The 113,924-nt window shown below is 66.2% G+C and carries 101 protein-coding genes and 3 tRNA genes (1 of these 104 running past the window's edge); 42 read left to right on the top strand and 62 right to left on the bottom strand.

What is annotated here, in order from left to right:
* The 3 genes from lepA to BM353_RS05945 form a co-directional block, all read right to left on the bottom strand.
* Positions 1–1,035, bottom strand: the 5' portion of a protein-coding gene (gene lepA / locus BM353_RS05960) for a translation elongation factor 4 (protein ID WP_092077841.1). Its footprint begins 765 nt before the window's first position; the window shows 1,035 of its 1,800 coding nt (coding positions 1–1,035); the start codon lies at positions 1,033–1,035; its stop codon lies off the left edge, out of view.
* A 524-nt stretch (positions 1,036–1,559) separates the two neighbouring features.
* A complete protein-coding gene (locus BM353_RS05950; RefSeq protein ID WP_092077835.1) occupies positions 1,560–2,537 on the bottom strand; it encodes a DUF808 domain-containing protein in 978 nt (325 codons plus the stop codon).
* Positions 2,538–2,651: 114 nt separating this feature from the next.
* On the bottom strand, positions 2,652–3,626 hold the full coding sequence (locus BM353_RS05945; protein ID WP_092077832.1) for a formate/nitrite transporter family protein: 975 nt from the start codon (positions 3,624–3,626) through the stop codon (positions 2,652–2,654).
* Between the two features lie 123 nt (positions 3,627–3,749).
* Here BM353_RS05945 and BM353_RS16865 point away from each other — a divergent pair, with 123 nt between their 5' ends.
* The 3 genes from BM353_RS16865 (at position 3,750) to BM353_RS05935 (ending at position 6,219) form a co-directional block, all read left to right on the top strand.
* The gene (locus BM353_RS16865; protein WP_177220461.1) at positions 3,750–3,893 is read left to right on the top strand and encodes a hypothetical protein; all 144 of its coding nucleotides are present in this window, start codon (positions 3,750–3,752) and stop codon (positions 3,891–3,893) included.
* 104 nt (positions 3,894–3,997) lie between these two features.
* Positions 3,998–4,999 (top strand): type I glyceraldehyde-3-phosphate dehydrogenase, encoded by a 1,002-nt coding sequence (gene gap, locus BM353_RS05940; RefSeq protein WP_092077829.1) that lies wholly within the window; start codon positions 3,998–4,000, stop codon positions 4,997–4,999.
* Positions 5,000–5,640: 641 nt separating this feature from the next.
* Positions 5,641–6,219: a VPLPA-CTERM sorting domain-containing protein gene (locus BM353_RS05935; protein ID WP_177220460.1), complete on the top strand. Its 579-nt coding sequence runs from the start codon at positions 5,641–5,643 to the stop codon at positions 6,217–6,219.
* Between the two features lie 2 nt (positions 6,220–6,221).
* Here BM353_RS05935 and BM353_RS05930 read toward each other — a convergent pair whose 3' ends face one another.
* Both BM353_RS05930 and BM353_RS05925 read right to left on the bottom strand, forming a co-directional pair.
* Positions 6,222–6,779, bottom strand: coding sequence for an RSP_2648 family PIN domain-containing protein (locus BM353_RS05930; RefSeq protein WP_092077823.1), 558 nt, complete (start codon positions 6,777–6,779; stop codon positions 6,222–6,224).
* Complete coding sequence (locus tag BM353_RS05925) at positions 6,776–7,972, bottom strand: RSP_2647 family RNA methyltransferase (protein ID WP_092077820.1); 1,197 nt, start codon at positions 7,970–7,972, stop codon at positions 6,776–6,778. The genes BM353_RS05930 and BM353_RS05925 overlap by 4 nt, the downstream gene beginning before the upstream one ends.
* 145 nt (positions 7,973–8,117) lie before the next feature.
* On the opposite strand from BM353_RS05925, the gene edd reads away from it, so the two are divergent.
* Positions 8,118–9,923 (top strand): phosphogluconate dehydratase, encoded by a 1,806-nt coding sequence (gene edd / locus BM353_RS05920; RefSeq protein WP_092077817.1) that lies wholly within the window; start codon positions 8,118–8,120, stop codon positions 9,921–9,923.
* Between the two features lie 37 nt (positions 9,924–9,960).
* Positions 9,961–10,602 carry a bifunctional 4-hydroxy-2-oxoglutarate aldolase/2-dehydro-3-deoxy-phosphogluconate aldolase gene (gene eda, locus BM353_RS05915; protein WP_092077814.1) on the top strand — a complete coding sequence of 214 codons (642 nt, stop codon included), beginning with the start codon at positions 9,961–9,963 and terminating at the stop codon, positions 10,600–10,602.
* A 19-nt stretch (positions 10,603–10,621) separates the two neighbouring features.
* Here the strand turns inward: eda and BM353_RS05910 are convergent, their stop codons facing one another.
* Complete coding sequence (locus tag BM353_RS05910; protein WP_092077811.1) at positions 10,622–10,912, bottom strand: hypothetical protein; 291 nt, start codon at positions 10,910–10,912, stop codon at positions 10,622–10,624.
* A complete protein-coding gene (locus tag BM353_RS05905; protein ID WP_092077808.1) occupies positions 10,909–13,761 on the bottom strand; it encodes a bifunctional [glutamine synthetase] adenylyltransferase/[glutamine synthetase]-adenylyl-L-tyrosine phosphorylase in 2,853 nt (950 codons plus the stop codon). Before BM353_RS05905 ends, BM353_RS05910 begins: the two co-directional genes overlap by 4 nt.
* 348 nt (positions 13,762–14,109) lie before the next feature.
* Between BM353_RS05905 and BM353_RS05900 the strand changes: the two genes are divergently transcribed.
* The 3 genes from BM353_RS05900 (at position 14,110) to BM353_RS05890 (ending at position 16,082) form a co-directional block, all read left to right on the top strand.
* Positions 14,110–14,550 (top strand): DUF2852 domain-containing protein, encoded by a 441-nt coding sequence (locus BM353_RS05900; protein ID WP_092077805.1) that lies wholly within the window; start codon positions 14,110–14,112, stop codon positions 14,548–14,550.
* Between the two features lie 94 nt (positions 14,551–14,644).
* Entirely contained in the window at positions 14,645–15,094 is a 450-nt protein-coding gene (locus BM353_RS05895; RefSeq protein WP_092077802.1) for an RDD family protein, read from the top strand.
* Positions 15,095–15,266: 172 nt separating this feature from the next.
* Positions 15,267–16,082 (top strand): arginyltransferase, encoded by an 816-nt coding sequence (locus tag BM353_RS05890; RefSeq protein ID WP_092077800.1) that lies wholly within the window; start codon positions 15,267–15,269, stop codon positions 16,080–16,082.
* Positions 16,083–16,166: 84 nt separating this feature from the next.
* Here BM353_RS05890 and BM353_RS05885 read toward each other — a convergent pair whose 3' ends face one another.
* From BM353_RS05885 to sciP, 8 genes are all read right to left on the bottom strand, one after another.
* Complete coding sequence (locus BM353_RS05885) at positions 16,167–18,521, bottom strand: TRAP transporter large permease (RefSeq protein ID WP_092077797.1); 2,355 nt, start codon at positions 18,519–18,521, stop codon at positions 16,167–16,169.
* A gap of 18 nt (positions 18,522–18,539) precedes the next feature.
* Positions 18,540–19,391 carry a TRAP transporter small permease subunit gene (locus tag BM353_RS05880; protein WP_425439397.1) on the bottom strand — a complete coding sequence of 284 codons (852 nt, stop codon included), beginning with the start codon at positions 19,389–19,391 and terminating at the stop codon, positions 18,540–18,542.
* A 158-nt stretch (positions 19,392–19,549) separates the two neighbouring features.
* Entirely contained in the window at positions 19,550–20,635 is a 1,086-nt protein-coding gene (locus BM353_RS05875) for a TRAP transporter substrate-binding protein (protein WP_092077791.1), read from the bottom strand.
* 450 nt (positions 20,636–21,085) lie between these two features.
* On the bottom strand, positions 21,086–21,208 hold the full coding sequence (locus tag BM353_RS17155) for a hypothetical protein (RefSeq protein ID WP_281248109.1): 123 nt from the start codon (positions 21,206–21,208) through the stop codon (positions 21,086–21,088).
* A gap of 106 nt (positions 21,209–21,314) precedes the next feature.
* Positions 21,315–23,405 carry an ATP-dependent DNA helicase RecG gene (gene recG, locus BM353_RS05865; protein WP_092077785.1) on the bottom strand — a complete coding sequence of 697 codons (2,091 nt, stop codon included), beginning with the start codon at positions 23,403–23,405 and terminating at the stop codon, positions 21,315–21,317.
* Complete coding sequence (ligA, locus tag BM353_RS05860) at positions 23,402–25,525, bottom strand: NAD-dependent DNA ligase LigA (RefSeq protein WP_092077782.1); 2,124 nt, start codon at positions 25,523–25,525, stop codon at positions 23,402–23,404. Before ligA ends, recG begins: the two co-directional genes overlap by 4 nt.
* Before the next feature lie 145 nt (positions 25,526–25,670).
* Complete coding sequence (gene ctrA / locus BM353_RS05855) at positions 25,671–26,384, bottom strand: response regulator transcription factor CtrA (protein ID WP_092077779.1); 714 nt, start codon at positions 26,382–26,384, stop codon at positions 25,671–25,673.
* Positions 26,385–26,477: 93 nt separating this feature from the next.
* Complete coding sequence (sciP, locus tag BM353_RS05850) at positions 26,478–26,756, bottom strand: CtrA inhibitor SciP (RefSeq protein ID WP_092077776.1); 279 nt, start codon at positions 26,754–26,756, stop codon at positions 26,478–26,480.
* A 126-nt stretch (positions 26,757–26,882) separates the two neighbouring features.
* On the opposite strand from sciP, the gene mnmA reads away from it, so the two are divergent.
* On the top strand, positions 26,883–28,025 hold the full coding sequence (gene mnmA / locus BM353_RS05845; RefSeq protein WP_092077772.1) for a tRNA 2-thiouridine(34) synthase MnmA: 1,143 nt from the start codon (positions 26,883–26,885) through the stop codon (positions 28,023–28,025).
* Between the two features lie 81 nt (positions 28,026–28,106).
* Here the strand turns inward: mnmA and lpxB are convergent, their stop codons facing one another.
* The 11 genes from lpxB to pyrH all read right to left on the bottom strand — a co-directional run bounded on the left by lpxB (position 28,107) and on the right by pyrH (position 38,916).
* Positions 28,107–29,270, bottom strand: a complete 1,164-nt coding sequence (gene lpxB / locus BM353_RS05840) for a lipid-A-disaccharide synthase (RefSeq protein ID WP_245759581.1) — start codon at positions 29,268–29,270, stop codon at positions 28,107–28,109.
* Positions 29,267–30,043, bottom strand: coding sequence for an LpxI family protein (locus BM353_RS05835; protein WP_092077766.1), 777 nt, complete (start codon positions 30,041–30,043; stop codon positions 29,267–29,269). The genes lpxB and BM353_RS05835 overlap by 4 nt, the downstream gene beginning before the upstream one ends.
* Complete coding sequence (lpxA, locus tag BM353_RS05830; protein WP_092077763.1) at positions 30,040–30,828, bottom strand: acyl-ACP--UDP-N-acetylglucosamine O-acyltransferase; 789 nt, start codon at positions 30,826–30,828, stop codon at positions 30,040–30,042. The genes BM353_RS05835 and lpxA overlap by 4 nt, the downstream gene beginning before the upstream one ends.
* Positions 30,821–31,291 carry a 3-hydroxyacyl-ACP dehydratase FabZ gene (gene fabZ, locus BM353_RS05825; protein WP_092078474.1) on the bottom strand — a complete coding sequence of 157 codons (471 nt, stop codon included), beginning with the start codon at positions 31,289–31,291 and terminating at the stop codon, positions 30,821–30,823. Before fabZ ends, lpxA begins: the two co-directional genes overlap by 8 nt.
* An 88-nt stretch (positions 31,292–31,379) precedes the next feature.
* Positions 31,380–32,009 (bottom strand): OmpH/Skp family outer membrane protein, encoded by a 630-nt coding sequence (locus BM353_RS05820; RefSeq protein ID WP_092077761.1) that lies wholly within the window; start codon positions 32,007–32,009, stop codon positions 31,380–31,382.
* Between the two features lie 2 nt (positions 32,010–32,011).
* The gene (gene bamA / locus BM353_RS05815) at positions 32,012–34,321 is read right to left on the bottom strand and encodes an outer membrane protein assembly factor BamA (RefSeq protein WP_092078471.1); all 2,310 of its coding nucleotides are present in this window, start codon (positions 34,319–34,321) and stop codon (positions 32,012–32,014) included.
* Positions 34,322–34,497: 176 nt separating this feature from the next.
* Complete coding sequence (gene rseP, locus BM353_RS05810) at positions 34,498–35,835, bottom strand: RIP metalloprotease RseP (protein ID WP_092077758.1); 1,338 nt, start codon at positions 35,833–35,835, stop codon at positions 34,498–34,500.
* 134 nt (positions 35,836–35,969) lie between these two features.
* Positions 35,970–36,761, bottom strand: a complete 792-nt coding sequence (locus BM353_RS05805; protein ID WP_177220459.1) for a phosphatidate cytidylyltransferase — start codon at positions 36,759–36,761, stop codon at positions 35,970–35,972.
* A gap of 2 nt (positions 36,762–36,763) precedes the next feature.
* Positions 36,764–37,489 (bottom strand): polyprenyl diphosphate synthase, encoded by a 726-nt coding sequence (gene uppS, locus BM353_RS05800; protein WP_092077751.1) that lies wholly within the window; start codon positions 37,487–37,489, stop codon positions 36,764–36,766.
* Between the two features lie 48 nt (positions 37,490–37,537).
* Entirely contained in the window at positions 37,538–38,104 is a 567-nt protein-coding gene (frr, locus tag BM353_RS05795) for a ribosome recycling factor (RefSeq protein WP_092077748.1), read from the bottom strand.
* Between the two features lie 77 nt (positions 38,105–38,181).
* Positions 38,182–38,916: a UMP kinase gene (pyrH, locus tag BM353_RS05790; RefSeq protein ID WP_092078468.1), complete on the bottom strand. Its 735-nt coding sequence runs from the start codon at positions 38,914–38,916 to the stop codon at positions 38,182–38,184.
* Positions 38,917–39,021: 105 nt separating this feature from the next.
* Here pyrH and miaA point away from each other — a divergent pair, with 105 nt between their 5' ends.
* Positions 39,022–39,891, top strand: a complete 870-nt coding sequence (gene miaA, locus BM353_RS05785; RefSeq protein ID WP_092078464.1) for a tRNA (adenosine(37)-N6)-dimethylallyltransferase MiaA — start codon at positions 39,022–39,024, stop codon at positions 39,889–39,891.
* Here miaA and speB read toward each other — a convergent pair.
* Positions 39,888–40,856, bottom strand: a complete 969-nt coding sequence (gene speB, locus BM353_RS05780) for an agmatinase (RefSeq protein WP_092077745.1) — start codon at positions 40,854–40,856, stop codon at positions 39,888–39,890. The genes miaA and speB overlap by 4 nt on opposite strands.
* A gap of 125 nt (positions 40,857–40,981) precedes the next feature.
* On the opposite strand from speB, the gene mazG reads away from it, so the two are divergent.
* Positions 40,982–41,842, top strand: coding sequence for a nucleoside triphosphate pyrophosphohydrolase (gene mazG / locus BM353_RS05775; protein ID WP_092077742.1), 861 nt, complete (start codon positions 40,982–40,984; stop codon positions 41,840–41,842).
* A 113-nt stretch (positions 41,843–41,955) separates the two neighbouring features.
* On the top strand, positions 41,956–42,957 hold the full coding sequence (locus BM353_RS05770; RefSeq protein ID WP_092077739.1) for a Fe(3+) ABC transporter substrate-binding protein: 1,002 nt from the start codon (positions 41,956–41,958) through the stop codon (positions 42,955–42,957).
* Between the two features lie 110 nt (positions 42,958–43,067).
* Here BM353_RS05770 and BM353_RS05765 read toward each other — a convergent pair whose 3' ends face one another.
* The gene (locus BM353_RS05765) at positions 43,068–43,739 is read right to left on the bottom strand and encodes a hypothetical protein (RefSeq protein ID WP_143104106.1); all 672 of its coding nucleotides are present in this window, start codon (positions 43,737–43,739) and stop codon (positions 43,068–43,070) included.
* 303 nt (positions 43,740–44,042) lie between these two features.
* On the opposite strand from BM353_RS05765, the gene BM353_RS05760 reads away from it, so the two are divergent.
* The 9 genes from BM353_RS05760 to BM353_RS05720 all read left to right on the top strand — a co-directional run bounded on the left by BM353_RS05760 (position 44,043) and on the right by BM353_RS05720 (position 52,284).
* Positions 44,043–44,984 carry a nucleoside hydrolase gene (locus tag BM353_RS05760; protein WP_092077733.1) on the top strand — a complete coding sequence of 314 codons (942 nt, stop codon included), beginning with the start codon at positions 44,043–44,045 and terminating at the stop codon, positions 44,982–44,984.
* Between the two features lie 50 nt (positions 44,985–45,034).
* Positions 45,035–45,430 carry a GNAT family N-acetyltransferase gene (locus tag BM353_RS05755; RefSeq protein WP_177220458.1) on the top strand — a complete coding sequence of 132 codons (396 nt, stop codon included), beginning with the start codon at positions 45,035–45,037 and terminating at the stop codon, positions 45,428–45,430.
* A 45-nt stretch (positions 45,431–45,475) separates the two neighbouring features.
* Complete coding sequence (locus BM353_RS05750; RefSeq protein WP_092077727.1) at positions 45,476–46,900, top strand: protein adenylyltransferase SelO; 1,425 nt, start codon at positions 45,476–45,478, stop codon at positions 46,898–46,900.
* 184 nt (positions 46,901–47,084) lie between these two features.
* Positions 47,085–47,381 carry a virulence factor gene (locus tag BM353_RS05745; RefSeq protein WP_092077724.1) on the top strand — a complete coding sequence of 99 codons (297 nt, stop codon included), beginning with the start codon at positions 47,085–47,087 and terminating at the stop codon, positions 47,379–47,381.
* Positions 47,382–47,386: 5 nt separating this feature from the next.
* Entirely contained in the window at positions 47,387–48,319 is a 933-nt protein-coding gene (locus BM353_RS05740; protein ID WP_092078462.1) for a methylenetetrahydrofolate reductase, read from the top strand.
* Positions 48,312–48,980 (top strand): HAD family hydrolase, encoded by a 669-nt coding sequence (locus BM353_RS05735; RefSeq protein WP_092077721.1) that lies wholly within the window; start codon positions 48,312–48,314, stop codon positions 48,978–48,980. Before BM353_RS05740 ends, BM353_RS05735 begins: the two co-directional genes overlap by 8 nt.
* Entirely contained in the window at positions 48,977–50,029 is a 1,053-nt protein-coding gene (locus BM353_RS05730) for a methyltetrahydrofolate cobalamin methyltransferase (protein ID WP_092077718.1), read from the top strand. Before BM353_RS05735 ends, BM353_RS05730 begins: the two co-directional genes overlap by 4 nt.
* 228 nt (positions 50,030–50,257) lie before the next feature.
* Entirely contained in the window at positions 50,258–51,550 is a 1,293-nt protein-coding gene (gene serS / locus BM353_RS05725) for a serine--tRNA ligase (protein ID WP_092077715.1), read from the top strand.
* On the top strand, positions 51,547–52,284 hold the full coding sequence (locus tag BM353_RS05720) for a hypothetical protein (protein ID WP_092077712.1): 738 nt from the start codon (positions 51,547–51,549) through the stop codon (positions 52,282–52,284). The genes serS and BM353_RS05720 overlap by 4 nt, the downstream gene beginning before the upstream one ends.
* Positions 52,285–52,315: 31 nt before the next feature.
* Here BM353_RS05720 and BM353_RS05715 read toward each other — a convergent pair whose 3' ends face one another.
* Positions 52,316–52,726, bottom strand: a complete 411-nt coding sequence (locus BM353_RS05715) for a hypothetical protein (protein ID WP_092078459.1) — start codon at positions 52,724–52,726, stop codon at positions 52,316–52,318.
* 186 nt (positions 52,727–52,912) lie between these two features.
* Here BM353_RS05715 and moaA point away from each other — a divergent pair, with 186 nt between their 5' ends.
* The gene (gene moaA, locus BM353_RS05710) at positions 52,913–53,920 is read left to right on the top strand and encodes a GTP 3',8-cyclase MoaA (RefSeq protein ID WP_092077709.1); all 1,008 of its coding nucleotides are present in this window, start codon (positions 52,913–52,915) and stop codon (positions 53,918–53,920) included.
* A gap of 147 nt (positions 53,921–54,067) precedes the next feature.
* On the top strand, positions 54,068–54,619 hold the full coding sequence (locus BM353_RS05705) for a chemotaxis protein CheD (protein ID WP_092077706.1): 552 nt from the start codon (positions 54,068–54,070) through the stop codon (positions 54,617–54,619).
* 22 nt (positions 54,620–54,641) lie between these two features.
* On the opposite strand, the gene BM353_RS05700 is transcribed toward BM353_RS05705, so the two are convergent.
* The 12 genes from BM353_RS05700 to acuI all read right to left on the bottom strand — a co-directional run bounded on the left by BM353_RS05700 (position 54,642) and on the right by acuI (position 73,809).
* Positions 54,642–55,064: a universal stress protein gene (locus BM353_RS05700; protein WP_092077703.1), complete on the bottom strand. Its 423-nt coding sequence runs from the start codon at positions 55,062–55,064 to the stop codon at positions 54,642–54,644.
* A 13-nt stretch (positions 55,065–55,077) separates the two neighbouring features.
* Entirely contained in the window at positions 55,078–57,807 is a 2,730-nt protein-coding gene (locus tag BM353_RS05695; RefSeq protein ID WP_092077700.1) for a TRAP transporter permease, read from the bottom strand.
* Between the two features lie 223 nt (positions 57,808–58,030).
* A complete protein-coding gene (locus BM353_RS05690; RefSeq protein ID WP_092077697.1) occupies positions 58,031–58,990 on the bottom strand; it encodes a TAXI family TRAP transporter solute-binding subunit in 960 nt (319 codons plus the stop codon).
* Positions 58,991–59,249: 259 nt separating this feature from the next.
* A complete protein-coding gene (locus BM353_RS05685) occupies positions 59,250–60,587 on the bottom strand; it encodes an aspartate aminotransferase family protein (RefSeq protein WP_092077694.1) in 1,338 nt (445 codons plus the stop codon).
* 70 nt (positions 60,588–60,657) lie between these two features.
* The gene (locus tag BM353_RS05680; RefSeq protein ID WP_092077691.1) at positions 60,658–62,292 is read right to left on the bottom strand and encodes an alpha-D-glucose phosphate-specific phosphoglucomutase; all 1,635 of its coding nucleotides are present in this window, start codon (positions 62,290–62,292) and stop codon (positions 60,658–60,660) included.
* Positions 62,293–62,307: 15 nt separating this feature from the next.
* Positions 62,308–64,410, bottom strand: coding sequence for a glycogen debranching protein GlgX (gene glgX / locus BM353_RS05675; protein WP_092077689.1), 2,103 nt, complete (start codon positions 64,408–64,410; stop codon positions 62,308–62,310).
* Complete coding sequence (gene glgA / locus BM353_RS05670; RefSeq protein ID WP_092077685.1) at positions 64,410–65,819, bottom strand: glycogen synthase GlgA; 1,410 nt, start codon at positions 65,817–65,819, stop codon at positions 64,410–64,412. Before glgA ends, glgX begins: the two co-directional genes overlap by 1 nt.
* A complete protein-coding gene (gene glgC, locus BM353_RS05665; RefSeq protein ID WP_092077683.1) occupies positions 65,816–67,081 on the bottom strand; it encodes a glucose-1-phosphate adenylyltransferase in 1,266 nt (421 codons plus the stop codon). Before glgC ends, glgA begins: the two co-directional genes overlap by 4 nt.
* A 141-nt stretch (positions 67,082–67,222) precedes the next feature.
* Complete coding sequence (gene glgB / locus BM353_RS05660) at positions 67,223–69,424, bottom strand: 1,4-alpha-glucan branching protein GlgB (protein ID WP_092077680.1); 2,202 nt, start codon at positions 69,422–69,424, stop codon at positions 67,223–67,225.
* Positions 69,425–69,489: 65 nt separating this feature from the next.
* On the bottom strand, positions 69,490–71,904 hold the full coding sequence (locus tag BM353_RS05655; RefSeq protein WP_092078457.1) for a glycogen/starch/alpha-glucan phosphorylase: 2,415 nt from the start codon (positions 71,902–71,904) through the stop codon (positions 69,490–69,492).
* Positions 71,905–72,046: 142 nt separating this feature from the next.
* Positions 72,047–72,763, bottom strand: coding sequence for an RlmE family RNA methyltransferase (locus tag BM353_RS05650; RefSeq protein WP_092077677.1), 717 nt, complete (start codon positions 72,761–72,763; stop codon positions 72,047–72,049).
* Positions 72,764–72,825: 62 nt separating this feature from the next.
* Positions 72,826–73,809, bottom strand: a complete 984-nt coding sequence (gene acuI / locus BM353_RS05645) for an acryloyl-CoA reductase (RefSeq protein WP_092077674.1) — start codon at positions 73,807–73,809, stop codon at positions 72,826–72,828.
* Between the two features lie 351 nt (positions 73,810–74,160).
* Here acuI and BM353_RS05640 point away from each other — a divergent pair, with 351 nt between their 5' ends.
* The 4 genes from BM353_RS05640 to BM353_RS05625 all read left to right on the top strand — a co-directional run bounded on the left by BM353_RS05640 (position 74,161) and on the right by BM353_RS05625 (position 78,194).
* Positions 74,161–75,642: an alkaline phosphatase gene (locus BM353_RS05640; RefSeq protein ID WP_092077671.1), complete on the top strand. Its 1,482-nt coding sequence runs from the start codon at positions 74,161–74,163 to the stop codon at positions 75,640–75,642.
* 95 nt (positions 75,643–75,737) lie between these two features.
* Positions 75,738–76,187: a hypothetical protein gene (locus tag BM353_RS05635; RefSeq protein WP_092077668.1), complete on the top strand. Its 450-nt coding sequence runs from the start codon at positions 75,738–75,740 to the stop codon at positions 76,185–76,187.
* Between the two features lie 11 nt (positions 76,188–76,198).
* On the top strand, positions 76,199–76,891 hold the full coding sequence (locus tag BM353_RS05630) for an ABC transporter ATP-binding protein (protein WP_092077665.1): 693 nt from the start codon (positions 76,199–76,201) through the stop codon (positions 76,889–76,891).
* On the top strand, positions 76,884–78,194 hold the full coding sequence (locus BM353_RS05625; protein WP_143104105.1) for an FtsX-like permease family protein: 1,311 nt from the start codon (positions 76,884–76,886) through the stop codon (positions 78,192–78,194). Before BM353_RS05630 ends, BM353_RS05625 begins: the two co-directional genes overlap by 8 nt.
* A gap of 10 nt (positions 78,195–78,204) precedes the next feature.
* Here BM353_RS05625 and cueR read toward each other — a convergent pair whose 3' ends face one another.
* The 4 genes from cueR to BM353_RS05605 all read right to left on the bottom strand — a co-directional run bounded on the left by cueR (position 78,205) and on the right by BM353_RS05605 (position 82,421).
* Entirely contained in the window at positions 78,205–78,588 is a 384-nt protein-coding gene (cueR, locus tag BM353_RS05620; RefSeq protein WP_092077662.1) for a Cu(I)-responsive transcriptional regulator, read from the bottom strand.
* Positions 78,585–81,062: a heavy metal translocating P-type ATPase gene (locus BM353_RS05615; protein WP_092077659.1), complete on the bottom strand. Its 2,478-nt coding sequence runs from the start codon at positions 81,060–81,062 to the stop codon at positions 78,585–78,587. Before BM353_RS05615 ends, cueR begins: the two co-directional genes overlap by 4 nt.
* 81 nt (positions 81,063–81,143) lie before the next feature.
* Positions 81,144–82,091 (bottom strand): hypothetical protein, encoded by a 948-nt coding sequence (locus tag BM353_RS05610; protein ID WP_092077656.1) that lies wholly within the window; start codon positions 82,089–82,091, stop codon positions 81,144–81,146.
* Between the two features lie 243 nt (positions 82,092–82,334).
* A tRNA-Leu gene (locus BM353_RS05605) sits at positions 82,335–82,421 on the bottom strand.
* Between the two features lie 163 nt (positions 82,422–82,584).
* Here BM353_RS05605 and lipB point away from each other — a divergent pair.
* The 3 genes from lipB (at position 82,585) to BM353_RS05590 (ending at position 86,208) form a co-directional block, all read left to right on the top strand.
* Positions 82,585–83,280 (top strand): lipoyl(octanoyl) transferase LipB, encoded by a 696-nt coding sequence (gene lipB, locus BM353_RS05600; protein WP_281248111.1) that lies wholly within the window; start codon positions 82,585–82,587, stop codon positions 83,278–83,280.
* A gap of 417 nt (positions 83,281–83,697) precedes the next feature.
* Positions 83,698–85,371, top strand: a complete 1,674-nt coding sequence (gene ctaD, locus BM353_RS05595; RefSeq protein WP_092077652.1) for a cytochrome c oxidase subunit I — start codon at positions 83,698–83,700, stop codon at positions 85,369–85,371.
* Between the two features lie 330 nt (positions 85,372–85,701).
* Positions 85,702–86,208, top strand: coding sequence for a DUF2244 domain-containing protein (locus tag BM353_RS05590; RefSeq protein ID WP_092077649.1), 507 nt, complete (start codon positions 85,702–85,704; stop codon positions 86,206–86,208).
* Here the strand turns inward: BM353_RS05590 and BM353_RS05585 are convergent.
* Both BM353_RS05585 and BM353_RS05580 read right to left on the bottom strand, forming a co-directional pair.
* Complete coding sequence (locus tag BM353_RS05585) at positions 86,205–87,530, bottom strand: DEAD/DEAH box helicase (protein WP_092077646.1); 1,326 nt, start codon at positions 87,528–87,530, stop codon at positions 86,205–86,207. The two genes, BM353_RS05590 and BM353_RS05585, sit on opposite strands and share 4 nt — an antisense overlap.
* Before the next feature lie 326 nt (positions 87,531–87,856).
* Entirely contained in the window at positions 87,857–88,315 is a 459-nt protein-coding gene (locus tag BM353_RS05580; RefSeq protein WP_092077643.1) for a GatB/YqeY domain-containing protein, read from the bottom strand.
* A gap of 180 nt (positions 88,316–88,495) precedes the next feature.
* Here BM353_RS05580 and carA point away from each other — a divergent pair, with 180 nt between their 5' ends.
* On the top strand, positions 88,496–89,653 hold the full coding sequence (gene carA / locus BM353_RS05575; protein ID WP_092077640.1) for a glutamine-hydrolyzing carbamoyl-phosphate synthase small subunit: 1,158 nt from the start codon (positions 88,496–88,498) through the stop codon (positions 89,651–89,653).
* A 95-nt stretch (positions 89,654–89,748) separates the two neighbouring features.
* Positions 89,749–91,617 carry a glycosyltransferase family 2 protein gene (locus BM353_RS05570; protein ID WP_092077637.1) on the top strand — a complete coding sequence of 623 codons (1,869 nt, stop codon included), beginning with the start codon at positions 89,749–89,751 and terminating at the stop codon, positions 91,615–91,617.
* A gap of 11 nt (positions 91,618–91,628) precedes the next feature.
* On the opposite strand, the gene BM353_RS05565 is transcribed toward BM353_RS05570, so the two are convergent.
* The gene (locus BM353_RS05565; protein WP_092077634.1) at positions 91,629–92,273 is read right to left on the bottom strand and encodes a GntR family transcriptional regulator; all 645 of its coding nucleotides are present in this window, start codon (positions 92,271–92,273) and stop codon (positions 91,629–91,631) included.
* A 101-nt stretch (positions 92,274–92,374) separates the two neighbouring features.
* On the opposite strand from BM353_RS05565, the gene BM353_RS05560 reads away from it, so the two are divergent.
* Together BM353_RS05560 and BM353_RS05555 are read left to right on the top strand one after the other, a co-directional pair.
* Positions 92,375–93,019: a pyrimidine 5'-nucleotidase gene (locus BM353_RS05560; RefSeq protein ID WP_092077631.1), complete on the top strand. Its 645-nt coding sequence runs from the start codon at positions 92,375–92,377 to the stop codon at positions 93,017–93,019.
* A gap of 42 nt (positions 93,020–93,061) precedes the next feature.
* Positions 93,062–94,270 carry a UbiH/UbiF family hydroxylase gene (locus tag BM353_RS05555; RefSeq protein WP_425439391.1) on the top strand — a complete coding sequence of 403 codons (1,209 nt, stop codon included), beginning with the start codon at positions 93,062–93,064 and terminating at the stop codon, positions 94,268–94,270.
* 18 nt (positions 94,271–94,288) lie between these two features.
* Here BM353_RS05555 and BM353_RS05550 read toward each other — a convergent pair whose 3' ends face one another.
* From BM353_RS05550 to purC, 5 genes are read right to left on the bottom strand one after another with little or no spacing between them, the layout of a single operon-like run.
* Positions 94,289–95,623: a sigma-54-dependent transcriptional regulator gene (locus BM353_RS05550; protein WP_092077628.1), complete on the bottom strand. Its 1,335-nt coding sequence runs from the start codon at positions 95,621–95,623 to the stop codon at positions 94,289–94,291.
* Between the two features lie 45 nt (positions 95,624–95,668).
* The gene (locus BM353_RS05545) at positions 95,669–97,435 is read right to left on the bottom strand and encodes a sensor histidine kinase (protein ID WP_092077625.1); all 1,767 of its coding nucleotides are present in this window, start codon (positions 97,433–97,435) and stop codon (positions 95,669–95,671) included.
* A gap of 47 nt (positions 97,436–97,482) precedes the next feature.
* Positions 97,483–98,151, bottom strand: a complete 669-nt coding sequence (gene purQ, locus BM353_RS05540) for a phosphoribosylformylglycinamidine synthase subunit PurQ (RefSeq protein ID WP_092077623.1) — start codon at positions 98,149–98,151, stop codon at positions 97,483–97,485.
* Positions 98,151–98,381: a phosphoribosylformylglycinamidine synthase subunit PurS gene (purS, locus tag BM353_RS05535; protein ID WP_092077620.1), complete on the bottom strand. Its 231-nt coding sequence runs from the start codon at positions 98,379–98,381 to the stop codon at positions 98,151–98,153. Before purS ends, purQ begins: the two co-directional genes overlap by 1 nt.
* Positions 98,382–98,422: 41 nt before the next feature.
* Entirely contained in the window at positions 98,423–99,184 is a 762-nt protein-coding gene (gene purC, locus BM353_RS05530) for a phosphoribosylaminoimidazolesuccinocarboxamide synthase (RefSeq protein ID WP_092077617.1), read from the bottom strand.
* A 262-nt stretch (positions 99,185–99,446) separates the two neighbouring features.
* Between purC and BM353_RS05525 the strand changes: the two genes are divergently transcribed.
* Entirely contained in the window at positions 99,447–99,764 is a 318-nt protein-coding gene (locus tag BM353_RS05525) for a DUF1476 domain-containing protein (protein WP_092078449.1), read from the top strand.
* A 27-nt stretch (positions 99,765–99,791) separates the two neighbouring features.
* Here the strand turns inward: BM353_RS05525 and BM353_RS05520 are convergent, their stop codons facing one another.
* Entirely contained in the window at positions 99,792–101,765 is a 1,974-nt protein-coding gene (locus tag BM353_RS05520; RefSeq protein ID WP_143104104.1) for a PAS domain-containing sensor histidine kinase, read from the bottom strand.
* 385 nt (positions 101,766–102,150) lie between these two features.
* Between BM353_RS05520 and bmt the strand changes: the two genes are divergently transcribed.
* A complete protein-coding gene (gene bmt, locus BM353_RS05515; protein ID WP_092077611.1) occupies positions 102,151–103,173 on the top strand; it encodes a betaine--homocysteine S-methyltransferase in 1,023 nt (340 codons plus the stop codon).
* A gap of 205 nt (positions 103,174–103,378) precedes the next feature.
* On the opposite strand, the gene BM353_RS05510 is transcribed toward bmt, so the two are convergent.
* Positions 103,379–104,545, bottom strand: coding sequence for a PA0069 family radical SAM protein (locus BM353_RS05510; protein ID WP_092077609.1), 1,167 nt, complete (start codon positions 104,543–104,545; stop codon positions 103,379–103,381).
* 225 nt (positions 104,546–104,770) lie between these two features.
* Between BM353_RS05510 and BM353_RS05505 the strand changes: the two genes are divergently transcribed.
* A complete protein-coding gene (locus BM353_RS05505) occupies positions 104,771–105,472 on the top strand; it encodes a corrinoid protein (protein WP_092078446.1) in 702 nt (233 codons plus the stop codon).
* Positions 105,473–105,691: 219 nt separating this feature from the next.
* Positions 105,692–106,384 (top strand): DUF1638 domain-containing protein, encoded by a 693-nt coding sequence (locus BM353_RS05500; RefSeq protein ID WP_092078444.1) that lies wholly within the window; start codon positions 105,692–105,694, stop codon positions 106,382–106,384.
* Positions 106,385–106,394: 10 nt separating this feature from the next.
* Here the strand turns inward: BM353_RS05500 and BM353_RS05495 are convergent, their stop codons facing one another.
* Complete coding sequence (locus BM353_RS05495; protein ID WP_092077607.1) at positions 106,395–106,805, bottom strand: SufE family protein; 411 nt, start codon at positions 106,803–106,805, stop codon at positions 106,395–106,397.
* Between the two features lie 133 nt (positions 106,806–106,938).
* Between BM353_RS05495 and BM353_RS05490 the strand changes: the two genes are divergently transcribed.
* Positions 106,939–107,421, top strand: coding sequence for a hypothetical protein (locus tag BM353_RS05490; protein ID WP_092077604.1), 483 nt, complete (start codon positions 106,939–106,941; stop codon positions 107,419–107,421).
* 16 nt (positions 107,422–107,437) lie between these two features.
* Here BM353_RS05490 and rnd read toward each other — a convergent pair whose 3' ends face one another.
* Genes rnd through purM form a run of 3 tightly spaced genes read right to left on the bottom strand, consistent with a single transcriptional unit; the run spans position 107,438 to position 110,275 of the window.
* On the bottom strand, positions 107,438–108,595 hold the full coding sequence (rnd, locus tag BM353_RS05485) for a ribonuclease D (RefSeq protein WP_092077601.1): 1,158 nt from the start codon (positions 108,593–108,595) through the stop codon (positions 107,438–107,440).
* Between the two features lie 49 nt (positions 108,596–108,644).
* Positions 108,645–109,187 carry a phosphoribosylglycinamide formyltransferase gene (gene purN, locus BM353_RS05480; protein WP_245759593.1) on the bottom strand — a complete coding sequence of 181 codons (543 nt, stop codon included), beginning with the start codon at positions 109,185–109,187 and terminating at the stop codon, positions 108,645–108,647.
* Positions 109,188–109,228: 41 nt separating this feature from the next.
* Positions 109,229–110,275: a phosphoribosylformylglycinamidine cyclo-ligase gene (gene purM / locus BM353_RS05475; protein ID WP_092077595.1), complete on the bottom strand. Its 1,047-nt coding sequence runs from the start codon at positions 110,273–110,275 to the stop codon at positions 109,229–109,231.
* 135 nt (positions 110,276–110,410) lie between these two features.
* On the opposite strand from purM, the gene BM353_RS05470 reads away from it, so the two are divergent.
* A tRNA-Ile gene (locus tag BM353_RS05470) sits at positions 110,411–110,487 on the top strand.
* Positions 110,488–110,542: 55 nt separating this feature from the next.
* Here BM353_RS05470 and BM353_RS05465 read toward each other — a convergent pair.
* The 3 genes from BM353_RS05465 to BM353_RS05455 all read right to left on the bottom strand — a co-directional run bounded on the left by BM353_RS05465 (position 110,543) and on the right by BM353_RS05455 (position 112,986).
* Complete coding sequence (locus BM353_RS05465) at positions 110,543–110,791, bottom strand: hypothetical protein (protein WP_092077592.1); 249 nt, start codon at positions 110,789–110,791, stop codon at positions 110,543–110,545.
* An 86-nt stretch (positions 110,792–110,877) separates the two neighbouring features.
* Positions 110,878–112,275 carry a TolC family outer membrane protein gene (locus BM353_RS05460; protein ID WP_342742208.1) on the bottom strand — a complete coding sequence of 466 codons (1,398 nt, stop codon included), beginning with the start codon at positions 112,273–112,275 and terminating at the stop codon, positions 110,878–110,880.
* A gap of 63 nt (positions 112,276–112,338) precedes the next feature.
* The gene (locus BM353_RS05455) at positions 112,339–112,986 is read right to left on the bottom strand and encodes a protein-L-isoaspartate O-methyltransferase family protein (protein ID WP_092078441.1); all 648 of its coding nucleotides are present in this window, start codon (positions 112,984–112,986) and stop codon (positions 112,339–112,341) included.
* 151 nt (positions 112,987–113,137) lie between these two features.
* On the opposite strand from BM353_RS05455, the gene BM353_RS05450 reads away from it, so the two are divergent.
* A tRNA-Cys gene (locus tag BM353_RS05450) sits at positions 113,138–113,211 on the top strand.
* A gap of 450 nt (positions 113,212–113,661) precedes the next feature.
* Positions 113,662–113,924: transposase (locus tag BM353_RS05440; protein WP_177220440.1), on the top strand; the 263-nt coding region annotated here is incomplete at its 3' end.

Here is a 113,924-nt window from a genome sequence, read left to right as displayed (position 1 = left end):
GAAGCCGCAGCGGAAGCCGAAGCCGAGGGCGGCGGAGGTTTCCATCTCATACGAGAAGCTGGCGTCGTTGAGGGCGAGTTTCTCGATCGCGTCGCGCAGGTCCTCGAACTCGGCCGAATCCACCGGGAAGAGCCCGCAGAAGACCACCGGCACAGAGGGTTTGAAGCCCGGAAGTGGCGTCTCGGCGCCTTTCTTTTCGTGGGTGATCGTGTCGCCGACCTTGGTGTCGCGCACCTGTTTGATCGAGGCGGTGAGGAAGCCGATCTCGCCGGGGCCGAGCTCGTCCACCGCCTGCATCGCCGGGCGGAAGACGCCGATCCGGTCCACGTGGTGCACCGAGCCGGTCTGCATCATCTTGATGCGCTCGCCCTTTTTCAGCACGCCGTCCATGATCCGCACGAGCACGATCACGCCGAGGTAGGCATCGTACCAACTGTCGACGAGCATCGCCTTTAGCGGCGCGTCGCGGGTGCCCTTGGGGGCGGGCAGGTGTTTGACGATGGCCTCAAGCGTCTCGCGGATCCCCTCGCCCGTCTTGGCGGACACCCGGATCGCGCCGGAGGCATCGATGCCGATCACGTCCTCGATCTGCTCGGCGACCCGTTCGCAATCGGAGGCCGGCAGGTCGATCTTGTTGAGCACCGGGACGATGTCGTGATCCGCGTCGATGGCCTGATAGACGTTGGCGAGCGTCTGCGCCTCGACCCCTTGGGTGCTGTCCACCACCAGAAGCGAGCCCTCGACCGCGCGCATCGAACGGGAGACCTCATAGGCGAAGTCCACGTGGCCGGGCGTGTCGATGAGGTTGAGCACGTATTGCTCGCCGTTCTCGGCGGTATAGTCGATGCGGACGGTGTTGGCCTTGATGGTGATGCCCCGCTCGCGCTCGATGTCCATCGCATCGAGGAGCTGTTCCTTCATGTCCCGCGCGGCGACGGTATCGGTCGTCTGGATGAGCCGGTCGGCGAGCGTGGATTTCCCGTGGTCGATGTGCGCCACGATGGAGAAATTGCGGATATGCGCGAGGTCTGTCATGCATCGGGATATGCTGCGGTTTGCGGGGGGCGTCAATGGTCGTTGAACTAAGGAAGCAAGAGCAGGTCGGACAGTGGCTCAACGGCATGCCGCGAGAGGTCTCTCAAGCTCGGATCGTGAGATCGACCCATCTCACGAAGCCCGCGATCGGCGCAGCGCGGATGGTCGGCTCCTCCGACGTTATCAGACTCATTGCCACGAGCGTCATACCGGGAGGAATGATCGATGGGGTCTGAGCCCAGCTTCTGGAAAAACTGGAAGGAAGGCGTGGTCCCGGAGGACTGCAAAAATCCTCGCAGCGCCCTCATCTCTGCTCTTGGAGCAGGTACGGTGACTATGCGTTTAATATGGAGTCCTAAAGACGGGCGGTGAAGGATTGGCATTCATCGAGACGTAGGTAGGGCGCCTGTCACTCACCGCGCCGTCGAACCGGTCGTTCGCGACGTGACGATCGGCGGCCCGGCGGTGCGCGGCGGGCTTCGGCTTTGCGTCCGCGCGGGGTGCTTTGATCTGAGCCGGGCTGTTCAGTGCGCCGCCGTCTTGCCGAAGACCGATCCCCAGAGCGGGCCTACGAGTTTGGTTCCGACAGGGATGAGGATCACGCCGAGGATGAGGCCGAGGAGGCCGTCGAGGGTGGCTTTGGTGAGCCATTCGACCGTGCTCGTGATATTATTGGCGGGAACGGCGTGGCCCACGACTTCGGCGACGTGGTGGATGACCTCTTCGGGCGCGTGCCAGCCCATCTGCGCCAGCCCGTGCACGATGATCGAGCCGCCGACCCAGAGCATCGCTGCGGTGCCGATCGTGGTGAGGAGTTTCATGACGACCGGCATGGCTTTGACGATGCCGCGCCCGATCGTCTGAGTGATGCCGAGGCGGCCGTTGTCGGCCATGAAGAGGCCGACGTCATCGGCTTTCACGATGAGCGCCACAGAACCGTAGACCGCGAGCGTGATGAGCACGGCGACGGCGGCGAGCGTGGCGGCTTCCATCCAGAAGTTCGACGGCGGGATCGCGGCGAGCGCGATGGTCATGATTTCGGCCGAGAGGATGAAATCGGTCTTGATGGCCCCGGCGACCTTTTCCTCTTCGAGGTGGGCAGGATCGCCGGTGTCGTGGCTGCTGTCCGGCCCGCCGTGGTGGGCGCCGAAGCCGAGCGCGTGGGCGATCTTTTCGGCCCCTTCGAAACACAGGTATGCCCCGCCGAGCATCAGCAGCGGCGGGATCAGCCAGGGCGCGAAGGCTGAGAGCGCGAGGCCGATGGGCAGGAGGAAGACAAGCTTGTTGATGAGCGAGCCGCGCGCGATTTTCCAGATGATGGGCAGCTCGCGCTTGGCGGCGAAACCGTGGACGTATTTGGGCGTGACGGCCGCGTCGTCGATCACCGCGCCGGCGGCCTTGGACCCCGCCTTGAGCGCCTGGGCGGCAACGTCATCGACCGAGGCCGCCGCGATTTTCGCGATCCCGGCCACATCATCCAGCAAAGCCAGCAATCCACTCATCGGCGCAGTCTCCTCAGCACACACGTCGGCCCGACCCTAACGGTGCGCGCCCTGAACTCAAGCCTGAACCGGGCTCTCGGCCGGGCGCAGCCATCCCGGCTCAACCCGCGCGGCTCAGTCCCGGTTCCGCCCGCGGACCGGTTTTTCCCAGATCTCATCGCGAAGCTGGCCGTAGACGAGGGCGACGAATATCCCCGTCCCGCCGATCACGTTGCCCAGAAGCGCCGGCAGGATGCCCCCGAACACCGCAGCGCTGACGCTCAACTCACCCGACAGCACCAGCACGAAGAGCTCCGTCGCACCGGCGACCACGTGGGACATGTCGGCAAGGCCGATGACGTAGGTGACGATGATGATCATCAGGATCTCGCCCGCGTCCTCCATCCGGGGCATGATCCAGACCAGCGCCGCGATCATGAAGCCCGCCGGTATGCCGCGCATGACATGCTCCCAGCCGCTCGCCTCGGCATAGTGACGCGAGATCGCAAGGACGCCTTCAAGCCGCGCCTCGGGCAGGATCCCGGCGATGGCCATGACCCAGGCCGCGACGAAACAGCCCGTCATGTTGGCCAGAAAGACGATCGCCCAGAGCCGCGCGATCTGGCCGAGCTTGCGCCATGTGGGCGCGATGAACAGCGGCAGGATCGGGGTGATGGTGTTTTCGGTGAAGAGCTGCATCCGGGCGAGGATCACGATGAGAAAGCCGACGGCGTAGCCAAGGTTGGAGACCGCCGGCGCCCAGTCCGCATCGGGCAGGACCGAGACCAGCGCGCCCTTGCTCAGCACTGAGCTGCTGATCGCGATGCCCGCAGCGATGCCCGACCACCACAGCGCGCTGAACGGGCGCGAAAGCTCGTGGTTGCCCTCGCGCCGGATCGCCTCGAAGATCACCGTCGTGGGGACGTTCTCGACCCGGTGGACCTTCTCCTCCTCCTCGTCGGGAAGGACGGGCTCGGCGTCTGCCTCTTCGGCCCGCGCCTCCGCCTCTTTTGCCTCCGCCTCTTTTGCCTCCGCCTCTTTCGCCTTCGCCTCGGCCTCGGCCGCCTCCCGCGCGGCGTCTTGTCCGCCGCTCCTCGCCTTGTCGGCCATCTGTGCTTCCTTTTCGGCTTTTGTTGCCCGCCACCCTAGCCGCGAGGATGGGGCGCTGACAATCGCGCGCCGATCTGGCATCAGGCGGGGGCACCCCGCCCTGCCCCGCGCGAAAGCCCGCCCATGACCAACACCGTCGCCCTCTGGCTCGCCGCCCTGCTGATCCTCTCGGTCGCGGGGGATCTGGTGCTGCAGGATGGCGCGTGGCTGGTGTTTCTGGGCAAAAAATTCCTCGCGCTGACCGACTGGGTCGCCTTTTGGCGCTGATTGCGCGAACAGCCCTCCCCCCCTGTTGACCTTCGCGCGGATTTGGGGAGGTTAGCGGGGAACCTTCCGCAACGGGCGGAAGACGCGAACGAAGGGAGAAGGGCATGGCGCTCAAGGTTGCAATCAACGGCTTCGGCCGGATCGGTCGGAACGTGCTGCGGGCGATGATCGAATCGGGCCGCACCGATATCGAGGTCATCGCGATCAACGATCTCGGCCCGGTGGAGACCAACGCCCACCTGCTGCGCTATGACAGCGTGCACGGCCGGTTCCCCGTCGAGGTCAAGACCGGCACCGACACGATCGACGTGGGCACCGGGCCGATCAAGGTCACGGCCGAGCGCAATCCCGCGGACCTGCCGTGGAAGGACGTGGATGTGGTGATGGAATGCACCGGCATCTTCACCTCCAAGGAGAAATGCCAGGCGCATCTGGAAAACGGCTCCTCGCGCGTGCTGATTTCCGCGCCGGGCACGGATGCGGACAAGACCATCGTTTATGGCGTCAACCACGACACGCTCACCAGCGAGGATGTGATCGTCTCGAACGCGTCCTGCACGACCAACTGCCTCTCGCCGGTGGCCAAGGTGCTCAATGACGAGATCGGCATCGTCAAGGGCTTCATGACCACGATCCACAGCTACACCGGCGACCAGCCGACGCTGGACACGATGCACAAGGATCTCTACCGCGCCCGCGCCGCGGCGCTCTCGATGATCCCGACCTCGACCGGGGCCGCCAAGGCCGTGGGCCTCGTGCTGCCCGAGCTCAAGGGCAAGCTCGACGGCGTCGCGATCCGCGTGCCCACGCCCAACGTCTCGGTTGTCGATCTGACCTTCGAGGCCGCACGCGAGACCTCGATCGAAGAGATCAACGCCAAGATCAAGGCCGCCGCCGACGGCTCGCTCAAGGGCGTGCTTGGCTACACCGAGGAAAGCCTCGTTTCGATCGACTTCAACCACAACCCCCATTCCTCGGTCTTCCACATGGATCAGACCAAGGTCATGGAGGGCACGATGGTGCGCATCCTGACGTGGTACGACAACGAATGGGGCTTCTCCAACCGCATGTCGGACACCGCCGTGGCGATGGGCAAGTTCCTCTGATCAGACGAAAAATTCCAAGCGCAAGGCCCGGGCAACCCCCGGGCCTTTTTTATTGCCGGTGCAGGGGCATGGGCCGAACAGCGGCTCCCGAAGACACCTTTGAAGGTTGTCAGCCATGCGGACACATGCGCCAAGCCGGGCAAGCGCCTGCCCGTGGGATGGCGCCCCGACGCTTGAACGGGTCCACTTTATGGCGCCAGGTACTTCACCCCAGCGAGGTCGCCCCGACCCCAACCAGAGCGCCAGCCCGCCGGGACGGGCAGGCGCTTGCCCGGCGGCCCTCAAGGGCCTTGTTCCGGGCTTGGGCAAAGTCCAACCATTGTGAGGCAAGCACCAGCCCGCCGCATTGGTCAACGGGAGGCTGCCGAGGAGCTAATCCAGAAAAATGACACTGAGTGAGGTCTCTCGAACCACATGACGGACACCTTCGCGGCGACGGGTAAGCCACTATGATCAATACGATACTTCGCAGATCACGGCCCGGGGGAAACTCCGGGCCTGTTCGGTTGCATGTCCCTGATCAAACGGCCCCGAAAACAAGGGCGCCGCGCGCAAATAATTCGATGGTTCGGACCGCGCGCCCTTGCTAGGAGAGCGGCATGATTCACGGTATCGCGGTATATGTTGAAAAGGGTGCGAGCATGGGTTTGAAGGTCGGTTTAAAAGCGGCAGGTCTGGCGCTTGCGCTCTGGGTCGCCGGTGCCTCGGTCAGCGCGGCCTCCACGGTGCGTCCCGTGGCCGTCACGGTGGGCGGAAAGGCCTATTCCATCGGGGTCTATTCCGGCAGCTTCGACGACAACGCCCGCGTGCTCTCGTCCCAGGCCTGGTGGCGCAACCCCAGCCTCGCGCAGTCGCTCGCACTCTCCGTGGGCAACCAGCTCGGCAGCCAGAGCATCGGCGCGGCCAGCGGCCCGCTCGGCGCCCTCTTCGCCACCTCCGAGACCACCTTGGGCGGGGAGATCAACACCTGGGCCTACTCCGCCGGGGGCACCATCGTGTCGCTGCGGCTCGACGATCTGCTCGGTGCCAACTACGCGATCGCCGCGGCGCTCTGGCCCGATCCGGATCCCAGCCCCCTGCCCGGCACCACGCCGGTCCCGCTGCCCGCGGGCGCGCTGCTCCTGCTCACCGGGCTTGGCGCGCTCGCGCTGCGCCGCCGTTACGCTTTTGCCGCCAAACTCCTGCTGCTGGGCTCACACCCGCTGAGCCCACACCGCTGAATTCAGCCGCCCGACAGGCCGGCCTCGACGGACTTGCCCAGTCGCGGCAGGCGCGCCTTTTTCATCAGCTTGCGCAGGGGCCATGTCTCGCCCGAGAGCCGCTCGGCCTCTGACCGCACCCGCTCGACCACCCCGGCCACTGGCCCGGGGTGCTGCGCATGAAGCCCGCGCAGGAGCTGGTCGGCATCCTGCCGCTCCAGCCCTTCTTCGGCGAGGATATTGCGCGGAAAATCCTTGGCGTTCATCGTGATGATGAGATCGGCACTGCCCGCGATCGCCGCGGCGAGCACATGGGTGTCGGAGGCATCGGGCAGCCAGAGCCGCGCTTCGAGCGAGGGCGGATAGGTGACGGCGGCCCTCGGCCATTGAACCCCGAGCGCCGCGATCTCGCCGCGCGCGAAAGCCTCGTCCCCCGGCCCCAGACGTGCCGCCGCCCGCGCCCATTCCTCCAGGATCCGCGCCGACCAGAGCGGCGTGAAAAGCCCCTCGGCGGCAACCCCGAGAAGCACTTCGCGCATCACGGTCGGATAGAGGACATTGGCGTCGAGCAGCGCCTTCATAGCCGGTAGAACAACGCCTTGAGATAGCCCGTCTCGGCCAGTTGCGGCAGGAGCGGATGGTCCGGCCCGGCAAATCCGGTGTGGATCAACTGGCCCGCACGGCCCGCCTTGCCGATGCCGCGGGTGGAGGCCGCGCGGAAGGCATCGAGCCCGGCCGCGTGGGAACAGGAGCAGAGCCCCAGATAGCCGCCCTCGGCAACCAGCGGCGCAGCCAGCCGCGCGATCCGCTCATAGGCGCGCAGGCCCGGATCGAGGGTTTTCCGGGACGGCGCGAAGGCGGGCGGGTCGCAAATCACCACGTCGAAGACCTCGCCCTCCTCGGCCAGCGCCGCGAGCGTGTCGAAGGCATCGCCCTTGCGGGTTGCAAACCGCTCGGCCACGCCGGACGCATCGGCGCCCTGCACCGCGAGCTCCAGCGCCGGCGCCGAGCCATCGACCGCCAGCGCAGAGGCCGCCCCGCCCGCGAGCATCGCGAGGGAAAAGCCGCCCACGTGGGAGAAGACATCGAGCACGCGCGCGCCCTGCGCCAGACGCGCGGCCAAGGCATGGTTGGGCCGTTGGTCGAAATAGAGCCCGGTTTTCTGCCCGCCCATCAGGTCGGCCATATATGTCGCGCCGTTCATCGGCACCGGGATCGGCCCCTCGGGCGCCGCGCCGCGCAGCACCTCAAGCACCTCCGGCAGCCCTTCGAGCCCGCGGGCGCGGGACGTGCCGTTGAGGATCACCGTGCTGACCCCGGTCACCCGTTGCAGCGCATCCGCGATCATCTCCTTGCGCGCATCGGCCCAGGCCGCGTTGGGCTGGAGCACCGCCACATCGCCGAACCGGTCGATCACCACGCCGGGCAGCCGGTCGCCCTCGGCATGGACCAGCCGGTAGAAGGGCGCGCTGTAGAGCCGCGTTCGATGGTCCAGCGCCGCCGAAAGCCGGGCCTCGATCCAGCTCTGGTCGATCTCGGCCTCCGGGTCGCGGTCGAGCATCCGCCCGACGATGCGGCTCCCGGGGTTCACCGCAACAAGCCCCATGGCCGTGCGCCCCTCGTCTTCCAGCACCGCCAGCGTCCCCGCTTGCAAGCTCTTTGTGCGCCGGTCCAGAACCAGCTCATTATCATAGACCCAAGGGCTGCCGTGGCGTATGGCGCGGGCATTGGCCTTGGGTTTGAGGCGGATCGCAGGGTATTTCGCTTGTGTCATGGCGCGGTTCTATCCCAAGTTGGGGGCGGGTTGAAAGCGCCCCCGTGACCGGGGAAGATGTTTTGACGCAGAGTGATCCCTATCCGGTTGTTAGCGCTAACGCCCCCTGCTAGACTTGCAGTCAAGCCAAAGGAGAGTCGCAGCCATGCCCCTCAACAGCACCGTCTCCGCCGTCACCGAGCGCATCATCGAGCGCTCCCGTCCGACCCGCGAAGCCTATCTCGATAAAATGTCGCAAGCCGCCGAGGATGGCCCCCGCCGGGCGCATCTGACCTGCGGCAACCAGGCCCATGCCTATGCGGCGATGGGCGCCGACAAGGGCGCGCTTGCCACCGAACGCGCGCCCAACCTCGGCATTATCACCGCCTATAACGACATGCTCTCGGCCCACCAGCCCTTCGAGCGCTACCCCGGGCTGATCCGCGATGCGGCGCGCGCCGCTGGTGCGACGGCGCAGGTCGCGGGCGGGGTCCCGGCCATGTGCGACGGGGTCACCCAAGGCCAGGTCGGCATGGAGCTGTCGCTGTTTTCGCGCGACGTGATCGCGCTCGCGGCGGGCGTGGGCCTGAGCCACAACACCTTCGACGCCGCTCTCTACCTCGGGGTCTGCGACAAGATCGTCCCCGGCCTGATCATCGCCGCGGGGACCTTCGGCTACATCCCCTCGATCTTCCTGCCCGCCGGCCCGATGACGAGCGGTTTGCCCAATGACGAGAAAGCCAAGGTGCGCCAGCAATTCGCCGCCGGCGAGTTGGGCCGCGACAAGCTGATGGAAGCGGAGATGCAGAGCTATCACGGCCCCGGCACCTGTACCTTCTACGGCACCGCCAACACCAACCAGATGCTGATGGAATTCATGGGCCTCCACCTGCCCGGCGCGAGTTTCGTCAACCCCGGCACGCCGCTGCGCGATGCGCTCACCGTCGCCGGGACAGAACGCGCGACCCAGATCACCGCTCTTGGCAACGACTACCGCCCGGTTTGCGACATCCTCGACGAAAAAGCCTTCGTCAACGGGCTCATCGGCCTGATGGCGACGGGCGGCTCGACCAACCTCGTGCTGCACCTGCCCGCCATGGCGCGGGCCTGCGGCGTCATCCTCGAACTGGAGGATTTCGACGCGATCTCCAACGTCACGCCGCTGATGGCCAAGGTCTATCCCAACGGGCTGGCCGACGTGAACCACTTCCACGCCGCGGGCGGCCTCGGCTACATGATCGGCCAGCTGCTCGACGCGGGGCTCTTGCACCCCGACACCAAGACCGTGGCGGGCGACGGGCTGGAGCACTACACCCAGGAGCCGCAGATCAAGGACGGCGCGGTCACTTGGGTGCCCGGCACGCGCGAGACGCTCAACGACAAGATCCTGCGCCCCGCCACCGATCCCTTCCAGCCGAGCGGCGGGCTCAAGCAGCTCGCGGGCAACCTGGGCCACGGGATGATGAAAGTTTCCGCCGTCGCGCCCGAGCGCCACGTGATCGAGGCCAAGGCGCGGGTGTTTCATGACCAGCATGACGTCAAGGCCGCGTTCCAGGCGGGCGAGTTCACCGAGGACACCGTCGTCGTCGTGCGCTTCCAGGGGCCGCAGGCCAACGGGATGCCCGAGCTGCATTCGCTGACCCCGATCCTCGCGGTGCTGCAGGATCGCGGGCTGAAGGTCGCGCTGGTGACGGACGGGCGCATGTCCGGCGCCTCCGGCAAGGTGCCCTCGGCCATTCACATCAGCCCCGAAGCCGCCGCCGGCGGGCCGCTGGCACGGTTGCGCGATGGCGATCTGATCCGCGTCGATGCGGTCTCGGGCGTCATCGAGACGCTGGCCGAAGGGTTCGATGCGCGTGAGCCGGTGACCCCCGATCTTTCGGGCAATGGCCATGGCGTCGGGCGCGAGCTCTTCGCCGCCTTCCGCGCCAACGTGGGGCTTGCCTCCAACGGCGCCGCCGTGGTCGTCTGACCCAGCCCTACTCCGCAGTTTTCCCAAGAGGACCGACATGACCCCAGAAGCCGCCAGCCGCGAAAACGAAGCGCTCTGCCGCGCCGCCCCTGTCATCCCCGTGCTCGTCATCAAGGACGCCGCGACCGCGCGGCCCCTTGCCGAGGCGCTGGTCAAGGGCGGGCTGCCCGCGCTTGAGGTGACGCTCCGCACCCCCGCCGCGCTCGACGTGATCCGCGAGATGGCGCAGGTCGAGGGCGGGATCGTGGGCGCGGGCACGCTGCTGACCGCCGAGGACGTTGAGAAGGCCAAGGCCGCGGGCGCGCGGTTTGGCGTCTCGCCCGGCGCGACAGACCGCATCCTCGATGCCTGCGAAGCCAATGATCTGCCGCTCCTGCCCGGCGTTGCGACGCCGTCGGAGGCGATGCGCCTGCTGGAGCGTGGCTACACGGTCCAGAAGTTCTTCCCCGCCGAGGCCAATGGCGGCGCGCCGGTGCTCAAGGCCTGGTCCTCGCCGCTGCCGCAGATTCGCTTCTGCCCCACCGGCGGCGTCTCCACCAAGAACGCCCCTGACTATCTCTCCCTGCCCAATGTGCTCTGCGTCGGCGGCAGCTGGGTCGCGCCGGGCGATGCCGTGGCCAAAGGCGACTGGGGCGCGATCGAAGCCCTCGCCAGAGACGCGGCCGCCCTGTCGCGCTAAACTCCAGCGCCGCTCCGGCTCACCCCTGAGAGCGGCGCCCGCGCCAGCCGCCGCGACGGCTCGGCGTCGGGCTCGACAGGCGCGCCTCCGACAGGACCGCCGTCATCGGATGATCCGGCGCCTCGGCCGCCTTCCGGGCATGAAGCCGCGCAATCGCGGCGGCCTGGTCGCCGCTCTCCCGGTGCGACAGCGCCCAGTCGAGGAAGATCGTCCGGCAATCGCTCGCCGAAATCCCCTCGATCCGATAGGCCTCGCGGATGAGCCCCTTGGGATCGTCGGGGTCGATGTCTTTGCGCGCGTCTTGTGTCATGTCTCAAAATCCGGGGTGGTGCTGGCGCTTTTTGCCGCGCGGGCCAGGGCCTGTTCGAGGATCTCCGCCGCCCGCTCGGTACGCTTTGCAAACCGCGCCTGCAAGCCCGCGAGATCCGCATCGCCCGTCTGCGACAGCAGGAACCGCCGCGCGCCAAGGCCGAGCTCCTCCGGCGACACGGCCGTGTTCGCCAGCAGGCGCAGCGAAATCTGCAACGCCACGCAAAGCGCGTATGTCTCTTGCAGCTCTTCGGCCTCCGGCAGATCGATCAGCGACAGCCGCGCCGCCGCGATCAGCCCCGCCGGCGTCCTGCGGCTGGGCTTGCCCGCCAGCAGCGTCGCCGCCTGGGCAAAGAGTTCAATGTCCTGCGCCCGCCCGGGGCCCGGCTTCGGATCGAGCGGCCCGGCGGGCGATTTGGCGGCGGCAAGCCGCACGCGCATCTCTTCCAGATCGTGCAGCACCTTGGCTTGCGCGCGCGGCGCCGACAGGACCTCTTCGCGCAAACTCTCGATATCCGCCCCAAGCGCCTCGGACCCGGCGACCCCCCGCGCCCGTGTCAGCGCCAGATGCTCCCAGGTCCAGGCTTCATCACGCTGGTAATTGCGAAAACTCGCCCAGCTCGCGGCCACCGGCCCCTGGCTTCCCGAGGGCCGAAGGCGCATGTCCACCTCATAGAGCTTCCCCTGCGCCATGCGGGCGGTGAGCGCGGTGACGAAGGCCTGAGTCAGCCGGGCGTAGTAGACGCGGGCCGAAAGCGGTTTCGGCCCGGTGCTCTCGCCCTCGTCCTCAGGATCGTAGATCACGATGAGATCAAGGTCCGACTTCGCCGAAATCCGCCCCGCCCCGAGCGAGCCCATCGCCAGCACCGCCGCGCCGCGCCCCGGCGGCGGGCCATGACGCCGGGCGAACTGCGCGATGACTTCGGGCCAGAGCGCGGCGATCACCGCCTCGGCAAGCTCGGCGTAGTGCCGGCCAGCGGTCTCGGCATCGATCATCCCGCGCAGATGATGCACCCCGATCCGGAAATGCCATTCCTTGGCCCATCGCCGGGCCAGATCGAGCCGCGCTTCATAGCCATCCTCGCGCGCCATCCGCGCCGCAAGCCCCTCACGCAGCGCCGCCGTCCCGGGCCAATCGGCGAAGAAATCCCCCGCGATGACCGCATCAAGCACCGACGAATTGCGCGACAGAAACGCGCCCAGCTCGGGCGAGACGGCGCAGATCTCGACCAGAAGGTCCAGCAGCTGGGGCCGTGCCTCGAAGAGGGAGAATACCTGAACACCGGCGGGCAAGCCCTTGAGAAACCCGTCGAAAGCCTGAAGAGCCTCCTCTGGGCGGGCCGAATCCGCAAGCTGTTCCACCAGCCTGTCGCGCAGGCGGCCAAAGATAGTGCAGGCGCGCTGGCTGCGCAGGGCGGGATAATTCATCCAGCGCCCGACGACCTCGTTTGGCAGGATGTCGTGCAGCTTGGGCACCTCGCCCGCAGACCCCGTCTCCGCCCCCTCCGGGCCCGGCTGATCGGGCACGAAAAACCCCTCGATGAGATCATGCACCTCGGTCAGCGCCGCCCCAAGCTCGGCGCGCATCGCGCGCTCCTCCACCCCCATGAAGGCCGCCAGCCGGGCAAAGCCGCTGTCGTTTTGCGGCAAGTCATGGGTCTGGGCGTCGTTGATCATCTGGAGCCGGTGCTCGACTTCGCGGTGTTGGCGGTAGCGCAGGATGAGCCGCTCGGACACCGCCTCGGGCACCCAGCCGGCAGCGGTCAGCGCGCGCAGGCTGTCAACCGTGCCGCGCAGGCGCAGGGACGGGTCGCGCCCCCCGGCAATGATCTGCTGGGTCTGGGTGAAAAACTCGATCTCGCGGATCCCCCCGCGCCCGAGTTTCATGTTGTGGCCCCTCAGGGAGATCGGCCCCACGCCCCGGCCGTGGCCGCCCTTGTGATCGCGAATGCGCAAGCGCATGTCGTGGGCGTCCTGAATTGCGGCGAAATCGAGGTGGCGGCGCCAGACGAAGGGCGTGAGGTCCCGCAGGAACCGCTCCCCCGCCGCGATATCACCCGCGCAGGGTCGCGCCTTGACATAGGCCGCGCGCTCCCAGGTGCGGCCAAGGCTCTCGTAGTAGCGCTCGGCGGCTTCCATCGCCAGAACGACCGGTGTCACCGCCGGATCCGGGCGCAGGCGCAGGTCGGTGCGGAAGACATATCCCTCGGCGGTGGTGTCGGAGAGCAGCGCGCAGGCCTTGCGGGTGGCCCGCACGAGGCTCTGGCGCGCCTCGCCATAGTGATCGCGCTCGAACCGGGTCTCGTCAAAGAGGCAAATCAGGTCGATATCAGACGAATAGTTGAGCTCGAACGCGCCCATCTTGCCCATGGCCAGCGCCGTGAGCCCGCCCGCGGTCTGCGCGTCCTGCTCGGTCGCGCCGGGAAGTTTGCCGCGCCGGATCTCGGCTCCGACGGTGGCGCGAAAGGCGGCATGGGTGGCGGCATCGGCGAAGCGTGTGAGCGCTGCGGTCACCTCTTCGAGCGACCAGACGCCCCCCAGATCGGCAAGCCCCGTCAGCAGCGCCACGCGCCGTTTTGCCTGCCGAAGCCCGGCGCCGAGCGCATCGGGCGCCATCTCATCCACCTCGGCCAGAACCGCCGCCATCGCCGCTTCCGGTGCCTCGAGCGCGCCGGGCCACCAGGCGATTTCCTTTTCGAGCAAGGACTTGAGGTAAGGGCTGCAACCCGCCGTTCCCAGGATGAGCGCGGCGATCTCCGGCGCGAGCCCGGCCGTCATGCCGCGCAGCTCCTCCGCGCGCTCTGAATCATAGGGGGTCGGGCTGCGGGTCAGTCGGGTTTGAAAACTCATGGCCTTGTTTGGAACGCGGCGCGGATCGGGTCAATGCCGAGCCCGTTTCATGCGCTACTCTCCCGGGTACGGAACCGGACGATTCGCCGGAAATCCGCGTCCCGGAGCGCCGATTGGGGTGGGACCATGTGCGCACGGATCACGCGAAAACGCTCTCGCCAAGACGGGCCCCTCACAAACACATTCACCAAGTGGTTGAAAACAAAAGATAAAAACAAATAAAGTAAATATCTTTCACATAAAGCCTTGCAATGTAGCCGTGAAATCACGATCTGGTGTAATGTGAACAGCATTCACATCCAAGCAAGACCCACAGAAACAGCTTCATTCAACGTCGGAGATACTGCCATGACACCTGCCCTTCAAACGCCCGTCTCGGATCGGCCCACCGGCTGGTTTTCCAAGGCCGAGGCATGGCTGGACAGCAAAGGCAAAGGCGCCTGGATCGCAGCCATGGTTCTCGGCTTCGTGTTCTTTTGGCCCGTTGGCCTCGCCCTTCTGTTCTACATGATCTGGAGCAAAGACATGTTCAAGAAATCCCGCCGCTCGACCTCCTCCCGCCTGCATGGTGCCGGCGTCGTCTTCAAACCCTCTGGCAACAGCGCGTTTGACAGCTACAAGGCCGATACGCTGCAACGTCTGCAAGACGAGCAACGCCAGTTCGAGGAGTTCCTGGAACGCCTGCGCGATGCCAAGGACAAGGCCGAGTTCGATCAGTTCATGGACGACCGCCGCGCCAGCGCCACCCGCCCCGTGCAGGACGATGACGCGCCGCAGCGCGACGCCTGATACCACCACTCGCGAGCCGGACCCGGAACTCCGGGCCCGGCTGGTGGTTGATACCTGGAACGAAAAACCTGCGCCGAGGACCACGAGAGACACCATGACCCAGACCTACACCGCCCTGCCCGACCCGGAGATGCAATCGGAATTCTACGCCGATGTGCCGAGCAAACGGCTGATCGCCTGGGGGATCGACCTGATCGTGGTACTGCTGCTGTCGATCCTGGTCCTTCCGTTTACCGCCTTTACCGGCTTGATCTTCTTTTCCTTCCTGCTGCTCTGTGTAGGCTTTATCTATCGCGTCTGGACGATCTCCAGCCGGTCGGCCACCTGGGGCATGCGGCTGATGGCCATCGAGTTTCGGGACCGGGACGGACAGCGTTTCGAGTTCGGAACCGCCTTTTTGCACACGCTGGGCTACACGATCTCGATCGGGATGCCCTTGGTGCAACTGCTGTCGATCGTCCTGATGCTCGCCACCGCGCGCCGTCAGGGATTGACGGACCACATCCTCGGCACCGTCGCGATCAACCGGCGCGCGGCGGACTGAGCGAGTACGCGCAGTCGCGTTAACCAAAATCTCTGCAAAGTTTGCGTTTGTGGCAAGAATGTGGCGGTAATGCGGGCTATTGATCCTCGCTTCGGCCTCCCCATTTTTGCGGACTTGGCGAGACAATCCCAGATTGTTATCGTGACCGTGCACAACAGAGTTAATCAGCAACATGCGCCACTCCCTGCCGCTGGCCCCACAGTTTTACGTGACCGCGCCGCAAGCGTGCCCCTATCTGCCGGGCCGGATGGAGCGCAAGCTCTTCACCGCGCTACAGGGCGATGGCTCTGAGGAGCTCAACAACGCCTTGTCGCAACAGGGGTTTCGCCGCTCGCAGAATGTGCTCTACCGGCCGTCCTGCGCCGATTGCGCGGCCTGCCTGTCCGCGCGCATTCGGGTGGAGGACTTTGTCCCGACCCGGAGCCAGAAACGCGCGATCAAGCGCAACCGGTATCTGGAGCGGCAGGCGACATCGCCCTGGGCCACCGAAGAGCAATACGCGCTCTTCCGGACCTATCTCGATCATCGGCATACCGATGGCGGCATGGCGGAGATGGATATCTTCGAGTTCGCCGCGATGATCGAGGAGACGCCGATTCGCACCCGGGTCATCGAGTATCATGACCCCGAGAGCCGCAAACTCGTGGCGGTGTGTCTCACGGATGTGCTCGAGGACGGGACCTCGATGGTCTATTCCTTTTTCGATCCGGCGCTGGAGCGCCAGAGCCTCGGAACCTACATCATCCTCGATCACATCGCGCTCGCGCGCGAGGCGGCGCTGCCATACGTCTACCTCGGCTACTGGGTGCCGGGCAGCCCGAAGATGGATTACAAGGCGCGGTTTTCCGGCCTTGAGGTTTACGCCGGCGGTCGCTGGAATCCGATGCGCGATCCGGAGGAGTTCGCCTCCCAGACCCATCCGCTCTCGGTCGATCCGATCGCCGAGCAGGTGGCCAATATCGCGCTGCCCGACCTGACCCGGCGCTGAGCGCGGGCCAGCCGCCTTCATTCACCGACTTTGCAACCTGCCGGTCACGGCGCGGGACCAGCGCCCCGCACCGCGCGCCCGGCGTTATTTCGGCATGAGATCCGGGACGATGGTCACGATCTGCGGGAAGAACCACATGATCGCGAGGCCAAGGACCTGAATCAGTACGAAAGGCGCCACGCCGCGATAGATATGGCCTGTCGTCACCTCGGGCGGCGCCACGCCGCGCAGGTAGAAGAGGGCAAAGCCGAAGGGCGGCGTGAGGAACGAGGTCTGGAGATTAACCGCGATCATGATCGTCACCCATTTGGGATCGAACTCGCCGCCATAGATCACCGGCCCGACGATGGGGATCACGATGTAGATGATTTCGAGGAAATCCAGCACGAAACCGAGGATGAAGAGCACCAGCATCACGATCAGGAAGACGGTGAACTCGCTGTCGAAGCTGCGCAGGAACTGCTGGATGTAATGTTCGCCGCCGAAGGAGATCACCACGAGATTGAGCAGCTGCGAGCCGATCAGGATGGTAAAGACCATCGACGTGACCTTGGCCGTCTCGCGGACGACCGGGCTCAGCACGCGGCCGCGGAACAGCACCCAGCAGGCATAGATCAAGCCGAAACCCGCGACGAGATAGGCGACCTGAGCGGCAAAGAAGGCGATCCAGGTCTCGGCGCTTACGTCCTCGCGGTTGATGCGCAGATCGAAGTTGACGCCGATGAGGATCATCAGCACGAGCGCGAAGCTGGCCAGGATGATCACCCGGCCCGAGCCGCCCTCTTCTTTGAGCCGCCGGTAGGCCGCGAGCATGATCGCGCCTGCGGCGCCGAGGGCCGCCGCCGGGGTCGGGTTGGTGATGCCGCCGAGGATCGAGCCGAGCACGGCGACGATCAGGATCAGCGGCGGGAAGACCACGCGCAAGAGCTCCGATTCCGCGAGCCGGGAGACCGCGTGGCGACAGGCCCAGAGCACGATGGCAAAGGGAATCGCGAGCAGCAGCCAGCTTTTCAGCGGCGAGGTGAGCGGACCGATGAAGAGGATGTCGACCGCCAGAACGAGGAGCAGGCCGAAACCGCCGGCGAAAAGGGGCAGCGGGTCGCGCTCGGGCGCGATGCCCTGCGCCGTGGTGAAGACCAGCCCGAGGCCGAGCACGATGACGGCGAGCCCGGTGCCGATGGGCGGCGCCGCGGCGATGGCGGCCTCGCGCGCGAGCGCGATCTGTTCCTCGGTCAGCGCTTCGGCCGTGGCGGCCCCGCCGGAGGCCTCGATCGCCGCGGCCTGCGCGAGGGCGGCGTCCCAGGTCTCCTGCCCGTGCAGCGCGATCATCGACGCCTGACAGGCCTCGCTCACATTGGTGCGCAGCGCGGGCTGCTCCACAGCGGCGGCGAATCCGTCCACCGAGATCACCTGGCTGCCCGAGATGCCAACGCTCGACAGCCCCACGAAGATCGCGATGGCGAGGGCCGGAATGGCGAGGAACCACAGCAGTTGCGCGCGCCCGTCAGAGCTGGCGCCGCCGCTGGAGGCGAGCGCCACCGAGGGCGCCTTGGACGGGTTGAAGAGCGCGTAGCCAAAGGCGTAGGCGGCATAGAGCACCGCAAGGAAAATGCCGGGCAGGAGCGCCGCCTGAAACAACGTGCCGACCGAAACGACGGCAGGCTGGCCGAGATAGGTCAGCGCGTCGGAGCAGCCGGCCTCGACCGCGCGTGTGTCCTGCGCCGCGGCGTAAAGATCGCCTGCGAGCGTGCCAAGCAGGACGATCACGATGGAGGGCGGGATGATCTGGCCCAGCGTCCCCGAGGCGGCGATCACCCCGGTGGAAAGCTCAGGCGAGTAGCCGTTGCGGAGCATGGTGGGCAGGGACAAAAGCCCCATGGTCACGACCGTCGCCCCGACGATCCCGGTAGAGGCCGCAAGGAACGCGCCGACCACGACGACCGAAACCGCAAGTCCGCCGGGCAGCGGCCCGAAGACCCGCGCCATGGTGGTCAGCAGATCCTCGGCGATGCGCGAGCGTTCCAGCGTGATGCCCATCATCACGAACATCAGAACCGCCAGCAGGGTCTCGATCGACTGGCCGGCGAACACGCGTTCGTTGATGCGGTTGACGATGAAGGAGAGGTTGCGGTCAAGCGCCGTCTCCCAGCCCTGCGGGAAGACCGGCGTCTCGTAACGCGGCAATTCGGGGTATCGGAAGATCGAGATCGCGTCGCTGCGCACCCCCTCGGCGATGAGCGCGCGATAGGCGTCGCTCCCGGTGTCGATCGCCTGATGGATCAGCAGGCCGGCCCCGTCGAGCATGGCGATGATGCCAAAGGCGATGGCCCCCGCGCCGCCGATGGCAAAGGCCACCGGAAAGCCCGAGAGGATCCCGCCAAACAGGCAGAGAAATACGATGATCAGGCCGATCTCGACGCCGTCTAGTCCAAACAGCATGGCTGTCCCCTGCCCTTATTAATGCGTGCCTTCATAGGCTTCTTGTCCCTCGCCCAGCGTGTCGCGGTCGAGATATTTGCCGGCGGCCTCTTCACCCTCGCGCAGCTCAAGCCAGCTCCGCCACAGGAACGCCCAGGCCTGGATGAAGACCAGCCCGGCGAAGAGCACCATGAGGATCTTGAAGAGGAAATAGGCGTCGAACCCGTTCGGCGAGAACCCGATGGTCTCGACATTCCAGCGGAAGGCGCGCGCCTTCATCAACAGCCGTTCCAGCGGCTCGGAGGCCGAGGGTTTCGGCACGATGAGGTGGCGCCAGAGAAAATACCAGCCGTACATCCAGATGATGACGGCCATGGGCATCATGAAGATGACCGAGCCGACCATGTCCATGATGCGTTTGGTGCGATGGCCGACCGCCGCATAGATGAGATCCACCCGAACGTGGCCGCCCTGCACGAAGGTGTAGCACACGCAGAGCGCGACGATGATCGCGTTGTAGAATTTCAGCTCTTCGGCCCACCAGGAGATATCCCGCGAGAACGGGACGCCGAAGCCGAATGTGATTTCGACGCGGGCGAAGATGCGCTGGACGAAGACGATGACGACCTGTTGCAGCACCATCAGCAGCCCCGCCCAGGCCGCGATCCGGCCGATCCAGTTGAAGGCGAATTCCGCCACCCGCACCGCGCCCCACAGGAACGGGCGCGAGGCGATGCCGATGAGCGTGATCACCAGCATCAGCGCGAGGACGGCGAAGAAGAACTCCACCGAGCCGCCGAAATAGACCACCCGCATGACCGCCTGCGGGTCCGCCCAGTTGAGCCAAAGCCCGGGATGGGTCAGCGCGTAGCCGATGTTGTAAAATGCCATGGCGAGGTTTTCGAGCACCCACAGGATGCCGGCGATCGGTCCGCTTGCGCCCGCTGTCTCTTCCACGAGGTCGCCCCTTGTTGCCTTTGCGCGCGCTTGCGCGGAAAGACGGCCCCGACGGATGAAACCCCGGGGCCGTCCTGTTTCAGATCAGAGGCTTAGGCCCCCAGAACGCGGTCCCGCTGGGCGGTGTAGGCGCTGTCGGAGACCGACGCCCAGCCCGAGGAAGCCTTGAGCGAGGCGTTGAAGCTCTCGCGGATCTGGGCGTAGAGCGGATCGTCCATGTATTCGTCGAGCGCGGTCGCGGAGGCCGCGCCGAAAGCATCCCAGACGTCGTCGGGGAAGGACATCAGCTTGGTGCCGCCCGCCTGAAGCCGCGCGAGCGCCGCGCCGTTGTTGGCGTTGGACTGCGACAGGTTCCAGTGGTGCGTGGCCATGGCGGCCTTCTCGACGATGCTCTGTTGTGCGGGTGTGAGGCTGTCCCACACGTCGCGGTTCATCGCGGCGGAGAGCGCCGAGCCCGGCTCGTGGAAGCCCGCGGTGTAGTAGTATTCGCAGACCTCTTGCAGGCCGAGGCGTTCGTCGGCAAGCGGGCCGATCCACTCCGCGCCGTCGATGGCGCCGGAGGACAACGCCTGATAGATCTCGCCGCCGGGCACGTTCTGCACCGACGCGCCCGCGATCGCCAGCGCCCGCCCGCCAAGGCCGGGCATGCGGAACTTGAGGCCGTTGAGGTCATCGGCAGAGTTGATCTGCTTGTTGAACCAGCCGCCCGGCTGAAGCCCGGTGTTGCCCGCGAGGAAGGATTTGAGGCCGAAGATCTGGCCGAGCTCGTCGTGCAGTTCCTTGCCGCCGGCATGCAGATACCAGTTGATCATCTCCTGCCCGGTCGCGCCGAAGGGCACGGCGGTGAAGAAGTAGTAGCCGGGATGCTGGCCGCCGAAATAGTAATCGGCGGAGTGGTACATGTCGGCCTGGCCGGCGGTCACGGCGTCGAACACTTCGAACGCGCCCACGAGCGAGCCGGCCGGTTTCTTGTCGATCGTGATCTGCCCGTCGGTCATCTCGGTGATGGCGGTGGACAGGAACGTGGCCGCGTCGTCAAACACGGCGAACCCGTCGGGCACCGAGGTGACCATGGTGAGGGTGCGTTTGCCCTGTGCATAAACGGGCGCGGCGAGGCCGGATGCGGCGGCAGCTGTGCCCCCTACGGCAGACGCCTTGAGAAATGAACGACGGTCCATTGAGTTTCCTCCCTGTCAAAAACGCGGCTCTCCCGGCCGCGCGGATCGTTGCTAGTGGCGCGACCGTAACGCCTCGCCCCGGGCAGTGGAATAGCCTCGAAACCGGATTCCTCAAGCCAAAAACGTTTTTTGATCGATGAGCCTGTAAACGGGCGCTCAAAGCGCCATGGATGCCGCAACGGAAGGCACGCTCGAAAACAGGGCTCGAATCAAGGCGATCCGCAAGATCGGCGCCCCCGGTGACAAAAAAACCGCCGCACGCCCATGACAGGCGGCGGCGGAAAGGTGCAATCCCTCAGGTCGGGCAGATCGGGCATCGGGGCCGGGCAAGGGCCCCGCGCGAGCTCCGCAGGCAGGCAGAGATCGCAGCGCCAGGGGGACAGGGCAACCCGGTCGGCCCAGAGATCGCAGGCAGAAAAGTGATCAACGGCAGATAACGGAAAAGACGGCTCAGAACGCTCCGGGGAGCAAAAGCCCGACAAAGAGCATGGTCACAAGTGCGCTCACGCCGATCAGGTCCTCGGCAAAGGCCAGACGGTCATGCGTAAGAATGCGGCGGATATGGTCAAACATGAGGCGCTCCGTTTTAGAACGATAAGTTGCCACTTTGTTCTCATTTGCCCGGCGAAATGTAAAGAACTTTTTAAGAACATTCGCGAACATTCCGGAACGGACGCACTCAACCCACTGAAATCAAACGGATCGCCTTGTCCTGTTCCATGAGCCACAAAAGCGCGCGGGCGGCTCGCCCCCGGGGCGACGTGAGGTCGGGATCATCCGTAAGAAGCTTGCGCGCATCGCTCTGGGCCGTGGCCATGAGCCCGGCCTGCCGCTCCAGATCGCCGATGCGAAATCGCGGCAGGCCCGATTGCGCCGTGCCGATCACATCGCCCGCCCCGCGCATCTCCAGGTCCACCTGCGCGATGCGGAACCCGTCCTCGGTTTCGCGCAAGGTTGTCAGGCGGCGTCCCGCCGTTTCGCTGAGCGGCGGGCGATAGAGCAACAGACACGTCGACGCCATGGCGCCGCGCCCGACCCGTCCGCGAAGCTGATGCAATTGCGCGAGCCCGAAGACATCGGCGCGCTCGATCACCATGATCGACGCATTCGGCACGTCGACCCCCACCTCGATCACCGTCGTCGCCACGAGCACGGAGGTCTCGCCCGCAACGAAGCGCGCCATTGCCGCGTCCTTTTCCGCAGGCGCCATCTGCCCATGGACCAGCCCCACACGCCCCTCTCCAAGCGCCGCGCGCAGCGCCCCGAAACGCTCTTCGGCCGCCGTGAGATCCACGACCTCGCTTTCATCCACCAACGGGCAGACCCAATAGGCCTGCCGCCCCTCTGCGATCGCGCCGCGCAGGTGTTCGACAACCTCGCCAAGCCGTTCGGTCGTGACCATCGCAGTGGTGATCGGCTTGCGCCCGGGCGGCTTTTCGTCGAGCACGGAGATGTCCATGTCGCCATATTGCGTCAGCGAGAGGCTGCGCGGAATCGGCGTTGCGGTCATGACCAGGACATCCGTCGCCAGCCCCTTGTCCCCCAGCATCTTGCGCTGCGCGACGCCGAACCGGTGCTGCTCGTCAATGATCGCAAGGCGCAGATCGTGGAACGCCACGTCCTTTTGAAAAACCGCGTGGGTGCCCACGAGAATGCCGATCTCCCCGGCGGCGAGCGCCGCGAGTTTATCGCGCCGCGCGGCCCCGCTGTCCCGCCCCGTCAGAGCCTCGAGCCGCACACCGGCCGCCGCCGCCAGCGGGCGCAGCCCCTCCAGATGTTGCCGCGCGAGGATCTCGGTGGGCGCCATCATGACCCCCTGCCCGCCCGCCTCCACCGCGACGAGCAGCGCGAGCATCGCCACAAGTGTCTTGCCCGCGCCCACGTCCCCCTGCAGAAGCCGGTTCATCCGCACAGGCGCGGCCATATCCGCCGCGATCTCGGCCGCCGCGCGCGTCTGGGCCCCCGTCGGCGCAAAGGGCAGCGCGGCGAGAAGCTTTGCGCGCAAGGCGCCATCGCCGACCGTCTCCCGTCCCGCCTTGCGCCGCTGCGCCACCCGCGCGAGCGCGAGGGTCAGCTGATGGGCGAAAAACTCGTCATAGGCGAGGCGCTCATGCGCGGGTGCCGTCGGGCTCACATCGGTGAGCGCCTGAGGCCCATGCGCCGCATGCAGAGCCGCGCTCCAATCGGGCCAACCCCTCGCTGCCTTCAGCGCCGGGTCGATCCACTCCTCGAGGTCGGGAAGCCGCGCGAGCGCCGATTGTGCCGCCCGCGACAGCAGCCGCGAGCTCACCCCCGCCGTCTGGGCATAGACCGGCTCGAACGCCGGGATCTCGCTTGCCTCCTCGATGGGCACCACGAAATCAGGGTGGACCATCTGGGCGATCCCGTCGAAAAGCTCCACCTTGCCGGAGACGATCCGACGCGCGCCTTGCGGCAGGAGCTTGGTCAGGTAGCTGCCCCGCGCCTGAAAATAGACCAGCTGGAAATGGGTCTGCGCGTCGGCCACATCGATCCGATAGGGGCGCCCCTTTTGCGACGGCGGACGGTGGCGCGTAACCTCCACCTCAACCGTCACGACGCCGGGAATGGGCGCGCCCTGCACCGTCTCGCGCCGCTGCCGGTCGATGCCGGAATAGGGCAGATGATAGATCAGATCGCGCGGCTTCTCGATCCCGAGCGCCCCGAGATGTGCGGCCGACTTGGGCCCGATCCCGGCAAGCGTGGTCAGATTCGCGAACAGCGGAAAGAGGGCTTCGGGCCGCCCGCTCATAGCCCCTCGATCAGCGCAAGCCAGCCGTCTTCGTCGATCGTCTCGATGCCGAGCTCGGCGGCCTTCTTCGCCTTGGATCCCGCCCCGGGCCCGGCGATCAGAAGGTCGGTCTTGCTGCTGACCGAGCCCGAAACCTTCGCGCCCAGAGCCTCGGCCCGCGCCTTGGCCTCGGCCCGCGTCATCTTCTCCAACGTGCCGGTGAAGACCAGCGTCTTGCCGGCCACGGGGCTGTCGGTCTGGCGCGCTTCGGCGGCCTGAATGTCGAGCTCGGCCACGAGCCGGTCGATCGACGCGCGCTCCGCCTCCTGCCGGAAGGCGAGCGTGAGCGACATGGCCATGACCTCCCCGACCCCGTCGATGCCCAGAAGCTCGTCCCAGGCCGCGCTCCCGGGCTCGGCCGCATCCATCGCGCCGATGAACCCGTCCCAGGTGCCGTAATGCGTTGCCAGAAGGTTGGACGCCTGTTCGCCCACATGGCGGATTCCAAGGGAGAATATCACGCGGGACAGGGGGATTTTCCGTTTCTCGTCAATGGACTCGAAGAGTTTCTTCGCGCTCTTTTCGCCCCAGCCTTCGCGGTTCTTGAGCTGCTGCATCCCGCTCCCGTACCGCGCTTCGAGCTGGAAAATATCGGCCGGTTCGGCCACCCAGCCGTCGCGATAGAACTGCTCGACCTGTTTCGCCCCAAGCCCCTCGATGTCGAATGCCGCGCGGGAGACGAAATGCTTCAGTTTTTCAACCGCTTGTGCCGGACAGATGAGCCCGCCGGTGCAGCGCCGGACGGAATCCCCTTCCTCGCGCACCGCATCACTGCCGCAATCGGGGCATGTGGTCGGGAAGACGAACGGCGCGGCGTCATCGGGCCGTTTGGAGAGATCGACATCGGCGATCTTCGGGATGACGTCGCCCGCGCGATAGACCTGGACCCAATCGTGCTCCCGAATGTCCTTGCCGCCGCGGATCTCACCGCCCTTGCTGTCGCGCCCGGCGATGTAATCCTCGTTGTGGAGCGTCGCGTTGGAGACGACCACGCCGCCGACCGTGACCGGGGTCAGCCGCGCCACCGGGCTCAGTGCGCCGGTGCGGCCAACCTGAATGTCGATGGCCTCCAGCCGGGTCCAGGCAAGTTCGGCGGGAAACTTGTGGGCGATGGCCCAGCGGGGCGTGGTCGAGCGAAACCCGAGCCGCGCCTGCAAGGCGAGATCGTCAACCTTGTAGACCACGCCGTCGATATCATAGCCTAGGGTCGCGCGTTGCGCCTCGATCTCGCGGTAGTGGGCGATCATCTCCGCAGGGGTCGCGCAGGTGCGGGTGAGCGGGTTGGTCTGAAACCCGAGGTCTGCGAGCCGGGCAATCGCCCCCGATTGGGTCTCGGCCAGCGGCTCCGACAGCACGCCCCAGGCATAGGCGAAGAACCGCAGAGGCCGCGCGCGGGTGATCTCGGGATCAAGCTGGCGCAACGAGCCCGCCGCCGCGTTGCGCGGGTTGGCAAAGGTCTTGGCGCCGGCCTCGGCTTGCCGCGCGTTGAGCGCCGCGAAATCCGCGTGCGACATGTAGACCTCGCCGCGCACTTCCAGCAGCGCGGGCGCGCCCTCCAGCCGATCGGGAATGTCCTGTATCGTCAAGGCGTTGGCAGTGACGTTTTCACCAACCGAGCCGTCCCCGCGCGTTGCCGCCTGCACGAGCCGGCCGTCCTCGTAGCGCAAGGACAAGGAGAGCCCGTCGATCTTGGGCTCGGCGGTGTAGACCAGCGGCGCATCTTCGCTTTGCCCCAGATAGCGGCGGATCGACTGGTCGAATTCCAGGATATCATCGTCGGAAAACCCGTTTCCGAGCGAGAGCATGCGTTGGGCGTGCGTGACCTTGGAAAAGCCCTCGGCCACCGCGCCGCCGATCACGTCGCTTGGGCTGTCCGTGCGTTTGAGCTCGGGAAACCGCGCTTCGATCTCGGCGTTCCGCCGTTTGAGCGCGTCATATTCCGCGTCGGAGATCTCCGGCGCATCGTCGCGGTGGTAGGCCGCATTGGCGCGGTGCAGGGCGGCGGCGAGCTCGTCAAGCTCGGCCCGGGCCTCCGCCTCCGTCAGCGTCTCGACCGGTGTCACATCTGCCGCTTCAACCATCCTGCCCTGCTCCCCGAGGCGTTTTGCAGATGTGATAGGAGCGCGCCGCGGCCGCGTCCAGCCCCTTCCCCGGCCCCGCAGAATGCAAAACAGGCCCGGGCGACCGGACCTGCAAATCTTCTTCAAGATTGCCCTGGGTGCCGGGTCAGGCGCCCACGGCCACAGGAGGGTTTTCCACGCGCGGCTCCGGATCCCGCAACACGTACCCACGGCCCCAGACCGTCTCGATGTAGTTCTCGCCCTCGGTCGCGGTGCTGAGCTTCTTGCGCAACTTGCAGATGAACACGTCGATGATCTTGAGCTCGGGCTCATCCATCCCGCCATAGAGATGGTTAAGGAACATTTCCTTGGTCAGCGTCGTGCCCTTGCGCAGGCTCAGAAGCTCCAACATCTGATATTCCTTGCCCGTGAGATGCACGGGCTTGTTGTCCACATCGACGGTCTTGGCATCGAGGTTGACGCAGATCTTGCCGGTGCGGATGACCGATTGCGAATGACCCTTGGAGCGGCGGATGATCGCATGGATACGCGCGACAAGCTCTTCACGGTGGAACGGCTTGGTGAGATAGTCGTCCGCGCCGAAGCCGAACCCCTTGATTTTGCTCTCGGTATCGTCCTCACCCGTGAGGATGAGGATCGGCGTTTCGACCCGGGCCAGCCGCAGTTGGCGCAGGACCTCATGACCGTTCATGTCCGGCAGGTTGAGATCAAGCAGGATCAGATCGTAATCATAGAGTTTCGCCAGATCGACCCCTTCCTCCCCAAGATCCGTCGAATAGACGTTCAGGTTGGCATGGGTGAGCATCAATTCGATGCTCTTTGACGTCGTCGGATCGTCTTCGATCAGCAAAACTCTCATTAACTTGCTCCAGTTATCTCACACAGCCAACGTTAACCTCTCCAACAAAGGTTAATCTAGCGTTACTGATTAACCAGTTTTGACATATTCAACTCAAGGTTGTCTATATTTTTGTATTGACGTGGTCTTGAGCGCGTCGGTTCCGTGAACCTTGACCGCATTGAGCCACTCATCGAGCTCCTCATCCGACAACCCGTAGCGTTCCTTGGCATTTTCCCGTGAAATCAACCCGTAACGGACGCCATTGACGACCGCCGCCTTGCGCGACGCCACCCAGCGTCTCGTCTCGCTCGGCGGCAAATCGGTCTGGCTCAGCACCGATCCATCCGGGAGGGTCACCGTTCGAAGCCCCTCGATCTTTTTAAGATACATCCCACTCACCCTAAGATATTTCAATGGGTTGAGACCATGCAGAGGAGGCTTTAACGGGGAGTGAAACCGGGCCTTGAGAATAATTAGGATTTTCCTATATTCCCGCTCTATTCCTCGGAGAGTCGCATGCCCCTTGATCGTCCCGATGCCCTCAATTCGCTGGGCTTCGCCAAACCGCCTTCTGAAACGCGCGTCGTCGTGGCCATGTCCGGCGGCGTCGACAGCTCGGTCGTGGCCGCGCAACTGGCCGAAGAGGGCTATGATGTGGTGGGGGTGACGCTACAGCTCTATGACCACGGCGCGGCGCTCGCCAAGAAGGGGGCCTGCTGCGCGGGGCTGGACATTCACGATGCCCGGCGCGTGGCCGAGGAGATGGGGTTTCCGCACTACGTGCTGGATTACGAGAACATCTTCAAGGACGCGGTGATCGACGAATTCGCCGACAGCTATCTCGCCGGGGCGACGCCTGTGCCCTGCATCCGCTGCAACGAGCGGGTGAAATTCAAGGATCTGCTGGAGACCGCGAAGGATCTCGACGCCGATTGCATGGCGACGGGGCATTACATCCAGCGCAAGGTCGGCGCCTCGGGGCCGGAGCTGCATTGCGCCGCGGATGCGGGGCGCGATCAGTCCTACTTCCTGTTTTCCACCACGCCCGAACAGCTCGACTTCCTGCGCTTTCCGCTCGGCCACCTGCCCTCCAAGAACGAGACGCGCGCGCTGGCGGCGAAATACGGGCTGCCCGTGGCCGACAAACCCGACAGCCAGGACATCTGCTTCGTGCCCAACGGGAACTACGCAAGTGTTATCGAAAAGCTGCGCCCCGGTGCGGCGGATCCGGGCGAGATTGTCCACGTGGACGGGCGCGTTCTGGGCACCCATGAGGGGGTGATTCACTACACGATCGGCCAACGGCGCGGGCTCGGGATCGGCGGGCTCTCGGAGCCGCTTTACGTGGTCAAGCTCGATGTGGAAGCGCGACATGTGATCGTCGGGCCCAAGGAGATGCTGGCGACGCGGCGGGTTCCGGTGCGCGAGATCAACTGGCTTGGCGATGCGCTCCTGACCAGCCGCGACGAGTGGCGCGTGTCGGTCAAGGTGCGCAGCACCCGCCCCCCGCGCGAGGCGGTCATCCGGCCGCTGTCGAACACAACCGCAGAGGTCGAACTCATCATCGCCGAAGAGGGCGTGAGCCCGGGACAGGCCTGTGTGTTTTATGAAACCGAGGGCTCCCGGATTCTTGGCGGCGGCTGGATTCACCGCAGCTGATCTGCGCGCGGAGGCAACGCGAGCGGGTTAAAATTCATTGAGATCAATGAATGCCTGCGCGTCCGCGCGGTCGCAGCGCGCCTAACGCCCCAGCCCGTCCAACACAGCTCGCGCCGCGCGCAGGCCCGGTGCCTCGCCGCCTCGGCCAAGGCGCTCCATGGTCAGGCGGAGGGCCTCCTGCTGCGGCTCCGGCGCGATCAGGAGGCTGGAAACCGCCGGGGCGATCCGGTCGGGCTGACAGGCCGCACCGATGAATTCAGGCACCTGCCGCGTCTCGCTCACCAGATTGACCAGCGTGACCGTGTCAATCCGCAGCATCCGGCTCAGGATCATCCGGCTCAGGGGCGACATGTCATAGGCGATGACCATCGGCGTGCCCGCCGCGGCAAGCTCCAGCGAAACGGTCCCGGAAGCGGCGAGCGCCGCGTCGGAGAGGGCGAAGGCGGCCCGTTTGCGCGCGGCATAGTCCGGCGCGGTGGGGTCGATCAGATCGGGCGCCCGGGCCCAGCCCGCCACCGCATCGCGCACCAAGGGCAGGCCGCGCGGCGTCGCGACGGGCAGGATCAGGCGCAGATCGGGGCGTTCGGCCAGAAGCCGCGCGACGGTCTCGCCGAAGATCGGCAACAGCCGCTTGAGTTCGGAGCCGCGCGAGCCGGGCAGGAGCAGGAGCGTCGGCGCATCGCCGAGCCCGAGTTCGGCGCTCAGCGTGGCGCTTTCTTCGGGGCTCGCCTGCGGATCGGTGACGACCGGGTGGCCCACGAAATCGCAGCGCATCCCGGCGGCCGACATGTAGGGCGGCTCGAAGGGCAGAAGCGCGAGCACGTGGTCGATGAAACGCGCCATGTGGGTGGCCCGCTTCGGCCGCCAGGCCCAGACCGAGGGCGCGACGTAATGCACCGTCCGGATATCGCTCGCGGCCTTCACCCGCCGCGCAACGCGCAGGCAGAATTCCGGGCTGTCGATGGTGATGAGCACATCCGGCGCCTCAGAGATCACCGCGTCGGCCGTCTCGATCATGCGGCGGCGCAGGGGGAGGTATTTCGGCAGGATTTCGGTGAGGCCCATGACCGAGAGCTCTTCCATGGGAAAGCGGCTCGAGAGCCCCTGCTCTTCCATGCGCGGCCCGCCGACACCTGAGAACGTCACGCCCGGCGCGAGGCTCTTGAGCCCCTCCATCAGCGCCGCGCCGAGCTTGTCGCCGGAGGGCTCGCCCGCGATCAGAAAGACGCGCAAGGGGCGGCTCATGCCCGCGCCCAGAGGAGGAGGTTTGCGGCCTTGGCAGCCGCGATGACCTCGGGCCGGTCCAGGATCATCACGTCGCCTGCGCGAAGGACGATGCCGCGCAGCCCGGCCTCGGCGGCTTGGGCCACGGTGTCGGGGCCGATGGCGGGCAGGTCGGCGCGGCGGTCCTGTCCGGGCTTGGCGGCCTTGACGAGCAAGCCCTCGGCGCGCTGCGGGGTGTCGGGAAGGGTCGCAAGCATCCAGGCCGTGCCGCCGGCGGCTTCGATCCCGAGGATTTGCCCGGCGCCCGCAACACAGGCCTGGCCCACGTCGAGCGGCGCGAGCGTGTCAAGCAGCGCCATGCCCCGGGCGGCGTCGGCCTCGGCCTGCGGATCGATTTGGCCTGCGAGCACGCCCGCCTGCGCCACAAGGTCAGGGACGATCTCATGCGCACCCATCACGCCGATGCCGCGCGCCTCCAGCAGCTCGATGATGGCGCGCAGGGCGCCGTCGTCGCCTGAGTGAATCGCTTTCGCCAGAACCGGCACCAAAGGCGCGGTGGCCGCATCCAGACCGGCAGGGTCGAAGCCGGGCCGATCGATGGCCCCGGCGAGGCATATCTCGGTCACGCCCCGGTGCGAAAGGTCCTCCAGAAACGTGCCCAGATGTTCGAGCCGGAAGGTCAGCGCGGGCGATAGCCGCTCCGGCCCCTGCCCCTCCAGCGCGCAGACAAGCACCGGCCCCGCCTCGGCCACCAGCTCCGGCAAGCGCCCGCGCCCGGCAATCAGCGCCCTCATTTCGGCGTGAGGAACGAGCGGTCCGTCTCGCCCATGATGAAGGCGGTGATTTCGCGGACATAGTCGCTGTCGGTCTCTTCGGAGAGCCGCTTGGCGCGTTCGGCGAAATTGCCCTCGCCCTGCGCCAGCATCTGGAACGCGGCCCGCAGCGCGGTGATATCGGAGCGCGCCACGCCGCGCCGTTTGAGGCCAACGAGATTGAGCCCGTCAAGCTCGCCGCGCGGCCCCTGCACCAGCCCGTGGGGGATCACGTCGTTGGTCACCATCGAAAGCGCGCCGATGATCGCACCCTTGCCGATGCGCACCCATTGATGCACGCCGCTGAGCCCCCCGATGATCACGTCATCCTCGATCACGCAATGCCCCGCGAGGGCGGCGTTGTTGACCACGATGACCCGGTCGCCGACGACACAATCATGCGCGATATGGCAGCCGGCCATGAAGAGCCCGTCATCGCCCACACGGGTGAGCCCGCCGCCGCCGTCGGTTCCGGTGTTCATGGTGACATGTTCGCGGATGCGGTTGCGCGCGCCGATCTCAAGCCGGGAGGTCTCGCCGCGGAATTTCAGATCCTGCGGGATCTCGCCAATGACCGCGAAGGGAAAGACCACCGTTTCGTCGCCGATGCTGGTCTCGCCGCTCACGACGACGTGGGATTTCAGCACCACGCCGGCCCCGAGCCGAACATTGGGCCCGATCACGCAGAAGGGCCCGATCACGCAGCCGATCCCGATCTCGGCCCCCGCCTCGATCACCGCCGAGGGGTGGATCACGGTTTCAGCCATTTGCGGCTCCGGTGTCCATCATCGCGGTGAACTCGGCCTCGGCGGCCAACTCGCCCTCGACCTCCGCCCGTCCGCCAAAGCGCCAGATCTTGCCGCCGGGCTTGCCGCGCAGGGTCTCCATCTTCATCTCGAGCCGGTCCCCGGGGACGACCATCCGGCGGAACTTGGCCTTGTCGATCGACATGAAGTAAACGAGCATGTTCTTATCGGCCATGCCGATGGCATTGCCCACCATGACCGCCGCCGTCTGGGCCATCGCCTCGATGATCGTCACGCCCGGCATGATCGGCTTGCCGGGGAAATGGCCCTGAAAATGCGGCTCGTTCATGGTCACGTTCTTGATCCCCGTGGCCGAGGCATAGCCATCCATCTCGATCACGCGATCGACGAGGAGGAACGGGTAGCGGTGCGGAATGATGCGTTGGATCAGCGCGATATCCGCCGTGGTGTTGTCTTCCGTCACGGCTCCGGCCTCCTCGATGTTGTTGCTCGTTGGTGCGCTCACCCCTAGCAAGCAGTCCGTCACTGGGCAAGCGGTCCGGCGCGCGGGGTCAGTCCGCCGCGCCGCCCTCCGGCGCCGGGGCCGGGGTTTCGCCGCCGCCCGGAGCCGCGCTCTCCAGCCCGTCGCCGAGCACCGCGTCGATGCGGGCGATGGCGGCATCGGTGATGTCGATGGAGCTGATGGAAAACACCACGCTGCGCCGCTCCACGATGACCGCCGCGCCGCGCTCCTGCATCATCTGGGTCAGGACGGGGCGAACCGCGTTGAGAAAGGTGATCTGCGCCTCTTCGCGCTGGCGCAGGAGCGAGATGTGCTTGGCTTCCTGCGCCCGGCGGATCGATTGGACGCGCGTGTCGAACTCTTCGGCCTCTTGGCGGAAGGTCTCGGCATCGAGCGTCTGGCGCAGGTCGGTGAGCCGCTGTTCTTCTTCGGTGAGCTCCGATTCGATCCGGCGGTTTTCCGCCGCCAGCTCCAGCGAGGCGCGCTCTATTTCACTCGCGACCCGCCGCCCGTAGAGCGACTGGGCAAAGAAGCGATCCGGCTCGATGGTCAGCACGGCGCTTTTCACCACGCCCGTGGACGGGGCCGTCTGGGCCTGAGCCGTTTGCGGCGCGGCGCCGGCCAGAGCCAGCCCGATCGCCAGACCGGTACACAGCCCGAAGAAACGCCAACCGGCCATGATCAGAAGCTGGTGGAGATTGTCAGGTCGAACTCCTGATCCTCATCCCGGTCCTGCTTGTCGAAGGCGTTGCTCCAGTTGAAGCGCAGCGGGCCGATCGGCGTCGCCCAGAAGAGCGACACACCCGCCACCTGCCGGAGGGTGAAATCATCGTAGAGCACGTCCGCCTCATAGGTCTCGCCCACGTCCCAGACCGAGCCGATATCATAGAAGAGACCCGCCGAGAGCCCGTATTCCTCCGGCAAGCCGAGCGGGAAGCCGAGCTCGAACCGGGCCACCGCGTAGAAGTTGCCGCCGAGCGCGTCGTCGGTGTCCGCGTCGCGCGGGCCAATGCCGCCCGGCTCGAAGCCGCGCATGATCGAGGGGCCCATGAAATACCGGTCGGTGACGCGGGAATTGTCATCGTCGTTGTAATGCAGCGCGCCGCCTTCCAGCGTGGCGCGCAAGGTCACTTCCTCGGCCAGAACCTTCATCTGCCCGCGCGCGCTGGCGCTGGTCTGGATGTAGGAGACATCGCCGCCGATCCCGCCGAGATCTTGCCCGAAGCTCAGCACGACCCCGGTCTCGGCATCGAGCCCGGTGCGGCGCGAATCGTAGCTGTAGGTATAGCCGAGCGCACTGCTCCAGCGGCTGCTCTCGTCCGCCTCGTTCTGGATCACGACGCTGGCGTCGTCATCGACGTTGAAAAGATCGGTATAGCTTGCGGTATAACGCAGCTGAAGCCGGCCGTTGGGGCTGACCGGGAAGGTGAAGGAGGGCGAGATCGTCGCCCGCGCGGTGTCGTAGAGCGCGTCGTCGTTGTCGGTCTCGCCGTAGGACAGGTTCAGCCCGAAGCGCAGATCGCGCGCAAGGAAAGCCGGCTCGGCAAAGCCCAGGGTGAAGCGGCGATTGCCCGCGGAGGTCGAGATGCCGAAGTTCAGATGTTGCCCGCGGCCGAGGAAATTGCGCTCGGAGAGCGAGGCCACGACGCCAAACCCGTCCGAGGTCGAATAGTTCGCGCCGAGCGAAAACGAGCCCGTGGGCTGTTCGGTCACGTCCACGTCGATCACGACCTGATCGGGCGCGGAGCCTTCGCGCGCGTTCACATCGGCGTTGGCGAAAAAGCCGAGCGCGCGGATGCGTTCGGCGCTCTGGCGAATCTCGCGCGGGTTGAACGGATCACCCTCGACCACGCGGAATTGCCGACGCACGACACGATCGAGCGTGGTGGTGTTGCCCTCAATGTCGATCCGCTCGACAAAGACCCGCGGCCCGCGCGTCAGGATGAACTCCACGTCGAGCGTCAGGTCCCGGTCATTGCGCGTCACGCGCGGCTCGACCCGGACGAAATCGAGCCCCTCGCGCAGCGCGATCCCCTCCATCCGTTCGATGACCTCTTCCACCGTGAGCGGCGAATAGACCGCGCCGGAGCGGATGCGGATCGCGCGCTGAAAGAGCTCGGTATCAACCTCGGGCAGATCGCTTGTCGCCAGAACCGCGCCAAAGCGGAATTGCTGGCCCTCGGTCACGTTGAACGTCAGGAACACCCCGTCACGCTCGCGCGCGACCTCGGCGCTGACCGAATTGGTGCGGAAATCGACATAGCCGCGATGCTGGTAGAAATCGCGCAGGAGTTGCTTGTCGAACTCGATCCGGTCCGCGACATAGGTGTCGCGCTGCACCAGAAGGCGCAGCAGTCCGGCCTGTTTCGTCTCCAGCTCGCGGCGCAGGCGGCGGTCCGAATAGGCGCGGTTGCCGACGAAACTCAGCCGTTCGATCTCGACATTGCCGCCCTCGAATATCTCGAAGACAAGGTCCACGCGGTTGTCCGCCCGGCGGATGATCCGCGGCGTCACCACGGCCGAGAGCCGGCCCTGCTGGACATAGGCGTCGGTGATGGTGGCGGCGTCCTGCTCGGCGGTGCTGGGGCTGTAGGCGCGGCGGGTCTGGGAGCGGACAAGCGCGGAGAGCTCTTCGTCGCCGATCCGGGCGTTGCCCTCGAAATTGATCACACTGATCGTGGGGTACTCGACCACATCGATCCGCAGCGTCGCGCCGCGCGGCGTCAGCTCGACACTTTCGAACAGGCCGGACTGGACGAGGTTCTGATAGGCGTCGTTGAGCTCGGCCGCGCTCAGGCTCTGGCCCCGCGCGATGCCCGCATAGCTCAGGATCGTGCCATCCTCGACCCGGCGGTTGCCCTCGATCTGCACGGTGTTGAACGCATAGCTCTGGGCGATCGCGGGCGTGACGGCGACGCTTGCGGGCAGCGCGAGGCTCAGCGCGAGAAGCGCGCCCCCTGCCCCGTTGCGCAGCCGCGCTGCGTTTCGCATCTGCGCCCCGTTTCGCACCCGTGCCTGACCCTGTGCGACACCGCCTGCGGCGCTCCGATCCTGCTCTGCCATGCCCACACCCTGCTCATTGATTGCTCAGGATGTGACTACCCACCCGCGCAGGTCTTGTCAAAGTTGAAAGCCGCCATACCGCATGATGGGCCCCGGCCGCGCGATCAGGGGCAGAAAAGATCGTTGGAGATGGCAAAGAGCATCAGCGTGATGATGAGCGCGAGCCCCCCCGCCATGAGCACCTGCAGCGCCCTGTCGCTCGGGGGCGAGCCGGTCACGGCCTCCCAGGCGTGGAACAGCAGATGGCCGCCGTCGAGCACCGGGATCGGAAAGAGGTTCATCAGCCCCACCGCGGTGGAGAGCACCGCCACGAACCAGATGAAATTCGACATACCCTGGCTCGCCATCGCGCCCGAAGCCTCGGCGATTCCGATGGGGCCAGACATGTTGCAGGTGCTGATCGCGCCGGTGATCATGTGCCACAGGCCCGAGAGCGAGCCCTCGACGATGGCGACGGTCTGGGTCGCGCCGAAACGCAGCGAATCCCACAGCCCGGCGCGCTCGGTGGCGGGCTCGAAGAGCAGGCCCCCGGCCACGCCGATGCGCCACTGGGTGCGGAACCCGCCGTCGGGGTCCGGCTCGTCCACCCGGCGCGGCAGCAAGGTGAGGCTGCGGGTTTCGCCCTCGCGCCAGACGCGGAGCAAAAGCGGCGCGCCGGCCGAGTTTTCGACCGCGGTGCGCAGCTGATCAAAGGCAAAGATCGGAGTGTCGCCAAGCGCGGTGATGACATCACCGGGGCGCAGCCCGGCCTCATAGGCGGCCGAACGTGGGGTCAGCTGCACCACAAGCGCCGGATAGGGATAGGGCCCCTCCACATCGCGCAACTGCCCATCCCGGCGGATCTCATAGCTCAGAACCGGGCGCTGCGGGATCTCGTCCCGGGTCCCCGCACCGGAGAGCAGATCATCCACCGCGACGCCGCCGATCGACAGTATTTCATCCCCCACGCGCAGCTCGTTGGTCTGCGCCGGGACCGGCCGCAAGGCGCCGATGGACAGCGGCTCGCGCGTCTCGCCGCCGACAAAGACGATCGCGGCAAAGATCAGGATCGAGAGGATGAAGTTGAACACCGGCCCCGCCAGCACCGTCGCCGAACGCGCCCAGAGCGGCGCGCCGTGCATCGTCCGTCGGCGCTCCGCGGCATCGAGCCCGGTCATCGCCGAGGCATCCTTGCCGCTGGCCGCATCCGCATCGCCGAGGAATTTGACATAGCCGCCAAAGGGCAGCGCCGCGACCTGCCACCGCGTCCCGCGCCCGTCGACCCGCGACCAGAGCACCGGACCGAAGCCGAGCGAAAACACCTCTGCGTGGATCCCGGACCAGCGCCCGACAATATAGTGGCCATATTCATGCACGGCGACGATCACCGAAAGCGCGACAACAAAGGCCAGGAGCGTGAAGCCCACGTTGCCCAGATCAGGAAGCCAGGTAAGAATGTCCAACGGCCTCCTCAGCCGGGTTTGAGAGGGTCACCCGCGTGCGCGTGGCGCGCGGCTGTTGGCGTCGAGATGGCGCAGGGCGCGGCGGTTATCAAGACCCCGCGCGAAAAGGTGAGCCGGGCCCGCGCCGCTTGTCATCAGAGCACCACACCGGCAGCATTGATCGCGGCCTGGATGATCGCGACGAAGAACGCCGCGCCGATCATCCCGTCGAACCGGTCCCAGACGCCGCCATGGCCGGGCAGCAGAGTGGAGCTGTCCTTGACACCGCAGCGCCGCTTGCAGGCGCTTTCCAGAAGATCGCCCGCCTGGCTCGCCATCGACGTGCCGATGCTGAGCGGGATGAGCTCGGGCCCGAGCCCGGTGACCTGCATGAAGCCGAGCCCCACGAGCGCCGCGCCGATCCAGCCCGCGACCGTGCCCGACCAGGTTTTCTTGGGGCTGACCCGCGGCCAGAATTTCGGCCCGCCGAGCGCGCGGCCCGCGAAATATCCCAGAACGTCGGTCGCCACGACGACGCTGACCAGCCAAAGCACCCAGCCGATTCCGCCGTTGAGCCGGAGCGTCAGTAGCCCGAAGCCCGCGGCGATGATCAGCACCGTGACCCCCGCGACCGCCCAGCGAAGCCGTTCGGCCCAGAGCCCGGCGCCCGCCGCGACCAGCGCGGAAATTGGCAGGAAGAAACCCCAGGACGGCAAGAGCGGCAAGACCCCGACCGCCGCGCCCACCGCCAGCGCCATCCGGCGCGCGCCTCGGCGACGTTCCGGCACGGTCATGCGGATGAGCTCCCAGGCCATCGCGGCGCAGATCGCCACCACGAGCAGGTGAAACGCGGGGCCGCCAAGCCAAACGCACAGCGCCCCCACCGCGAGCAAGGCGGCGGATGTGAGGATGCGTGTTCTCAGATCGTCCCAATTGGCCGAAGCCATGATCAGACCTCGACCGCGCCGAACCGCCGCTCGCGCGCACCGAACCGGCCCACCACAGTGGCGAAAATCTCGGGCGTGAAATCGGGCCAGAGCGTGTCGATGAATTCATACTCCGCATAGGCCGATTGCCAGAGCAGGAAGTTTGAAATCCGCGCCTCACCGCTGGTCCGGATGACAAGATCCGGATCGGGCAAAACGCAAGTATCCAAATACTTTGGCAGCGTTTCTTCATTCACCGCTTTAGGATCGAGCCGCCCCGCCGCAACATCATGCGCAAGGCGCCGGGTGGCGCGCGCGACCTCGTCCCGCCCGCCGTAGTTCAGCGCGATCGTCAAATGCACCCGGTCATTGCCCGCCGTCAAAAGCTCCAACTCATCCATGAGCGCCACGAGCGTATCATCGAGCCGGACCCGGTCGCCGATGAACCGAACGCGCACCCCGGCGGACAACAGCGATTGCGATTCCCGGATGATGTATCGGCGGAAAAGCTTCATCAGCCCCGAAACCTCGGTCTGCGTGCGCTTCCAATTTTCGGTCGAAAAGGCAAATATCGTCAGGTACTTGACCCCGAGATCCGGGCAAGCTTCCAAAACCGCGCGCACCCGGCGCGCGCCCTTGTGATGGCCATAGAGCCGCGGCTTGCCGCGCATCTGGGCCCACCGCCCGTTGCCATCCATGATGATGGCGACGTGCTCCGGCGTCTTGCTAGGATCGATGTCCTTGGCCATGTATGCCTTTCCGGCCCGCATGTCGGGCCAGGTCTGTCGCCACCGGGCTCAGACCTGCATGATCTCATCCTGTTTCGTCTCCAGGGCCTTGTCGATCTGTGCGATGTAGCTGTTGGTCAGCTCCTGCACCTCGTCTTCCCAAAGCTTCTGGTCGTCTTCCGACACTGCGCCGTCGGCCTTTGCGCGTTTGATCTGATCCATCCCGTCGCGCCGGACGTTGCGCACGGAAACCCGCGCGTTTTCAGCATAGTGCCCGGCGACCTTGCCAAGCTCGCGGCGGCGCTCTTCGTTGAGCTCCGGAATCGGCAGCATGATGATCGTGCCGTTGAGCTGCGGGTTGATCCCGAGCCCGCTTTCGCGGATCGCCTTCTCGACCTTGCCGACAAGCCCCTTGTCCCAGACGTTGATCGTCACCATCCGCGGCTCGGGCACATTGACCGTCCCGACCTGGTTGATCGGGGTCATCTGACCATAGGCATCAACCTGTACCGGCTCCAGCATGCTCGCGCTGGCCCGCCCGGTCCGCAACGAGGCAAACTCGGTCCGCAGGTTGGTGATCGCGCCCTCCATGCGGCGCTCCAGATCATCGGTATCGAGAATAAAATCTTCAGACATGGCTCACTTCCTTCCGGGCTGATGCCCGTTTTTTCTTGCTTTTACGTAAATCCTGCCCCGAGGTCACCCGACAATCGCTATCCCTGCACACGCGTATAGGTGCCTTCGCCGGCGAGAATCCCCCGGAACCCGCCGGGCTCATCAAGCGAAAAGACGATGATCGGCAGGTTGTTGTCCCGCGCGAGCGCGATCGCCGAGGCATCCATGACCCCGAGCCGCTTGGCGAGGCAATCGTCATAGCTCACCGTATCATAGCGCACTGCGTCATCGTGTTTCATCGGATCCTTGTCATAGACACCGTCGACCTTGGTGCCTTTGAAAATTGCCTCGCAATTCATCTCGTTAGCGCGCAAAGTTGCAGCGGTATCGGTGGTGAAATAGGGGTTGCCCGTGCCGGCCGCGAAGATGCAGACCCGCTTTTTCTCAAGGTGGCGCACGGCGCGGCGGCGGATATAGGGCTCGGCCACCTCGTCCATGCGAATGGCGGAGATGACCCGGGTGAAGACGTTGAGCTCCTCGAGAGCCGATTGCATCGCCAGCGCGTTCATGACCGTGGCCAGCATGCCCATGTAGTCGGCGGTCGTCCGCTCCATGCCCTGGGCCGAGCCCTGAAGGCCGCGGAAGATATTACCGCCGCCGATCACCATGCAGACCTCGACGCCGAGCGCCTGCACCGATTGGACCTCGCGCGCGATTCGCATCACGGTGGGCGGGTGCAGGCCGTAGCCCTGAGGGCCCATGAGCGCCTCGCCTGAGATCTTCAACAGCACGCGTTTGAAGGTTGTCTTCGGGGTGGTGCTGTCTTCTGCCATGGCGGGCTCCTCAAGGGGCTTGTGATTGCCGCGCAAAATGTCTCAAAACCGCAGGATGTTCAATCGAAGATACCGCCCCCGTCATGCCTTGGGCGCGCCATCGTGGTGAAGTTGCCCATCGATGCGCCGGCAGAGCGGCCGATCCTCATCGCCGGGCCCACCGCCAGCGGCAAGAGCGCGCTTGCCCTGCGCTATTCCGAGGCCCAGGGGCGCGAGGTCATCAATGCCGATGCGCTGCAGGTCTATACAAACTGGCGCGTGTTGTCGGCGCGGCCCGATGCGGCCGATCTCGCCCGCGCGCCTCACGCGCTTTACGGGCATGTTGCCTGGGATGCGGCCTATTCGGCGGGGCATTGGCTGCGCGATCTTGCGCCCCGGCTTGGCCGCTCGCCCGCGCCGGTGATCGTTGGCGGGACGGGGCTCTATTTCAGCGCGCTGACCGAGGGGCTCTCGCAGATCCCGCCGGTGCCGGAAGATGTCCGCGCCCGAGGCGATGCGATGAGCCGCGAGGAGATGATCGCCGCGCTCGACCCGCAGACCGCCGGGGCCATCGATCTGGCCAACCGGGCCCGCGTGCAGCGCGCCTGGGAAGTGCTTGAAAGCACAGGCAAACCACTGGTCGCATGGCAGGCGGATAAAACCCCGCCGCTCTGCCCGCTTGACGAGGCAATCCCGCTCCTGCTCGACGCGCCGAAGGACTGGCTCACGCCGCGCATCGCGTCGCGGTTCGATCAGATGCTCGGCGAGGGCGCGCTGGACGAGGCGCGCGAAAACCTCGCGCGGTACGATCCCGCCCTGCCCTCGATGAAACCGATCGGCGCGCCGGAGCTTGTGGCCTATCTTCGGGGGCAGATGACGCTCGATGATGCGCGCGAGGCCGCAACCATCGCAACGCGCCAATATGCCAAGCGGCAACGCACGTGGTTTCGCGCCCGGATGCGCGACTGGACGGTCGTTTCAGCCGCCGCGCTCTAAGCGCCCGCCCGCCGCGTCCAGGCCCAGAGGCAGAGGAGCTCCATCGCCACATGCGCCCCCGCGACGGCGGTCGCGCCCGACGGATCATAAGGCGGCGAAACCTCGACGACATCGCCGCCCACCATGTTCACCCCTGCCAGATCGCGCAGAAGGATCGCCGCCTGCCCGCTGGAGAGCCCGCCCCAGACCGGCGTTCCCGTCCCCGGCGCAAAGCCCGGATCGAGGCAATCGATGTCGAAGCTGAGATAGGCCGGGCGCGCGCCCACGATCTCGCGCGCCTTCTTCGCGGCAGCGGCGGGCCCGGCCTCATGCACCTCGCGCGCGTCTATGATGGTGACCCCGAGCGGATCGTCCACGACCGTCCGGATCCCGATCTGCACCGAGGTCGCGGGATCCACGATCCCCGCCTTGATCGCCTTGTAAAACATCGTCCCGTGGTCGATCCGGCTCATGTCATCGTCCGGCCAGGTGTCGGTGTGCGCATCGAAATGGATGAGCGAAATCGGCCCGAACTTCTCGGCGTAAGCCTTTAGAATCGGAAAGGAAATGTAGTGGTCCCCCCCAAGCACCACACTCGCCGCGCCCGCCTCAAGGATGCCACGGACATGCGCCGTCAGCGCATCGGGAAAATCGGCCACGCGCGCATAGTCGAAGGCCAGGTCGCCGTAGTCCACCACGGTGAATTCCGAAAGCGGATCGAAGCCCCAGCCATAGGGAGGATCGTAGGGCTGCAGGGTCGAGGCCTCGCGGATCGCGCGGGGGCCAAGCCGCGTGCCGGGGCGATTGGTCACCGCCTGATCGAAAGGCACGCCGGTCACGGCCACATCGACTCCGCTCAGATCCTTGGTATATGTCCGCCGCAGGAACGACAGCGCGCCGCCAAAGGCGTTTTCGTGGGTCAGCCCGCGCCGATCGCGCCGCGTAAACGCCTGATCGACCTGTTCGCTCGCCTCTTTCAGTCCCATGAGCCCATCTCCTTGCACCTGCCGGCCGCCCTTGCCCCTTGCAACCGGCCCGGGCGCCGACCAATAACCTCTCAAACGATGTTTCACAGCCAAACGCGCCCGGCAATGGGGCAGATGGAGGCAAGATGACGAACCGCGCGACCGGAGCCGGCACGGACACCCCCCCGCAAGAGGCCCTCATCCACGACCCGGACGCCGGGATCGAGCGCCTGCTGGAAATCATGCGCCGCCTGCGTGATCCCGAATCCGGCTGTCCCTGGGACATCGAGCAGGATTTCGCCTCCATCGCGCCCTACACCATCGAAGAGGCCTACGAGGTCGCCGACGCGATCGAGCGCGGGGCCTGGGGCGAGCTTGAGGGCGAGCTGGGCGATCTGCTGCTGCAATCGGTCTATCACGCGCAGATGGGCGCCGAGGCCGGGCACTTCACCTTCCAGAGTATCGTTCGGGCGATTTCCGACAAGATGGTCGCGCGGCATCCGCATGTCTTCGGCGCCGAGAGTCGCGACAAGAGCGCCGCGCAACAGACTGATGACTGGGAGAAAATCAAGGCGCGGGAACGGGCCCAGAGAGCCGAAATCGGCGTGCTGGACGGTGTGGCCACCGGATTGCCGGCGCTCACCCGTGCCGTGAAGTTGCAAAACCGGGCCGCGCGCGTGGGGTTCGATTGGCCCGAGACGGGACAGGTCGTGGACAAGATCGCCGAAGAGGCCCGCGAGCTGGTCGAGGCCCGGGCGGAGAAGTCGCAAGACGACATCGCCGAGGAATACGGCGATCTGCTTTTCGTCATGGCCAATCTCGCGCGGCATCTCAAGATCGACCCCGAGACCGCCCTGCGCGCGGCAAATGCGAAATTCACCCGCCGCTTCGCCTTCATCGAAGACCGCCTCGGGGCCGACGGGCGCCACCCCCGGGATGCCACTTTGGATGAAATGGACCGCCTGTGGGATGCGGCCAAGGCCGAGCGCCCCGCTCCGGACCGATGACCCATCACGGCGATGGTTTATTCCTAGTGCTTCGCTCGGCTATTCACTTGAGCGTTATAGTCGGTTAAACCCCGAACCACGTCACTATTTGACCATGTTCGAGGGAGGATCTCGTGAAACGACTCTGTACTGCGGCCCTGGCCGTCCTGATTGCCGCGCCGGCGATCGCCGAAGAGGTCAACGTCTATTCCTATCGTCAGCCGGAATTGATCGAGCCGCTGATGACGGCCTTTACCGAAGAGACCGGCGTGGATGTGAACCTCGTCTATCTCAACACCGGCATGATCGAGCGGCTCAAGGCCGAGGGCACGCGCTCGCCCGCGGATCTGGTCTTCACCGTCGATATCTCGCGCCTCGCCGCCGTGGTCGATGCGGACCTGACGCAGCCGGTCTCCAGCGAGATGCTCGACAAGAACGTCCCCGACGCACTGCACGATCCTGCCGGCCACTGGCATGCGCTGACCACCCGCGCGCGGATCGTCTACGCTTCCAAGGAGCGCGTCTCGGATGGCGAAGTTACCACCTACGAAGACCTCGCCGACGAGAAGTGGAAGGGCCGCATCTGCACCCGTTCGGGCACCCATGCCTACATGGTCGCGCTCACCTCGGCGATGATCCACCATCACGGCGAAGCCTATGCCAAGGAGTGGCTCGAAGGGGTGAAGGCAAATCTCGCCCGCAAGCCGCAGGGCAATGACCGCGCGCAGGTCAAGGCGATCTGGGCCGGGGAATGCGATATCTCGATCGGCAACACCTACTACATGGGGCTGATGCTCAAGGATGAGGAACAGAAGGAATGGGCCGATAGTGTGCGCATCGTCTTCCCCACCTTTGAAGACGGCGGGACCCACGTTAACGTCTCCGGCTTCGCCATGACCGCCAATGCGCCCAACAAGGAGGCGGCGATGAAACTCGTGGACTTCCTCGCCTCGCCGCGCGGGCAGGAAATCTACGCCGAGGACAACAACGAATACCCGATCGCGCCGGGCACATCCCCGAGCGAGCTGGTCGCGTCCTGGGGGAGCTTCACGCCTGACGACGCCAACCTCGCGGACCTCGCCGCTCTGCGGCCGGTCGCGCTGCGCCTAACCGAAGAGGTTGACTACGACGGCTGAACCGAGCCGTTGAAGAAAGTGAAAGGCGGCTCCGCGGGGCCGCCTTTTCTCCGCGCTCTGTTCGACGCGCATCAAACTGTTCGATCTACGGCAAACAGTTCGCGCCCGATCTAACTCAGCAAGGTCACGCCCCGCATCCCGCCAATGCGCTCCAAATCCGCCACGTAACGCGCGTCCAACAGAGCCCGTTCGGCCTCCGTGAATTCGACGTTCATCGAACTGTTTTCACCAGACTCCGCGCCGAGCGTGGCCTGCGCCGCCTCAAGCATCGCATCATCAGGGCTCGCATTCTCCAGCCGGGATGGCTCTTCGAGCGCAAGCTCTGCTGCCTCAGGCACCAGATGCCTCAGCAACTCCCGACTCTCGCCCCGCCGCGCATAGTCCAGCACCGTGATTTCGGCCAAAGGGAAGCCGTCGCGCAGCGCGGTCACCACTTCGGGCCACCCCGTCGCCATCGAAAGAATACCGGGCTTCATTTCGTCGAAGGACGAAACCTTGCGACTGCTCGCCCGCAGCCGGTAGGCGGATGCGAAAAACCCATCGTAGCGACGCAGGACAAAGAGCACACGCGTCACCGGTGCAGGCAACGCCCGCGCGACGAACCGCGCCCGCTCGCGCGCCATCGGAAAGAACCGCTCTTGCCCGAAACCGCTCATCTTTCCGGCGATATTCTCCTCCGACAGGATCAACCCCTTCGGCCCCGGCGCGAACCCGGAGAGATGCCGCTGCGCGCGTGTGAACAGGTCGAGCACCCGGCGCGGATCGTGGCGCGGATCGGGCATCTTGAGCCGCAATCGAGCGCCCTCAAACCCCTCGCGAAAGGGGTACGCCAGGCGATATCCGCCCTCCTCCAGCCGGTGCCGGTTCAGCGCAAGACAGGCCTGAAAGCTTGTGGTTCCGGTCCGGTGTGCGCCCGCGTGAAGAAAAATTTCCGGCATCGCGCCCTCCGTGTTTCGTGGCCAGCACCGCCCCGCTTGGGACGGACGCTACGCCATTGCCGCCGCGAGTGAAACCTGCGAGGAAGCGGGCAGCGCGCAACCATCGGTCGCCCCTCCAATTCGCGACCCACGTGGCAGGAGAGTGTCATGGCTTCGAAAAAAATCATCATCGACACCGACCCCGGACAGGATGACGCGGTCGCCATCCTTCTGGCCCTGGCCAGCCCCGAAGAGCTGGAGGTGCTGGGGATCACGGCCGTCGCCGGCAACGTTCCGCTGTCGCTCACCGAACGCAACGCGCGGATCATCTGCGAGCTGGCCGGCCGGCCTGACATCAAGGTCTTTGCGGGCTGTGACGCGCCGATCGCGCGCAAGCTTGTCACGGCCGAACATGTACACGGTAAGACCGGTCTCGACGGGCCCGAACTGCCGGCTCCGACCATGCCGCTGCAGGAGCAAAACGCGATCGACTTCATCATCGATACGCTGCGCCGGGAGCCGCCCGGCTCGGTCACGATCTGTGCACTTGGTCCGCTCACCAATCTTGCCACCGCGCTGCAGCGCGCACCGGATCTGGCCGAGCGCGTCGCCGAAATCGTCCTGATGGGTGGGGCCTATTTCGAGGTGGGCAACATCACCCCAACCGCCGAATTCAACATTTATGTCGATCCGGAAGCTGCTGATATCGTTTTTAGTTCCGGCATTCCGCTGACCGTCATGCCACTCGACGTGACCCACAAGGCGCTGGTGACCAAGGCGCGGAACGATGCCTTCCGCGCGCTGGGCTCGCCGGTGGGGCTGGCGGTCGCGGACATGACCGAATTCTTCGAGCGCTTCGACAAGGAAAAATACGGCTCGCTCGGCGCGCCGCTGCATGATCCCTGCGTGACGGCCTACCTCATCCGCCCGGAGCTTTTTGAAGGCCGGCACATCAATGTTGAGATCGAAACCCAAAGCGAGCTGACCAAGGGAATGACCGTGGCCGATTGGTGGGGGGTGACGGATCGCGCGCCCAATGCGAATTTTGTTGGCAATCTCGATGCCCAGGGATTCTTCGATCTGCTGACCGAACGGCTGGCGCGGTTTTGAGCCGGCTGTTGCATCTCGCCACTGCTGAGGACCTACCGAAGCTCGTGCCCATGGTCAGTGCCATGCATGACGAGGTCGGCATCGCGTCGGATCCCGCGCATCGGCAAGCCGCTTTGGAGCCGCTCCTGAACGGCAGCCCCCATGGCGCGATCTGGCTCATCGGCCCGCGCCGCGCGCCCGTGGGGTACATCGTTGTAAGCTTCGGCTGGTCCATCGAATTTGGCGGGCTCGACGGGATCATCGATGAACTGTTCATACGGCGCGCCGTCCGGCGGCGGGGTATGGCGAGCGATGCGCTTGCCGCTCTCACCCAGGCCCTCACCGGATCCGGGCTCACGGCGTTGCATCTCGAAGTCGACTTGACCGACGCTACTGCGTCGCGGCTCTACACGCGCGCAGGGTTTCGCCCGCGTGACGGATACGCCCTCATGTCGCGGCCTCTCTGACTGAACCGGTTTGCCGTGGGGCGCCCGAGCGCTTAGATACAGCGCATGACCCTTCATATCCCCTTCGACAACAGCTTCGCCGATCTGCCGGATGCTTTCTATGCCAGGCAGTCGCCCCAGCCCGTCTCCGCCCCCGCCTTGCTGGCCTACAATTCGGCCCTCGGCGAACAGTTGGGTATCGAACGAAGCGAGGGAGACGCTTCGCTCATGGCCGAACTGTTCGCTGGCAATCGAACTCCCGACGGCGCCGATCCTCTGGCGCAAGTCTATGCGGGCCATCAGTTCGGAAACTTTTCACCGCGCCTCGGCGACGGGCGCGCCGTGCTGCTCGGAGAGGTTGTGGATCGCCGGGGCGAGCGGGTCGACATTCAGCTCAAGGGCTCTGGACAGACGCCATTTTCGCGGATGGGCGATGGCCGCGCCTGGTTGGGCCCGGTCCTGCGCGAGTATATCGTGAGCGAGGCGATGCACGCCTTGGGGATCCCGACCACCCGCGCGCTCGCGGCGGTCTCCACTGGGGATCTGGTCTATCGCGAACAGGGCCCTCTGCCCGGCGCGGTGCTGACGCGCGTGGCCAAAAGCCATCTCCGCATCGGCACGTTCCAGTATTTCGCGGCGCGACAGGACGTCGACAACCTCCGCCGCTTGACCGACTACGCGATTTCGCGCCACGCACCAGAGGCACAAAGCCCGCGCGATCTGCTCGCCGCGGTCATCGCCGAACAGGCCAAACTGATCGCGCAATGGATGGGCGTCGGCTTCATTCACGGCGTAATGAACACCGACAATACCAGCATTTCGGGCGAGACCATCGATTACGGCCCTTGCGCTTTCATGGATGATTTTCATCCTGCGCGGGTCTATTCCTCGATCGACCGCCAGGGCCGCTACGCCTACCAGAACCAGCCCGATATCATCGTGTGGAACATCGCCCAACTCGCCAGCGCCCTGCTCGCGCTCGAACCGGATCAGGACGGCGCGGTGCGCGCCTATACCGAGACGGTTCACGCGATGCCGGGGCTCATCCGCGAGGCCTGGGCCGATGTCTTCGCGGCCAAGCTCGGGATCACGCACCGGCGCGACGAGGATGCCGGGCTGGCGAGCGAGTGGATCACGCTCATGGCCAATCAGGGCGCAGATTTCACCAATGCCTTCCGCGCCTTGGAGGGCGATCGCGTTGATACGAGCTTCGGTGATGAAGCGCCGCTTCAGGACTGGCTGGCGCGTTGGCGTGGCCGGATCGCGGGTGAGCCCGATCCGGCGGCCCTGATGCGGCGCAGCAATCCCGCAATCATTCCGCGCAACCATCGGATCGAGGCGATGATCGCGGCGGCGGTGGGCGGCGACATGGGCCCGTTCGAAACCCTGCGCGCGGCGCTTGCCTCGCCCTTCGAGCCCCCGGCCGATCCGGGTCTGACGGCGCCGCCCCGCCCCGAAGAAGAAGTCCACGCCACCTTTTGCGGCACCTGACGCCGCGCAAAGCGCCGCGACGATATGTGTGGCCCTGTCGCGTGGATGGCGTCTCGCCTCGCCCGGACCGATGCGCTAGACCTGCGAAGGTCGCTCCCCGCCCGGGGTATGTCGAAAACGGACCCGCTTGCGCCGGGCCGGGCGGCATAGGAAGAGAGAACGGCGCGGCTTGAGGAATGCGACTATGCCCGAGGTAACCATCGTCTACTGGCGCGATATCCCCGCCCAGATTATCGTCGGCAAGGGGCGGCGCGGGAGCAAACGCCCGCTGGCCGAACGGTTCGAACAGGCGATCGACCGCGCCGCGATGAAGGCCGGCGCGCGCGACACCGATGCCTATCTCGCCGATTGGCGCAAGGCGGCGCCCTACCCGGTCGAAGGTGCGGCGGATGAGGTGGCCGATGCGGAGGCCGCCCGCATCGAGGCGGAATTCGATGACGCGCGGCTCAAAGCTTTGATCGACAACGACGGATGGGCGTGAATTTCATGGCATTGATACACCGGTTCAGGTCCGTGCTCAGCGGCGAAGAGACGCCGCGCGACGGATCGCTTCGCCCCGACATTTCGTCGTTCGTCGAAGGGTTTTCCATCGAAACCATGCCGCGTACGGCGCAGAAGATCGCGGATTTTTCAGCCATCCTGCCGGCAGGCACGCGCGTTTACATCGCGCATATCGACGGCACCCCGATCGAGGACATGGTCGCGACGGCGGCGCGGCTCCGGCGTGAGGGCTTCAACCCCATGCCGCATTTCCCCGCCCGGATCATCCGCGACCGCGCGACGCTGGACGACTGGATCGCGCGCTATCAGGGCGAGGCCGCTGTGGATCAGGCCCTGTTGCTCGGCGGCGGGGTCACCACGCCGCATGGCGACTTTGACAGTGCGATCCAGCTGTTGGAGAGCGATGCCTTTGGCGAGGCCGGATTTCGGCGCCTTCACGTCGCGGGCCACCCGGAAGGCAACCGCGACATTGATCCGGATGGGGGATCAAGAAACGTCGATAGCGCGCTGAAATGGAAGTCGAACTTCGCGAAGCACAGCGACGCGCAGATGGCGATCGTCACGCAGTTCACCTTCGATCCGGAGCCGGTCATCGCCTGGGCGAACGGGATCAAGGCCGCCGGTGTGGACCTGCCTGTCCATATCGGGATCGCCGGGCCCGCCAAGCTTCAGACCCTGATCCGCTTCGCGGTCGCCTGCGGCGTCGGGCCCTCTCTCAAGGTCTTGCAGAAACGCGCGACCGACGTGACAAACCTGTTGCTGCCCTACGAGCCGACGGATCTCGTCGCCGCATTGGCCGCGCACAAGGCCGCCGACCCTTCGTTCAACATCGAACAGTTACATCTCTTCCCCCTGGGCGGCATCGCCGCGAGCGCGGGCTGGGCGCGCGCGCAATTGAAGGATGTGGCCCATGGCTGATGCGGCAGCGCTACTCTTCGATCTTGATGGAACAATGCTCGACACCGACCCGATTCACATGGCGGTCTTCACCGACATGATGAAGGGCTACGGGCTTGAGGTGGACGAGGCATTTTACATGACCCATGTCCACGGGCGGCTAAATGCCGACTTCTTCGCCGAGTTCCTGCCCGATGAGCCGGATCACGAGCACCTGTCGCAGGCGAAGGAAGCCGAATTCCGGCGGCGGCTCCCGTCCCCCTACCCGGCGATAAAAGGTCTGCCCGCCTTCCTTGCAACCCGCAGCGCGGAGGGCTGGCCGATGGCGGTTGTCACCAATGCCATGCGCGCCAATGCCGAAGCGATGCTGGCTGCAATCGGGGAGCGCGCGCGGTTTGACACAGTGGTTATCGGCGAAGAGTGCCCCCGCCCGAAGCCGCACCCCGATCCCTATCGGATCGCCGCCGAGGCCCTTGGCGTCGCACCAGAGCGGGCGATCGCCTTCGAAGACAGCCCCTCGGGCCTGCGCTCGGCGAAGACGGCGGGTTGCCTTGTCATCGGTATTGCGTCATCGCTCTCGCCGGCGGCCCTGCGCGATGCGGGCGCGGACCACGCAATCGCCGACTACACCGATCCGGCTTTGCCCGGAATTCTGCAAAGTTTCAAAGGAGTGACCGCATGACACGCACTGTCGTGGAATCCCAAAGCAAGACCGCCGTGATCGGCTTTGACGAGCCGTTTTGCGTCATCGGGGAGCGGATCAACCCCACCGGGCGCAAGAAACTCGCCGCGGAACTTGAGGCCGGGGATTATTCCACCGTGGAGCGCGACGCGGTGGCGCAGGTCGCGGCGGGGGCCAACATTCTCGATGTGAATGCGGGCGTGGTCTACAACTCCAATCCCAACCCCAATGAAACCGAGCCGCCGCTGATGCGGGCGCTCATCGAGCTGGTGCAGGGACTGGTGGATGTGCCGCTCTGCATCGACAGCTCTGTGCCCGCGGCGCTCGAAGCCGGGCTGGAGGCGGCCAAGGGACGGCCGATGGTGAATTCGGTGACGGGGGAAGAGGAGCGGATGGAGTTCGTCCTGCCTCTCGTCAAGAAATACAATGTGCCGGTGGTGGCGATTTCGAATGACGACACGGGCATTTCGGAGGATCCGGAGGTGCGGTTCGAGGTTGCGCGGCGGATCGTGGAGCGGGCGGCGGATCATGGCATCCCGGCCCATGACATCATTGTCGATCCGCTGGTCATGCCGATCGGGGCAATGGCGACGGCGGGCAAACAGGTGTTCGCGCTGGTGCGCAAGCTGCGCGAGGAGCTGGGGGTCAACACGACTTGCGGCGCGTCCAACATATCCTTTGGCTTGCCCAACCGGCACGGTATCAACAACGCCTTCCTGCCGATGGCGATGACCGCGGGGATGACCTCGGCCATCATGAACCCCTGCGCCCTTCCGGTTTCGGCCAAACGGATCGCGGAGAAGCGGGGTGAGGTCGAGGCGTCGGGTGTGGTCCTTCCCGAGGGGATGGATGACGAGACGTTCTGTGCGCTGTTCGGTCTCGGCTCGACCAAGTATCGGGCGGGCAAGGAGATGGAAGCGATCCGGGCGGCCAACCTGTTGATGGATTCCGACCCGCACGGCGGGGCGTGGATCCGGTTCAACAAGCCGGCTGGAGACGCGCCCGAGGGTGGGCGCCGGTCGGGTGGTCGCCGGCGGCGTCGAGGGTAGGTCCGGGCAGCGGGTTGGGGGCTCTGCCCCCGCCTGCCTTGCAGGCTCCCCCGGAGTATTTCTCAAGAGAAGAAGCGGGTGGACGGTTCGATATCGGTCAAACTGTTTGACCCTTGCCGACAGTTTGATGCCTGGCGAACAATCACGGCCGGGTCACGGGGCCGCTTACGATCTTTTTCAAAGTATTGCATAAGTCGCGGGCAGTGATTCATTTGCGAGGACGAGCCCATGCATGACATCCGCACTCTGCGCGAGGCCCCCGAGGCCTTTGACGCCGCGCTGGCACGGCGAGGAGAGTCCCCTGTTTCGGCGGATCTTCTGGCGCTGGATGAGGCGCGGCGGGCGAAGATCCACGCCGCAGAGACCGCGCAGGCCGATCAGAACCGGGCCTCCAAGGACATTGGCAAGGCCAAGGCGTCGGGAGACGAGGCGGAATTCGAGCGGCTTCGGGCGCTGGTGTCGGAGAAGAAGGCCGAGGTTGCGCGGATGCAGGCCGAGGCGAAGGATCTCGATGCGCAGTTGCAGGACGCTTTGATGCGGATCGCCAATCTGCCTGCCGAGGATGTGCCCGATGGGGCCGATGAGGCGGATAATGTCGAGATCAACCGCTGGGGGACGCCGCGGTCTTTCAACTTTGCGCCGAAAGAGCATTATGAGCTCGCGGGCGTGGCATCGGGAATGGATTTCGAGACGGCCGCCAAGCTCTCCGGCAGCCGGTTCGTCCTGATGTCGGGCGCGGTGGCGCGGCTGCACCGGGCGCTGGCGCAGTTCATGCTCGACCGGCATGTGAACGAGAACGGGCTGACCGAGGTCAACACGCCTGTGCTCGTGCGCGAGGAGGCGATGCTCGGGACCGGGCAGTTGCCGAAATTCGCCGAGGACAGCTATCAAACGCAGGAAGGCATGTGGCTCATTCCCACGTCCGAAGTGACGCTGACCAATATCGTGGCGGGTCATGTGATCGAGGAGGCCTATCTGCCGCGGCGCTACACCAGCCATACGCTGTGCTTCCGGTCGGAAGCGGGGAGCGCGGGGCGGGATACGGCGGGGATGCTGCGCCAGCATCAGTTCGAGAAAGTCGAGATGGTCTCGATCACGCGGCCGGAGGAATCGGATGCGGAGCAAAAGCGGATGCTGCGCTGCGCCGAGGGGATTCTGGAGGCGCTGGAAATCCCGTATCGGACCGTGATCCTCTGTGCTGGCGACATGGGATTTGGCGCGCGGCGGACCTATGACATCGAAGCCTGGCTCCCCGGTCAGGACGCTTATCGCGAGATTTCCAGCGTTTCGACCACCGGCGATTTTCAGGCCCGGCGGATGAACGCGCGCTACAAGCCCGGCGACGGGGGCAAGCCGCGGTTTGTTCATACGCTCAACGGCTCGGGGCTTGCGGTCGGGCGCTGTCTGATTGCGGTTCTGGAAAATGGCCAGCAGGAAGACGGATCGGTGATCCTGCCCTCCGCGCTCTCGCCCTATGTCGGGGGCAAATCGGCGATTTCGGCCGAGGGCGCGTTGATATGAGCGCCGGATCGGACAAGGTCTTGCCGGCGCTGGTGCTTGGGGCGGCGGTGCTCTTCATGCTTTCGCCGCTTCTGGTGCCGGGTTTCGGCGGGTTCGAGCCCGATCAATTCCCCTACCCGCAGATCGATCCGCCCGTGCAGCCCGCCGGCTATGCCTTTGCGATCTGGGGGCTGCTCTATGTCTGGCTCGTCGCGGGAGCGGCTTACGGGCTTTGGCGGCGCGCGCGCGATGCGGCCTGGGGCGCGATGCGGCTACCCCTGCTCGTCTCGCTTGGCGTCGGGATGACGTGGCTGCCGGTGGCGAAGCTCTCGCCGATTGCGGCCACGATCCTGATCTGGGTCATGCTCATCGCGGCGCTTGCCGCCCTTGCCCGCGCGCCCTCGGGTGGCGGGGCGGACCGTTGGCTCGGGCGCGCGCCGGTGGCGCTTTACGCAGGCTGGCTCACGGCGGCGGCCTGTGTCGCGCTCGGTGTCACGGCGGCGGGCTACCACCTGCTCTGGCAGGGGCCGGTCGTCTGGGCGGTGCCGTCGCTCTTGCTGGCCGTGGGCATCGCGGGCGGTGTGCTGTCAGTCTGGAAGGCCACGCCGTTCTACGGGCTGAGCGTGATCTGGGCGCTTGTCGCCGTGGTGGTCGCGAATGTCGGCGGTGGCTCGCTGCTCATCGGCGGGATCGCTCTGGTAGCGACCCTCGCGCTCATCGTCATGACTTTGCGCAATATCTCGGACTGGTCGTGACTCAAGGCCTGCCGCGCCTTTCGCGCGCGGGCTAGTCGGCAAAGACCTCCAACTCCGGCAGCCCGGTCAGGGGCGCGCCGAGAAGCCGCATCGCCGCGAGCGAAATCCGGCTCCCGCTCGCCGCGCCGCCTGCGGGGCGCAGCTCGACAGCCACGCTTTTGCCCGTGGCGGGATCGCGGACGCGACCGGACCGCACCGCATCGACGAGCGGCGTTTCCATCCAGAACCCCGGATCGGTGGGATTCCCAAGGCTGGTGATCGTGCGCCCGAGTGGCGCGTCGGCCGGCTGCGCGGTGGTGGCCTGGGCCGCGGCGCGATCTTCGGCGGTGGTCGTGTCGAACTCCTCGGCGGTGCGGGCCGTGGCCGGGGGCGCCGGAGTGGCCGGAGCGGCCTGAGCCGCAGGGTCTGCCTCGGCGCCGGGAAGGCCGCCCGTTGGGGGCATCTGGGCACAACCGGCAAGGCCAAGGCCGGCCAACCCGAGGCAAAGAACCATCGGGCGCAACGGAGAAACGGGGGCAACAAGCCGAACGGGATCACGCATGACCGCACCCTAGGATCAGCGCCTGCCAAGCTCAATCCGATTGCGCCCCTTGCTGCCTGCGGCGATCCGGCCTAACCTCGTGCCACAATGACCACGCCCCTTATCGACCCCTTCGCCAGAGCGATCACCTACCTGCGCGTCTCTGTGACCGATCGGTGTGATTTCCGCTGTGTTTACTGCATGTCGGAAAACATGACCTTCCTTCCCAAGAAGGAGCTTCTGACGCTCGAAGAGCTCGACCGGATGTGTTCGACCTTCGTCAAACTGGGGGTCGAGAAGCTGCGGATCACCGGCGGAGAACCGCTGGTACGGCGCGGGATCATGACGTTTTTCAACGCGATGGGCCGGCATCTGGAGAGCGGCGCGCTCAAGGAGCTGACGCTGACGACCAACGGCTCGCAGCTCGCCCGCTTCGCGGATGATCTTTATGCCGCCGGGGTGCGCCGGGTGAATCTGTCGCTCGACACGCTCGACGAGGCCAAGTTCGCCGAGGTGACCCGCTGGGGCCGGTTGCCACAGGTGATGAAGGGCATCGATGCCGCGCAGCGCGCGGGCCTGCGGATCAAGATCAACGCCGTGGCGCTCAAGGGGTTCAACGAGGACGAGCTCTTCGAGATGACCGAGTGGTGCGCCGCGCGCGACATGGACCTCACATGGATCGAGGTCATGCCGATGGGCGATATCGGCAACGAGAGCCGGATCGGGCAATACTGGTCGCTCAAGGACCTGCGCCAGAGCCTCGCGGAGCGCTACACGCTCACCGATCTCGCCGAGCGGACGGGCGGCCCCGCGCGCTATGTGCGGCTCGAGGAAACCGGCCAGAAGATCGGCTTCATCACGCCGCTCACGCATAATTTCTGCGAAAGCTGCAATCGCGTGCGGCTGACCTGTACCGGCGAGCTTTTCATGTGTCTCGGCCAGGAGGACGTGGCGGATCTGCGCCCTGCCCTGCGCAACTTCCCGACCATGGACGCGCCGCTCGAAGAGGCGATCCGCGCGGCGATTGCCTTGAAGCCCAAGGGCCATGATTTCGACTATTCGCGCCAAACGGTCGACGGGCGCGTCTCGCGCCACATGAGCCATACTGGCGGCTGAACTGGCGGCTCACCTGTCCGGCTCGCTGCCTCCACCTTGACGCTCTTTTGCATAAAATGCGTCGATTTTACCTCGCATTCAGAATTCTGCCTCTAAGGTCAACAAAACCGCCGAAGTTGGTGGCGTTGTTAACGAGGATGTCCAGTCATGACTCAGGTGATCAATCCGCAATCCAGCCGAAGCATCGGTTCAATGACGGTTTACGTGGGTCAGGGCGAGCAAGCGGTTTGCGACAGTCCCGACACGATCATCACGACAACGCTCGGCTCCTGCGTCTCGGCCTGCTTGTGGGATTCCGCGCGCGGCGCGGGGGGCATGAACCATATCGTCCTGCCTGCCACGGCCCGGCTCGACGGCCGCTCGGCGGCGTTTGGTGTGAACGCCATGGAACTGCTGGTCAACGAATTGCTCAAGCTGGGGGCGCGCAAGAGCGCACTGCGGGCCAAGCTCTTCGGCGGGGCCCAGATGCTGGCGCATAGCTCGGGAATCGGCGCGCGCAATGCGCAGTTCGTACAGGAATTCCTCCAGCGCGAGGGCATCCCCGTCATGGGCGGCGACACCGGCGGGCGCATGGCCCGCGAGATCCGGTTCTGGCCCTCCACCGGCCAGGCGCGTCAGCGCGTATCCAACGCCGCGCTGAAAGAAGACCTGTCGCCGGTCAAGGTCGTGCCCAAGCAGGACGACATCGAATTCTTTTGATCCGCCCCCTCGGCCCGCGGCTCTAGCGCATCACCAGAACCGGGATCTTGGCATTGTGCACCACCTTGTCGGCGTGTGAGCCCACGAGATAGGTGCGCAGATCGTCGGGCGAATGCGACGCCATGACGATGAGTTCCGCGCCGGTTTTCTTGGCCTGGCGCAAGATCACCTCGGGAACATGGCCGTGCCCGGTATGGGCCTCGATGCGGCCTTCGGCCCCGTGATCCTTGGCAAATTCCAGCAACCGGCGCTGCATCTTGGAAAGCGCCTCGCGCTCATAGCCTTCGGGCAGGAACCCCGCGACAAGCGCGGAGCCCACATCATGCACGATCCCCAGCAGATGGACCGTCCCGCTCTCGCCGGCCAGCCGTTGGGCCATGGGCAGAGCCTTGGCCCAGCTTTGCTCTTCTTCGAGATCGATCGGCAACAGGATCTTGTTGAACATTCCCAGTCCCTCCTCAGGCCGCAACCGGTTGCGCGCGGCCGGACCGGCCCCGCTGGAGCATCACCACCAGCGCCAGAAGCGCAAGCGCGGGGATGAACATCCAGTATTTCGACGGCTGCGCCACCGGCACCAGCACCTCCTGGATCGTCTGATCCCAATCGAGCCCCGCCGTCTGGGCGGCACTGCCGAAGCCGACGTTGTCGATCAGGACGCTGTCGGGGTTGACGATGTACTCAAGCCCCGAGGCCAGAAGCCGGTCCTCGCCCGTCGCGCCCTCGCCCACCGGCAGCAGCGCGGTGAAGGTGATGGGATCGCCCACCGAGTTGAGGCCATCGACCGTGAGGCGCAGGTTCTCGCCCGGCTCCACGTCCATGGCCGCCTCGGCAATCGCCGCAGGCTCCACGTTTTCGAACGGGGCCGAAACCATGTCCATCCAGAACCCCGGGCGGAAGAGCGTGAAGGCGATGAGCAGAAGCGCGATGGTCTCGTAGAACCGGTTGCGCGCGAGGAACCAGCCTTGGGTTGCCGCCGCAAAGAGCAGCATCGCCACCGTCGCCACGACGAAGATGAATATCCCCTGGAACCAATTCACCCCGATGAGCAGCAGCTCGGTGTTGAAGATGAAGAGGAACGGCAGGGCCGCGGTGCGCAGGCTGTAGAAGAAGGCCACGGCCCCGGTCCGGATCGGATCGCCCCCAGAGACCGCGGCGGCCGCGAAGGAGGCAAGCCCCACCGGCGGCGTCACATCGGCCATGATCCCGAAGTAGAACACGAAGAGGTGGACCGCGATGAGCGGCACGATGAGCCCGTTCTGCTGGCCGAGGGTGACGATCACCGGGGCGAGCAGCGCCGAGACGACGATGTAGTTCGCCGTGGTGGGCAGGCCCATCCCGAGGATCAGCGACAGGATCGCGGTCAGCACGAGGATCGCCATGATGTTGCCGCCCGAGAGCACCTCGACCACATCCGCGAGCGCCGAGCCGACGCCCGTCTGGGAGACCGCGCCGACGATGATGCCCGCCGTCGCCGTGGCGATGCCGATGCCGATCATGTTGCGCGCGCCCGAGACGAGCCCGTCGATCAGGTCGATAAACCCGGCGCGGAAGGCGGTGCTTGTATCACCGAGGCCGCGCATGACCGCGAGGATCGGGCGTTGGGTCACGAGGATGAAGATCATGAAAGCCGAGGCCCAGAAGGCCGAGAGCCCGGGCGAAAGCCGATCCACCATGAGTGCCCAGACGAGGACGACAACCGGCAGGATGAAGTGCAGGCCCGTGCGGACCACCGGCCCCGGGGGGGACAGTTCGGTGACCGGCGCGTCGGGGTCTTCCATCTCCAGCGGCTCTTCGCGCGAGGCGACCCAGAGCAGCCCCACATAGACCGCCGTCAGGGCGAGGAAGATCACGTAGGGCGCGGCGGAGCCGAAGGCCGGCCGGATCCAACCCATACCGTAGTAGACCGCGAAGGACAGAGCGCAGACCACGATGATCGCGAAGACCGTCCCGACGAGGCGGCGCAGGAGCGGGCCCGGGACGTAGGAGCGCGGCAGGCCCTCAAGCCCGGCTTTCATCGCCTCGAGGTGGACGATGTAGACCAGCGCAATGTAGGAAATCACGGCCGGAACGAAGGCGTGTTTGACCACGTCGAAATAGGGAATGCCCACATATTCGACCATGAGAAAGGCGGCGGCGCCCATCACCGGCGGCATGATCTGGCCGTTGACTGACGAGGCCACCTCGACCGCGCCGGCCTTTTCGGAGGAAAAGCCCACGCGTTTCATCAGCGGAATGGTGAAGGTCCCGGTGGTGACCACGTTGGCGATGGATGAGCCCGAGATGAGCCCGGTCATGGCCGAGGAGACAACCGCCGCCTTGGCCGGCCCGCCGCGCATGTGGCCCATGAGCGAAAAGGCGACCTGAATGAAGTAGTTGCCCGCGCCGGCCTTGTCGAGAAGCGAGCCGAAGAGAACAAACAGGAAGACGAAGGAGGTCGAAACCCCGAGCGCAATGCCGAAGACGCCCTCGGTGGTGATCCACTGGTGGTTCACGACTTCCGAGAGGCTGTTGCCCTTGTGCGCGATGATCCCGGGCATCATCGGCCCGAGGAAGGTATAGGCGAGGAAGACCGTCGCCACGATCATGAGCGCAGGCCCCAATGAGCGGCGCGTGGCCTCCAGCAGGAGCATCAGGCCGATGACCGCCACGACGTAATCCTGCATGATCGGCGCGCCCACCCGCGTGGCGATGCCGTCATAGAAGAAATAGAGGTAGAGCGCGGCGGCGGCCCCGACCACGGCAAGCGCCCATTCCCAGGGCGGGATGCGGTCCTTGGGCGAGCCGAGGAACACCGCGCCAATGAGCAGGATCGCGGGGATCGGGATCCACCAGACGGCAACCCCGTCCTTGGCGCCCACCATGAACAGGATCGCAAGCATGGCCGGAACGCCGATGGCAAGGCCCAGCTGGACCGGGCTGCGCGCCGCGGGATAGGCGGCGAAGGCGAGGAAGAGCGCGAAGGCGAGGTGGATCGAGCGGGCCTCGGTGTCGTTGAAGACCCCGGCGCCGATCATGAAGGGGATCGGCGAGGCGATCCAGAGCTGGAACAGCGACCACACGAGGGCCACAAGAAGAATGAATGTGCCGACCGGGCCTTGCGGCGAACGCCCGCCCGTGTCGGAGGAGGCGACCAGCTCGTCAAGTTCTTCCTGACTGAGCGCGCCGTCTTGCTTTGATGTATCGCTCATGTTCCCGTCCCTGGAGGGTTCGGCGCCGGCAGGACAGTCTCGTCTGAAATGCCGATGTCAGCGCCTGTTGGTTTTACGCTGAAATCACGTCGGGCGTGCCATTTATGCGCAAGGCTTCACCCGGGTGATCCCGCGCGCGGCATGAGGCGCGCGGGATTTTGGTTTGGGCGCGGGCCGCGCTCCGGCATTGACCGGCGCGCGGGGCCCGCGATCCGCAAGGGGCTCAGTTGAGCCAGCCTTGCTCCTTGTAGTATTTCTCGGCGCCCGGGTGCAGCGGGGCGGAGAGACCACCGGAGATCATCTCTTCGGGGGTCAGGTTGGCGAACGCCGGGTGCAGCCCCTTGAAGCGCTCGAAGTTTTCGAACACGGCGCTGACAACGGTGTAGACCACATCGTCAGGCACATCGGCGGAGGTCACGAAGGTGGCCTTGACGCCGAAGGTCTTCACGTCATCCTCGTTGCCGTTGTACATGCCGCCGGGGATGGTGGCATAGGCGTAGTAGGGGTTGTCGTTGACGAGCGCGTCGATCTCGGCGCCCTCCACCGGGATGAGCTTGGAATCGACGGTGGTCGTGGCTTCTTGGATGGACCCGGCCGGGTGGCCGACGGTGTAGATGATCGCATCGACCTTGTTGTCGCCCAGAGCGGCCGATTGCTCTGCGGGCTTGAGCTCGGAGGCGAGTGCGAAGTCGTCAACGCTCCAGCCGAGCGCGTTCATCACGACTTCCATGGTCGCGCGCTGGCCCGAGCCGGGGTTGCCGATGTTGACGCGCTTGCCCTTGAGATCGGCGAAGCTGTCGATCCCGGCATCGGCGCGGGCGATGACGTTGAACGGCTCACCGTGCACGGAGAAGACCGCGCGGAGCCCGTCGAACTGGTTGCCCTCGAACTGGGAGGAGCCGTTGTAGGCGTGGAACTGCCAGTCGGACTGGGCGACGCCCATGTCCATGTCACCGGCCTTGATGGCGTTGATGTTGGCGATGGAGCCGCCGGTGGACGGCGCGGTGCATTTCAGACCGTGATCTGCGGAGCTTCGGTTCACGAGGCGGCAGATCGACTGCCCCACCACGAAGTACACCCCGGTTTGACCCCCGGTTCCGATGGTGATGAAACGTTCCTGCGCCACGACGGTGGTGGCAACGCTCATCGCGGCCGCAAACGCGGCTAGTCCTGCAAGACGCATGAATTTTCTCCCTTTATCTGCGACTGACTTAACTCAAGCCTTTGATTTGTCGCCGCTTGATCCCGCCACGATAGCACGGGATTTACGCCGTGCAATGTCTCAATTGGGGCGCTAACAGGGAGGCCGGAGGGCGCAGCGCCGCGCGGTGGGCGCTCGGATCCGGCCCCGTCAAGCGGCTGGTTTTTAACCACTTATTAACCTTGATCGCAGCCCCGGCGCGCGGATCTGTCCGGCGCAATCAGACGCGCCACGGCGCGGCTCAGCTATAGGTAGTATTGCCTATGACGGCGTCGATGGCGCCGTGCAGCATCGCCACAAGCGCCTCGATCTGCGACTCATCGATGATGAAGGGTGGGGCAAGGAGGACATGGTCGCCGCGCTGCCCGTCGATGGTCCCGGACATCGGATAACAGATGAGCCCGGCCTCGAACGCCGCGGATTTTATCTTCCCTGCGAGGCCCAAAGCCGGATCGAACGGCGCCTTGGTCGCGCGGTCGGCCACAAGCTCGATCCCGCGAAACAGCCCCCGCCCCCGGATATCGCCCACATGCGGATGATCCCCAAAGGCCGCGCGGAGCGCCGCATCGAGCAACGCCCCGCGCGCCTGCACGTTGTGCAGGAGGCCCCTGTCTTCGATCGCGCTCAACACGGCGAGTCCGGCGGCGGCGGCGGCGGGGTGGCCGATGTAGGTGTGGCCGTGTTGGAAAAATCCGCTGCCCCGGGCGATGGTGTCGTAGATCTCGCCCGAGCAGAGCATCGCGCCAATCGGCTGGTAGCCCGCGCCGAGCCCCTTGGCGACGCAGGCGATGTCGGGCGAGATCCCGTCTTGTTCGGAGGCGAAGAGCGTCCCTGTCCGGCCCATGCCGCACATGACCTCGTCGAGGATGAGGAGCACGCCATAGCGGTCGCAAATCTCGCGAATTTTCCGGAAATAGCCCGGTGCGGGCGGGACGGCACCAGCGGTGGCGCCCACGACCGGCTCGGCGATGAAGGCCATCACGGTCTCGGCCCCGAGCCGCAGGATCTCGTCCTCAAGCTCCTGCGCCGCGCGCAGCCCATAGGCCTCGGCGCTCTCGCCCGCCTCCTGCAACCGGTAGGCATAGCAGGGCGCGATGTGGCTCACCTCCACCAGCAGGGGCGCGAATTGCGCGCGGCGCCACTGGTTGCCGCCCGCGGCGAGCGCGCCGAGGGTATTGCCGTGATAGCTTTGGCGCCGGGCGATCAGGTGCCGCCGTTCGGGCGCGCCTGTTTCGACGAAATACTGCCGCGCGAGTTTGATCGCGGATTCCGTGGCCTCGGACCCGCCGGACACGAGGTAGACCCGGTCGAGCCCCGCGGGCGCGGCGGCGATCAGGCGGTCGGCCAGAGCCTCGGCGGGTTCAGACGTGAAAAAGCCGGTATGGGCGAAGGCGACTTTGTCGAGCTGGTCCTTGACCGCCGCGATGACACCTGCGTCGCCGTGACCGAGGCAGGAGACCGCCGCGCCGCCGGAGCCGTCGAGGTAGCGCTTGCCTGTGCTGTCGATGAGATAGCAGCCCTCGCCGCCCACCACGGTGGGGAGCGGCTTGTGGCAATGGCGGGGGAAGACGTGGGACATGGGCACCTGTGCGACTCGGGTGGGGCGGTCGGCCCACCCTAGCCGAGGCGATACGCGGCAGAAAGCGCGATCAGGTGGTCACGTCCGGCCCATCGCGCCCGGTGTGGCGCGTGATCCCGGCGATGGCGTCAGCAGCGGAGATCACCTCGGCGAGTGCCTCCTCGGGGGCGGCATCGAGCCCGTCCGGCCCGGGGGCGTAGGCTTCGAGATAGACCCGCAGCGTTGCGCCTTGGGTGCCGGTGCCAGAGAGGCGGAAGACCACGCGGCTGCCGCCGTCGAATCCGACGCGGATGCCCTGCCCCTCGGAGCGCGACCCATCGACCGGATCGTCATAGGCGAACTCGTCGGCCTCGGCGACGGTGAGCCCGGAAAAACTCTGGCCCGGAAGCGTGGCGAGTTGAGCGCGCAACCCGTCCATCAGCGCATTGGCGCGCGCGCTGTCCACCGCCTCGTAATCGTGGCGCGAGTAGTAGTTGCGCCCGAAGCGCGCCCAGTGATCGGCCATGACTTCGGCCACGGATTTCCGCGTCGCGGCGAGGATCGAGAGCCAGTAGAGCACGGCCCAGAGCCCGTCCTTTTCACGCACGTGGTTCGAGCCGGTCCCGGCGCTTTCCTCGCCGCAGAGCGTCGCCTTGCCCGCATCGAGCAGGTTGCCGAAGAACTTCCAGCCGGTGGGCGTCTCATAGCAGGCGATGCCGAGCGCCTCGGCCACGCGATCGGAGGCGCGCGAGGTGGGCATGGAACGCGCGACGCCAGCGAGCCCGCTGGCATAGGCCGGCACATGGGCGAAATTGGCGGCCAGGACCGCGATGCTGTCAGAGGGCGTGACGTAAGCGCCGCGGCCGACGATCATGTTTCGGTCCCCGTCCCCATCGGAGGCGGCGCCGAAATCGGGGGCTTCGGGGCCCATCATCAGGTCCATCAGCCCCTTGGCCCAGGTCGGGTTCGGGTCGGGATGGCCGCCGCCGAAATCGGGGCTCGGGGTCCCGTTGACCACGGTGCCGGGGGCCGCGCCGAGCGCGCCTTCGAGGATCGCACGCGCATAAGGGCCGGTGATCGCGTGCATCGCGTCGAAGCGCATGGTGAAACCGCTGGCGAATAGCGCGCGCAATGCGTCGAAATCGAAAAGCTCTTCCATCAGCGCCTGATAGTCGCTGACCGGATGAACCACCTCGACGTCCATGCCGCCGAGCGCGTGCGTGCCGAGGGTGGAGAGGTCCACGTCCTGCGCCTCGAGGATCTTGTAGCTCTCGATCGTCCTGGTCGCCTCGAAGATCCGCCCGGTGACATCCTCCGGCGCGGGCCCGCCGTTGGGCGTGTTGAACTTGATGCCGAAATCGCCATTGGGCCCGCCGGGATTGTGCGAGGCCGAAAGGATGATGCCGCCGTCGGTCTGGCGCTTGCGGATAAGGTTGGAGGCCGCGGGCGTCGACAAAAGCGCCCCCTGCCCCACGATCACGCGCGCAGCCCCCTGCGCCGCGGCCATGCGCATCACCACCTGCGAGGCGCGGTCGTTGAAATAGCGCCCGTCGCCGCCGAGCACGAGCGTCTTGCCCTCGACGCCGCCGATCGCGGTGAAGATCGACTGGACGAAATTCTCAAGGTAATGCGGCTGCTGGAACACCATCGTCTGTTTGCGCAGGCCCGAGGTGCCCGGTTTCTGTCCCTCGATCGGGGCGGTGGTCACGGTGGTGATCTGCGTCATCAAAGCATCCTCGCGTTAAAGTTTTTGCAATTCAAAGACTTGCACGGCCTCACCCGCCACCTCGCATGGGGTGCGGACAGTGCTGGCGTCCCTGTCGTGGACGTCTGTGTCGGGGGCGGCGGTGTCGAAAAGGTGCACCCAGCCCATGCCCTCGGGCACCTTGGGCAGCGTGATCTCGAGCGCGGGGCCGGCGTTGAACACAAGGAAGATCGCGTCTTCCCGGGCCCCGTAGTGGGGCGTGCCGGAGGCGGTGCGCATCTCGGCGCAAAGCGTGCGCAGGGCCGGATCCTGCCAATCCTCGACCCGCATGGGCGTGCCATCCGCGCGCCACCAGAAGAGATCCTCGATCCCGTCGATGACCCGTTCCTTGGCATGCAAAAAGTGCTTCTGGCGCAGGATCGGGTGCTCACGGCGCAGGGTGATGAGCTTGCGCACCAGCTTGCGGAACTCCCAGTCCGCGCCGCGCGGGTTGATCCAGGTGAGCTCATTGTCCTGGCAATAGGCGTTGTTGTTGCCCTTCTGGCTGTGGCCGAGCTCGTCGCCCGCCAAGAGGAACGGCGTGCCCTGCGAGAGCAAGAGCGTGGCCATCAGGTTGCGCCGTCTTTGCAGCCGTTTGGCGAGGATCTCGGCGTCGTCGGTGGGGCCTTCCACGCCGAGATTGTCGGTGTAGTTGGCGTCATGCCCGTCGCGGTTGTTCTCGCCGTTGGCTTCGTTGTGCTTCTCGTTGTAGGAGACGACATCGGCCAGGGTGAAGCCGTCATGGCTGGTGATCTTGTTGACCGAGGTGGTCGCGGGGCGGCCCGAATGGTCGAACTTGCCCGCCGTGCCGGTCAGGTGATCGGCCAGCACCGAGACCATCCCGTCATCGCCGCGCCAGAAGCGGCGGACCCCGTCGCGGAAGCGGTCGTTGAGCTCAAGGAAAGGGGGCGGAAAGCTGCCCAGCTGATAGCCGCCGGGGCCGATGTCCCAGGGCTCGGCGATGAGCTTGACGTCGGTCAGGACCGGATCCTGACGGATCGCATCGAAGAAGGCCGCGCCGGGATCGAAGCCCGTGGCCGTGCGCCCCAGCGTGGCGCAGAGATCGAAGCGGAACCCGTCGACATGCATCACCTCGACCCAGTAGCGCAGCGAATCCATGATCATCCGGAGCACCATCGGATGCTCGACGTTGAGGGTGTTGCCGGTGCCTGTATCGTTGACGTAGTAGCGCGCGTTGCCGTCGGTCAGGCGGTAGTAACTGGTGTTGTCGAGCCCGCGAAAGGCGAAGGTCGGGCCCATCTGGTCACCCTCGCAGGTGTGGTTGTAAACCACGTCGAGAATGACCTCGATCCCCGCGGAATGCAGCCGCGCGACGGTCTGCTGGAACTCGGCGATCTCGCCTGAGGCGAGGTAACGCGGATCGGGCGCGAAAAAGCCAAGGGTCTGGTAGCCCCAGTAGTTCACCAGCCCCTTCTCCACGAGGAACCGGTCATTGACGAAGGCGTGGACGGGGAGAAGCTGGATCGCGGTGATGCCCAGATCGGTGAGGTAGTCGAGCATCGGGTCGGTCGCGAGGCCGAGAAAGGTGCCTGCGTGCGGCAGGTTGGTGAGCTTGGTCGCGCCTTTGACATGGGCCTCGTAGATCACCGTGTCCGCGATATGCCGGCGGGGCGGTTGATCATGGCCCCAGGAAAAACTCGGATCCTCGACCACAGAGCGCGGCATGAAGGGCGCGCTGTCGCGTTCGCAAAAGGACAGATCGCCATCCGGGTCGCCCACCTTGTAGCCCATGAGCGCATCGTTCCAGACCGGGTGGCCGGTCAGGCGTTTTGCATAAGGATCGATGAGCAACTTGTTGGGATTGAAGCGAAACCCGTCTTCGGGCGCATAGGGGCCAAACGCGCGGTAGCCGTATTTCTGGCCCGGCCGCATACCGGGGATGAACCCGTGCCAGACATCGCCCGTCCGCTCGGGCATGTCGATCCGGTGCATCTCGCGCTTGCCGTCCTCGGAAAACAGGCACAGCTGCATCCGCGTGGCATGTTGGGAAAAAACGGCGAAATTGACGCCATGGCCATCGAACGTGGCCCCTAGAGGACTGGCGCGGCCCTCGAATATCAGCGGCGTCGGTGTCGTCATCAGCTGCGAGCCAGGTCCTGCATGAGAGCGGCATAATGCGCGGCGGATCTGTCCCACCCCACAGGATGGCGCATAGCATTGCGCTGGAGTTTAGCCCAGAGTTTTCGATCCGCGAAGGTGGCGCACATCTGCGCGAGGGCGCGCTCCAGCGCCGGTGTGCTCACCGGGTGAAACTGAAACCCCGTGGCGACGCCCGCAGCAAGCCCCGCCGCCGAGGCCGGGATGACCGTGTCGGCCAGCCCGCCGGTCAGCGCGACCAGCGGCAAGGTGCCAAAGCGCAGCCCGTAAAGCTGGGTAAGCCCGCAGGGCTCGAACCGCGAGGGCACGAGGATCGCATCGGCCCCCGCCATCATCCGCCGCGAGAGCGCCTCGTCATAGCCGATATGGGCGCTCACCCCCTCATGATCGCGCGCCGCCTGAAGATAGGCCGCCTCCAGCCGGGCTTCGCCGCTGCCCAGAAGCGCCAGCTGGCCGCCGCAGTCGAGCAGGGTCGGCAGCGCCTCCAGCAACAGATCAAGCCCCTTCTGGCCGGTGAGCCGCGAGATGACGATGCAGAGCGGCCCGTCGCTCGGCGGCAGGTCGAACTCCTTGCGCAGCGCGGCCTTGTGCTTGGGCTTGCCGCGCAGGTCCTTGTAGGGCGGAGCCCAGATCTGCTCATCGATGCCGTTGAGGATGCCGACGAGATCGCCCGCCCGGTCGCGCAGCACGCCATCCAGCCCGGTGCCGTAGTCCGGCGTCAGCAGCTCCACCGCGTAGGTCGGGCTCACGGTGCTGATCTTGTCGGCATAGACGAGCCCCGCCTTGAGCGCGCTGATCTTGCCGTAATATTCATAGCCGTCCGGGTGAAAGCCCCAATCGGGCAGGCGCAGCGCGCCGCGCATCTCGGCCGGGGCGAGCCCCTGAAAGGCGATGTTGTGGATGGTGATGAGCGAGCCGACCCGGCCGGAAAGCCCGCGGTCCTGCAGGTAGAGCGGCGTGAGCGCGGCCTGCCAGTCATGGCAATGGACCACCTGCGGAATAAAACCGCCCGCCCCGCCCTCGGCGATATCCGCCGCGACCCAGGAGAGCGCCGCGAAGCGCTGCGGGTTGTCGGGCCAGTCATTGCCATCGGGGCCGAGATAGATCGCGCCGGGCCGGTCGTAGAGATGCGGCGCGTCGAGCACGAGGAGCGTCTCATCGCCGAGCGCGCCCCGCAGCAGCCGCGCCGGCCCGCCGAAGAGATCGGGAAACTCGCGCAGGACAGGACCCCCGCCCTGCGCCGCCATCACCGCCGGGTAGCCGGGCACCAGCGTCGCCACCTCGACCCCGTGCTGCGCCAGAGCCGCGGGCAGCGCGCCCGCCACATCCGCGAGCCCGCCAGTCTTGACCAGCGGGACACATTCGGACGCAACAGAGAGAACCTTGATCATCGCGCGGCGTTCCAGGCCTCGACCATCGGCGCGGTGATGAGCGTGACGCCCCCCTCGGAGACGCGGAAGAACTTCGCGTCCTCTTCCGGATCCTCGCCGACAACCATGCCCTCGGGGATCTCCACGCCCCGGTCGATCACCACCTTGGTCAGCCGCGCGTGGCGCCCGACGTTGACGTAAGGCAGGACCACCGCCTCTTCGAGCATGGCATAGGAGTTGGTGTGGACCTGGGTGAAGAGGAGCGATTCGCGCACTTCCGTTCCGGAAATCACGCAGCCGCCCGCCACCATCGAAGAGATCGCGCTGCCGCGCCGGTCGGCCTCGTCATGGATGAACTTGGCCGGGGGGACGGCTTCGGAATAGGTCCAGATCGGCCAGTTGCGATCCCACAGGTCGAGCTCGGGGGTGAAATCGGTGAGGTCGAGATTGGCCTTCCAGAAGGCGTCGATCGTGCCCACATCGCGCCAGTAGGAGGTCTTGGCCTTGGGGTGGCGCACGCAGCTCTTGTCGAACCGATGCGCCACGGCGCGCCCGCCCTTGACGATTGAGGGGATGATGTCGTTGCCGAAATCATGGCTGCTGCTGGCATTCGCCGCATCCTCCCGCAGCCGCTCGCGCAGGAAGGTCCATTTGAAGACGTAGATCCCCATCGAGGCGAGCGCCACAGTGGGGTCATCCGGGGTGCCCGGCGGATCGGCGGGCTTTTCGAGGAAGCCGGTGATCCCGTCGTTCTCGTCGACATCCATGACGCCGAAGGCCGTCGCCTCCTCACGCGGGACGGTCAGACAGCCGATGGTCACATCCGCGCCGGTGTCCACGTGCTGGCGCAGCATGACCTCGTAATCCATCTTGTAGATGTGATCGCCGGCGAGGATGAGGATGTATTCGACGCCGTAACTGTCGATGATGTCGATGTTCTGATAGACCGCGTCGGCGGTGCCCTGGTACCAGTTCACCTCGTCGATGCGCTGCGAGGCGGGCAGGATATCGAGGTATTCGTTGCGCTCGGCGCGGAAGAAGGCCCAGCCGCGCTGGCAGTGGCGGATCAGCGAATGGGCCTTGTATTGCGTCGCGATCGCCATTTTCCGGATGCCGGAATTGAGCGCGTTGGAGAGCGCGAAATCGATGATGCGCGTCTTGCCCCCGAAATAGACCGCGGGCTTGGCGCGGTTGTCCGTCAGCTCCTTGAGCCGGCTGCCGCGCCCCCCCGCGAGCACGAAGGCCATCGCGTTATTGGCCAGTCTTTGCGTCGGTAGTCCCATTATCCCACCCCTCCCCGGTGTTCAGGCGCGTGACGCGCCCTGTCTTGATTGCGATCCCCGCCGCCCCAACGCGGTGATGATCGACGGCCCGTCTGGCGCCACCCAGCGGCTCTTTGCGGCTTTCCTGCGCGTCTCGCCGGATCACTCCTTCCCAAGCTGGAGAAAGAGCACCGACAGCGGCGGCAGGGTCAGGCGCGCGTGTGCGGGCTGCCCGTGGCTTTCCCCCTCAACCGCCTCGACACCGCCCATGTTCCCGCGATTGCCGCCGCCATAGATCTCCGCGTCGGTGTTGAGCACCTCGTGCCAGCGCCCCGCCTCGGGCAGGCCGATCTGGTAGCCCGTCTGCTCCACCGGCGTGAAGTTGCAGATCACGGCCACCGGCGGCGCACCCGCCTCGCCCTTGCGCAGCCAGGCATAGACCGAGCGCTCGGCGTCCCGCATCTCGATCCACTCGAAGCCTTCGGCGACACAATCGCGCTGATAGAGGGCGGGCGTGTCGCGGTAGAGCCGGTTGAGATCGCGCACCAGCGCCTGAATGCCCGCATGAGGCGCGTGGTCGAGCAGGTGCCAGGCCAGCGCCTCATCATGCTGCCACTCATGCGGCTGGGCGAATTCCTGGCCCATGAACAGCAGCTTCTTGCCCGGATGCCCCCACATGAACCCGTAATAGGCCCGCAGGTTGGCAAAGCGCTCCCAGTCATTGCCCGGCATCCGCGCGAGCATCGAGCCCTTGCCGTGGACGACCTCGTCATGGCTGATCGGCAGGATGAAGTTCTCCGAGAAGGCATAGGAGAGGCCGAAGCAGATCTGGTCGTGGTGGTGCTTGCGGTGGATCGGGTCCTTCTTGATGTACTCCAGCGTGTCGTTCATCCAGCCCATGTTCCACTTGAACCCGAAGCCGAGCCCGCCGGAGAAGACCGGCGCCGAGACGCCGGGAAACGAGGTGCTTTCCTCGGCCACCGTCATGATCCCCGCACAGTCGCCATAGGCCTCCTCGTTGACCCGCTGGAGAAACCCGATCGCCTCGTAATTCTCACGCCCGCCGTCCCGGTTGGGGACCCATTCGCCGTCTTTGCGCGAATAATCGCGGTAGAGCATCGAGGCCACCGCATCGACGCGCAGCCCGTCGGCGTGGTACTCTTCGAGCCAGTAAAGCGCGTTCGAGGTCAGGTAGTTCGCGACCTCCTTGCGCCCGTAATTGTAGATCAGCGTGTTCCAGTCCTGGTGGAATCCCTCGCGCGGATCGGCGTGTTCATATAGCGCGGTGCCGTCGAACTGGCCCAGCCCATGGGCATCGGCCGGGAAATGCCCCGGCACCCAGTCGAGCAGGATGCCGAGCCCCGCCTCATGCGCCGCGTTCACAAGATCGCGGAACTCATGCGGCGGGCCGAAGCGGATGGTGGGGGCATACATGCCCACCGGCTGATAGCCCCAGGAGCCATCGAAGGGATATTCGCTCACGGGCATGAGCTCGATATGGGTGAAGCCCATCTCGCGGACATAGGTCACAAGCTCCTCGGCCGCCTCGCGGTAGGAGATCGGCCGCCCGCCCTCCTTGCGCCGCCAGCTCCCGAGCTGCACTTCGTAAATCGAGATCGGCGCCTCGCGGCTTTGCGCCGCCGCGCGCCGCTCCATCCAGGCGTCGTCGGACCAGCCATAGCCGCGCAAATCGCGCACCACCGAGGCCGTCTCGGGCGGATGCTCGGCGCCGAACCCGACCGGGTCGGCCTTGGCGGGCAAAAGCGCGCCGGATTGTGCGAGGATCTCGTATTTGTAGCCCGCGCCTTCGCCGATCCCGGGCAGGAAGAATTCCCAGATGCCGGTCCCGCCGCGCCGCCGCATCACATGCCGCCGGCCATCCCACTGGTTGAAATCGCCAAGCAGGGAAACCCGCCGCGCATTGGGCGCCCAGACGGCAAAATGCGTCCCGGCGATCCCCTCGTGCTCCAGCACATGCGCCCCCAGGACTTCCCAGAGCCGCCGGTGCGTGCCCTCGGCCACGAGGTATTCGTCAAAATCGGAAAAGACCGGCCCGAAGCGATAGGGATCCTCTGCCTCCCAGGTCGCGCCATCGGCGCTCTCGCCCAGCAGGACATAGGGTTTGACCCCCGGCACATGGCCCGAAAAGAGCCCGTCGCCCAGAGGCTCCAGCGGGTGGCGCTTTGTGCCCACCCTGGCCCACATCGCCGCCGCCCCGTGATCGAGCGCGGTGACAAAGCGCTTGCGCCCCACCTTGTGGGGACCGAGCCAGGCGAACGGATCATCATGCTGCCCCGCCGCCAAAAGGCGCTGCACTGTCAGGGGGATATGCCCCAATGTCTCGGCGCGTTTGTTACCTGTCATGCCTTTGACACTAGACGCGTTTGGCCAACTTGCAACTGCTGAGACAGGGGGGCGCGGGAATTTCCTCAGTCGATGAGCGGCGCCGCGCCCCAGATCTCGCCCATGTAGCCGCGGATCGTCCGGTCCGAGGAGAACCAGCCCGAGCGCGCGGTGTTGCGTGCGGCCATCCGCGCCCAGGTTTCGCGGTCGCCATAGGCGCGGGAGACATCGGTTTGCGCCGCGTGATAGGCGGCGAAATCGGAGGCCACGAGGAAATGATCCCCGCCCGCGATGTTGTCGGCGATTCCGTGGTAGCGGCCCGGCTCATCGGGGCTAAAGGTCCCGTCCCGCAGGGCGCCGAGCGCGCGGGCCAGCGGGGCCGAGCCCTCGATCGCGCGCCGCGCATGATCGGGGACCGCCCGCCGCGCGGTGACCTCGGCCGCCGTCATCCCGAAGAGAAAGAAATTCTCCGGCCCCACCTGCTCGCGGATCTCCACGTTGGCGCCATCCAGCGTGCCGATGGTCAACGCGCCGTTGAGGGCGAATTTCATGTTGCCCGTGCCCGAGGCCTCCTTGCCGGCGGTCGAGATCTGTTCGGAGAGGTCTGAGGCCGGGATGATCCGCTCGGCGAGCGAGACGTTGTAATTGGGCAGGAAGATGACCTGAAGATATTTGCTCGTCACCGGATCGGCATTGAGCCGCGCGGCCACGTCATTGATCAGCCGGATGATGTCCTTGGCGAAATGATAGCCCGGCGCGGCCTTGCCGCCGAAGATCTTGAGCCGGGGTGTCCAGTCTGCCTGCGGATCGTCGTGAATCGCCTGCCATGCGGCGATCGTCTGCAGGATGTTGAGATGCTGGCGCTTGTATTCGTGGATGCGCTTGATCTGGGCGTCGAACATCGCGTCGGGGTCGACCTTGAGCCCGTAATCCCCGGCCAGCCAGTTGGAGAACACCGCCTTGTTCGCCCGTTTGGCCGCCGCGTAGCGATTGATGAAGGCGCCGTCGCCGAGATGCGGCTCCAGCCGTTCCAGTTGCGACAGATCCCGCACCCAGCCCGCGCCGATCGTCTCGGTGATCAGATCCGACAGCGCCGCGTTGCAGGACTTGAGCCAGCGCCGGGGCGTGACGCCATTGGTCTGGTTGACGATCCGGTCGGGATGCACCTGGTGCAGCCCCTCGAAGACCGTCTCCTTCATCAGCTCGGTGTGCAGCGCCGAGACCCCGTTGACCTTGTGGGCCATGACGAAAGAGAGCGTGCCCATCTGGATCTCGCCATGCTCGAAGATGCTGCCCGGCCGGTCCGGGTGGGCGCCGTAGTGCTCGGCGTCGATCCGCTCGATGATCTCCAGATGGCGCGGCAGCAGGTGGCCGAAGAGCCCCTCGGACCAACTTTCGAGCGCTTCGGGCAAAAGCGTGTGGTTGGTGTAGGACAGACAGCCGCGCGCGATCTCCACCGCGCGGGAAAACTCCACCCCGCGCTCGTCGTGCAGCAGCCGCACAAGCTCGGGCCCCGCGACGGCGGGATGCGTATCGTTGAGCTGGATCGCGACCTTTTCGGGCAAGAGCGCGAGGTCATCGAAATCGCGCTCGAAGCGGCACAGGATGTCGGCCAGGCTCGCGGCGACGAAGAAGTATTCCTGCTTGAGCCGGAGCGCCTTGCCCTCGTCAGTGGTGTCGTCGGGATAGAGCACACGGCTGATGGTGCGCGCGAGCGCCTCTGGCTCGGCCGCGCCGCGAAAATCGCCGTGGTTGAATCGGTTGAGATCGAAGGGATAGACCGCCCGCGCCGACCAGAGCCGCAGCGGATTGGCCCATTGCCCCTCCCAGCCGACGATGGGCGTATCGAAAGCCTCGGCCTCGACCTCCTCGGCCGGATGCCAGATCGTGCGGCCCTCGACCTGGTGCACATGCCCACCGAAGCCGACGCGCAGCCGCGAGCCGGGGCGCTCGAATTCCCAGGGGTGCTGTTGTTCGAGCCAGAGCTCGGGAAGCTCCACCTGCCGGCCGTGTTCGAACTGCTGGCGGAAAAGCCCGTGTTCGTAGCGGATGCCATAGCCGATCGCCGGGCAGCCGATGGTGGCGAGCGATTCCATGAAACAGGCCGCGAGCCGGCCCAGCCCGCCATTGCCGAGCGCCGCGTCGGGCTCATCGGCGACGACCTCGCCGAGCGCGAGCCCCAGATCGCGCAGCGCCACCTCCGCCGCTTCCGCGAGCCCGAGGTTGACCAGCGCGTCCTCCAGCAGCCGCCCGATCAGGAACTCCAGGGAGAGGTAGTAGACCCGCTTGGCCCCCGCCTCCCGCGCCGCACGCTCAGAGGCGAGCCAGCTTTCCGTGATCCGGTCACGCACCGCGAAGGAAAGCGCCATGCGCCAATCGCCAAGCGCCGCATCCTCCGGCGCGCGGCCGATGGTGAAGGTCAGATGCTTGAGCACGTCGGCCTTGAGGGCGGTGGCATCGATGGCGTCGCCGGCCGGAACGGCGTGGAGGGTCTGGGTCATGATCGGGGCACCGAGGCTTCGCGCGGCCACCGGGCCGACCCCGGTTCAAGCGCTTTGGATGCCCTTATCCGCAGGAAGTTTACAAACTGCAAGCGGCAGGGCGTGTCAGACCTGATACGTCCCCGCCCGGCCCGCGCGCTTCTCAGCCGCGAAATCCGGTGGCCACGACGAATTTTTCCGAACTGTCGGAGCGGCTTGCCGGCGGTTTGACGTTGGCCACCTTGGTGAATTTCTGCTTCAGGAGCTTTTGCAACTCCCCCTCGGCCCCGCCCGCGAGGACCTTGGCCACGAAGGTTCCGCCCTCTTCGAGCACGTCGAAGGAGAAATAGGCGGCGGCCTCGCAGAGCGAAATGATGCGCAAATGGTCGGTCTGCTTGTGGCCCGAGGAGGAGGCGGCCATGTCGGACATGACCACATCGGCCTTGCCCCCGAGCCAGCCCTTGACCGTCTCGTCGGCGCCCTCGTCCATGAAATCGAGCTGGTGCATCTCGGCGCCCGCGAGCGGCTCGATTTCCTGAAGATCAACCCCAAGAACCCGGCCCTGCGCCTTGCCGGACTTCTCGCCCAAGGCATTGACCCGCGCGACCGCCACCTGGCACCAGCCACCGGGCGCGCAGCCCAGATCAACCACCCGCGCACCGGGCACGAGGAAGCGGTACTTGTCGTCAAGCTCCATGATCTTGAACGCCGCCCGGCCGCGATAGCCCTCGGCCTGGGCGCGTTTGACATAGGGATCGTTGAGCTGGCGCTGAAGCCACCGGGTCGAGGAGAGCTTGCGCCCCCGCGCCGATTTGACCTTGACCGTCAGATCCCGTTGCCCGCGTCCGGACGTGTTTTTGCCGCTCGGCTGTTTCGCCATTCTCGATCACTCCTCGTGCTGTCCTTCCCATACCCGATGGCGGGAAGGACGGCCAGAGCGGGTCAGGCGTTGACGTCGACCACGACGCGCCCCTTGACCTGCCCCTTGAGGATATCGGCCCCGAGCCTGGGCAGATCGGCGAGCGTCGCCGGCTGAACCATCGCCTCGAGCTTGTCCATCGGCAGATCCCGCGCGATCCGGCCCCAGGCACGCAGGCGCGCGTCATGGGGTTGCAGCACGCTGTCGATGCCCAGAAGGTTGACCCCGCGCAGCAGGAAAGGAACCACCGTCGCCGGGAGCGCCGCGCCCCCCGCCAGCCCCACGGCCGCCACGCTGGCGCCATATTGCATCTGGCCCAGAACGCGGGCGAGCATCGCGCCGCCCACCGCATCGACGCAGCCGCCCCAGGTCTCGCTCTCCAGCGGGCGCTTGACCGTCTCGGCGATGTCCTCGCGCGCAACGATCCGCGACGCCCCGAGGGATGTGAGATAGTCCGCCGACCCGGGCCGCCCGGTCACGCCCGCCACCTCATGGCCGAGCTTGGCGAGGATCGCCGTCGCGACAGAGCCAACCCCGCCCGACGCGCCCGTCACCAGCACCGGGCCGTCCTTGATCCCGTGATCCTCGAGCGCCATGACCGCAAGCATCGCCGTGAATCCCGCCGTGCCGACAGCCATCGCCTGTTTCGTGCTGAGCCCCTCGGGCAGCGGGACAAGCATGTCAGCGGGGACGCGCGCCTTTTGCGCATAGCCGCCCCAGCGGTTCTCCCCGACGCGCCAACCGGTCAGCACCACCTTGTCGCCCGGCGCGTAGCGCGCGTCGCCCGAGCTCTCGACCGTGCCTGCGAAATCGATCCCCGGCACATGCGGATAGGTCCGCACCAGCCCGCCGCCCGGCCCGATGCAGAGCCCGTCCTTGTAGTTCAGCGTGGAATATTCGACCGCGACCGTAACGTCGCCCTCCGGGAGGCGGTCCTCGTCCAGCTCCGTGACCCCGGCCCGCGTCTGGCCGTCCTCGTCCTTCTCCACCAGCAATGCCCGAAACATCTCGCCTCCTCCTCGTCTCAAAGGTGCCGCTCGTGCGGATGCCCGCCGAGCCCTTGGCGCCACAATGGCGCGGCGGGCCCAACTGTCAATCCGATGCGCCGCACCCTCGCCTGCCAGGCCCGGCAAAAAGGGGTTGCGCGGCGCGCGGAGGATTGATACAGTATAACATATCGATAAGATGCGCCACCGCCGGCCTTCCCGGCGGTTTTGGCCTTTGTTGCCGAAATTTACACAAGCGTCACACCGGCGACACATATCCATTACAGTCCCCGCCCTAAGTGCGCCCCGTGGCCACAGGAGCCGCACACCGCCGGCACGAAACCGCCGGACAGACATCAGGGGACAGAATTCATGAAAACCTCCGCACTCGCCTTCGCCGCCGCCATGGCCGGCACTGCCGTCGCCGCGCAGGATCTGCCGCAGGCCAGCAGCGACTGGTTCACCGCAGGGCAAGCCACCATCGAAGCGATGCTCGCGCGCAAGGCCAACACCAACACCGCCAAGAACGTGATCGTCATGGTCGCCGACGGCAACGGCGTGGGCACCAACTACGCAACGCGCCTCTTCGACGGCCAGCAAAAAGGCATGCTGGGCGAGGAAAACGTCCTGCCCTACGAGACACCCGACTTCTACACCGCGCTGGTCAAGACCTATAACATCAACGCCCAGACGCCCGACAGCGCCCCGACCGCGGGCGCGATGAACACCGGCGTGAAGCAGCGCTTCAACCTCATCAACCTCAGCGAATCCGGCATTCACGACGATTGCACCACCGAAGCGGGCAACACGCTCACGACATTCTCCGAGATCGTGACGGACATGGGCAAATCGGTCGGTATCGCCTCCACCGCGCGCCTGACCCACGCCACGCCCGCCGCCGTCTACGCCAAGACCGCCAACCGCAACTGGGAAGGCGCCGTCCCCGAGGGCTGTGACAATTCCAAGGACATCGCGACCCAGCTCATCGACGCCATGGAAGCCGGCACGATCGACTTCGCCATGGGCGGCGGCGGGCGCTTCTTCCTGCCCGAGGGCACCGAAGTCGGCCAGAGCAAGGGCCGCCGCACCGATGGCGTCAACCTGATCGAACGGGCCGAAGGCTTCGGCGCGCAGTTCGCCCATGACACCGCCGGCTTCGACGCGCTCTCGATGGACGCGCCCGTCCTCGCGCTCTTCAACGACAGCCATCTGGAATACGAGGCCGACCGCGCCGATGACGACGAGCCCTCGCTGGCCGACATCACCAAAAAGGCGATCGAATTCCTCAGCCAGAACGAGAACGGCTTCTACCTCGAAGTCGAAGCGGGCCGGGTCGACCACGCCAGCCACGCCGGCAACGCCTACCGCACCCTGACCGACGGCGTCGCCTTTGCCGAAGCCGTGGCCATCGCCGACGAGCTGACCAATGACGAGGATACGCTGATCATCGTCACCGCCGACCACGAGCACGCCATCGCCTTCAACGGCTACTGCGGGCGCGGCTCCGACATCCTCGGGCTTTGCATGGGCGTCTCCAAGATGGGCGACAAGCACAGCAACGAGCCCCTGCTCGCCGCCGACGGCAAGCCCTACACCGTGGTCGGCTTCCTCAACGGCTCCGGCTCGGTGCTGCGCGAGGACGTGAACTGGGTCGGCGCGCGCGGCGATCTCACCCAGGAAGAGGCCACCGACATGGACTACGTCCAGCAAGCGCTCGTCCCGACCTCGTCGGAGACCCACTCGGGCGAAGATGTGGCCGTCTATGCCAAGGGCCCCTGGGCGCATCTGGTCGACGGAACGCTGGAGCAGAACGTGCTCTTCCACGTGATGCACCACGCCGTCACCGCCGAATAACAACGGCCGCCGGGCCCCGCGCCCGGCCGCCTCTCCACATCACCGATCCGCGGGGGGCCGTTCCCTGCGGATCTTTTCCACCTCAGGCTTGCCCCATGCTCCGTCGCGATTTTCTCTCTTCCTGCCTCGGCACCGGTCTGTCCACGGCCCTGCCCCTCGGCCTCCTGCCCGGCGCCCTGCGCGCCGAGGCCGCCCCGCTCAAGCTCCGCGAGCTTTACAACAAGGACAAGAGCTTCTCCGGAATCGCGCTCGGACTCGAAGGCAAACCGCTCACGGTCGAGGGGTTCATGGCCCCGCCGCTCAAGGCCGACAGCACCTTTTTCGTGCTGACCAAGATGCCGATGTCGGTCTGTCCCTTCTGCGAGACCGAGGCCGACTGGCCCGCCGACATCCTCGCCATCTACACCCGCCGCACCTTCCGCACCGTGTCCTACTCGCGCAAGATCGAGGTCTCGGGTCTTCTGGAGCTCGGCCCCTTCCGCGACCCCGACACCGGGTTCCTCAGCCGCGTGCGCCTGACCGGTGCGCATTTCGACATCGCCTGAGGCCCGCCCGGATGCCCCGCACTCCGCCGCCCCTGCGCCTGCGCGATCTCGCCGTGACGAGCCCTGGCGGGCGGGCGCTGCTCACCCTGCCGAAGCTCGCCATCGCCCCGGGCACCGCCACCGTCATCCGCGGCCCTTCCGGCGCGGGAAAATCGACGCTGCTCATGGCGCTCGCCGGGCTCATCCGGCCCGCGCGCGGCGAAATCCGCTGGGGCGAAACGGATCTCGCGGCGCTGCCCGAGCCCGCCATCGCCCGTTTCCGGCGCGAAACGCTGGGTTTTGTCTTTCAGGACCACATGCTCTTCGAAGAGCTCAGCGCCGCAGAAAACGCCAGCCTCGCCGCGCTCTATGCACCGAAAGCCGCGCGCGCCGGGCTTGCCGCCCGTTCAGAGGCGCTGCTCACCCGGCTCGGCCTCGGCGCGCGGGGCGCGCGGCGGGTGGACAGCTTTTCGGGCGGTGAGCGCCAGCGCATCGCGGTCGCCCGCGCGCTGGCGACTGATCCGCCGATCCTGCTGGCCGATGAGCCCACCGCGAGCCTTGATCGCGCCAATGCCGACCGGCTCGTCGCCGACCTGATGAGCCTCGCCCGCGATGGCGGCAAGACGGTGATCGCGGTGAGCCACGATCCCGCGCTCATCGCCGCCGCCGACCGGGTGCTCCATATAGAAGACGGCGCGCTCCGCCCCGAGTCCGCCCGTGTTTAACGCGCTGTGGCACAGCCTCCCCCTCTGGGCGCAGGACGGCGCGATTGCCCTTGCGCTGCTCGCCCCGGCGCTGCTGCAGGCCCCGCTGATCCTGCGCGGCTACCGGCTCGGGCCGCTCCTGCGCGGGCTCCTGCGCCGCCATGCGGGCCTCAGCCTCGTCTTCATCTTGCTGATCGCCACCTCCGTCGCCATCGGCGCGGCGATCACCGCACAGGAACGCGCGCTGCGGCAGGGGTCGGCCCGGGCGGCGGACAAGTTCGACCTGATCGTCGCCGCTCCCGGGAGCGAGATCACTGCCATGCTCGCCGCGGTCTACCTTCAGCCCTCCGCCCTGCCGCTCATCGACGGGGAGACCTTCGCCGAAATCGCCGCCACCGAGCAAGTCGCCCTCGCCGCGCCCATCGCCTTTGGCGACAGCTGGCAAGGCGCGCCGATCGTCGGCTCCACCGCGGAGTTCGTCACCCACCTTGCCGAAACGCTGGCCGAGGGGCGGCTTTTTGAGAGCACGGAGGAAGCGGTCGTCGGCGCGGGCGTTCCGCTGGAGATCGGCGCGCGCTTCACCCCGGCCCACGGGCACGGGGTCGCCGATGCGGCCGAAGCGCATGACGTCGCCTATGAGGTCGTGGGCCGCATGCCTCGCACCGGCTCGCCCTGGGACAAGGCGCTGATCGTGCCGGTCGAGGCGGTCTGGGGCGTCCACGGGCTCGCCGACGGGCACGGGCCCGACTGGGACGGCACGCTCGGCCCCCCCTTCGATCCGAGCCGCTTTCCCGGCACACCCGCCGTGCTGATCCGCGCCTCCTCGCTCTGGGCCAACTACGCGCTTCAACGCGCCTTCACCACCGAGCGGACCATGGCCTTCTTCCCCGGCAACGTGCTCTCCCGGCTCCACGCGATCATGGGCGATCTGCGCCAGATCCTCTCCGTCGTGGCGCTGCTCACGCAGGTGCTCGTGACCGCCGCCGTGCTGGCCGGGCTGATGATGCTCACGCGCCTGCTCGCCCGCCGGCTGGCGCTTCTGCGCGCGCTCGGCGCGCCCCGGCGGTTCATCTTCGCGCTCACCTGGAGCTTCGCGGGCAGCCTCATCCTCGCCGGAACGGCGCTTGGCCTGCTGCTCGGCCTGATCGCCGCGCGGATCCTGTCGGGCATGATCACCGCGCGCACCGATGTGCTGGTCACGGCCCATCTCGGCTGGCCCGAACTGCATCTCGTGGCCGGGTTCGTGAGCCTCACGCTGAGCCTTGCCCTCATCCCCGCCGCGCTGACGATCCGCCGCCCGGTGATCGCGGATCTGCGGCTCTAGGCGCCCGGCCTCAGCCGCCCAGATCGTCGAGGATCGGGCAATCGGGCCGGTCGTCTCCGGCGCAGGCCGAGACCAGATGTGCCAGCGTGCCCCGCAGTGCCTTGAGCCCCGCGATTTTCTCGTCGATCCGCGCAAGGTGCTCCTGGGCAATCGCGCGGACCTGCGCGCTCTCGCGCGTGTCGTCCTCGTAAAGCGCGAGCAGCACGCGGCAATCCTCGATGGAGAACCCAAGGGCGCGGGCCCGGGCGAGAAAGCGCAGCTTGTGCAGGTCCGGCTCTGAAAAGGCGCGGTAGCCATTGGCGTCCCGCCCCGGCGTGACCAGCGCGATCTCCTCGTAATAGCGGATCGTCTTGGGCGGCAGCCCGACCAATTTCGCGGCCTCTCCGATGTTCATTCCATGCCCTCCACGGCCCGGATCCGGCGCAAGCGTAGCGCGTTGGTCAGCACGAAGACCGACGAGAGCGCCATCGCCCCGGCGGCAAGCATCGGCGAGAGCATCGCCCCGGTCAGCGGATAAAAGAGCCCCGCCGCCACTGGGATCAGCGCGACGTTGTAGCCAAAGGCCCAGAAGAGGTTCTGGCGGATATTGGCCATGCTCTGGCGCGAGACCTCCCAGGCGTTGGCCACGCCCAGCGGATCGCCCGACATGAGCACCACATCGGCGGCCTCCATGGCGATATCCGTGCCCGTGCCAAGCGCGATCCCCACATCCGCGCCCGCGAGCGCGGGGGCGTCGTTGATCCCGTCGCCGACGAAGGCGACGCCGCCTTGGCTGCGCAGCTCCTGCAGCAGCGCGAGCTTGTCCTCGGGGCGCATCCCGGCATGGACCTCGGAGACCCCGAGCGCCGTGCCGACAGCCTCCGCCGTTGCGCGCTGATCGCCCGAGAGCAGGAGCGTGCGCAGCCCTCGCGCCTTGAGCGCTGCCATGGCCGCCGCGCTACTGGCCTTGATCGGATCGGCCACGGCGATAATCCCGGCCAGGGCGCCGTCCATCGCGGCGAACACGGTGGTTTTCCCTTGCGCCGCGAGGGTTTCCGCGGTCTCGGCCTCCGCCGCGCTCACAGCGATGCCCGCGGCTTCGAGATAGGCGCGCGAGCCCACGCGCAGGTCCGCGCCGCCGACAACGCCGCGAATGCCCTGCCCGGTCTCGGAGGCAAACTCCGCGACCTCGGGCAGCGCCGCCCCCTCGCTTGCCGCAGCAAAGGCCATGGCCAGCGGGTGCTCCGACTGGGCCTCGAGCGCCGCGACCGAGGCGAGCAGCGCCGCGCGCCCGCGCCCCTCCAGCGTCACCACATCGGTGACCGTCGGGCGCCCTTCGGTGAGCGTGCCGGTCTTGTCGAAAGCGACCGCGTGGACCCCGCTCAGCCGTTGCAGCGCATCGCCCTGCCGGAAGAGCACCCCGAGTTCCGCCGCACGGCCGGTGCCCACCATGATCGAGGTCGGCGTCGCGAGCCCCATGGCGCAGGGGCAGGCGATGATCAGGACCGACACGCCCGCGATCAGCGCGTGGGTCAGGCGCGGCTCTGGCCCGAAGAGCAGCCAGGCGCCGACCGTCAGCACCGCCGCCAGAAGCACCGCCGGGACGAACCAGAGCGTGACCCGGTCCACCAACGCCTGCACCGGAAGCCGCGCGCCCTGCGCCTCATCGACCAGCCGCACGATCCGCGACAGGACCGTGGCCGCGCCCACGTGGGTCGCGCGAAAGCGCAGGTGGCCGGTCCCGTTCATTGTCCCGCCGATGACCGCGTCCCCCGGCGCCTTGGCCACGGGCAGCGGCTCGCCGGAGATCATGCTCTCGTCGATCTGGCTCGCGCCCTCCGTCACGACGCCATCTACGGGGACCCGCGCGCCGGGGCGCAGATCGAGCAGATCGCCCTCGACCACCTCGCCCAAGGGCCGCTCCACCACCCGCGCGCCCTCAAGGACCCGCGCCGTCTGGGGGCGCAGATCGAGCAGACCGCGCAGCGCATCCCCGGTCCGGCCCCGGGCCCGCGCCTCAAGGTAACGCCCGATGAGGATGAGCGTGACGATGACGGCCGCCGCCTCGAAGTAGACCGCGCGCGCCGAGGCGGGCAGCAGCTCCGGCAGGGCCGTGGCCACCGCCGAATAGCCGAAGGCCGCCCCCGCGCCGAGGGCGACGAGGCTGTTCATGTCCGGCGCGCGGCGCCAAAGCGCCCGGATCCCGCGGGCAAACAGCGGCCGCCCCGGCCCGAGGATCACCGCAAGCGCCAGCGCGCCCTGCAGGAGCCAGCTTGTCTGTTGCCCGATGGTGCGGTTGATGAGGTGATGCCAGGGCGCATAGAGGTGGCCGCCCATCTCGATGAGGAACACCGGCAGGGTGAGGATCGCGGCGATCGCGGCGCGGCGGGCGGCCTGGTGGACCTCGCGCTGCGCTTCGGTTTTACCTGTCTCGCCGTTTTGCTGCGTGCCGGTGGGTGTCTCTGCGGGCGGGTAGCCGGCCTGCGCGAGCCGCTGGCGCAGATCGTCGGGCGCGGCCACGCCGTCTTGTGCCGTGACGGTCACCTCCCGGCGGGCGAGGTTGCTGTGGACCCCAAGCACCCCCGGCGCGCCGTCCAACGCCGCTTCGATCCGCCCGGCGCAGGACGCGCAGGACATGTCCGGCACGGCAAAGCGGATCTGCATCTTCCGGACCGGATAGCCCGCCTCGGCCAGAGCCCGCGCCGCCGCCGGGAGCGCGTCGGGCGCAGCCTGAAACCGCGCTTTGCCATCGGCGAAATTGACCGAGACCTCGCTCACCCCCGGAACTTTATCGAGTGCCCCGCGCGCCCGCGCGGCACAGGCGCCGCAGCTCAGCCCCTCAAGGACGAGGCTGTGGGAACCCGGTGCCTGGGTTTGACGATTGTTCATGACGGCGCCCCTTTCTCGGGTGGGAGATAGGGGTTCCAGTTACGGGAAGGTCAAGGGCCCGCGTGCGATTTTATGTGCGCCTCAGCCGCAGGTGGTGGAGACGTCCACGTGGCCCCGGTCGATCCCTTCGAGCCGCAGGGCGCAGCGCTGGCCGGGAACATCGGCGGCCTCGCCAACGGAGAGGCTCTGGAGCGACCGGCCATTGATCGCGATCCGCGCCGCGCCGTCCGAGACGCGCGAGACGAACACCCGCAGCCCATCGGTGAGCCGCGCGGTGCTGCCCGCCGTTACCCCGCGGGGCTCCGCACGATCGGCTCCGCAAGGCGCCGCGAGCGCCACGCCGTCCGCCGAGACCTCGCCAACCGACAACAGACACGCCGCCCCGTCACCGCCGCGCACCTCGGTGGCGCGCCCCTGCCCCAGCATGACCCGCTCGAACCCGTTGACCGCGAGGCTCACACGCCCTTCGCCGTCATCCACGCGCGAGACGAAGACCCGCAGCGCACCGTCGGCCAGCATCACGGTCTGCCCCGCGCGGTAGACGGGCGCGTCGGCCACCGCCTCTGTCGTTGCCTCTGTCGCCGCCTCCATCGTCGCCTCTGTCGCTGCCTCGGGCATGGTCTCGGGAGCCGCCTCCAAGGTCTCCGCCGGGCTCATCGCCGCCAAACCGGCGGTCACCGCGTCCTGGGCCGCTGCCTGCGCCTCGGCCAGTGCCGCGCGCGTGGCCTCGCCCATCGCCGCCATCTCGCCGCGCAGAGCGCCGGTCGCCTCGGACAATGCCTGCGCCCCCGCGCTTACGCCCGCCTCGACCGCGCCGATCCGCTCCGAAATCCCCGATTCCACCGCCGCGAAGCTCTCGCTCATGCCCGACTGGATCTCATCGACGCCTGCAGAGAGCCCGTCGACACGCGCCTCCAACGCCGCGATGGCCGCGTCATAATTCTTGTCATCCGCCGACCGCGCAATCACACCGATCACGAATCCCACGATCACCGCCGCAATGGCGAAAAGAACTGTCTTGCTGGGCACGTCGATCCCCCCGATTGCACCGCGCCGCCACGCGGCGCTCCGAACACGGGTAACCTAGCAAAGCACACGGGATGCGCCTACCGGCACTTTGGGAGCATTTTTCGAAAGTTCGGGGGCCGCCTTGGCGGGGAGCCTCTCAACAAAGAGCGCAATTATGACTGTTGAGAAAGAGAGTGGTGCGCCCGTTCGAACGGAGTTCGAACTCTCTCAATCAAACGGCCGCGCCGTTCGAACCTGAGAGAATGGTGCGGTCGAGAAGACTCGAACTTCCACGGGAGTTACCCCACAGCGACCTCAACGCTGCGCGTCTACCAATTCCGCCACGACCGCACTGCCTTGACTTGGTGAAGCGCTCTCTAACGGAGGCATCGGGGCACATCAAGAGCAGATTTCAGGTTTTTTCGAACTCCCCTCAAACGCGCCCCGCGCAGTCCCCGGATGAGACGAAACCCGGGCGCGATTGACAAGCGGCGCCAACTGGCGGCATCCCCGTCTGCAACACGTCAGCAAGGACTTTGACAGCATGGTCGACTGGATCGTCTCGCCCGCCCCCGTGGCCTATCCGCAGGCGCTCGCACAGATGGAAGCGCGGGTGGATGCAATCCTCGAAGGCCGCGCGGATGAGGCCGTCTGGCTGCTCGAACACCCCCCGCTCTATACCGCCGGGACCAGCGCGCGGCCCGAGGATCTCACCGATCCGGACCGGTTCGAGGTGTTCACCGCGCGGCGCGGCGGGCAGTACACCTATCACGGGCCCGGCCAGCGCGTGGCCTATGTGATGCTCGATCTCACCAAGCGCGGGCGCGATGTGCGCGCATTCGTGGAGCAGCTTGAGGGCTGGGTCATCGCGACGCTGGCGGAGTTCAACCTGCGCGGCGAGATTCGCGAAGGGCGCGTTGGCGTCTGGATCGCGCGGCCCGACAAACCGGCCCTGCCGTCGGGCGAGACGCGCGAGGACAAGATCGCGGCCATCGGGATTCGCCTGCGCAAATGGGTGAGTTTCCATGGCATTTCCATCAACGTGGAACCCGATCTGGAGCATTTCGACGGAATCGTTCCCTGCGGCATCCGCGATCACGGCGTCACCAGCCTCGTGGATCTGGGCCTGCCGGTGACGATGGAAGACCTCGACAACGCGCTGCGACGCAATTTTACGAGCGTTTTTGGCGACACTTCTTCCCTGCCCTGATGCACTGCTGAACAGAACTTCGGCCGACTTCTGAGAACATTGTGGCGGCCCCCGCGCGAAGCCGGGCGAGCGCCTGCCCGAGGGATGGCGCCGCCAACGATTGAGCGGGCGCGCTTTATGTGGCCAGATTCATCTACGCTCCAAGGTCTCTCCGACCCCAACCAAAGCGCCAGCCCGCCGGGACGGGCAGGCGCTGGCCCGGCGGCCCTCCGGGCCTTGCTCCGGGCTGGTGCAAATCCCATCAGATACAAAGGCGAGGGTTCGATACGGGATACCTCCGCTCCCCGACACCCCAAAAATAATCAACCTGCGGCAAAAGCGGACATTGCCCATCCCGCCCGCGCAAACTAGAACGAGGTGAAGAACGGATCAGGGCCCGCCCCTTGAGCCGTGTAACTGCTACCTAGGAGGCAAGGCATGGCGGACGCAGCCATTCACGGCCACGAACACGAAGATCAGCGCGATTTCTTCACCCGTTGGTTCATGTCAACCAACCACAAGGACATCGGGATCCTCTATCTCTTTGTCGCGGGAATCGTCGGATTCATCTCCGTCGCCTTCACCGTGTACATGCGGATGGAGCTGATGCACCCCGGCGTGCAATTCATGTGCGAAGAAGGTGCGCGCCTGTTCCCGACCACGGTCGAGCAATGCACGCCCAACGGTCATCTGTGGAACGTCATGATCACCTATCACGGCGTGCTGATGATGTTCTTCGTGGTGATTCCGGCGCTCTTCGGGGGCTTCGGCAACTACTTCATGCCGCTCCAGATCGGCGCACCGGACATGGCCTTCCCGCGGCTCAACAACCTGAGCTTCTGGCTGTATTTCGCCGGGACATCGCTCGGCGTGGCCTCGATCCTCGCCCCCGGCGGCAACGGCCAGCTCGGCTCGGGCGTGGGCTGGGTGCTCTACCCGCCGCTCTCGACCTCCGAGGCCGGCATGTCGATGGATCTCGCGATCTTCGCGGTCCACGTCTCGGGCGCCTCGTCGATCCTCGGCGCGATCAACATGATCACGACCTTCCTCAACATGCGCGCCCCGGGCATGACGCTGCACAAGGTGCCGCTCTTCTCCTGGTCGATCTTCGTGACGGCATGGCTCATCCTTCTGGCGCTGCCCGTGCTCGCCGGCGCGATCACCATGCTGCTGACCGACCGCAACTTCGGGACGACCTTCTTCGATCCCGCAGGTGGCGGCGATCCGATCCTCTACCAGCACATCCTGTGGTTCTTCGGGCACCCGGAAGTCTACATCATCATCCTGCCCGGTTTCGGCATCATCTCCCACGTGATCGCGACCTTCTCGCGCAAGCCCATCTTCGGCTACCTGCCGATGGTCTACGCGCTGGTGGCGATCGGGGTCCTCGGCTTCGTCGTCTGGGCGCACCACATGTATACCGTGGGCATGTCGCTCCGGCAGCAGACCTACTTCATGCTCGCCACCATGGTCATCGCGGTGCCGACAGGGGTGAAGATCTTCTCCTGGATCGCGACGATGTGGGGTGGCTCGATCGAGTTCAAGACTCCGATGCTCTGGGCCTTCGGCTTCCTGTTCCTCTTCACCGTGGGCGGCGTGACCGGGATCGTGCTCTCGCAAGCGGGCGTCGACCGGGCCTATCACGACACCTACTACGTCGTGGCGCACTTCCACTACGTGATGTCGCTCGGAGCCATTTTCTGCATCTTCGCGGGGATCTACTTCTACCTGCCGAAGATGTCGGGCCGGATGTATCCCGAATGGGCCGGCAAGCTGCACTTCTGGGCGATGTTCATCGGCGCCAACCTGACCTTCTTCCCCCAGCACTTCCTGGGCCGTCAGGGCATGCCGCGCCGTTACATCGACTATCCCGAAGCCTTCGCCACGTGGAACTTCTACTCCTCCCTCGGCGCCTTCCTGAGCTTCGCCTCGTTCCTCTTCTTCATCGGGGTGATGGTCTACACCCTGCGCTACGGCACGCGCAGCACCGTGGCCAACCCCTGGAACGAATACGCTGATACGCTGGAATGGACCCTGCCCTCCCCGCCGCCGGAGCACACGTTCGAGCAGCTCCCGAAGCAGGAAGACTGGGACAAGCACCCGGCGCACTAAGCCGCGCGCCATAGCCAGAAACGACAAAAGGCCCGGAGATCTCCGGGCCTTTTTTCATGGGGGCTGCGGCGCGCGCCGCCCGATCACTGCCTTGGGGCATCTGAGGCCATCACGCGGCCCGACGGGCGATAATGCGCCCCGGTGCTTCTGGTCTTTGCATCAAACGGGGCACCCCGGCAAACGCCCGCGACGCGCCCGCTCGGCATGAGCGATCGGCGATGGCGCAACCACCGTTGAGGGCGCGCCCTGCGACTCTGCAAAGGGCATGCCGGCGCTTGCCACTTTTCTTTTGCGGCGCCGCACCTATCCTTGGACTGCAAGGAGAGACGCATGCCCTACACCTGGACAGAGGAACACGGGACGCGGCGATTGGCGGCCTGGCCCTATCGCTCGCTGTCGAACCGGGGATTTGCGGTGATGATCGGCGCCACGGCGGGGCTTTTGCTGCTGCCGCTGCTGGCGGTGCTGGGCAGCCCGGTGCTCTGGGCGCTCCTGCCGTTTCTGATGCTCACCATCGCCGCGCTCTGGTTCGGGTTACGGCGGAGCGACCGGGACGCGCGGATCGTCGAGGAGCTGACCATCAGCCCCGACGCGGTGGAGCTTGTGCGCCACAACCCGCGCGGGCCGTCGCAGCATTGGCAGGCCAACCCGTTCTGGACACGCGCCGCGATCCACGCCCAAGGCGGGCCCGTCGCGCAATATATCACTCTGAAAGGGGATGGTCCGCGAGAGGTCGAGCTCGGGCGCTTCCTGTCGGCGCCCGAACGCTTGGTGCTTTACGGGGAGCTTTGCGAGGCGCTTGCGCGCGCCACCCGCCCCCCGATGCCCGAGGCTTAAGCCGCCGCGGGGCTGGACGTGCCGCCCCCGCTGCGCGACCGGCGACGCCGGCCACCCGGCTTGCCGCCGGCGCGGTTGGCGCCTGCGTCGCCCTGCCCGCCGCGCGGTTTGCCTTGCGCCGAGCGCGGTTTGCCCTGGCCGCCACGACGATGCTTGGGCTTGCCTTTCGGCGCGCCTGCTTCCGCGTGCTGACTGTCATCATGGCCCGCATCATCGCTGAACCGGCGCTTGATGAGCCGTTCGATATCGCGCAGCAGCGGCCGTTCATCGGGGCTGCAGAAGGAAATCGCCGTGCCGTCACGGCCTGCGCGCGCCGTGCGCCCGATCCGGTGGACATAGGCCTCCGGCACGTTGGGCAGATCATAGTTGATCACGTAGGACACGCCGGGAATGTCGATCCCGCGCGCCGCCACATCCGTCGCCACCAGCACCGTCACCGTGCCTGCGCGGAAGGCCTTGATCGCCCGGTCGCGCTGGCCCTGGCTCTTGTTGCCATGGACGCTGTCGGCCTTGACGCCTTCGGCGACAAGCTGATTCTTCATCCGCTCCGCACCGTGCTTGGTGCGCGAGAAGACGAGCGTGAGCGCCTCGGGCTCGGCGGCGAGGATCTCGCGCAGCTTGGCGCCCTTCTCCGCTTTGGGCAGGAAGACCACCGATTGATCGACCGCATCGGCCGTCTTGCCCGGAGGCGCGACCTGAATCCGGCGCGGATCGGTGAGGTAGCTCGCGCTCAGGCTCTCAAGCTGCTTGGGCATGGTCGCCGAGAAAAGCATCGTTTGGCGCGGCTGGCCCAGTTGCGGCGCGATCCGGCGCAGCGCGTGGATGAAGCCCATGTCGAGCATCTGGTCGGCCTCGTCGAGCACGAGGAACTGCACGGTCGAGAGATCAACCGCGCCGCGATCCATCAGGTCAATGAGCCGGCCCGGCGTCGCGACGAGGATATCGATCCCGCGTGCGAGCGTATTGATCTGGCGGCTGATCGACTGGCCGCCGACAACCGTCGTCACCCGCAGCCGCGTGTGCTTGACCATCGGGCGCAGGTTTTCAGCGATCTGGTTGACCAGCTCGCGCGTCGGCGCAAGCACCAGGGCCTTGACCGATTTCGGCGCGGGCTTGCCGGGCATTTCGGTGAGGCGGTGAATCATCGGCAGGCTGAAGGCCAGCGTCTTGCCGGTACCGGTTTGGGCGAGGCCGAGAATATCGTGGCCTTCGAGCGCATGGGGAATAGCCTGGGCCTGGATCGGCGTCGGGTCCTTGAGACCCGCTTCTTCAAGAGAACGCGTGATCGCCGGGGCAAGCCCGAGCGTCTGGAAGTCTGACAATAGATGTCCTTTCAATGGCGCGCCATCAAAGTCGCACCGAATAACGCGGGCCCGCCATCGTGGCGGCCCGTCATTTGGGTTCAGCGGCATCCCGGCCCATCAGAAAACTGTTCAGAAGGTTGCCCCCCTGACCCATGTCTCTGACGGTCAGACCCGCCCTTGAGAACCCTGCGTGATGGGAACTTGGTTTGCGCTGTCGTGCCAGACAATCGCCCGGCACGTGACCCTCACGCGGCAGCGCAGCATGACCCTCATCTATAGGATCGGGATCACATGTCAAGCCCGGCCATAGCGCGAGCGCCGGGCTTGAGTATCGATGGTGGGTCCTAGCTCAGCCGGTCCTTGACCAGTGGCCCGACCTTGGCGAAGTCGATCCGCCCGGTGTATTTGCTCTTGAGCGCGCCCATTACCTTGCCCATGTCGCGGATCGAGCTCGCGCCGGTCTCGGCCACCGCTGCGTCCACGGCCGCCGCGATCTCCTCATCGGTGAGCTGACGCGGCAGGAAATCCTCGATGACGGCGATCTCCGAGCGCTCGCGTTCCGCCAGCTCCAGCCGCCCGCCCTCTTCATAGGCCCGCGCGCTCTCGTTGCGCTGCTTGACCATCTTGCCGAGGATCGCGAGCACATCGGCATCGCTGATCTCGGTCTCGTCATCGCCGCCGCGCAGGGCGATCTCGCGATCCTTGATCGCGGCATTGATCAGCCGCAAGGTGGCCAGCTTGTCGGCCTCCTTGTTCTTCATCGCCGACTTCAGCGCCGCCGAAATCTTCTCACGAATGGTCATGGCCCCAATCCCCAATGGTCCAAAGCCGCCTTGATACCGAATTGCCCGGCCCGAAGCAAGTCCAGGGCGTTGCGGCAAGTCATTGGTATCAAACGGGTTTAATTTCCGGCCGCACACTTGACCTCAGCCGGGCCCGTCCCTACTTTCGGCGGGATTTAACCACAGTCAGAGAGTCGCGCGATGACCCACTCCGCCGGGACACACCCAACCGCCTGCCTTGCCCTCGCAGACGGGACGATCTTCTACGGCCGCGGCTTCGGGGCCGAGGGCTCGACCGAGGCGGAGCTGTGCTTCAACACCGCCATGACCGGCTATCAGGAGATCATGACCGATCCGTCCTACGCCGGCCAGATCGTGACCTTCACCTTCCCGCATGTCGGCAACGTCGGGGTGACCCCCGAGGATGACGAGGCGATGGACCCGGTCGCTTCGGGGATGGTCGTGAAGTGGGATCCGACGGAGCCGTCGAACTGGCGCGCCGCAGAGCCGCTCTCGGACTGGCTTGCCAAGCGGGGGCGCATCGCCATCGGCGGGGTCGACACCCGGCGCCTGACCCGCGCGATCCGCCAACAGGGCGCGCCGCATGTGGCGCTGGAGCACAATCCCGACGGTGTCTTCGACATCGAGGCGCTGGTGGCGCGCGCGCGGGCCTTCCCGGGGCTCGTGGGCCGGGATCTCGCGCGGGACGTGAGCTGCACCCAGAGCTATGCGTGGAATGAAAAACGCTGGGCCTGGCCCGAGGGTTACGCGCCCCAGACCGAGGCCCGGTTCAAGGTCGTCGCGCTCGATTACGGCGCCAAGCGCAACATCCTGCGCTGCCTCGCCAGCGCTGGCTGCGAGGTGACCGTAATGCCCGCGACCTCCACCGCCGAGGATGTGCTGGCCCAGAACCCGGACGGGATTTTCCTTTCCAACGGCCCCGGCGATCCGGCGGCAACGGGGGAATACGCGGTGCCGATGATCCGCGAGCTGCTTGACGAGACGGACCTGCCTGTCTTCGGGATTTGCCTTGGGCATCAAATGCTTGCCCGCGCCCTCGGGGCCCACACGGTCAAGATGAACCACGGCCACCACGGCGCCAACCACCCGGTGCGCGACAACGAGACCGGCAAGGTCGAGATCACCTCAATGAACCACGGCTTCACCGTCGACAGCCAGACCCTGCCCGAGGGTGTGATCGAGACGCATGTGTCGCTCTTCGATGGCTCCAACTGCGGCATCCGCGTGGCCGACCGGCCGGTGTTTTCGGTCCAGTACCACCCGGAGGCGAGCCCGGGCCCGCAGGACAGCTATTACCTCTTCGAGCGCTTCGCCGCGGCGATGGCCGAGCGCGCCTGAGGAGGGCCCCGGACCTCCCCGAAATTGGGGAGGTTTTTACCCCGCATTAACCCAATTCGCCCAGAGTGCCGAGGCACTTGGGTCAAGGATGGGGCATGTCGGACGCTTCCCTCAGATTGGAAACGGCTGAGCCGCTCGTATCGGACCGGGCGCATGTGCGCCTTGGCGAAATCCTTGTGAGCCAGGGGCTGATCAGCAACGGTGAGTTGACCCGCGCGATCAAGGTTCAGAAATCCGACAATGCCAAGCTCGGCGATGTGCTCGTTGCCCTCGGGCTGATCACCGAAGCCGAGCTGTACCGCGCGCTTTCTCTTCAGAAATCAGCGCAATACGTGGATCTTGCGGGCGGCGCGCCCATGCCCCGGCTGATCGAACGGGTGGATCCGAGCGTCATGCAGAAGGTCGGCTTCGTGCCGTGGTCGCGCGTCGGCGGGCTCACGGTGATCGCCACCGCCTACCCCGAACGGCTGGAGGCGATCCTGGAGGCCCTGCCCGACGATCTCAAACCCGCGATCCTCGCCGTCACGCCCGTCACCACGCTCGAAGAAGTGCTGCGCCGGTTTTGCGGCGAGACCCTCGCGCGCCGGGCCGAAACGCGCGTGCCCGAAGAGGTCTCCTGCCGCACGATGCAGGACAACAGCCGCTTCGCCGGGCTCTTCGCCGCGATCACCGTCGGCGCGCTTATCGCCGCGCTGGTCTATCAGCCGGTCATCACCTTCACTGCCCTCGCCTCCGTCGCCTCGGTCTCGCTTCTGTTCTCGACTCTGCTCAAGATCGCCGCCTTCACCGCCGCGCTCACGAGCCGGCGCCGCGAGAGCTTCCCCAAGGGGCCGCCGGGTTGGAAACGCCCGACGATCTCGATCCTCGTGCCGCTGCACCGCGAGCAATCGGTGGCCGAGGTCCTTGTCAAACGGCTCGACCGGCTCGACTATCCGCGCCATCTGCTCGACATCCTGCTCGTCGTCGAAGAGGGCGACAGCCTGACTCGCGACGCCCTCGCCAAGAGCCAGCTGCCGGTCTGGTACCGCACCATCGTCGTCCCGCCGGGCCACCCGCAAACCAAGCCGCGCGCGCTCAACTACGCGTTGGATTTCTGCCGCGGCGAGATCGTCGGCATCTATGACGCCGAGGACGCCCCCGCCCCGGACCAGCTCGAAAAGGTCGCCCGGCGCTTCCGCGATGCGCCTTGGGACGTGGTCTGCCTGCAAGGTGTGCTGGACTACTACAACGCCCGCCACAACTGGATGGCGCGCTGCTTCGCGATCGAATATGCCACCTGGTTCCGCGTCTTCCTGCCGGGCATCGCGCGGCTGGGCTTTCCGATCCCACTGGGCGGTACGACACTGTTTTTCCAGCGGAAAATTCTCGAACGCTTCGGCGGGTGGGATGCCCACAACGTCACAGAGGACGCCGATCTGGGAATCCGTCTCGCGCGCCACGGCTACCGGACGGAGCTGATCGACACGGTCACGATGGAGGAGGCGAACTGCCGCGCCTGGCCTTGGGTGCGGCAACGCTCGCGCTGGCTCAAGGGCTACATGGCGACCTATGCGGTCCACATGCGCCGGCCCTGGACGCTCTTTCGTCAACTCGGCGCTTGGCGCTTCTTCGGCTTCCAGATCTTCTTTCTGACTTCCATCGTGGGCTTCCTCTTCGCGCCGGTCCTGTGGTCCTTCTGGTTGGTGCTCCTCGGCGCGCCCCACCCGCTCACACCGGTCCTCTCCACTGAAGGCACGCTGCTGATCGGGGCGGGGTTTCTCGCGATGGAGCTGGTGGGCGTGGCCGTCTCAAGCTTCGCCGTGCGGGGCGAGCGCCACCGCCACCTGATGAAGTGGACGCCGGGGATGATGCTCTACTTCCCGCTGGCCACACTCGCCGCCTACAAGGGGCTCTACGAGCTCATCGCGCGCCCGTTCTTCTGGGACAAGACCGAACACGGCCATTCCCAGCCCGGACCGGAGTGACCCCCGCAGCGCTATTCCGCGGCTTCAGCGTCAGACTTGAGCCGCGTCACATAAGCCTTTGAAATATGTGATTTAAGCGCCGCGTAGGCCCGATCCGAATCGCGCTTTTCAATGGCCTGAACGATCTCGTCATGCTCAGCCAGCGCGATCTCGGCGCGCCCCTCGCTTGAGAGCGACGTTGTCGCCATGAGCGCCATGGAGCGGTAGACAAGGTCGAGCTGCTGCACCAGATAGCGGTTGTGTGACGCAAGGTGGACCATCTTGTGAAACCGCCGGTTGGTGCGCGCGAGCGCCGCCGGATCCTTGGCCAGAAGCCGGTCCGAATCGAGCATGTCACGCAGCACGCGCACCTCCTCTTCCGTGGCATGTTGCGCCGCCAGCCGCGCCGCCAGCCCCTCAAGCTCGGAGCGCACGACGTAAAGCTCTGCCAGCTGGTTGTGATCGAGCGAGGCCACGATCAAGCTCCGCCCATCCCGCGTCAGCAGCGATTGCGTCTCCAGCCGTTGGAGCGCCTCCCGGATCGGCGTGCGCGAGACCCCGAACCGCTCGGCCAGCTCGCTCTCGACCAACCGGTCCCCCGGCTTGTAGAGCCCCAGATCAATCGCCTCGAGCACCAGCGAATAGGCATCCTTCTGCGGTGACGGCGCAGGTTTCATCTTCAGTCCTTCCCGTGATTTCGCGGACCCTAGGCCGCGCCCCGCCCGGAAATCAAGGCCGACCCATTGCCACATTGCGCGCCGACGGGTAGGCATCCCCCATGCCACGCGACAGCCTCTCCCATGTACGTCACTGGGTCTTTGACCTCGACAACACGCTCTACCCGCCCTCGGCCCGGCTTTTCGACCAGATCGAAGTCCGGATGACGGCTTTCGTCATGGAGGCCGTGGGCGTCACGGAGGCCGAGGCCGACCGGTTGCGGCGCGATTATTGGCGCGACTACGGCACCACGCTGGCGGGTCTCATGCGCGAACACGGCGTCGATCCGGCGCCCTATCTCACGGTTGTGCATGACATCGATTTCAGCGGGCTGGAGCGCGACGCGGCGCTGGCCGATCACATCCGCGCCCTGCCCGGACGCAAGATTGTCTATACCAACGGCTGCGCGCCCTATGCGATGAATGTGCTCGCCGCGCGGGGGCTCGACGGGCTTTTCGACGCGGTCTACGGGGTCGAACATGCCGATTTCCTGCCCAAACCGGAGCGTGCGGCCTTCGACACGGTCTTTGCCAAGGATGGCGTCGCGGGCGAGACGGCGGCCATGTTCGAAGACGATCCGCGCAATCTCGTGGTGCCCCACGCGCTCGGGATGCGCACCGTTCACGTGGCCGAGGCGGGCACGGGCGAGGCGCATATTCACCACCATACCGACGATCTCACGCGGTTTCTGGCGCAGCTTGTCTGAGCGCGCCTTGCCCCGGCGCGGCAGACCGATAGATTGCAGCGCATGAGCATGATCCACACCGATATCCTCGTCTCCGGCGGCGGCATCGCCGGGATGGCCGCCGCGGCCGCTTTCGGGCGCGCGGGGTTCTCCGTGATCTGCGTCGACCCGGCTCCGCCGGTGACGGAGCGCGAGGCCGCCGGCGCGGACATGCGCTCGACGGCGTTTCTCCAGCCAGCGCAGGGGTTTCTGGCCCGCGCGGGGCTGTGGGAGCGGCTGGCGGGCGACGCCGCGCTGCTGCGGGTGATGCGCATCCTCGATGCGGGGCGCGAGGGCGCGCGCGGCCCGGTGCAGCGGGATTTCGATGCGGGCGAGCTGGGCGGTCTGCCCTTTGGCTGGAACCTGCCGAACTGGCTGTTACGACGCGAATTTGCCGCGGCCCTGAAGAACAGCGCCAGTGTCACCCATGAGACCGGCGTCGGCACGCGCACACTTCTGACCCGCGAGGGCGAGGCGACGGTGGGCCTCAGCGACGGGCGCTTTGTCCGCGCGCGGCTGGTGATCGCCGCCGACGGGCGCGGCTCGCCCATGCGGGCGGCGGCGGGGATTAAGGCCCGGACGATCCGCTACGGACAGCGCGCCCTCGCCTTCACCGTGACCCACCCGACGCCGCACGAAAACGTCTCGACCGAGGTGCATCTCAGCGGCGGGCCCTTCACGCTCGTGCCCCTGCCCGACCGGGACGGCCGGCCCGCGAGCGCGGTGGTCTGGATGGAACGCGGGCCCGAGGCGGAACGGCTGGCCGCGCTGGAGACAACGGCGTTCGAGGCCGAGGCAACCGCGCGCTCCTGCGAAATTCTCGGGCCGCTGACGCTTGCGTCGCGCCGCTCCGTCTGGCCGATCATCAGCCAGGTGGCCGAAGAGATCACCGGCGAACGGCTCGCGCTCGTGGCCGAGGCCGCTCATGTCGTCCCGCCGATCGGTGCGCAGGGGCTCAACATGTCGCTCGCCGATCTCGACACGCTGCTCACCCTGGCCGAGGCCCGGCCCGAGGGGCTGGGCGATGCTGCCATGCTCGCGGCGTACTCCCGCGCGCGCCTGCCCGATATTCGCCGCCGGATCGCCGGGATCGACATGCTCAACCGCGCCTCGATGGCCACGCCGGAGCCGCTGCGCGCCGCGCGCGCCTTCGTGCTCGACCGGGTGTTCGAGATCAGCCCGCTGCGGCGGCGGCTGATGCGGCTGGGGCTGGGCGCCTCGGGCCGGGACTGACCCGCCGAGGCATGCGCCTCAGAGGTAATCCGCGCGCTGCAGCCCGTATTTCGCCATCTTCTCGTTGAGCGTCCGACGCGGCAGGCACAGCTCTGTCATCACGCTGGAAATCGAGCCCTTGTGGCGGCGCATCGTGTTGTCGATGAGCATCCGTTCGAAGGCCTCGACATATTCCTTGAGCGGCTTGCCCTCGGTGGTCATCACCGGGCGCACTTCCTCGTTTTCCGACATCAGCAGCGAAGCGATCGTCCCTGAGCCGCGCCGCGATTGCAGCACCGCGCGCTCGGCCACGTTGATGAGCTGGCGGACGTTGCCGGGCCATGGCGCCTGCAGCAGCTGGGCCGCCTCCTGCGCGCTGACCTTGGGCGCATCGCAGCCGTATTCCTCAGCGAACTGGTCGGTCAGCCGGGTGAAGAGCATCAGGATATCCTCGCCCCGGTTGCGCAGCGGCGGCAGCGTCAGGCGAAGGGCGGCGAGCCGGTAGAAGAGATCCGGGCGCAGCGCGTCCTCGCTGGTGCGCCCCTCGTCCTGCATGTTGCAAATCGCGATGATCCGCGTCTCGGCCGGGGTGCCCTGTTCGTTGATCACCTGCAACAGTCGCGCCTGCAGCGTGTCGCTCAGCGACTCAACGTCCTCGAGCACGAGCGTCCCGCCGCGCGCCTCCTCGACCGCCGGAAGGCTCGGATCGCCCTCAAGCACCGGGCCGAACAGCCGCCGCGCAAGCGCCTGTTCCTCCAGCGCCGAGCAGTTGACCAGCACGAATTTCTTGCCCGCCCGCGCGCCCACCGCATGCAGCGCATGGGCCGTGAGGGTCTTGCCCGTCCCGGTCTCGCCGTCGATCAACACGTGCCCGTCAGCCTGGCCGAGATCGAGGATATCCTCACGCAGCCGTTCCATCACCGGCGAGGCGCCGATGAGCTTCTTCATCAGCTCGCCCCCGTCCGAAAGCTCGCGGCGCAGCGCGCGACTGTCGAGCGTGAGGCGGCGCGCATTGGCCGCCTTCTTGGCCAGCGCCGTCATCTTGTCGGGGTTGAAGGGCTTTTCGAGGAAATCATAGGCCCCGATCCGCATCGCTTCGACCGCCATCGGCACATCGCCATGGCCGGTGATCATGATTACGGGCAGCGCGCTATCCGCGCCCATGAGCTTGCGCAGGAACTGCATCCCGTCCATGCCGGGCATGCGGATATCGGTCACGACGATGCCGGGATAATCCGGCCCGATGGATTTGAGCGCCTCCTCCGCGCTGCCGAAGGCCTCCGTGTCATAGCCCGAAAGCGCCAGCCACTGGCTGATCGATTGACGCATGTCCTTCTCGTCATCCACGATCGCGATTTTCATTGCCTTGGCCATCACTTACCTTTCACTCAATGCCAGCGGGCCCGGGGGCCGTCCGACTCATTCAGCCGCATGGGCGCCGCGCTCTTCGTGCAATATCGGCAGGCTGACTTCAAAGACCGCCCCGCCTTCCCCCCCGTTATGGGCGGTCAACCGCCCGCCGAGGTCCGCCACGATGCCCGAAGAGATCGCAAGACCGAGCCCGACTCCGTCGCCGGGCTGTTTGGTGGTGTAGAAGGGCTCGAAGAGCGCGTCGAGATCCTCGATGCCGGGGCCATTGTCGCGCACCGTGAGCACCGCCTGCTTGCCCGCCGCGAGGATCACCTCGATGCGCGGATCGCGCACCGCACTGGTGGCATCGAGCGCATTGCGCAGCAGGTTGATAATCACCTGTTCGATCCGCACCCGATCGCCGAGTACGATGACCGGCCGGTCGGGGATCGCGCGTTTGATGCGCACATGGCGCTGGCGCAGCTGCGGCTCCATGATCGAAATCGCCGACAAAAGCGCGTCGTTTAGGTTCACCGGCACCAGATCCTCGCCCCCTTTGCGCGCGTAGCTCTTGAGCTGCCGGGTGATCGAACTCATCCGGTCGATCAGCCCGTCGATCCGGCCGAAGGAGGACATGGCCTCGTCCGGCCGGTTGCGCGCGAGCAGGAGCTTGGCCCCCGCGAGATAGGTTTTCATCGCCGCAAGCGGCTGGTTGAGCTCGTGGCTGACCGCGGCGGACATCTCGCCAAGCGCGGCAAGCTTGGAGCTTTGGGCGAGCGTCTGCTCGGCGACAGCGAGGTTTTCCTGAACCTTCTCGCGCTCGGCAATCTCGCTTTGCAGCCGGTCGTTAAGCTGCCGCAGCTGGGCTGATTCGCGCTGGAAGAAGATCATCCGCAGCCGCGCGCGCCGGGTCATGAAGTAGAAGCCGCCCGCCAGAAGGATGGCGAACCCCATGATTTCAAGGGCAATAAACGCGTTCACCCGTTCGCGTACGCTGGCGTAGGTTGTGAAGGAGGCGATGCGCCAGCCCTGAAACGGCACGCGGCTCTCCATCCGCATCACCGCCTCGCCGCGAAGGTAGGCATCGGCCGGGAGCGTCGTCCAGTCGGCGGTGGCGCGCAGGGCGCGGGCAATCGCGCTGTCGACGGATTCGCGTTGAAGCGCTTCGGTCTCGGTCATCCCGCGCCAACGCGGCTCGGTCGAGAGGATGATCGTCCCCTCGCTGTCGGTCACCAGCACCGCATCCGAAATCCCCGCCCAGGCGCGCTCGAACTTGGCCAGATCGACCTCCACCACAATGACGCCGATGGTGTTGCCCTGGCTCTCCATCCGCCGCGAATAGGTGAAGCCAAAGGCGCCGCTCTCGCGCTGGCCGCTGGTGAAGACCGTGCCAGCCGAGCGCAGCGCATCGACGAAAAACCGGGTCTGCGCAAGGTTTTCGCCAAGCCGCGCGCGGTTCGTCGCGGCGACGATCCGGCCGTCGAGATCGAGCAGGATGAGCGAGGCTGCGCCGATCTCATCGACAAAGGAGATGAGCCGCGCGGTCGATTGAGAAAAATCGCTCGAATTGAGCGCGCCGATCAGCGCCGGGTCCCGGGCCAGAAGCTGGGGCACGATGGCGTTGCGCCGCAGCTCGGAAATCAGGTTGCCGTTGTAGAGCGCAAGGCGCAGCTCGGCGCGGTTGCGCGTGCTCTCGGTGAACCGCTGGGTCAGCCACTCGTTGGTCACGAAAACCGCGATCGCCGCCACCGCCACGATCATCAGGATTGCCAGACGGACGGGCCAGCCGAAGCTGCCATGTCGCCGCCCGGCCAGTTTGGCAAGGCTTATGCGCATTGGTCGAGCCTAGCCGCGACGGCGCGCGCGCTCAAGCCGGGGGCGCCTCAGGCCGGCGCAAAGGCGCCGATCAGCCCTGCGAAGAGCGCCGCGCCGTCGGTGTTGCCATGGGCCGGTTCGGCGGCGCGTTCGGGGTGCGGCATCATGCCGAGCACGCGGCGGTTGGCCGAGAGGATGCCGGCGATGTCATCGCGCGCGCCGTTGGGGTTCGCCGTGTAGCGAAAGGCCACCCGGTCCTCGCCCGCAAGCTCGGCGACAGTTTGGTCATCGGCGAAGTAATTGCCGTCATGGTGGGCGATGGGCAGGGCGATCTCCTGCCCCGCCTCATAACCCGCTGTGAAGGCGCTGTCCGCGGTCTCGACCCGCAGCCCGGCGGTCTTGCAGATGTATTTCAGCGAGGCGTTGCGCATCAGCGCTCCGGGCAGAAGGCCGGTCTCGGTCAGGACCTGAAACCCGTTGCAGACGCCAAGCGCGTAGCCGCCCCGCTCCACATGGGAGACAAGCGCGTGACAGATCGGCGAATTGGCCGCGATCGCGCCGCAGCGCAGGTAATCGCCGTAAGAAAACCCGCCGGGCACACCCACCAGATCGAGCCCCTCGGGAAGCACGGTGTCCTTGTGCCAGATCATCTGCGTGTCGAATCCGGCGGCGCGCAGCGCGACGGCCATGTCGCGGTCGCAGTTGGAGCCGGGGAAGACAAGGACGGCGGCGCGCATCAGACGATCTCCACCGAGTAGCTCTCGATCACCGTGTTGGCGAGCAGCTTCTCGCACATCTCGCCGACGGTCTCCTCGGGGGTACCCTCGGCCAGATCGAGCTCGATCACCTTGCCCTGCCGGACGCCCTCGACGCCGGTGAACCCGAGCGCGCCAAGCGCGTGGCGCACGGCCTCTCCCTGCGGGTCCAGCACGCCCGTCTTCAGCATCACATGCACCCGTGCTTTCATAGCGTCCTCGCGTCTTTGCGGCCCCGAGGGCCTCGGTATCTTCAGTTGATCAGCGTCGGTTTGGCCATCGGGACCGCGCCCTTGGGCAACACGCCCAAGCGCCGCGCGACTTCCGAATAGGCATCCGTCAGCGAGCCCAGATCGCGGCGGAACACGTCCTTGTCAAGCTTCTGGTCGGTCTCCATGTCCCACAGCCGGCAGCTGTCAGGGCTGATCTCGTCGGCGACGATCAGCCGCTGGAAATCGCCGTCATAGACACGGCCGATCTCGATCTTGAAATCCACCAGCCGGATGCCGACGGCGCGCATCACGCCGCTCATGAAGTCATTCACCCGCAGCGCGAGGCTCACGATATCGTCCATGTCCTGCGAACTGGCCCAGCCGAAAGCGGCGATATGCTCCTCGGAGACCAGCGGATCGCCGAGCGCATCGTCCTTGTAGCAATATTCGATGATCGGCCGCGGCAGGCGCGTGCCCTCGTCGATGCCGAGCCGCTTGGAAATCGAGCCGGCCGCATAGTTGCGCACGATGATTTCCAGCGGGATGATTTCGCAGGCGCGCACGAGCTGCTCGCGCATGTTGAGGCGGCGGATGAAATGGGTCGGCACGCCGATGTCACCCAGCCCTTGCATGAAATATTCCGACAGGATGTTGTTGAGCACACCCTTGCCCTCGATCACGTCGCGCTTCTCGGCATTGAAGGCGGTGGCGTCATCCTTGAAATATTGCACGAGCGTGCCCGGCTCCGGCCCTTCGAAAAGGGTCTTGGCCTTGCCTTCATAGATCTTCTTGCGCCTTGGCATGGGGTCTCCTGACTGTTCGGGGCGTGCACGAGAACCCGTGAATTCCCGACTCCGCGCAAACATATTGCCCTCTTAGTCCAAGGGCCCGGGCGTCGCAAGCGGTGCCCGCTCGGTGGGTCCTTCGCGCCTGCGCGTATCGGTGGGCGAAGGCACTGCCAACAGCGCGGGGCTTGAACGCCGGCTCCGGGGCGGGCATATCTTCACCAGAACACCCGCGGGCCCGCCCCACGGCACCGGCCCCGGCACCAGAGAGGACCCCTCCATGAGCACTTTCGACGATCGCGAATCCGCATTCGAGAACAAATTCGCGCATGACGCGGAAATGACCTTCCGTGCCGAGGCCCGGCGCAACAAGCTCCTGGGCCTTTGGGCCGCGGGGCTCATGGGCCGCGAGGGCGCCGAGGCCGACGCCTATGCCAAGGAGGTCGTGAAGGCCGATTTCGAGGAAGCGGGCTCGGAAGATGTGGTGCGCAAGGTGGCGGGCGATCTGGGCGACAAGTCCAGCCCCGACGAGATCCGCGCCAAGCTCGACGAGCTCATGATCGTGGCCAAGGGCCAGCTTCTGGACGAAGCCAAGTAAGCCTTTCGCAACAGACCGCCCCGCCGCTCAGAGCGGCGGGCGCGCATCGGCCGGCGCCTGCAGGGCCGTCTCGATCCCCCGGATCAGCGTCTCGCGGCTCACAGGTTTCATCAGCCGGTCGCCATCGGGCACGCCCGCATCGCGAATCCGTTGCGCCTGACGGAAATCGAGGCTCTGGCCCGACAGGAACAGCACCCGCAGCCCCGGATCGCTCTTCCGCAACAGCTCCGCCAGCTCCGGCCCCTGCAAACGCCCCGGCATCATGATGTCGGTCAGCAGCAGATCGAACGGCCCCGCCGTCTGCCAAAGCTTCACCGCCTCGTCGCCAGAGGCCGCCGGAACCGGGTGATACCCCGCCCGTGTGAGCATCTTGGTCAGAAGCTCGCGCACCGCTGCCTCGTCCTCCACCATCAGGATGCGAATCCCGCTCGACGGGGTGAGCGCAGCCCGCGACTGGGGCTTTCCGGCAACCGGCCGCTGCAGCTCGGCGGCGGGGAAATAGAGCGAAAACCGCGTGCCCTTGTCGAGCGCCGATTGCACATGGACGACCCCGCCGGTCTGCGACATGAACCCCTGCACCATCGAAAGCCCAAGGCCAGATCCCTGCCCCGGGCGCTTGGTGGTGAAAAACGGCTCGAATATCTCTTTGAGCCGCTCCGGTGCCATCCCGACGCCGCTGTCGCTCACCGAAAGCCGCACGTAGCGGCCCGGCGCGAGCACCCCCTGCCCGTCGAGGTCATGGGGCTCCAGCACCGTGACATTGGCCGTCTCAACCAAGACCTCCCCGCCCTCGGGCATCGCATCGCGCGCGTTCACGATGAGGTTGAGCAGAGCGCTTTGCGAGGCCGAGGCATCGGCCATCACCTCCCAGAGCCCGACCTCCGTCTCCACCTCCAACGAGACCTGCGCCGGCAACACACGCACCGCCCATTTCTCGACCTCAAGCGCCATCGCGCCAAGATCGAGCCGCCGCGGCTCGAGCCGCGCCTGCTGGGCAAAGGAGAGCATGTTGTGGATCAGATCGGCCCCCTGCCGGACGGCGCTTTTCGCCGCATCCAGCTCCTTGCGCAGCGCGGGGTGGTCATGGATTTCGGACTCGATCAGCTCAAGATTTCCGAGGATAACCGCCAGCAAGTTGTTGAAATCATGGGCCACACCCCCGGTCAGCTTGCCCACCGCATCCATCTTCTGCGAATGCAAGAGCCGCTCTTCGGTGCGCCGCGCCTCGGTCATGTCGATGCTCGAGCCGATCCCGCGCACCACCTGTCCCGCCTCGTCGAAATACGGCACGACAAACTCGCGAATGTTGCCTTCGGTGCCATCGGCGCGAGGAAAGCGGTACTCGATGTCGATCTCCGACCCTTCGAGCAGGCGTTCATACTGCGCGCGCAGCTTGGCGCGGTCGTCGGGGTGCACCATCGGCAATTCGCCCGCGATGCCGCTATTTGTCCGGGCAATGAAGTCCTCGGCGGTCAGGCCGAAAATCTCCGCGTGGCGCTTGGAACAGACCGTGCAGATCCCGGCGCGCGCATCGACCACGAAATAGCCCAGCTTGGCGATCCGCGCGGCCTGATCGAGCTGCACCTCGCTCACGTTCAGAATGCGCGCCGAGGCCTCCAGCGCGGCCGATTCCTCCCGAAGCCGCTCTTCGAGCTCTTCTGTCGTCCGGCGTAGCCGCTCATGGGTCTCGTCACGCTGGTCGCGCAAGGTGCCGATGATGTGCCCCGTGGCGGTATAGATGAGCATCGCGAAAGCGGTCGTCGAGAGCCCGCTCGCGGCCGCCGGTCCGAATCCTACGTGATGCGCATAGGCGAGCACCGCCGAGGCGGTGAGCCCGGCAAGCGTGGCCGGAATCCGCCCGCCGACGATTCCGGCGCCGATCACCGCACACAACAAAAGCAAGAAACCGGCCGGAACGGGGACCCCATATGCAACCCCGAGCGGGATCGCGATGGAAAGGGCGAGTGCGGGCAGGTAGCTTCCGATTTGACGCAGGGTCATGACATCGCCCAACGAAGGGGGCGGCCCGGCTTTATCATTGTTTCAAATTGCTGCATTGCACTGGCTACTGCTTATGAAAGTATTCATTAAACGCAAATGGCGTACCTCATTCATATCCGATGCGCCAAGCCGATACAATCGCCCGAAGAACCTTGGGTAAATCAAAGGCAAACGGCCGCGAAACGCGCAACAAATCGCGGCAGGATTCGCGCCGCGTGATTTACGCGCGAGCAGTTGTGAGACCCGCTATCGGACCGGCGCGGGCGCCCTGCCCCGGCGCAAGCGGCAGGCGGGTATGCGATTGGGTTTGCACCCGCGCGCCATTCGTGAGATTTCGCCTCCCGAAGACCTCAAGCCCCCGAGCCCCTAGCCCCGGAGACCGCCCATGGCCGCGCAAAAGAACGATCTTCTCTCCCGCCTGCTCGACGAGCGCGACTGGCTCATGGCCGATGGCGCGACGGGGACGAACCTGTTCAACATGGGTCTGGAATCGGGCGATCCGCCGGAATTCTGGAACGTGGAGTTTCCCGATCGGATCCGCGCGCTCTATCGCGGCGCAGTCGATGCGGGCAGCGATATCTTCCTCACCAATTCCTTCGGCGGCAACGCCAGCCGGCTGAAGCTCCATGATGCGGCCGACCGCGCGCGCGAGTTGAGCCGGATTTCCGCCGAGCTTGGCCGGGATGTGGCCGATGCCGCCGGACGGCCGGTTGTCGTGGCCGGCTCCGTTGGCCCCACCGGCGAGATCATGGCGCCCATGGGCCCGCTGACCCACGAGATCGCCGTCGAGATGTTTCACGAGCAGGCCGAAGGGCTCAAGGAAGGCGGGGCCGATGTGCTCTGGGTCGAGACCATCTCCGCCCCCGAGGAATTCCGCGCCGCGGCCGAGGCCTTCGCGCTCGCCGGGATGCCCTGGGCCGGGACGATGAGCTTCGACACCGCGGGCCGCACGATGATGGGCACGACCTCGGAGGCGATGGTCAGCCTGGTCGAGGACCTGCCCAATCCGCCGGTCGCCTTCGGCGCCAACTGCGGCGTCGGGGCGTCGGACCTGCTGCGCACCGTACTCGGCTTTACCGCCCAGGGGACCGAGCGTCCGGTAATCGCCAAGGGCAACGCCGGCATCCCGAAATACGAGGATGGCCACATCCACTATGACGGAACGCCCGCTCTCATGGCAGAATACGCGGTCTTGGCGCGGGCTTGCGGCGCGCGGATCATCGGCGGCTGCTGCGGCACCATGCCGGATCACCTGCGCGCCATGCGCGAGGCGCTCGAAACCCGCACGCCCGGCCCGCGCCCCGGGCTCGACGCCATCGCCGAAACGCTGGGCGGTTTCTCCTCGGCCTCCGATGGCACCGGCGGCGATACCCCCCCCGAACGCCCGCGCCGGCGCCGCCGGAAATAACGCTTTGTACGGCGCGCGCGGCCAATCCTGCGCGCGCGCCGTTTCCCGTTTGATATGGCGAGAATTAGAGCGTGACATTGGGTTTCTCATTCACTTCAGCGTTCACGCGAAACAGTTTAGGTAATACATAAGCTTTGCAGCTTTAATATCTGATATTTTTTGATTTCTTGGAAAATTGGCGCCTTTCCAGCGCCCATGAACGCCCTCAAAACAAAGACAACTGATCGCCCGGCTCCTCAGGACGCCGGTAGAGATCCGTGCGCAGCGGCGGAGACCGGGTTTCCAGCCCGAGCCGCCGGATCGCCTTGTCGAACCGCTGGGCAATCAGCGCCGCGTAAACACCCTCGCCCCGCATCCGGCGGCCCCATTGCGCGTCGTAATCCTTGCCGCCGTGCATCTCGCGCACCCGCGCCATAATCCGGCCCGCGCCCCCTGGCATGACCTCGTCCAGCCACTCGCGAAACAGCACCGAGACCTCGCGCGGCAGGCGCAGCATGACCCAGCTCGCCGCGTCCGCCCCCGCGTCGCGCGCCGCCTCCAGAATCGTCTCCAGCTCCGGATCCGTCAAAGCGGGGATAATCGGCGAGACCATGACACGGACCGGCACGCCCGCCGCCCGCACCCGCTCAATCGCCGCCAGCCGCCGCGCTGGTGACGGCACCCTCGGCTCCATCTTGCGCGACAGATCGGCATCCAGCGTCGTGACCGAAATCCCGACCCGCGCAAGCCCGCGCGTCGCCATCCGCCCCAGGATATCCAGATCGCGCTCGATCCCCGCCCCCTTGGTCACGATCGCCACCGGGTGGCCGGCCTCTTCGAGCACTTCGAGGCAGGCGCGCATGATCCCCCGCTCCCGCTCGATCGGCTGATAGGGATCGGTGTTGGTGCCGATCGCAATCGGCGCGACGCGATAGTTTCGCGCGCGGAGTTCACGCCGTAGCACCGCCGCCGCATCGGGCCGCGCGATCAGCCGCGTTTCGAAATCCAGCCCGGGCGAGAGCCCGAGATAGGCATGAGACGGCCGCGCGAAGCAATAAATGCACCCGTGCTCGCACCCCCGATAGGGATTGATCGACCGGTCAAAGGGCAAGTCGGGCGAGCGGACATAGTTGATGAGTGAGCGCGTCGCCTCTTCACTTACCTCACGCCGGACCGCGGGCTCCGCCCCGGCCATGCCCTCCGGCGGGCCCCAGCCGTCATCCACCGCCTCGCGCGCCAGATCGAAGCGACCCGCCGCATTACTCACCGCTGCGCGCCCTCGCCGCCGCTCCGGCGCCACGCGCACCCCCAAACCGCCATCGGCCGCGCGCGATGCGTCCTCCGAAACGACAGGGCCGACCCCCTTCGGCTCATTCTGCGCCAAATCGCTCATCGCAGCAGGGTGGAACATTACGAGAACACTTGCAAGCTTTCGATAAAGAAAATCCAAATTTCTCATTGGTAGTTCGGGCCGCGCGCGCGTAAGAGTCGCAGTCAACCCGGGCTGCGTCGCAAATGGCGCAGTCCACGATTGAATTCCGGGCTGAAGCTGAAGGCCAACAGGGCGCCGCGCGCGCCCACTCCCGCCGCGCAGGCCCGAACCAAGAAGGATCACGCCATGTCGGATGACGGCGACGATATCATCCTGTCGGAACTCGACGACGCAGAGCTCGTCGAGCAGATGATGGATGACCTTTACGATGGCCTCAAGGAGGAGATCGAAGAGGGCGTCAACATCCTGTTGGGCCGCGGTTGGGCGCCCTACCGGATCCTGACCGAAGCGCTGGTGGGCGGCATGACGATCGTGGGCAAGGATTTCCGCGACGGGATCCTTTTCGTCCCCGAAGTGCTGCTCGCGGCGGGCGCGATGAAGGCGGGCATGTCGATCCTCAAGCCGCTACTGGCCGAAACCGGCGCGCCGACCATCGGGCGCATGGTGATCGGCACGGTCAAGGGCGACATCCACGACATCGGCCAGAACCTCGTGACGATGATGATGGAAGGCGCGGGCTTCGAGGTGAAGAACATCGGGATCAACAACCCGGTCGAGAGCTATATCGAAGCGATCCACGAATTCGACGCCGATATCCTCGGCATGTCCGCTCTGCTGACGACCACAATGCCCTATATGAAAGTCGTGATCGACACGATGAAGGAGCAGGGCATCCGCGATGACTTCATCGTGCTGGTGGGCGGCGCACCGCTCAACGAGGAATTCGGCCGCGCCATCGGCGCCGATGCTTATTGCCGCGACGCCGCCGTGGCGGTGGAGACAGCCAAGGAATTCATCGCCCGCAAGCACAATCAAGCCTCGGCATAACGGCGGTATCTTGCGCGCTTGGATTTGCCCTGTGGCATTCGGGGACGCCTGCAGAAACAATCGAGCGCCGTCGCAATTCCCCTCCGGGTTCCTCGGCCCCAACCCTCAATAGTTCGCCCTTTGTCGAACTGTTTGATCTAGGCCGAACTGTTATGCCACTCATGAACGAAGGCGACCGATCGGTGGTTCTTGTTCAGCAGAAGTGATTACATGGCGACCATGGACGAGGTTGTGTCAAAATTCCCGGGAACCGCGAATGCCACGCCAGTGGAGGAGGACCTGCGCAATTCGGGCCTTTCCGGGTCCGGCCAGGGGTCGGTGCTGTTGATCGCCTGCGGGGCTTTGGCGCATGAGATCCTCGCGCTTCGGGACGCGAATTGCTGGACACATCTGGATCTGCGCTGCCTGCCCGCACTGCTGCATAACCACCCGGAGAAAATCGCAGGCGCGGTGCGCGAGGCGGTGTTGGCAGCGCGGGCCGACTACGCGCAGATATTCGTCGTCTACGCCGATTGCGGCACCGGCGGAGCACTCGATCGGGTATGCGCGGACCTCGGCGTGGCGCGGATTGCGGGGCCGCATTGCTACGCGTTTTTCGACGGGGTCGACCGCTTCATCGCGCGCGACGAGATCGACGCCTTCTACCTCACCGATTTCCTGACACGTCAATTCGACGCCTTCGTGATCCGCCCCCTCGGGCTCGACCGGCACCCAGAGTTGCGCGACGCCTATTTCGGCCATTACCGAACGCTCGTCTATCTCGCGCAAACCGACGATCCGTCACTGGATATAAAGGCGAGAGAGGCCGCCGAACGGCTCGGCCTTTCGTTTGAACGACGCGCCACCGGCTACGGGGAACTCGCCTCGCAACTTGGAGATTGGGCTGCCGCAAGCGCCGCGAACGCCGACTGACGAGGTGACATCACATGGCGGTGGCGGCAGTCTCCCGGATGCGGGTGATCATCGCGCGCAGACCGTTGGAGCGTTGCGACGAAAGGTGATCCTGAAGCCCGAGCCGCGCCAGTTCGCCGCCGGCGTCCAGCGTCGCCACCTCAGCCACCGGCAGACCGTTGTAGAGCGCGCGCAGCACCGCGATCAGCCCGCGGACAATCATCGCATCGCTATCGCCTTCGAATGAAAAGGTTTTCCCGTCGATCTCGGGATGGAGCCAGACCTGGCTCGCGCAGCCCTCGACCTTGCGCGCGGGCACTTTGAGCGCCGGATCGAGCGGCGGCATGGCTTTGCCGAGATCGATCACATGGCGATAGCGATCCTCCCAATCCTCAAGGAATTCAAAGTCTTGCACGATATTTTCGAAGGCTTCGGTGGCCATGTTCACCCCAATAGAACGGATACCCCATGGAGGTAAGCCGACCCGGCGCGAAGGTCCAGCCCGGAATAGACGCTTTCCAAGCGCGGGCCAATCCGCTAGGCCTAGGCCCCGTGAGGGACAAGGGGCTGTTTCAATGCGCAAATCCGTTCTCGCCATCCTTCTGGGGGCGTCATTTGTTTCGGCCTGTGACAGCCGGATGAACCCGATGACCTGGTTTGGCGCCCGCGCGCCGGTGTCCGACGGCACGACCGTTGCCGGCAGCGTGCCGCCGTTGGTGCCGGAAGATCGCAAATTGCGGATCATCGAGCGCCGCGGCCCCATCGCGCAGATCACGAGCCTTGACGTCGCCCCGACCTCCCATGGCGCGCTCATCACCGCCCAGGGGCTTGCCCCGGGGGCTGGCTATTTCAACGCCGAATTGGTGGAGGTTCAGGCGCCGGGAGCGACCACGCGCGCCTTCGAATTCCGCGCTGAGAAACCGGAGGTCGCGCCGCCCGCGACAGGCACGGGCGCGCTTCAGATCACCGCAGCGAAGTTCCTTACGGATCAAGAACTTGCGGGCGTGACTTCAATCACGGTGCGCGCCGCGCAAAACGCGCTTTCGCGCCGGCCGTGAGGTACCGGCCCGTGCGTCAGACCCGCACCGTGCGGACCTGACTGCCCTGTGCAACGAGGCCCACACGGCCCGCACATAGCTCCAAGGCCTCATCGCCGAAGACCGCCTTGCGCCACCCTCGGAGCGCGGGCAAATCCCGCTCGCCCGCAGCGATCCCGTCAAGATCCGAGGCCGATGCGATGAGCTTGGGCGCGACGCCCTCGCTCTCTGCCTTGGCCTTGAGAAGCACCCGCAGAAGATCGGCCAGCGCGGGGTTGACCTGCCGCGTTTCGGTGCGCGTGTCGACCTTGGGCAAATCCTCTGCCGGGCATTCAGCGCCCGCCTTCACGGCTGCGATGATGCCATCGGCGATCTCGCCCTTGCGCGCCTCTCGCAGGAGAAGCCTTGACCGGCTCAAAGCCTTGTAATCACTCGGTTTCGTCGAGGCCAGCTCGAGCATCGCATCGTCCTTGAAGACCCGGCTGCGCGGCACGTTGCGCTCCTGCGCGTAGGTTTCCCGAAACCGCGCGAGCTCGCGCACGATGGCGAGGAATTTGCCCGAATTCGTCCGGGTCTTCACCCGTTTCCACGCGTCCTCGGGCCGTACGATATAGGTCTCGGGATCGGTCAGGATCTGCATCTCTTCCGACACCCATTTCGCCCGACCATTGCGCTCCAGCTCCGCGGCGAGGAACTCGTAGACCTGCCGCAGGTAGGTCACATCCGCGAGGGCGTAGCGCTGCTGCGCCTCCGTCAGCGGACGACGCGACCAGTCGGTGAACCGGCTGGATTTGTCGATCTTGCCCTTGGCGATCTTGCGCACCAGCGTCTCGTACCCCGCCTGCTCGCCGAACCCGCAGACCATCGCCGCGACTTGCGTGTCGAACAGCGGGGTCGGGATGACGCCCGCATCTACTTGAAAAATCTCGATATCCTGACGCGCCGCATGGAACACCTTGACGACGCCCGGATCCTGAAAGAGCTCCATCAGCGGGGCGAGATCCATCCCCTCGGCCAGCGGGTCCACGAGAACCGCACGGCTGTCATCTTGCCCCGGCATGGCAAGCTGAACCAGGCAGAGCTTGGAATAATAGCTCCGTTCGCGCAGGAATTCGGTATCGACGGTGACGTAGGGCTCCCCGCGCGCCTCGGCGCAGAAGGCGGCGAGCGCGTCGGTTGTGGTCAGAGTAGGCATTCGAATCGTCTTTCTGTTCAAAGCGCGGAGTGACGCGCCGGGCACCGGGTCATCCGGCGGAGGGGCGCGCGCGGGTCTCGGCGAAACGTCGCAGCACGCTTGGATAGAGCGCATGTTCTTCGACCAGAACGCGCGCCGCAAGGGTTTCCGCCGTGTCGCCCGGGTTTATGGGCACTTCGGCCTGCCCGAGCACCGGGCCGCCATCGAGATCGGCGGTCACAAGGTGCACCGAACAGCCCGCGCATCGATCGCCCGCATCGATCGCGCGCCGATGGGTATCGAGCCCCTTGTACTTGGGCAAAAGCGAGGGGTGGATGTTGAGCATCCGCCCGTCCCAGGCGCGGGTGAACCCAGGCGTCAGGATCCGCATGAACCCGGCGAGGCAGAGGATATCGGGGCGGGCCCCGTCCAGCGCGCGGCTCAGGGCCGCCTCGAAGGTCTCGCGGCTCGTGAACGCGCGGTGATCGACCACGGCCGTCGGCACACCCCGCTCCGCGGCCTTGGCGAGACCGCCCGCATCGGGCCGATTGGAGAGGACGAGAACCGGGCGCGCGGGGTGATCCCCGGTCATGCTATCGACGAGCCGCACCATGTTGGAGCCGCCGCCGGAGATCAGGATCGCGACCCGAAGCGTCAAGCAAGCGCCCCGGTGTAGCGGATGCCCGCGCCTTCGGTGATCGCGCCGATGCGGTGGACGGTTTCGCCCGCCTCGCGCAGAAGGCCGGACAGGGCCTCGGCCCGGTCGGCGGCAACCACGAGCACCATGCCGATGCCGGCGTTGAAGGTCTTGAGCAGCTCGTCCTGCGCCAGCCCGCCTTCGGCGGCGAGCCAGGAGAAGACGCCCGGGAGGGACCATGCGCCGAGGTCGATCTCAGCGCCGAGCCCCTCGGGCAGGACGCGGGGCAGGTTTTCAGTGAGCCCGCCGCCGGTGATATGCGCGGCGGCATGGAGCCCGCCGGCATCACGCGCCGCAAGCACTGGTTTGACATAAAGATGCGTCGGGGTCAGGAGCGCCTCGCCGAGGCTCTGATCCGACCACGGCGCGCGCGCGTCCCAGTCAAGCCCGCTGCGCTCGACGATCCGGCGCACCAGCGAGTAGCCGTTGGAATGGACACCATCGCTGCCAAGCCCGAGCAGCACATCGCCCGCGCTGACCCCGTCGGGCAGGGCCGCACCCCGCTCCATCGCGCCGACGGCAAAGCCCGCCAGATCGAAATCCCCCGGTGCATACATGCCCGGCATCTCCGCGGTCTCGCCGCCGATGAGCGCGCAGCCGGAGCCTTCGCAGCCCGCCGCGATCCCCTCGATGATGGTGGCGGCGGAGGCGTTTTCAAGCTTGCCGGTGGCGAAATAGTCGAGGAAAAACAGAGGCTCGGCGCCCTGGCAGACAAGATCGTTGACGCACATTGCCACGAGGTCGATGCCGATCGTGCCGAGCTGGCCGGTGTCGATCGCGATGCGCAGCTTGGTGCCCACCCCGTCGGTCGCGGCGACGAGGACCGGATCGCTGTAGCCCGCGGCCTTGAGATCAAAAAGCGCGCCAAACCCGCCCAGCCCGGACATCACACCAGACCGTTTGGTCCGCGCCGCCGCGGGTTTGATCCGTTCGACGAGCGCATTGCCCGCATCGATATCGACCCCGGCATCGGCATAGGTCAGCGGCGCTTTGGGATCGGTCATCGCGGGTCTCCATAGGGTGTTTGCGTTGCGGTACCTCATCGCGCGCGGCTCTGCAACGGTCTGGCCGCACCGCCCGGGCAACAGGCCGCTTTGGCTTGACGCGGCCCCTGTCTCTGCTAGCAAGATGCGCAGGTCGGGCCTGTAGCTCAATTGGTTAGAGCAGAGCGCTCATAACGCTTTGGTTGGGGGTTCGAGTCCCTCCGGGCCTACCACTCTCGCGCCTTCGAGCCCCGGTCCAGTGTCTCGCCTTTTCCGCCGCGTGCCCGCTCAGTCCTCGTCCCGCTCCGCCAGACTTCGCGCAATCTCGCGCCGCACGAGCTTGCGCATGTTGCGGGTCATCCGCTCGCCAAGGCTGCCTTGCAATTCTTCACGGATGATCTGCGAGATCAGCGCCCGGAGCTTGGGATCCTCGGTCCAATCGGCCGCGCGTTGCGTCAGGATCAGAGGATCGACGCGCTGCTCCGGGCGCAGCACCAAGGGCTCGATCAGGCCCGTGCCGGTCTCCTGCTTGTCCATGCGATGCGCCCTACGCCGTTCTCGAGTGAGCCTCAGGTTACGCGCTCGCCCCCCGGGCCTCAACCCGGGGTGGCGCCGCGTGACGGCTAGTTCTTGCCGAGGCCCTTGAGCACCCGGTCAAGCGCCTTGCCCTGCTTCGACACGGCGGTGGGGCCGTCTTTCACGAGGTTGTAGTAGGCCGTCGGATCATAGCGCTGTACCGGCAGATCGAGCGCCTCGACCGTCATCCGCCCCATCGCGGCAAGCGCTTCGTAGGAGTTGATCACCGCATCAACATCCGCCGAGGCGAGCTCGAACCGAGCGTCGAGCAATTCCTGTTCCGCATCAAGCACTTCCAGCGTCGTGCGCGCGCCGAGCGTCGCCTCTTCGCGCAGGCCTTCGAAGGCCACCTGGGCCGCCCGGACCTGCTCGGAGCTTGCGGTGCGCGAGGCCCTGACGACGGCGAGATTGGCAAAGGCCACCTCGACCGCCTGATCGATGGATTTCTGCGTCACATGAAGGCTCGCCCGCGCCTGATCGCGCCGGGCGATGGCGCGCCGGATCGCCGAGGACAGCTGCCCGCCGCTGTAAATCGGCCCCGAGAGATTGACGCCGACACTGCCGCCCTTGCTGAAGCTGTCGGACTGGAAGGTCTCGTTTTGGGACAGACTACCGCGCAGGTTGACCGTGGGCTTGAGGTTGGATTCGGCGACCTTGACGTTGAGTTCCGAGACCGCAATTTCATGGCGCGCCTGAGCCAGATCCGGGTGCAGCCGCCGCGCGAGGGCCATGGCCTCCGACACGCTCCCCGCGCCCACCGAGGCCGCCGAAACAGCGCCGAGCGCGCCGGGCCGCTGCCCGACCGCGTTGGTGTATTCCGCCTCGGCCTGTGCAAGCGCGCCCTGCGCCGCGGCAAGCTGACTGCGCGAGGCCGCGAGCCGGCTTTCGGCCAGAGCCACGTCCGTGCGCGTCACCTCGCCGACCTCGAACCGATCCCGCGCGGCGCGCAACTCCTGCGTGATCAGACGCAGGTTGCTCTGCCGCAGCGCCACGACCTCGCGCGAAAGCCGCACATTCATATAGGCCCGCACGGCGCCAAGCAGGACAGCCTGCTCCGCCGACCGCAGCGCCTCGCGCGTCGCCAGAACGCTCTCCTTCGCCACTTCGATGCCCAGCCGCGAGCCGCCGCCATCATAAAGCAGAAGCGACGCGCTCAACCCGATGTCCGCGGAGGTGGAGGCCGACCGGCCGTTCTGGGCCGACTCGCTGAAACTGCGCGTGACCCCGGCCGAATAGCTCAGGATCGGACGAAGGGCCGCAAGGGAGGTGGCGACATCCTCATCGGCCGCGCGCAGCAAGGCGCGATTCTGATCCAGCAGGCCGCTGTTTTCATAGGCCTGTACCATCGCCTGGCGCAGCGTCTGAGCCGTGGCTTGCGCCGATACCACCGACACCGCCATGCACAGCAGCGCCCCCTGCCCCAACTTCTTCAACATCCCAGCCATTGCCTGCCTCTCTCTCGTCCTTGATCCGCTGCCCGATCGGCCCTGCACGCGCCGCGCCATAGGCTACAGCGCGAACTCCGTGGTTTTGTGAAATCCCGGCAGCACCGGCGCGCTGGCGTTGAACGCGTAGCGCCAGGTGATCTGCCCTTCGATCTTGTGTCCGATCCGCGCCACACCGAGCGCGCCCTCCATGAAGATCGCCGCGATCCGCCCGCCCTCGCGGAGCTGATCGGTCAGCGCCGGGGGGACCTGCTCGACCCCACCTTCGATGATCATCGCATCATAGGGCCCGTGTTGCGGCGCGCCCTCGTCCAACGGCGCATCGACCACGATCACGTTGTCGACCCCCTGCTCCGGCAGGATCCGCTGCAGATCCCGCGCAAGGTGGTCCTCGACCGCGACCACCGCCGCCACCATCCGCGCCATCACTGCCGCCGAGTATCCAAGCCCCGCCCCGATATCCAGCACCAGCGACTCCGCCCCCAGATCGAGCGCGCCGAGCATCTTGGCAAAACTGCGCGGCTCCAGAATGACGCGGCCCTCGCCCAGATCGAGCGCATCCTCGATATAGGCAAGCTCGACCTCGCCCGCAGGCACATATACCTCGCGCGGTACGGCGAGCATCGCTTCGATCACGGGAAATCGGGTCACATCAACCGGGCGGACCTGCGTGTCCACCATCACCTGTCGTCGCGCGGCGAAATCCGTCATGAGGGGCCCGATCAAAATCCGGTTCTGAACCGTTTCGTCCACGTGATGCCACAGCCGCGCCGCCGGAGCAATGCAGCCCCGTCGTTTTTCCCTCGCCTGTGCCCTTGCGGCCATCCAGCAGATCGGCTAACTCACCCCCACCACGAGGAACGGCGAGTTGGCGGAGTGGTGACGCAGCGGATTGCAAATCCGTGTACACCGGTTCGATTCCGGTACTCGCCTCCATTTCATTCTAAATCATGGGGTTAGCGGCTGAACGGTCGAGTGTGACACAAAGTGGGACACACACCCTATGATGCTGTCATCCTATCTAAGCCCCTCAAGACACGGGATTTACTACTTTCGCTGGCCTATCCCTCACATTAAGGAGGGAAAGCGAACGTCAATACGCATTTCCCTGCGGACACGTTGCCCGGATCGGGCTGGTGATTTGGCCCGCCATCTTGCATCCTGCGGAAGAATACTGCGAGAGAACAACGCATTGGCAGGACTGAGACAAAGCGAGATACGCGAAAAGGTGCAAGCCTACTTCAAGGCGCAACTGGACCAGTACCTTGATTGGCTGGACCGTCGCGGTTTGGTGACGTCCACGGACGTGGTGTAGCTGGCGGTGGCCATCGGGTTTCCCGGTAGGGTTGGGTTGCGACAACCAACCTGAACCAAGGACGACACCCGATGACCAAACCTATGATGGACCTGCGTGCGCTTGTCGAAAAGAGTGCCGATTCCGACCTGCTGCGTGAGATGATCGGCTTCGCAGCCGAGCGGCTGATGGAACTTGAGGTCGGCGCCAAGACCGGTGCCGATTACGGCGAGAAAAGCAGCGATCGGCTGGCGCAACGGAACGGATACCGCGACCGAGACTGGCAGACCCGTGCGGGCAGCGTCGAGCTGCGCATTCCGCGTCTGCGTACCGGGTCGTACTTCCCGTCTTTCCT

Source organism: Poseidonocella sedimentorum (assembly GCF_900116005.1).
Classification (GTDB): domain Bacteria; phylum Pseudomonadota; class Alphaproteobacteria; order Rhodobacterales; family Rhodobacteraceae; genus Poseidonocella; species Poseidonocella sedimentorum.
The sequence above is the reverse complement of the archived record's forward strand: the minus strand, read 5'-3'. Positions and strand labels throughout refer to the sequence as shown.

Bases quoted from the DNA above. Each gene is read 5' to 3' on its own strand.
- BM353_RS16865 (WP_177220461.1), top strand. From the start codon at position 3,750: ATGACCAACACCGTCGCCCTCTGGCTCGCCGCCCTGCTGATCCTCTCG.
- BM353_RS05560 (WP_092077631.1), top strand. From the start codon at position 92,375: ATGCCACGCGACAGCCTCTCCCATGTACGTCACTGGGTCTTTGACCTC.
- BM353_RS05580 (WP_092077643.1), bottom strand. From the start codon at position 88,315: ATGACCATTCGTGAGAAGATTTCGGCGGCGCTGAAGTCGGCGATGAAG.
- purS (WP_092077620.1), bottom strand. From the start codon at position 98,381: ATGAAAGCACGGGTGCATGTGATGCTGAAGACGGGCGTGCTGGACCCG.
- BM353_RS05890 (WP_092077800.1), top strand. From the start codon at position 15,267: ATGCGCCACTCCCTGCCGCTGGCCCCACAGTTTTACGTGACCGCGCCG.
- BM353_RS05765 (WP_143104106.1), bottom strand. From the start codon at position 43,739: ATGCCCGATCCGCGCCACGATCCGCGCCGGGTGCTCGACCTGTTCACA.
- BM353_RS05895 (WP_092077802.1), top strand. From the start codon at position 14,645: ATGACCCAGACCTACACCGCCCTGCCCGACCCGGAGATGCAATCGGAA.
- rnd (WP_092077601.1), bottom strand. From the start codon at position 108,595: ATGCCTACTCTGACCACAACCGACGCGCTCGCCGCCTTCTGCGCCGAG.
- BM353_RS05465 (WP_092077592.1), bottom strand. From the start codon at position 110,791: ATGGACAAGCAGGAGACCGGCACGGGCCTGATCGAGCCCTTGGTGCTG.
- bamA (WP_092078471.1), bottom strand. From the start codon at position 34,321: ATGCGAAACGCAGCGCGGCTGCGCAACGGGGCAGGGGGCGCGCTTCTC.
- acuI (WP_092077674.1), bottom strand. From the start codon at position 73,809: ATGTTTCGGGCATTGCTGGTGGAGAAGGACGAGGACGGCCAGACGCGG.
- BM353_RS05685 (WP_092077694.1), bottom strand. From the start codon at position 60,587: ATGTCCCACGTCTTCCCCCGCCATTGCCACAAGCCGCTCCCCACCGTG.
- BM353_RS05700 (WP_092077703.1), bottom strand. From the start codon at position 55,064: ATGTTCAACAAGATCCTGTTGCCGATCGATCTCGAAGAAGAGCAAAGC.
- BM353_RS05640 (WP_092077671.1), top strand. From the start codon at position 74,161: ATGAAAACCTCCGCACTCGCCTTCGCCGCCGCCATGGCCGGCACTGCC.
- BM353_RS05730 (WP_092077718.1), top strand. From the start codon at position 48,977: ATGACACGCACTGTCGTGGAATCCCAAAGCAAGACCGCCGTGATCGGC.
- BM353_RS05455 (WP_092078441.1), bottom strand. From the start codon at position 112,986: ATGACGGATTTCGCCGCGCGACGACAGGTGATGGTGGACACGCAGGTC.
- bmt (WP_092077611.1), top strand. From the start codon at position 102,151: ATGGCCGCGCAAAAGAACGATCTTCTCTCCCGCCTGCTCGACGAGCGC.
- BM353_RS05570 (WP_092077637.1), top strand. From the start codon at position 89,749: ATGTCGGACGCTTCCCTCAGATTGGAAACGGCTGAGCCGCTCGTATCG.
- mazG (WP_092077742.1), top strand. From the start codon at position 40,982: ATGACGAACCGCGCGACCGGAGCCGGCACGGACACCCCCCCGCAAGAG.
- BM353_RS05760 (WP_092077733.1), top strand. From the start codon at position 44,043: ATGGCTTCGAAAAAAATCATCATCGACACCGACCCCGGACAGGATGAC.
- BM353_RS05490 (WP_092077604.1), top strand. From the start codon at position 106,939: ATGCGCAAATCCGTTCTCGCCATCCTTCTGGGGGCGTCATTTGTTTCG.
- recG (WP_092077785.1), bottom strand. From the start codon at position 23,405: ATGAGCGGGCGGCCCGAAGCCCTCTTTCCGCTGTTCGCGAATCTGACC.
- glgX (WP_092077689.1), bottom strand. From the start codon at position 64,410: ATGACGACACCGACGCCGCTGATATTCGAGGGCCGCGCCAGTCCTCTA.
- speB (WP_092077745.1), bottom strand. From the start codon at position 40,856: ATGGGACTGAAAGAGGCGAGCGAACAGGTCGATCAGGCGTTTACGCGG.
- ctaD (WP_092077652.1), top strand. From the start codon at position 83,698: ATGGCGGACGCAGCCATTCACGGCCACGAACACGAAGATCAGCGCGAT.
- BM353_RS05690 (WP_092077697.1), bottom strand. From the start codon at position 58,990: ATGCGTCTTGCAGGACTAGCCGCGTTTGCGGCCGCGATGAGCGTTGCC.
- BM353_RS05735 (WP_092077721.1), top strand. From the start codon at position 48,312: ATGGCTGATGCGGCAGCGCTACTCTTCGATCTTGATGGAACAATGCTC.
- sciP (WP_092077776.1), bottom strand. From the start codon at position 26,756: ATGTATCTTAAAAAGATCGAGGGGCTTCGAACGGTGACCCTCCCGGAT.
- purQ (WP_092077623.1), bottom strand. From the start codon at position 98,151: ATGCGCGCCGCCGTCCTTGTCTTCCCCGGCTCCAACTGCGACCGCGAC.
- ligA (WP_092077782.1), bottom strand. From the start codon at position 25,525: ATGGTTGAAGCGGCAGATGTGACACCGGTCGAGACGCTGACGGAGGCG.
- BM353_RS05495 (WP_092077607.1), bottom strand. From the start codon at position 106,805: ATGGCCACCGAAGCCTTCGAAAATATCGTGCAAGACTTTGAATTCCTT.
- BM353_RS05510 (WP_092077609.1), bottom strand. From the start codon at position 104,545: ATGAGCGATTTGGCGCAGAATGAGCCGAAGGGGGTCGGCCCTGTCGTT.
- glgC (WP_092077683.1), bottom strand. From the start codon at position 67,081: ATGGGACTACCGACGCAAAGACTGGCCAATAACGCGATGGCCTTCGTG.
- BM353_RS05930 (WP_092077823.1), bottom strand. From the start codon at position 6,779: ATGAAGGCGCTGCTCGACGCCAATGTCCTCTATCCGACCGTGATGCGC.
- mnmA (WP_092077772.1), top strand. From the start codon at position 26,883: ATGCCCCTTGATCGTCCCGATGCCCTCAATTCGCTGGGCTTCGCCAAA.
- eda (WP_092077814.1), top strand. From the start codon at position 9,961: ATGACCCCAGAAGCCGCCAGCCGCGAAAACGAAGCGCTCTGCCGCGCC.
- BM353_RS05615 (WP_092077659.1), bottom strand. From the start codon at position 81,062: ATGAACAATCGTCAAACCCAGGCACCGGGTTCCCACAGCCTCGTCCTT.
- frr (WP_092077748.1), bottom strand. From the start codon at position 38,104: ATGTCTGAAGATTTTATTCTCGATACCGATGATCTGGAGCGCCGCATG.
- BM353_RS05550 (WP_092077628.1), bottom strand. From the start codon at position 95,623: ATGGCCAAGGCAATGAAAATCGCGATCGTGGATGACGAGAAGGACATG.
- carA (WP_092077640.1), top strand. From the start codon at position 88,496: ATGACCCACTCCGCCGGGACACACCCAACCGCCTGCCTTGCCCTCGCA.
- BM353_RS05545 (WP_092077625.1), bottom strand. From the start codon at position 97,435: ATGCGCATAAGCCTTGCCAAACTGGCCGGGCGGCGACATGGCAGCTTC.
- BM353_RS05460 (WP_342742208.1), bottom strand. From the start codon at position 112,275: ATGGCTGGGATGTTGAAGAAGTTGGGGCAGGGGGCGCTGCTGTGCATG.
- BM353_RS05650 (WP_092077677.1), bottom strand. From the start codon at position 72,763: ATGGCGAAACAGCCGAGCGGCAAAAACACGTCCGGACGCGGGCAACGG.
- glgA (WP_092077685.1), bottom strand. From the start codon at position 65,819: ATGATCAAGGTTCTCTCTGTTGCGTCCGAATGTGTCCCGCTGGTCAAG.
- BM353_RS05835 (WP_092077766.1), bottom strand. From the start codon at position 30,043: ATGAGGGCGCTGATTGCCGGGCGCGGGCGCTTGCCGGAGCTGGTGGCC.
- BM353_RS05905 (WP_092077808.1), bottom strand. From the start codon at position 13,761: ATGAGTTTTCAAACCCGACTGACCCGCAGCCCGACCCCCTATGATTCA.
- BM353_RS05520 (WP_143104104.1), bottom strand. From the start codon at position 101,765: ATGACCCTGCGTCAAATCGGAAGCTACCTGCCCGCACTCGCCCTTTCC.
- pyrH (WP_092078468.1), bottom strand. From the start codon at position 38,916: ATGGCAGAAGACAGCACCACCCCGAAGACAACCTTCAAACGCGTGCTG.
- moaA (WP_092077709.1), top strand. From the start codon at position 52,913: ATGACCACGCCCCTTATCGACCCCTTCGCCAGAGCGATCACCTACCTG.
- BM353_RS05935 (WP_177220460.1), top strand. From the start codon at position 5,641: ATGGGTTTGAAGGTCGGTTTAAAAGCGGCAGGTCTGGCGCTTGCGCTC.
- lpxB (WP_245759581.1), bottom strand. From the start codon at position 29,270: ATGAGCCGCCCCTTGCGCGTCTTTCTGATCGCGGGCGAGCCCTCCGGC.
- BM353_RS05590 (WP_092077649.1), top strand. From the start codon at position 85,702: ATGCCCTACACCTGGACAGAGGAACACGGGACGCGGCGATTGGCGGCC.
- BM353_RS05655 (WP_092078457.1), bottom strand. From the start codon at position 71,904: ATGACCCAGACCCTCCACGCCGTTCCGGCCGGCGACGCCATCGATGCC.
- BM353_RS05880 (WP_425439397.1), bottom strand. From the start codon at position 19,391: ATGGCATTTTACAACATCGGCTACGCGCTGACCCATCCCGGGCTTTGG.
- BM353_RS05945 (WP_092077832.1), bottom strand. From the start codon at position 3,626: ATGGCCGACAAGGCGAGGAGCGGCGGACAAGACGCCGCGCGGGAGGCG.
- BM353_RS05885 (WP_092077797.1), bottom strand. From the start codon at position 18,521: ATGCTGTTTGGACTAGACGGCGTCGAGATCGGCCTGATCATCGTATTT.
- ctrA (WP_092077779.1), bottom strand. From the start codon at position 26,384: ATGAGAGTTTTGCTGATCGAAGACGATCCGACGACGTCAAAGAGCATC.
- BM353_RS05755 (WP_177220458.1), top strand. From the start codon at position 45,035: ATGGTCAGTGCCATGCATGACGAGGTCGGCATCGCGTCGGATCCCGCG.
- edd (WP_092077817.1), top strand. From the start codon at position 8,118: ATGCCCCTCAACAGCACCGTCTCCGCCGTCACCGAGCGCATCATCGAG.
- BM353_RS05635 (WP_092077668.1), top strand. From the start codon at position 75,738: ATGCTCCGTCGCGATTTTCTCTCTTCCTGCCTCGGCACCGGTCTGTCC.
- BM353_RS05745 (WP_092077724.1), top strand. From the start codon at position 47,085: ATGCCCGAGGTAACCATCGTCTACTGGCGCGATATCCCCGCCCAGATT.
- purC (WP_092077617.1), bottom strand. From the start codon at position 99,184: ATGCCAAGGCGCAAGAAGATCTATGAAGGCAAGGCCAAGACCCTTTTC.
- BM353_RS05565 (WP_092077634.1), bottom strand. From the start codon at position 92,273: ATGAAACCTGCGCCGTCACCGCAGAAGGATGCCTATTCGCTGGTGCTC.
- BM353_RS05950 (WP_092077835.1), bottom strand. From the start codon at position 2,537: ATGAGTGGATTGCTGGCTTTGCTGGATGATGTGGCCGGGATCGCGAAA.
- BM353_RS05750 (WP_092077727.1), top strand. From the start codon at position 45,476: ATGACCCTTCATATCCCCTTCGACAACAGCTTCGCCGATCTGCCGGAT.
- BM353_RS05680 (WP_092077691.1), bottom strand. From the start codon at position 62,292: ATGACGCAGATCACCACCGTGACCACCGCCCCGATCGAGGGACAGAAA.
- BM353_RS05910 (WP_092077811.1), bottom strand. From the start codon at position 10,912: ATGACACAAGACGCGCGCAAAGACATCGACCCCGACGATCCCAAGGGG.
- BM353_RS05705 (WP_092077706.1), top strand. From the start codon at position 54,068: ATGACTCAGGTGATCAATCCGCAATCCAGCCGAAGCATCGGTTCAATG.
- purM (WP_092077595.1), bottom strand. From the start codon at position 110,275: ATGACCGATCCCAAAGCGCCGCTGACCTATGCCGATGCCGGGGTCGAT.
- BM353_RS05630 (WP_092077665.1), top strand. From the start codon at position 76,199: ATGCCCCGCACTCCGCCGCCCCTGCGCCTGCGCGATCTCGCCGTGACG.
- BM353_RS05820 (WP_092077761.1), bottom strand. From the start codon at position 32,009: ATGGCCGGTTGGCGTTTCTTCGGGCTGTGTACCGGTCTGGCGATCGGG.
- BM353_RS05500 (WP_092078444.1), top strand. From the start codon at position 105,692: ATGGACGAGGTTGTGTCAAAATTCCCGGGAACCGCGAATGCCACGCCA.
- BM353_RS05900 (WP_092077805.1), top strand. From the start codon at position 14,110: ATGACACCTGCCCTTCAAACGCCCGTCTCGGATCGGCCCACCGGCTGG.
- purN (WP_245759593.1), bottom strand. From the start codon at position 109,187: ATGGTGCGGCTCGTCGATAGCATGACCGGGGATCACCCCGCGCGCCCG.
- lpxA (WP_092077763.1), bottom strand. From the start codon at position 30,828: ATGGCTGAAACCGTGATCCACCCCTCGGCGGTGATCGAGGCGGGGGCC.
- uppS (WP_092077751.1), bottom strand. From the start codon at position 37,489: ATGGCCAAGGACATCGATCCTAGCAAGACGCCGGAGCACGTCGCCATC.
- BM353_RS05805 (WP_177220459.1), bottom strand. From the start codon at position 36,761: ATGGCTTCGGCCAATTGGGACGATCTGAGAACACGCATCCTCACATCC.
- serS (WP_092077715.1), top strand. From the start codon at position 50,258: ATGCATGACATCCGCACTCTGCGCGAGGCCCCCGAGGCCTTTGACGCC.
- BM353_RS05720 (WP_092077712.1), top strand. From the start codon at position 51,547: ATGAGCGCCGGATCGGACAAGGTCTTGCCGGCGCTGGTGCTTGGGGCG.
- BM353_RS05715 (WP_092078459.1), bottom strand. From the start codon at position 52,726: ATGCCCCCAACGGGCGGCCTTCCCGGCGCCGAGGCAGACCCTGCGGCT.
- gap (WP_092077829.1), top strand. From the start codon at position 3,998: ATGGCGCTCAAGGTTGCAATCAACGGCTTCGGCCGGATCGGTCGGAAC.
- BM353_RS05525 (WP_092078449.1), top strand. From the start codon at position 99,447: ATGAGCACTTTCGACGATCGCGAATCCGCATTCGAGAACAAATTCGCG.
- glgB (WP_092077680.1), bottom strand. From the start codon at position 69,424: ATGACAGGTAACAAACGCGCCGAGACATTGGGGCATATCCCCCTGACA.
- BM353_RS05505 (WP_092078446.1), top strand. From the start codon at position 104,771: ATGTCGGATGACGGCGACGATATCATCCTGTCGGAACTCGACGACGCA.
- BM353_RS05925 (WP_092077820.1), bottom strand. From the start codon at position 7,972: ATGACACAAGCGAAATACCCTGCGATCCGCCTCAAACCCAAGGCCAAT.
- BM353_RS05875 (WP_092077791.1), bottom strand. From the start codon at position 20,635: ATGGACCGTCGTTCATTTCTCAAGGCGTCTGCCGTAGGGGGCACAGCT.
- BM353_RS05555 (WP_425439391.1), top strand. From the start codon at position 93,062: ATGAGCATGATCCACACCGATATCCTCGTCTCCGGCGGCGGCATCGCC.
- BM353_RS05740 (WP_092078462.1), top strand. From the start codon at position 47,387: ATGGCATTGATACACCGGTTCAGGTCCGTGCTCAGCGGCGAAGAGACG.
- BM353_RS05695 (WP_092077700.1), bottom strand. From the start codon at position 57,807: ATGAGCGATACATCAAAGCAAGACGGCGCGCTCAGTCAGGAAGAACTT.
- cueR (WP_092077662.1), bottom strand. From the start codon at position 78,588: ATGAACATCGGAGAGGCCGCGAAATTGGTCGGGCTGCCGCCCAAGACG.
- BM353_RS17155 (WP_281248109.1), bottom strand. From the start codon at position 21,208: ATGTTTGACCATATCCGCCGCATTCTTACGCATGACCGTCTGGCCTTT.